This window comes from Sphingomonas sp. GW821-FHT04B01 (assembly GCF_059420425.1).
The window spans coordinates 225870-341212 of the sequence record NZ_JBWKTR010000003.1; the positions used below are offsets into that span (position 1 = coordinate 225870).

Genomic DNA, 115343 nt, shown 5'->3' on the forward strand with positions numbered 1-115343 from the left:
CGACGCCGGGCAGGTCCTTGCCTTCCATCCATTCGAGGAAGGCGCCGCCAGCGGTGGAGACGAAGGTGAACCGGTCGGCGACACCCGCCTGATTGAGCGCGGCGACGGTGTCGCCGCCACCCGCGACCGAGACTAGGCTGCCGTCCTGGGTCAGCGCCGCGGCGGTGCGGGCGAGGCTAACGGTCGCCACGTCGAAGGGCGGCGTCTCGAACGCGCCCATCGGGCCGTTCCACACCAGGGTACGGCAGTTCTTGAGCACGTCGCCCAGCGCCTCGACCGCACTGGGGCCGACGTCGAGGATCATCTCGTCGGCGGCGACCTCATGGACGTTGACGGTGCGCACCGGCGGATTGGCGCGGAATTCCTTCGCCACCACCACGTCGTACGGCAAATGGACGGTGCAATTGGCGCGGTCCGCCGCTTCGAGGATCTCCTCGGCGGTGCCGGTCAGGTCATGTTCGCACAGCGACTTGCCGACGTTGACGCCGCGCGCGGCGAGGAAGGTGTTGGCCATGCCGCCGCCGATGATGAGGTGATCGACGCGGGTGACGAGATGCTTGAGCACGTCGAGCTTGGTCGACACCTTGGCGCCGCCGACCACCGCGGCGACGGGATGCTCGGGATTGCCGAGCGCCTTTTCGAGCGCGACGAGTTCGGCCTCCATCGCGCGGCCGGCAAAGGCGGGCAGGACATGCGCCAGCCCCTCGGTCGAGGCGTGCGCCCGATGCGCGGCGGAGAAGGCGTCGTTGACGTAGAGGTCGCCGAGTTTTGCAAAGCGTTCAACGACTTGCGGGTCGTTCTTCTCTTCGCCGCCGAAGAAGCGCGTGTTTTCGAGGATGGCGATATCGCCGGGCTGGAGCATCGCGACCGCGTCCTCGGCGCCCTCCCAGTCGATGTAGCGGACCTCGCGGCCGAGCACATGGCTGTAGGGCCGCGTCAGCATCGCCAGCGACATCTCAGGGTTCGGCACGCCCTTGGGACGGCCGAAATGGGCGAGGATCAGCACGATCGCGCCGCGGTCAGCGAGTTCGGTGACGGTCGGCAGCGTCGCGCGCAGCCGCGTATCGTCGGTCACCGCACCATCCGCCATCGGCACGTTGAGGTCTTCGCGGACGAGCACGCGCCGGCCGCTGATCTCACCCATGTCATCGAGCGTCTTGAAGGCCTTGGTCACATCGTCTTCCTTCGCGTCGGTTGGAATTCAGGTCACTCCCAGACCCGTTCGTACTGAGCTTGTCGAAGTACGGTGAGTCTCACTTGCCCTTCGACAGGCTCAGGGCGAACGGCTCGGGAAGCAAATATACCTACGTCATCTAGGGCCGGATCACCGTCACCGCATCGCCGAGCGCGATCCGCCCGCCAGCCTTGACGCGCGTACAGGCGCCGCCCCGCCAGTCGGGGGTCAGCGCCGCTTCGAGACCGGGTGCGACCGCCTCCATGCGGAAGCAGGGATCGCATTCGACGGTGATCTCGAGCTCGACCGTGCCGATGCGGATCCGCGTCCCCGGCACCTGCGGAATGTCGATGCCGTCGAGCAGCAGATTGGCCCGCCGCTCCTGCCACGGGACCGCCTGCCCCAGTTCGGCCATCGCCGCCTGCCAGTCGCCGCGCTCCATCAGCGTCACCTGACGCCGGCCGCGGCCGTTGGGCTTGACCCGCCCGCGGCAATCGCCGTCGAGACCGCCGTCGACGGTCACCTCGACCGTCTCCAGCAGCTCCATCGGCCCCTTGGGACGGGCATGCCGGGCGATCCCGACCAGCACGCCGCCCGGCATGGCCATCGGCTTAGAGGAAGCTCGCCATCACGGTCGCGGTGTCGACCATGCGGTTGGAAAAGCCCCATTCATTGTCGTACCAGCTCACCACGCGGACGAGCTTGCCGTCGAGCACCGCGGTTTCGAGACTGTCGACGGTCGAGGACTGCGGCGAATGCATCAGGTCGATCGAGACGAGCGGCTCGTCCGAATAGACCAGCACGCCCTTGAGCGGACCGTCTTCCGACGCCGCCTTGAGGATCGCATTGACCTCGTCCTTGGTCGTGTCGCGCTTCGGCGTGAAGGTGAGGTCAATCAGGCTGACGTCGGGCACCGGTACGCGGATCGCCGACCCGTCCAGCTTGCCCTTGAGCTCGGGCAGCACCTCGCCGACCGCGCGGGCGGCGCCGGTGGTGGTCGGGATCATCGACATCGCGGCGGCGCGGGCGCGGCGCAGGTCCGGGTGGATCTGGTCGAGGATTTTCTGGTCGTTGGTATAAGCGTGAACGGTGGTCATCAGGCCGCGTTCGATGCCGATCGCGTCGTTGAGCACCTTGGCGACCGGCGCGAGGCAGTTGGTCGTGCACGAGGCGTTAGAGACGATCGTGTGCTCGGCGGTCAGCTTGTCGTGGTTGACGCCGTAGACGACGGTCAGGTCGACGCCCTTGCCGGGTGCCGAGATCAGCACCTTCCTGGCGCCGGCATCGATATGCTTCTGACAGGCGACATTGTCGGTGAAGAAGCCGGTGCATTCGAGCACCAGCTCGACGCCCAGTTCCTTGTGCGGCAGATTCGCGGGATCGCGCTCGGCGGTGACGCGGATGCGCTTGCCGTCGATGACGAGGTCGTTGCCTTCCGCGACGACGGTGCCGGGATATTTGCCGTGGACGCTGTCGCGGCTGAACAGCCAGGCGTTCGACTTGGCGTCGGCCAGGTCGTTGATCGCGACCAGCTCGAGGTCGCCGGCGTTGCGCTCGATGATCGCGCGGGCGACGAGACGTCCGATGCGTCCGAAGCCGTTGATCGCAACCTTCACCGTCATCTGGTCTCTCCTCGCGTGTGCATGAACTGCGCGACGCATCGGGCCGCGCTGGGCGCGCCAGCCTTTGCGAGGGTGCGGCCCATTCTGTCAACCGCGCGCGGCGTGCGCCGGTCCGATTGCGGGACGGGCTTTGCCCGCTTGCCGCTCGCCCCGGCCGCGCCTACGTCGCCTGCCATGCCCGACACTCCCAGTGCGGTCGATCGCATCGATGCCGCGATCGCCCGAATCGAATCCGCCATCGACTCCCGCGCCCGGGCCGGGGACGCGCTCGCCCGCCGCCACGCCGCGCTGAAGGCGCGGATGGCCGAGGCGGTGGCGGCGCTGGACGACGTGATCGCGCGCGGCACGGCCTCCTGATGGCCAATGTCACGCTGACCATCGGCACCCGGCCGTTCACCGTCGCCTGCCGCGACGGCGAGGAAGCGCGGCTGCAACAGCTCGGCCGGATGCTCGACGAGCGCTGGCCGACGGCGTTGCGCGCGGCGGCGAACATTCCCGGCGAGCGGGCGATGCTGTTCGTCGCGCTGATGCTGGCCGACAATCTCGACGAGATCCAGCAGCGCCCGCCCGAGGGCGCGGCGGTGAGCGAACCGGCACTGGCACGGATCGCCGACCGGCTGGAAGCGCTCGCCAATGCACTGGAGCGCGATCCGGCGGGGTGATTGGGGCGCGCTACCCCCTCCTCTTCGTCATCCCGACGGAAGTCGGGACCCATGGATGCGATGGCGGCAGAGGTCGCTCCCAACCGTCGGCGACATCGTGACCATGGGTCCCGGCGTGCGCCGGGATGACGAAAGGGGGACGGGATAGGTGGCCGCACCCATTGCCACCACCCCCGCGACGCACTAGATCATGAGGCGGCGGGTTCTGCCCGGTACGAGCCTTACTTTATCCCTGAGGCTATTCATCATCCAAGGGGGCTGTCCCTGCTAGGACCCTGGTCCGAAGTATATGGTCCCCACCTGACGTTACCAGGCGTCGGCGGATACTTTGGCACACGGCCACGGCGGTCCCGCCACCCGCCCCTTCCCTCCCGCGCGCAGCGAACCGGAGCGATGACCGACAAGCTCGCCCTTCGCGCCCGATTGCGCGCCGTCCGCGATGGCTTCGCGCGCGATGGTGCCTTCCTCGTCGCGGACGCATTCCGTGCGCGGCTGCGCGAGGGTCTCGTCGTCGCCGGCTATATGCCCCTCGGCAGCGAGGCGGACCCAGCCCCGCTCATCGCCGCCGCCCGTGCCGCCGGATGCCGCATCACGCTGCCCCATGTCACCGGCCGCAGCGCACCGATGCGCTTCCTCGCATGGGACGCCGCGACACCGCTCGTCGCAGGACTCTACGGCCTGCTCCAGCCCCCGGCCGACGCCCCCGTGCTGCGCCCCGACATCGTCCTGACGCCGCTGGTCGGCTTCGACCGCACCGGCCGGCGGCTCGGACAGGGGGCGGGCTATTACGACCGCGTCTTCGCGCAGCTCCCCGACGCCTGGCGCGTCGGCATCGCCTGGTCGGTGCAGCAGGTCGACGCCTGCCCCGCCGACCCGTGGGACGTGCCGTTGCACGCCATCGCTACCGAATCGGATTGGATCGTCCCATGACCCCCAGTTGGCGCAAACCCGCAGGCGTGCTGCTCATCCTGTTGCTGATCGGCCTGTGGTGCGCGATCGTGGTCAGCGCGTCGGGGATCATCGGCGGCTGGCCGTGGTGGCTGCAACTGCCCTTCTATCTCGTCACCGGAATCGTGTGGATCATGCCGATGAAGCCGCTGCTGCTCTGGATGGAGACCGGGCGCTGGCGATAGGGATCGGGGGGGGGCATCATCCGTGAACCGGATTGGCGCGAGTGACGGGGCTCGAACCCGCGACCTCCGGCGTGACAGGCCGGCGCTCTAACCAACTGAGCTACACCCGCGTAATACGCGGTCGGAGCAGATCGTCCGCCCGATCGGCGACGCGACATACTCCCGCATGTTCCGAAGACTTTCCCGTTCCCGAGGAGGGAATGGCGCGAGTGACGGGGCTCGAACCCGCGACCTCCGGCGTGACAGGCCGGCGCTCTAACCAACTGAGCTACACCCGCTGAAAGCGTTGAGGCGCGCCAACTAGGCGAGGCGCGGGGGGGTGTCAACGGCCTATTCGCGCGCCGGATCGTTCCCGCCCTCATCGCGCTTCCGGCGGGCGCGTTCCTGCTGCACCAAGGTGCCGTGTTCGAACAGGAAGCCGGCGATATCGGGCTTGCCCGCCGCGCCGAGCACGGTCTGGATGATGATGAGCAGCGGCACCGCGAGCAGCGCCCCCGCCGTCCCCCAGACCCAGCCCCAGAAGCTGATCGAAACGAGGATCATCAGCGGGCTTATCGTCAGCCTATGGCCGACGATAAGCGGCGTGATCGCATTGGCCTCGAGGAAGTGGCAGCCGATCATCACCGCCGGCGGCAGCATCGCCACCCAGATGTCGGTGAAGGTCATCATCCCGCCGATCGCCAGCAGGAAGGCGGCGATGATCGGCCCGAAATAGGGGATGTAGTTGAGCAGGGCGACGATGCCGCCCCACATCAGCGGCGACGGCATGCCGATGAAATACAGCGCGCCGGCGACGACGCCGCCGAGCGTCAGGTTGATGAGCGTGATCGTGCCGAGATAGGCCGAGACGTCGTCGACGACGTCCTGGATCACCCGCGCGGTCGCCATCGCGCCATCGAAGCTGGTGCGGCCGGTGATCGTCTTCTTGCGCATGCCGGTCCAGCCGGAGAGGAAGAAAAAGACGATCAGGATGCCGAAGAAGAACTGGACGATCACCGTCGGCGCCGAAGTGGCGGCGAGTTCGAGGATCGAGCTGGGCGGCGCGACCGCGGCGGTCTGCGGCTGGCGCACCGGGGTGGAGGCGATCTGCCGGAACATCTTGTTCACCGACTTTTCCAGCGTCGAATAGAGGTCGAGCAGCGGCGACAGATTATGCTGGATCCGGCTGATCCGGCTGGGGAGCAATTGGAAGAAATCGGTCGCGGGGACGACGATCGCCGCGATCACGACGTTGACGATGATGAGGAAGACGAGGACGCAGAACAGCGCGGCGATCGCCGAGGGGATGCGCCGCCGTTCGAGCCATTCGAGCACCGGCACCAGCGCGATCGCGATGACCAGCGCGATGGTCAGCGGCATGAAGAATTCCGCCCCCGATTTCAGCGCGAACGGAATGCCGAGCGTCAGGCCAATGCCGGCGATCAGCGTCAGCGCGGCGAGCAGCCGGTCGCGGCGTTGTGCGATGCGGCCGATCTCGCTGCGCGTGCCGGGCAGCAGCGGCGCGCCGAGCGCGACCTGTTCCTCGGGCGTGATGACGGAAGCGGGGGATATCGAAGCGGGATCGTCGGCCATAGCCCTTCACCCTAGCGCATTTTCGCCCGCCGCCACCGTGGTTCTTGCGATTGGTCAGCCGGCATCGGCGAACAGCGCTTTCAGCTCCTTCTTCAGGATCTTGCCATTGGCGTTGCGCGGCAGCGGCGTGGCCATGAAACGGATCGCGACCGGGACCTTGAACCCGGCCAGCCGGGCGCGGACGAAGGCCTGCAACTCGGCCTCGTCCGCGGTGCAGCCGGGGCAGAGATGGACCACCGCCGCCGGCTCCTCGCCGAGCGTCCGGTGCGGAATGCCGACCAAGGCCGCGTCGGTGACCGCGGGGTGGGCGTAGAGGACGTTCTCGACCTCGATCGAATAGATGTTCTCGCCGCCGCGGATGACGATGTCCTTGGCGCGGTCGGCGATGAACAGGAACCCTTCGGCATCGATTCGCGCCAGATCGCCGGTACGCACCCAGCCGTCGACGAAGGTCGCCGCGGTCGCCTCCGGCTTGTTCCAATAGCCTTTGGCGATCATCGGCCCGCGCGCCCACAATTCGCCGATCGTATCGGGCGGCAGCACGGTGACGCCATCCTCGCCGCGCACCTCGATGTCCGCCGCCGCGACCGCCGCGCCGGCGCTGTCGGGGCGGTTAAGATAATCCTCGCCGCCATGTTGCGTCACCGTCGCGGTCGTTTCGGTCATCCCCCAGCCGTTGCCGGGCAGCGCGCCGAACTCCTCGTAGATGCGCCGGACCAGCTCGGGCGCGGAGGGCGCGCCGCCATAAGCGATCGAATCGAGCGACGAGAGGTCGTAGCGGTCGCGATCGGGGTGTTCGAGCAGCTGCCAGGCGATGGTCGGCACGCCGCCCGTCAGGTTGACCCGCTCGCGCGCGATGATCTCCAGCGCACGCGTCGCATCCCATTTGCGCATGAAGACCAAGGTCGATCCGGTCGCCACCGATCCCATCATCCCCGCCGAACAGGCAGTGACGTGGAACAGCGGGATGACGGTGAGCGCGACGCGCGGCGTCGGATCGGGCGGCGCCTCGCCGCGGCGCAGATAGGCGCGCGCGGCGGTGAAGCCGCTCGAGAGGATGTTGCTGGTCAGGTTGCGGTGCGTGCCCAACGCCCCCTTGGGCGCACCGGTGGTGCCGCTGGTGTAGAAGATCGTCGCGTCATCCTCGGGGGCCAGCGCCGCAGCAGGGAGCGGTGCATCGGGCAAGGACGGCCAGTCTCCCGGCGTCCCGATGACCGATTCGAGCCGCGTCGCGCCGGTGACATCCGCGGCGGCGCGGGCGACGAGGACGTGTTGGAGATCGGGCAAGCCGGCATAGAAAGGCGCCAGCCGGTCGTGGCGCTCGGCATCGGCGATCAGCGCCGTCGCGCCCGAGTCGCGGAGGCCGTAATCCAGCTCCGCTCCGGTCCACCAGGCGTTGAGCGGGACGACGATCGCGCCGATCGAAACCGCGGCGAAGAAGGCGACCGGCCATTCGGGCAGGTTGCGCATCGCCAGCGCGACGCGGTCGCCCTTCCCCACCCCGCGCGCGACCAGATCGGCGGCGAGCGCGGCGACGGCGCGATGATGCGCGGCGTACGTCACCCGCTCGTCCTCGAAGACGACGAACAGCCGGTCGCCATGCGCGCGACTCGCCGAAACCAGATCGCGCAGCGTCGGCGGCGCGTTCTTCCAGACACGGGTCGCGACACCCTGGAGGACGATCGTCTCCATCTCGAACTTCGCGCCCGGCGCGGTCAGCAGCGCATGCGCCTGCGCGATGGACATCGCCGGCCATGACGCCGGCAGCGGGACAACCGAAGCGCTTGGCAAAACTGCATCCTTTCGTCGGCGAGGCCTGCAGCGACCTGCGTTTCGACGAAAGGTTACTGTTGATTCCAGCCCCGCTCAAGGCAATAGAGGACAAAGTTTAGAAATCGGGGTATGGCAACAGGATGACCAATGCGACCGCCTCCGCGACGGGTTTCGATGCCGGCCGCCTCGCCGCGATCGATGCCTTTCTAAAGGCGCGGTATCTCGACACCGGGCTGCTCCCGCACGCGCAACTGCTGATCGCGCGCGACGGCGAGATCGTCCATTTCTCGCATCAGGGTGCGGCGCGCGAGGGCGGCGCACCGATCGACGAGCGGTCGCTGTTCCGCATCGCGTCGATGACCAAGCCGATCACCTCGATTGCGTTCATGATGCTGGTCGAGGCGGGCAAGGTGGCGGTGGATACGCCCGTCCATCACGTCCTGCCCGAGTTCAAGCAGCTCGGCGTCTACAATGGCGGGGGCGCAGGGGTGCCGTTCGCGACGAAGCCGACCGCGGAACCGATGCGGATGCTTGACCTGCTGCGGCATACCGCCGGGCTGACCTACAGCTTCCAGAACCGCTCGAACGTCGACGCCGCCTATCGCGAGGGGCGGATCGAAAGCTGGCACGGCAATCTCGACCTCGACGGCTTCGTCGCCGCATTGGGCAAATTGCCGCTGGAATTCTCGCCCGGCGAGGGCTGGAACTATTCGGTCGCCACCGACGTGCTCGGTGCGGTGATCGAGCGAGTGTCGGGCCAGACGCTTGACGCCTTCTTCGCGGAGCGGATCTTCGCGCCGCTCGGGATGGACGATACCTTCTTCCAGGTGCCGGCCGACAAGATCGACCGGCTGACCGATTGCTATACGCTCGGCGAGGACCGGCAACGCCAGCTCTACGATCGCGGCGAGGCGAGCGCGTGGAGCCGACGGCCGAAGCTGCTGTCGGGCGGTGGGGGGCTGGTATCGAGCGCGCTCGATTATCACCGCTTCTGCCGGATGTGCGAGAATGGCGGGACGCTGGACGGCGTCCGCATCGTCGGGCGCAAGACGCTCGACCTGATGACGATGAACCATCTGCCCGGCGGCAAGGATCTCGCCAGCCTGTCGCGCTCGCTATTCAGCGAGACGCAGAATGCCGGCACCGGTTTCGGCCTCGGCTTCGCGGTGACGCAGGACGTGGCGAAGACGATGATCCCGGGGTCACAGGGCGAATATTATTGGGGCGGCATGTTCTCGACCGCCTTCTTCATCGATCCCGTCGAGCGGCTGCACATGGTGTTCATGACGCAGTTCAGCCCGTCGAGCCTCTATCCGATCCGCCGCGAGCTGAAGACGATGATCTACGCCGCGCTCAACTGACGATTAGCGAAGGACCGTTCCATGACTTCACCGATCCGCACCGAACGCCATGGCGAGGTGCTCGTCATCATATCCGACAATCCACCGGTTAACGCGCTCGGCGCGGCGGTGCGGCAGGGGCTCGAGGGGGCGATCAAGGAGGGCGTTGCCGATGCGACGGTCGAGGCGATGGTGATCCGCTGCGACGGCCGCACCTTCTTCGCCGGCGCCGACATCACCGAATTCGGCAAGCCGATGGTCGAGCCCGGCCTGCCAACGGTGGTCGACATGATCGAGGCATCGACCAAGCCGGTGGTCGCGGCGATCCACGGCACCGCGCTCGGCGGCGGCTGCGAGGTGGCGCTCGGCTGCCATTATCGCGTCGCGGTGCCCTCGGCGAAGATCGGTACGCCCGAGGTGAAGCTCGGCCTGCTGCCCGGCGCGGGCGGCACGCAGCGGCTGCCGCGGATCGCGGGCGTGCGCGTCGCGCTCGAACTGACCGCCAAGGGCGATCCGATGCCGGCGAAGAAGGCGCAGGAGGCCGGGCTGATCGACCGGATCGTCGGCGAGAACAGCCTGGAGGCGGATGCCATCGCCTTCGCGCGCGAGGTCAAGGCGAAGCGGCCGGTTCCGCGCGCGTCGGAAAAGGAGGCGAAGCCCGATCCCGAGGCGGTCGCCGCGTTCCAGAAGGAGAATGCGCGGCGCTTCCGCGGCTTCGACGCGCCCGCCGCCAACATCGCCTGCGTCGTCAAGGCGACCGAGCTGCCGTTCGCCGAGGGCATCGCCTTCGAACGGCAGGAATTCATGCGGCTGATGATGGGCAACCAGTCGGCCGCGCAGCGCCACATCTTCTTCGCAGAGCGGCAGGCCGCCAAGATCGACGACGTTCCTGCCGATACGGTGCGTCGTCCGATCAACCGCGTCGGCGTGATCGGTGCCGGCACGATGGGTGGCGGCATCTCGATGAACTTCCTGTCGGCCGGCATTCCGGTGACGATCGTCGAAATGCAGCAGGAGGCGCTCGACCGCGGCACCGCGACGATCCGCAAGAATTACGAGGCGACCGCCGCCAAGGGCCGGATGAAGCCCGAACAGGTCGAGGCGGCGATGGCCGCGCTCACCCCGACGCTCGATTTCGACGCGCTGGGCGAGTGCGACCTCATCATCGAGGCGGTCTATGAGAATATGGAGGTGAAGCAGGAGATCTTCACCCGGCTCGACACGATCGCCAGGCCCGCCGCAATCCTCGCCTCCAACACCTCCTATCTCAACATCGACGAGATCGCCGCCTGCACCGCCCGGCCGCAGGACGTGGTCGGCATGCATTTCTTCTCGCCGGCCAACGTCATGAAGCTGCTCGAGGTGGTGCGCGGCGCGAAGACCGCCCCCGACGTGCTCGCGACGGTCATGGACCTCGCCAAGACGATCAGGAAGGTCGCGGTGGTCGCCGGGGTCACCTATGGCTTCATCGGCAACCGCATGCTGATGCCGCGTCAGGTCGAGGCGAACAAATTGCTGCTCGAAGGCGCGACGCCGGAGCAGATCGACCGCGTCCATGTCGCCTTCGGCATGCCGATGGGGCCGTTCCAGATGGCCGACCTCGCCGGCGTCGACATCGGCTGGCATCGCGATCCCAATCGGATCGAGAATATCCGCGACGCGCTCGCCGCCGAAGGGCGCTGGGGGCAGAAGAAACAGGCGGGCTTCTACGATTACGACGAGAAGCGGAACCCCACCCCTTCTCCCCGCGTCGCCGAGATCATCGACGAATGGCGGGCGAAGACCGACACGCCGCAGCATGACGTCACCGACGAGGAGATCATCGAGCGCACGCTCTACACGATGGTCAACGAGGGCGCGCTGATCCTCGAGGAGGGGATGGCGCAGCGGGCGTCCGACGTCGATGTGGTGTGGATCTACGGTTACGGCTGGCCGGTCTATCGCGGCGGGCCGATGTTCTGGGCGAAGACCGAAGGATACGAGAAGGTCGTCGCAGGGCTGGAGAAGCACGGCTTCCCGGTCGCCAAAAGCCTGAAGAGCGGCACCATCAAGTAACAGTCCGTCACCCCGGCCCTGCGCCGGGGTGACGAAAAAGGGGATATCCCGACATGACCGACACCGACCTCGACACCTTCCGCTCGGACACCCGCGCCTGGCTGGCGGAGAATTGCCCGCCCGAGATGCGCGAGCCGGTGCGATCCGACACCGACGTCTGCTGGGGCGGGCGGAATTTCGCGCCGTCGTCGCCGGCGCAGAAGGACTGGCTCGACCGGATGGCGGCGCGCGGCTGGACCGTTCCCGACTGGCCCAAGGCCTATGGCGGCGGCGGGCTGTCGGCGGCGCAGACCAAGATCCTGCGCGAGGAGATGGCGGCGATCCGCGCGCGCAATCCGCTGAATTCGTTCGGCATCTCGATGCTCGGGCCGGCGCTGCTCAAATATGGCACCGAGGAGCAGAAGCTGGAGCATCTGCCCAAGATCGCCCGCGGCGAGATCCGCTGGTGCCAGGGCTATTCCGAACCCAATGCCGGTTCCGACCTCGCCGGCCTCGCCGCCAGCGCCGAGGATGCGGGCGATCATTATATCGTCAACGGCCAGAAGGTGTGGACCAGCTATGCCGACAAGGCCGACTGGATCTTCTGTCTGGTGCGCACCAGCAAGGCATCGAAACAGGGCGGGATCAGCTTCGTGCTGTTCGACATGGCCTCGCCGGGCGTCTCGACCAAGCCGATCCTGCTGATCAGCGGCTATTCGCCCTTCTGCGAGACCTTCATGGACGATGTGAAGGTGCCCAAGGCGAACCGCATCCACGACGAGAACAAGGGCTGGGACGTCGCCAAATATCTGCTCGGCCACGAGCGCGAGATGATCTCGGGCATGGGGCTGGCGACCGGCGGGCGCAATCCGTTGGTCGAGGGGGCGATCGCGACGATCGGGCTGGATCATGACGGGCGGCTCGCCGATCCGGTGCTGCGCACGCAGATCGCGCTGTTCGAGGTGCGCGCCAAGGCGTTCGCGGCGATGTCCGAACGGTTCATCGACGAGCTGAAGGCGGGACGCGCGCATCCCGCGCAGCCGAGCATGATGAAATATGTCGGCACCGAGCTGAACAAGGATCGCTACGAGCTGATGATGGCCTCGGGCGGGTCGGATGCGCTCGAATGGGAGAGCGAGCGTTCGCGCACCGGCGCGATGCCGCGCGCGTGGCTGCGCACCAAGGCCAATTCGATCGAGGGCGGCACGAGCGAGATCCAGCTCAACATCATCGCCAAGCGGATCCTCGAGCTGCCCGGCGCCTAGACCGACACACTCCGTCACCCCGGACTTGTTCCGGGGTCCACTTCTCCACCGGCGCTTCGGCATGAGGCACGGTGGACCCCGGAACAAGTCCGGGGTGACGCAGGGATTGATCGATGCCCCTTTACCTCAACGACGAACAGACGATGCTCCGCGATACGGCGAAGGACTTCATCGCCGAACACGCTCCCGTCGGCCATTTGCGGTCCTTGCGCGATGGCAACGACCCGACCGGTTTCAGCCGCGACCTGTGGAAGCAGTTCGCCGAAATGGGCCTCAACGGCGTATTGATCCCGGAGGCGCAGGGCGGCCTCGGCCTCGGCCATGTCGAGGCGGGCGTGGTGCTGGAGGAGATCGGCCGCAACCTGTCCCCCTCCCCCTTCCTCGCCACCGCCGTCGCGGCGGTCGAGGCGCTCAAGGGCTCGGCGCAGGCCGACCGCTGGTTCCCCGGCATCGTCGCCGGCGAGACGGTGGCGGCGCTGGCGATCGACGAGGGCGCAAAGCATCGCGACCGGATCGCGATGACCGCGGAACGCGCCGGCAACGGCTTCCGCCTGACCGGCGCGAAGCAGTTCGTCACCCATGGCCATGTCGCCGATCTGCTGATCGTCGCGGCGCGCACCGCGGGGTCGCCCGACGATGCCGAGGGCGTCACGCTGTTCGCGGTGCCGAAGGACGCCGCCAACCTCACCGCGACGCCGGAGCGGCTGGCGGATTCGAGCCTCGCCGCGCGGATCGCCTTCGAGGGCGTCGAGGTCGATGCCGATGCGGTGATCGGTGAGGTCGACGGCGGTCGCGGGCCGCTCGACCGGCTGTTGCGCGCGGGCCGGACCGGTGCGGCGGCGGAGCTGCTCGGCGTCGGCGGCGGCGCGATGGACATGACCGTCGGCTACCTCAAGGAGCGCAAGCAGTTCGGCGTCGCGATCGGCAGCTTCCAGGCGCTGCAGCATCGCGCCGCGCATCTCTATGCCGAGATGGAGGTGGCGCGCGCCGCGGTGCTCAAGGCGCAGCAATTGCTCGACACGGGTGCCGAGGCGGACGCCGCGGTATCGATCGCCAAGGCGATGACCGGCATGGCGACGACGCTCAGCGTGCAGGAGGGCATCCAGATGCACGGCGGCATCGGCATGACCGACGAATATGACATCGGCTTCTACATGAAGCGCGCCCGCGTGCTCGCCGAGATGTTCGGCGACATCGGCTTCCATGCCGACCGGCTGGCGAAGGCGGCAGGCTATTGATGGGCGAGCGCACGCCCGAAGAGCTGGCGGCGATGCTCGTCGCGCTGCTCGACGTCGAGGAGATCGATACCGACCTGTACCGCGGTTCGCGCCAGCCGGGCGGCCGCGGCCGGGTGTTCGGCGGACAGGTGATCGCGCAGGCGTTGCAGGCGGCGCAGCGGTCGGTCGAGGGCAAGGACGCGCATTCGCTCCACGCCTATTTCATGCGGCCCGGGAATGAGAATTTCCCGATCATCTATCGCGTGACGCGCGACTTCGACGGTCGCAGCTTCGCGACGCGGCGCGTGGTGGCGGTGCAGAAGGGTCAGCCGATCCTCAACCTCGCCGCCTCGTTCCAGATGCCCGAGGAAGGGCTGCACCATCAGGATGCGATGCCCGACGTACCGGGTCCGGAAATGCTCAAGTCGGAACGCGAATTGCGCCTCGCCATCGCGGATCAGGTGCCGGAAACGTTTCGCGACTTCTTCACGCGGCGGCAGAATGCGATCGAGATGCGGCCGCTATACCCGCGCAGCTGGTTCGCGCCCGAGAAGCGCGCGCCGAACAATGCCGCCTGGTTCCGCACCGCGGCGGGGATCGGCGACGATCCGGCGGTGCATCGCGCCGCGCTGGCCTATGCGTCCGACATGGCGCTGCTGGCGACGTCGATGATGCCGCACGGCGTCAACTGGCTGATGCCCGAGATGCAGACCGCCAGCCTCGACCATGCGCTGTGGATACACGAGCCGTTCCGCGCCGATGCATGGCTGCTCTATACCACCGACAGCCCCTGGGCGGGCCACGCGCGCGGCATGAACCGCGGCAGCATCTTCACGCAGGACGGGCGACTGGTCGCGACGACGGCGCAGGAAGGGCTGATCCGCCGGCGGACGGTCTAGCTCGTGACGGCCTTTTTGACTGCCGGCATGCGATAGAAAACCCGTTCGATACAATCGGTATAGCCGTGCGGCGACGGTTTGAACGTGACGTTGCCGATCATCGCTTTGGCAGCCTCCCCGAATTCGCTCGTCGGCTCGGACGCCAGCATGCGGATGTTGCCGGTCGCGCCCCAGGAGGCGACGTCGAAGGCGATGATCGCCCAGCCTTCGATGCTGCGCCGGCTATAGCGCTCGGGGTAGAACAGCGCCGGCTTGCGCTCGAAATCATGCTCCTTGGGACAGGTGGCGTCGGCGGGGCGGACGCTGTCCTCTTCGGGCGCCGGCGGCGCAGGCAAGGTCGCCGCCTCCTTCCAATAAGGGAAGAAGCAGCCCGTGCGGGCGCCGCGCTCGAAACGCGAGGTCGCGACGGCACGCACCGATGCCCGATCCAATGCGGGCGTGCCGCTGCTGGCGGTGACGTGCGGCCTGACCGGCTTGCCGGAGCGATCGAGATCGTAGCCGACCATCGACCAGCTACGGTAACCGGGTTGATCGGGCAGCGCCTTGAAATGGGGGAAGGCGCGGAGCAGCACCTCGGGGACCGGATCGGTGCAGGTCGATCCCGGCGGACGCACGCGATCCCACACGGCCCGCGGCGGCGGTTCATTGGGAAACACGCTATAGGCGACGAGGTCAGCAACCGGCGCAACGGCGATCCCGTCGGTCCGGGCGGTGAAGGTAACGGTGCAGCGGCTGCGTTCGCCTCCAGGCGCGAAGCGACTCGCGGCGAACGCCGGCACGACGTCGGCCATCGCGAACTGATAGTCCGGGTTCACGCGGACGATCGACAAGGGACGGCCGGTCGCATCGATACGGAAATCCAGCGTCACCGGTCGCAACACGGCCGGATATATCCAGGCGAGCGCATGCTGCGGGTCGGGTGGGCGGACCATGCGCTCGGCGCGCGGCGTGTCGCCACTCCCACGACACAGCGCCGGGCTCATCACCCAACTGACGAGCTGTTGTTCGCCCGGTGGCCCGGGCGGCGGCGGGATGTCGGCGGCCGCCAGGGCGACGACGGTGAGGAGCGCGAGCATGCCGTCATCCTGATCCGCTATGATGACGGCGGCAAGTCGCTCATACCGCGGTCTTGCCATACTCCTGCCGGGTGACCGGGTGGCTCGACGACAGGCCGCCGTCGACCGCGATCGCCTGGCCGTTGACATAGCTGGCGTCGTCGGAGGCGAGGAACAGCGCGACCTTCGCCAGTTCCTCCGGCTGCGCGCCGCGGCGCAACGGGTTGAGACGGCCGATGCGGTCCGCCTTGCCGACGTCGCGGGCATAATCGAACACCGGCTGCGTCATGCCCGTCTCGGTCAGACCGGGGCACAGCGCGTTGACGCGGACGTTGCTGCCCGAAAGCTGCTGTGCGGCGACCGCGGCGAGGTTGATGACACCCGCCTTGGATGCGGAATAGGCGGGCGAGCCCGCGCCCGAGCGGATACCGGCGACGCTGGCGGTGAGCACGATCGCGCCGCCGCCACGCTTGGCGATATGCCGCGCGGCATGTTTGATCGCGAGGAACGGCCCGACCAGATTGACGCGCAGCACCTCGGTGATGAGCGCGACGTCGGTATCGAAGATATTGGCCATGCCGCCCGAAATACCGGCATTGGCGAACATCACGTCGAGCCCGCCGAACGCGTCGCAAGCGAGCGCGATCGCCCGGATCACGTCGGCCTCGTCGCCCGCGTCGATGCGGATCGCGCGGGCGGTGCCACCGGCGGCGGCGATCAGCGCGGCGGTCTCGGCGGCGCCTTCGGTGCGATCGGCTGCGACGATGCGGCCGCCCTCCGCGGCGAACAACAGGGCCGCGGCGCGGCCGATGCCGCTCCCCGCGCCGGTGACGATGATCGATCGGTCGGTGAAACGGGCCATGGCGTCAGGCTCCTGCGGCTTGCGCGAAATGCCAGCTCGCCGCGGCGAGGCGATGAACCTGCGCCGCCGACCGTTCCGCCTGCGCGCTCGACGCGGTGCCATCGACGATCCGCTTCTTGATGCCCTGGACGATGCCGGTCAGGCGGAAGAGATTGTAGGCGAAATACCAGTTGAGATCGGGAACGCCGTCGCGGCCGGTGCGCGCGCAATAGCGGTCCACCATATCCTCGATCGTCGGGATGCCCGTCTCCGGCCCGGTCTGCCCCTTCACGCCCGATCGCCCCTCGGGCTCGGTGACCCAGCTCATCAGGAAATAGGAAAAATCGGCGAGCGGATCGCCGAGCGTCGACAGCTCCCAGTCGAGCACCGCGACGACCCGCGGCTCGGTGGCGTGGAAGATCATATTGTCGATGCGATAGTCGCCGTGGACGATCGACGTGCGCGTCTGTTCGGGGACGGTGCGCGGCAGGAAGGCGATGAGGCGTTCGACCTCGGGCATAAGTTCGGTTTCGCTGGCGCGATATTGTTTCGTCCAACGTTCGACCTGCCGCGCGAAATAATTGCCGGGCTTGCCGTAATCGCCGAGGCCGGCGGCGACGTGGTCGGTATTGTGCAGGTCGGCGAGCGTGTCGACCATCGCATTGTAGAGGCCGGTGCGCTCGGCCGGGGCGTAATCGGGGAGCGTGCCGTCCCACAGGTTGCGGCCCTCGACCAGCGCCATCACGTAGAACATCGCGCCGACGACGCGCTCGTCGGTACATAGGCCATAGGGTCTGGCGACGGGGAAGCCGGTGGGATGGAGACCGGCGATCAGGCGATATTCGCGGTCGACCGCATGCGCCGACGGGAGCAGCGTGCCGAACGGCTTGCGGCGCAGCACATAGGCGCCCGACGGGCTGTCGATCCGATAGGTCGGGTTGGACTGGCCGCCGGCGAATTTGGCGTAGGTCAGCGGACCGGAGAAGCCGGCGACGTTCGCCTCCATCCACGCGGTGAGTTTCGCCTCATCGAGGCGGTCCTTGTCGGCGACGGGGATGGTGTCGGTCATGTTATCGTCCGGTTCCCGTGGTTTGCTGGCGGCCGGGCAAAGGCCGCGAAATGTCCTCGCCCAACCCGTCACCCCGGACTCGTTCCGGGGTCCACTCTGCGGCGAGGCGCGCCGTGCATGCCGCGCGCCATTCTCCCGTTGCCCGGTGGACCCCGGAACAAGTCCGGGGTGACGGGCGGAATTCGGCGAGCGTGTCGCTCACCCGAAGGTGATCACGGTGCGCGTCGCGTCGCCCTTGCGGAGTTCGGCGAAGGCATGGTTGATCCGCTCCAGCGGCAGGCGCTCGGCGATGATCGTGTCGAGATCGAGTGCGCCGCGCATGTAGAAGTCGACGAGGCGCGGGATGTCGACCGGGAAACGGTTGCTGCCCATCAGTCCGCCCTGCAGCTTCTTGCCCGAGAGCAGGTCGATCGCCGACAGGCCGACCGACTCGCTCGGCGGCAGCATGCCGAGGATCGTCGCGGTGCCGCCGCGGCGCAGCACCTTGACCGCGGTGGCGGCGCTCTGCGGCCGGCCGACCGCCTCGATCGCGTGATGGACGCCGCCGCGGGTGAGTTCGATCACCTCGTCTGCCGCGGTCGGCGAGGCGGCGTCGATACTGTGCGTCGCGCCGAGCTTTTCGGCGAGCGCGCGCTTCTCCGCCACCGGATCGAGCGCGATGATCTTGCCCGCGCCCGCGATCTTCGCGGCGTTGACCGCGGCGAGGCCGATGCCGCCGCAGCCGACGACGCACACCGTCTCACCGGGCGTCACGTCGGTTGTGTTGAATACCGCGCCCGCGCCGGTGGTCACCGCGCAGCCGAGCAACGCCGCGCGGTCGAGCGGCATGTCGCGGTCGATCGCGACGCAGGCGTGTTCGTGGATCAGCATCTGTTCGGCATAGGCCGACAGGTTGAGCATCTGCGCGACCGGCCGGTCGCCGAGCATCAGCCGCGGCGGCGCCCCCTTGGGACGGCGGACGGCGGCGTCGACGCACAGCGCCATGCGGCCGGTGACGCAAAATTCGCACTGGCCGCAATAGGCCGACAGGCAGGTGACGACGTGGTCGCCGACCTTGACCGTGCGCACCTCGCTGCCGATCGCCTCAACGACGCCGGCGGCCTCGTGGCCGGGTATCGTCGGCAATGCATGCGGGTAGATGCCGTCGACGAAATGCAGGTCGGACCGGCAGACGCCGACCGCGGCGGTGCGGATGAGAACTTCGTGTGCGGCAGGCGCCGAGACGGTGACCTCCTCGATGCCGAGCGGTTGTTTGGGTTCGAAGAGGATGGCGGCTTTCATGGGATGTTCCTTTCGCAATCAGCGGATCGCGCGCACCCTCACCCTTCGCCGGCTCCGCCGGCTCTTCCCTCTCCCGCCGGGAGAGGGAGGGAGACGCGAAGCGTCGGAAGGGTGAGGTCGGTTACCGCACCGGCCGCTCGGCTGCATAGTCGCCGTATTTGCCGAACTCCGCCCGCGCGATCGCGCGATTGTGGACCTCGTCCGGTCCGTCGGCGAAGCGCAGCGTGCGCATCGCCGCCCAGGCGTGGGCGAGATGGAAATCCTGCGACACGCCGCCGCCGCCATGCGCCTGGATCGCGTCGTCGAGGATCTGCAGCGCCATATTGGGCGCGGCGACCTTGATCATCGCGATCTCGAGCTGCGCCGATTTGTTGCCCGCCTTGTCCATCATGTCCGCCGCCTTGAGGCATAGCAGCCGCGTCATCTCGATATCGATGCGCGCCTTGGCGATCCGCTGTTCCCACACCGAATGGTCGGCGATCCGCTTGCCGAAGGCGACGCGCGACAGCAGCCGCTTGGCCATCGCCTCGATTGCCGTCTCGGCAACGCCGATCGTGCGCATGCAGTGATGGATGCGCCCCGGCCCGAGCCGCCCCTGCGCGATCTCGAACCCCCTGCCCTCGCCGAGCAGCACGTTCTCCACCGGCACGCGCACGTCCTTCATCACCACCTCGCCATGGCCGTGCGGCGCGTGGTCGTAGCCATAGACGCTGAGCATCCGCTCGATCGTCACGCCGGGCGCTTCCATCGGCATCAGGATCATGCTCTGCTGCGCATGGCGCTTGGCCGACGTGTCGGTCTTGCCCATCACGATCGCGACCTTGCAGCGCGGATCGCCGACCCCGGACGACCACCATTTGCGGCCGGTGATGACGTAATGATCGCCGTCACGCACCATCGACGTCTCGATATTGGTGGCGTCGGACGAGGCGACCGCCGGCTCGGTCATCAGGAAGGCCGAGCGGATCTCGCCGCGCATCAGCGGGCCGAGCCAGCGCTCCTTCTGCGCGCGCGTGCCGTAGCGGTGGAACACCTCCATGTTGCCGGTGTCGGGGGCGGAGCAGTTGAACACCTCCGACGCCCAGTCGACCTTGCCCATCTCCTCGGCGCACAGGGCATATTCGAGGTTGGTGAGCTGCGTCCCCTCGAATTCGAAACTGTCGTCGACGTGCGTCTGGCCGGAATTGGGCGGCATGAAGAAATTCCACAGGCCCGCCGCCTTCGCCTTTTCCTTGCACGCTTCGATGACCGGGATCACCTTCCACCGCTCGCCGGCATGCGCCTGCGCGTCATGCTCGGCCTGGCGCGGGCGGATCTCCTGATCGATGAAGGCGCGCACCCGGTCGCGGAAATAGGTTTCGCGTTCGCTCAGCGTGAAGTCCATGCGCCCCTCTCCGACGTGTCTGCACATGGTCTAGGCCGTACCGCACATTCGGTAAAGTGGCGGGAGGGGACGAACCGGGCGTTTTTCACGCCTGATCCCGGGCGATGGAGAAAACACTGTTTCTTCTAAACCGGCCTTGGTAGACGGGCGGGATGGATGAGACGGAGGCGGACGCCGGCAGCGCCACGGGAGACGAGGAACAGGGGACGAAGCGTTTCCGCGCGAAACGCGACGCGATCCTGTCCGCCGCCGCCGAGGCGATCAACGAGCAGAGCGCGAAGGGAATGACCTTCGCCGACGTGGCGCGGCGCGTCGGGCTCAACACCACCAGCGTCACCTATTACTTCAAGCGCAAGGAAGATCTGGCGGCGGCGGCGTTCGAGCATACGCTCGACCAGCTGCTGGCGATGATCGACGAGGCGGGACATGCGGCGACCCCGCGCGAGCGCGTGCGGCGCTATCTCGCGCTCAACATGGAGCGGCTCGCACGGGTGCAGCGCGGCGAGGAACGCGCGATGGCGGTCCTGTCGGACCTGCGCGCCACCGAGGAGCCGAACCGTACCCGATTGATGAATCGCTGGCGCGAAGTGTTCCGGCGGACGCGCGGCCTGTGGGGTCCGCCGGCCAATCGTGCCGAGACCGACCTGTTCGGTGCGCGGGCGCACGTGCTGCTCGAGAACACCTTCTGGCTGCCGGTGTGGCTGGTCCGCTACGAGCCCGATCAATATGCGCGGGTCGAGGCGCGGCTGATGGACGTGTTCGACCACGGCATCGCCGTGCCGGACGGTCGCTGGGCGCCGCAACCCATCGACCTGACCCACGAGGAGAGCGAGCCCGGGCGCGCGGCGTTCCTGCTGGCGGCGACGCGGCTGATCAACGAGCTCGGCTATCGTGGCGCCTCGGTGCAGCGGATCGCGGCGGAGCTCAACGTCACCAAGGGCAGCTTCTACCATCATCTCGACGCCAAGGACGATCTGGTCATCGCCTGCTACCGGCGCAGCTTCGACACGATCTCCGACGCGCAGCGGCTCGCCGACGCGGCGGGCGGGACGCATTGGCAGCGGCTGGCGAGCACGATCGCGACTTTGCTCGACGTGCAGTTCGCCGAGCGGACGCCGCTGCTGCGCACGACCGCGTTGTCGGGGCTGCCCGGTGTGGTGCGCACCGCGATGGTCGACCGGTCGAACCGGATCGCGCGCCGCTTTGCCGGCACGATGATGGACGGCATCGCCGAAGGGTCGATCCGCGCGGTCGACGCGCTGGTCGCGGCGCAGGCGCTGATGGCGTTGCAGAATGCCGCGTTCGACATGCGGAAATGGGCGGCGGCGATGCCGCGCGAACGCGCCGTGGCGATGTATGCCTCGACCTTGCTGTTCGGGCTGTTCGACGACAGGGCGCTGCGGTGACGACGCTCGGCGCGGTGATCGCCGGACTGGAGCCGGCGGCGCAGGGCTGGCGCGGCACGGTGCCGGATACGTGGTTGCAGGGGCGGACGGCCTATGGCGGGCTGTCCGCGGCGCTGGCGCTGCATGCGGCGATGGGCGCGGACGTTGACCTGCCGCCGCTGCGTTCGGCGCTGGTGGCGTTCGTCGGGCCGCTGAGCGGCGCGATCACGGTGCGCGCCGAGGTGCTGCGCCGCGGGCGCAACGCGGCGTTCGTGCAGGCGGACGTGTCGGGCGAGGCAGGCCTGGGGTTGCGCGCGACCTTCGTCTTCATGCGCGCGGTCGAGTCGGGGGTGGAGCATCGGGTCGGCCGCGCGCCGCACGTCGCCCCGCCGGGACCGGCGGACACGATCTTGCGCGGCCATCCGGCGGTCGCCTTTTCGCAGCATTTCGACATGGTCGACCGGCATGACGCCGATGGGGCCGAATGGCTGCGCTGGGTGCGGCTGCGCGACCGCGACGGCGTGCATCCGCTGGTCGCGCTGCTCGCGGTGGCGGATTGCCTGCCGCCGGTGGCGCTGAAGCTGCTCGGCCGGCCGGCGCCGGTGAGTTCGATGACGTGGCAGCTCAACCTGCTGGGCGAAGCGCCGACGACCGACGACGGCTGGTGGCTGCTGCGCTCGACGAGCGATTATGCGTCGGCGGGCAGTTCGAGCCAGGCGATGGCGATCTGGGCGACGGACGGAACGCCGGTCGCCGAGCAGATGCAGAGCGTCGCGGTGTTCGCCTGACGCGATCAGCGACCGCCGCATGCGACAGATTGCGACAAATTCCGGCCCCCGGGACACACGGCCGCGACATGCAGCGGCCATAAGGAGATGATGCGGCAGGGATCGGCCCGCCGGGGGTGGAGGACGTCATGATATCGATGCGGTTCGGGCCTGCGATCGCGAGCGGGTTGTTGGCGACGGGTGCGGTCGCGCAGACCATGCCCCCTGCCCCACCGCCCGGCGGCGGGATGATGCGGCTGGACGCGAACCACGACGGCGTCATCACGCGGGCGGAGATGATCGCCGAGGCGGAAGCGCGCTTCGCCGCGATGGATACCAACAAGGACGGCAAAGTGACGCCCGAGGAGCGCGACGCGGCGCGCGAGGCGATGCGCGCGCAACGCGGCGGCGGTGAGGGAGCGCGGGGCGGCGGCGGCATGCGCGCCGGTGGCGACCGGGAGATGACGCGTGCCGACGCGCTCGATCGGGCGGCCAAACGCTTTGACCGGCTCGACGCCAATCATGACGGCAAGCTCGACGCAGCCGAACTCGCCGCGGCGCGACCGACGCGCGGTCCGCGCGGCGGCGGCGACATGCCCCCGCCCGCCCCGCCGGCACAGTAACATCTTGACCGGGCGGGCGATTGTCCGCCCGGACTTTGCAGGAAGGGCGCGCCGTGGCTAATGCCGAACCGATGGGAGACATGCCGCACCTGCTGCTCGTCGACGACGAGCGTTCGATCCGCGAACCGCTCGCGCAATATCTGACCAAACAGGGGTTTCGCGTCACCCAGGCGGCGGATGCGGAGAGCGCGCGGACGCGGCTCGCCGCTTATGCGATCGATCTCGTCATCCTCGACGTGATGATGCCCGGCGAGGACGGCCTGTCGCTGTGCCGGCATATCGCGGCGACCAGCGATACGCCCGTCATCCTGCTCACCGCCAAGGCGGAGGAAACCGACCGGATCGTCGGGCTGGAGATGGGCGCCGACGATTATGTCGTGAAACCCTTCTCGCCGCGCGAGCTGGCGACGCGGGTCAAGGTGGTGCTGCGGCGGCTGACCGCTGGCGGCGCGCGCCAGCATGCGCCGGAAAGCGGCTCCTATGCCTTCGCCGGCTGGGTGCTCAAGACCGGCGAGCGTGCGCTGGTCGATCGCGAGGGCGTGTCGGTGCCGCTGTCGACCGGCGAATACAATCTGCTGCTCGCGCTGGTGACGCGGCCGCGGCAGGTGTTGACCCGCGACCAGTTGCTCGACCTGACGCAGGGGCGCGAGGCGGCGGCGTTCGATCGCGCGATCGACAACCAGATCAGCCGCCTGCGCCGCAAGATCGAGGCGGATGCCAAGCTGCCCGAGATCATCAAGACGGTATGGGGCGGCGGCTATACGCTGGCCGCGGAAGTCACCCGCCTGTGAGGCCGACGCCGTGAGACTCTGGCCGCGCAGCCTTGCCGGGCAAATGGCGGTCCTGATCGCGCTGGCGTTGTTCGTCGCGCAGGCGGTGAATTTCGGACTGGCGCTGCGCGAGCGCGCGGCGTTTCGACTGGCGCAGGCGACGCGGCCCGTCGCGATCCGCATCGCCGATGCGATGGAGCGCGAGGCGCAGGGCGGCCGGCCGATCCCGCGCGACCATGGCCGTATCCGGCGTGCCGACCGCAACGATATCCCCGCCGGGCTGCCGCGTCTGCCCGAACTGGCGAGCGAATTGCGCGACCAATTACGCGAGCAGGGCGTCGAGGTCGGGCGGATCGATACGGGCGTGCGCAACTGGACCGCCATGGACGATGCGGTGCTCGGCCGCAGCATCGCGCGTGCCAGCCGGACGCGGCGCGACGGCGACCGGCCTGAGCAGGCGCTGCTGATCGCGATCGAGCGACCCCGGTCGGGCTGGCTGGCGGTGATCGTGCCATGGGGCGACTCTGGCGGCATGCACCTGTTCTGGCGATTGTTCGCGCAGACGTTGATCCTCTACGGCGTCGTGCTGCTGCCGGTCTTGTGGATCGCACGACGGATCTCCCGACCGCTGCGCGAGCTGACCGCGGCGGCGCAGCGCTTCGGCCGCGGCGGCAGCGAGACGCCGGTGGCGGTGGAGGAGCACGGGCCGGCGGATATCGTCGGGCTGGTGCGCTCGTTCAACGCGCTGCAATTGCGCGTCACCGCCATGCTCGACGAGAAGGACCGGATGCTCGGCGCGATCGGGCACGATCTGCGCACGCCGCTCGCCGCGCTGCGCGTGCGGATCGAATCGGTCGAGGACGACACCGACCGCACGCGGATGGCGGACACGATCGCCGAGATGAACCGGACGCTCGACGACATCCTGTCGCTGGCGCGGATGGGACGGCCGAGCGAGCCGCTGACCGAGGTCGATCTTGCCGCGCTGGTCGATGCGGTGGTCGAGGATTTCCGCGATCTCGGCCAGGACGTCGCCTTCGAGGAGGCGGAGCGGCTGCGCATGCGGCTGCGACCGTCGCTGATCCGCCGCGCGATCCGGAACCTGATCGAGAATGCGGTGAAATACGGCGACGGTGCCGAGGTGCGGCTGGTCGCGGAGACGACGATGGTGCGGATCGAGGTGGCAGACCGCGGGCCCGGCATTCCGGAGGAACGGCTGGGCGACGTGTTCGAGGCGTTCACCCGGCTGGAGACGTCGCGCAATCGCGACACCGGCGGGATCGGTCTGGGGCTCGCGCTGGCGCGGACGATCGTGCGCGAGGCGGGCGGCGACGTGCGGCTGGCGAACCGCGACGGCGGCGGCCTGTGCGCGACGATCGAACTGCCGCGGTGAGCGATGTTTCGCGCTCTCCGGTCTCACGCCGTTCGCCCCGAGCCTTTCGAAGGGCTTGAGTCTCAAGGTCCTTCGACAGGCTCAGCACGAACGATTGGGGTCAATCCTCCGCGATCTGGCTGTGCGCCTGCGTATCGCGCATCCGCCAATAGGTGATGAGCGATACCGCGATCATCGCGGTGACGTACCAGTAGAAGGCGCGCTCCATCTGCGCGTTCTTGAGCCACAGCGCGACATATTCGGCGGTGCCGCCGAACGCGGTGTTGGCCAGCGCATAGGGCAAGGCGACGCCGAGTGCGCGGATATGCGCGGGGAACAGCTCCGCCTTCACCACCGCGTTGATCGCGGTATAGCCCGTCACGATCACCAGCGCGGTCATCACCAGCGCGAAGGCGGCAATGGGGTTCTTCACCGTCTCCAGCGCGGTGAAGATCGGCACCGTCGCCAGCACGCCGGCGATGCCGAAGCCGATCATCAGCGGCCGGCGGCCGATCCGGTCGGACAAGGCCCCCGCCAGCGGCTGCAACGCCGCGTAGAGCGCGAGCGCGCCGGTCATCACCCAGGTCGCGGTCTCGCGGCTGAAGCCGCTGGTGTTGACCAGGAACTTCTGCATGTACGTGGTATAGGCATAGAAAGCGAGCGTACCGCCGGCGGTCAGGAGCACCACCGTCGCCGCCTGCCGCGGATGTTTGGAGAAGAGCAGCCAGCCGCTCGACTTGGGCTTGTCCTTGGCATTGGTGAACGCCTCGGTCTCCATCAGCCCGCGACGGATGCGGAAGACGACGATCGCGAGCAGGCCACCCAGCGCGAACGGCAGGCGCCAACCCCATTCCTCGAGCTGCCCCTCGCTCAGCACCGCCTGCAACAGCAGCAGCGTGAAGAGCGCGAGCAACTGGCCGGCGATCAGCGTGACATATTGAAAGGACGAGAAGAAGCCGCGCCGGTTCTTCCCCGCCATCTCCGAAAGATAGACCGCGCTCGCGCCATATTCGCCGCCGACTGACAAGCCCTGCATCAGCCGCGCGAAGACGAGCAGCGCGGGCGCGCCCCAGCCGATCGTCGCATAGCTCGGACAGATCGCGATCAGGAAGGCGCCGGCGCACATCAGCGTCACCGACAGCGTCAGCCCCGCCTTGCGACCCTTACGGTCGGCGTAGATGCCCATGATCCACGCGCCGATCGGCCGCATGACGAAGCCGACCGCGAACACCGCGGCGGTGTTGAGCAATTGCGCGGTGGGATCGCCCTTCGGAAAGAAATGCGGCGCAAAATACAGGCCGAACGCGGAATAGACGTACCAGTCGAACCATTCGACCAGATTGCCCGCCGAGCCGCCGAGGATCGACTTGAGCCGGCCCGCCGGCGCCGCCGCCGCGCCGCTCATTTCGCGGCTCCGGTGGGGAAACCGCGCTTGCGCAGCAATGCGTTGACGTCGGGGTCACGACCGCGGAACGCGCGATAGGCTTTGGCGCGGTCGGTCTCGTTGCCGGTCGACAGCAGGATCTTGGCGAAGCGGTCCGCGGTCGCCTTGTCCCACGGGCTGCCCGCCTCCTCGAACGCCGCGAACGTGTCGGCGTCCATCGTCTCCGACCACAGATAGCTGTAATAGCCCGCCGAATAGCTGTCCGACGAGAACAGATGATTGAACTGCGGCAGGCGGTGCCGCATCACGATCTCACGCGGCATGCCGATCTCGGCGAGCGTCTTGCGTTCGAATGCGTCGGGATCGACGATCCCGTCGGCGACGGTGTGCAGCTTCATGTCGACGATCGCCGAGGACAGATATTCGGTGGTGGCGAAGCCCTGGTTGAAGGTTTTCGACGCCTCGATCTTGTCGAGCAGCGCCTGCGGCATCGCCGCCCCGGTCTGGTAATGGCGCGCATATTTGTCGAGCACGTCGCGGGTGAGCAGCCAATGCTCGTTCACCTGGCTGGGATATTCGACGAAGTCGCGCGGCGTGCCGGCGAGGCCGGGATAGGTGACGTTCTGCAGCATCGCGTGGATCGCGTGGCCGAATTCGTGGAACAACGTCTGCGCATCGTCGAGGCTGATGAGGATCGGCTCGCCCTTGGCACCCTTGGCGAAATTGTTGTTGTTCGACGACAGCACATTTTGCGCGGGCGCGAGGTTGCGCTGGCCCCGATAGGTGTTGGCCCAAGCGCCCGAGCGCTTGCCGGTCCGCGCGAAATCGTCGCGGTAGAACAGGCCGACTTCCTTGCCATTGCGGTCGGTGACGTGCCAGACGCGCATGTTCAGCTCGAACACCGGCACGGTGCCGGTGATCTCCTTGAAGTTCAGCCCGTACAGCCGGTTGGCGGCGTAGAGCGAACCCTGGATGATGTTGTTGAGCTCGAAATAGGGTTTGAGCTGCGCCTGATCGAGGTTGTAGCGGGCCTTGCGCACCTGCTCCTGATAGAAGCGATAGTCCCACGGCTCGATCGTGATCTTCGTGCCGCTCTTGTCGGCGATCGCCTGCATGTCGCGGACCTCTTCGCCGACGCGCGCCTTGGCGGCGGGCCAGACGCGCAGCATCAGGTCCATCGCCGCCGCGGGCGTCTTCGCCATCGTATCCTGCATTCGCCAGTCGGCATGCGTCCTGAAGCCGAGCAGATGCGCACGGTCGGCGCGCAGTTTGACGATCTGCGCGATCACCGCATTGGTGTCGTTGGCGTCGCCATTGTCGCCGCGGTTGGTGAAGGCGCGCCACACCTTCTCGCGCAGGTTTCGGTCGCTCGCGAAGGTGAGCACGGGATCGACCGCGGAGCGCGTGTTGACGATCGCCCAGCCGGTCTGGCCGCGTTCGGCGGCGGCGGCCTTGGCGACTGCCTTGACGCTGTCGGGGACGCCGGCGAGCTGCGCTTCGTCGGTGACGAGGATCGCGGTCCCCTCGTCGGCGAGCAGGCGCTTGGAGAAGTCGCTGAACGCGCTGGCGAGCTGCTGGTTGTAGGCCGAAAGCTGCGCCTTCTGCGCCGCATTCAGCTTCGCGCCCTGACGGACGTAGCTGTCATAGGTGCGCGTCACCAGCCGCTGCTGCTGCGCATCGAGCTTGGCGCGCGCCTTATAGACCGCCTCGATCCGCGCGAAGAGCTTGGGATCGAAAGTGATCGCGTCCGACGCCGCGGCGAATTTGGGCGACCATTCGCGGTCGAGCGCCTGATAGGCCGGGCTGTTCATATTGCCGGTCATCACGCCGAACAGCGTCATCACCCGGCCGTAGCGCTGGCCGGCGAGCTGCATCGGCACGAAGGTATTGGCGAAGGTCGGCGCGGCGGGATCGTCGGCGATGCGGCGATAGTCGGCGGCGCGCTCGGCAAGTGCTACCTCGAACGCGGCGGGGAACAGCTCGGGCCTCACCTTCTCCCACGGGGGAACGCCGCCATAGGGGCCGGTCCACTCGGTGAGCAGCGGGTTGGCCGTGGGCGACTGCGCCAGCGCGTCGGTGGCGATCAGCGTACCGGCACCGATGAGGGGCAGGCCGAATGCGGCGGCGACGAGATATTGCAGCAAGACGTTCTCCGGATCGTTCAGCGACCTAGCATAGCCGCTGATCCCGGCACGTCACCCCGGCTGATTGGCCTGCGCCTGCGCCGCGTGCACCGCGGCGAGCAGGCGGCGACCGGTCTCCGCGGCGGCCGCGGGGGTCATCGCCACCGCCACGCCGCCGGGACCATCCAGCAGCACCTGCCCGTTTTCCACCGACACGATCCCCGCCTCGGTCTGGACGGCATAGGGACGGCCGGCTTGCTCGTCTACGAAGGTCATCCCGTCTTCCAAACGCCGACATCCGAATAGAGATAGTCGCTGGCGAATTCGGCCACGGCGCAGAGCCCGCGGTGATCGAGGATCTCGACGCGGCCGTTCTTGAACGTGAGCAGCGCCCGCTCGCGCAACGTGCGCAAGGTGCGGTTGACGTGGACGCCGGTCAGCCCACACGCCTCGGCGAGATCGGGCTGGGTGAGCGGCAGGTCGAACTTGCCGTCCCGCGCCAGTCCAACCATCTCCAGCCGCGCGTAAAGCTCGCAGAAGAAGTGCGCGAGCCGGCCCTCGGCGCCGAGACGGCCGAGACGGAAGATCCATTCGCGATGCATCGCCGCGTCGATCAGGGTTGCGAACCACAGGAAGCGGGTCAGGGCGGGATGCTGTTCGGTGATGCCGACCAGCGTCTGATGATCGAACAGCGCCATCTTGACCGGGCCGAGCGTGCCGATGTCATGATCGAGGCGGCCGGTCGGGAAGCCATGGAGATCGACGAAATCGCCCGGGATATGGACCGAGACGAGCTGCCGATAGCCCTCGCGATCGTCCATGTAGCGGGTGACGTAGCCCTCGATCAACATCATGCTGGTCTCGACCGGCTCGCCGCGCCGGACGAGGTGGTGGCGCGCCGGATAATCCTTCACCGTCGTCGCCGCGTCCTCGAGCACCCGACGCTCCTCCAGCGTCATCCGCATGCGGCTACGCCCCATGAGGAAGCGGCCGGTCCGCGGAAATTGACCGAGATCGTCCTGGGTCTGCACGGTGTCCGTCGGATCGTCTCTCATCAACACACTCTAACAGGAATCGGTGGCGTAACGTTCCATCGCAAGCTTCACGTCGCCGCGCAAGCCGGCGTCGGAAGCATGCCTATCGCGATGGCGAGCCGTGCGCGGATCGGTGTCGAGATACGCTTCGAGCTGGGCGGCGCGCGTATCGGCGCCATGTTCGGCGAGCACGCGCGTCCGCGCCGCGCGGCCGATCGCAGCGGCGTCGCGGTCGAGCGCGGCGGCGACGTCGGCACCGGTGTCGGCGAGGATGATCTCGCGGCCGTCGGCGAGGATCGCGTCGAGCCCCGGCCAGCGGTCCGAGATGATCGGCGTGCCGCAGGCCGCCGCCTCGAACAGGCGCACCGAGGGCGACCAGCCGGCGGCAATCATGTCGGCGCGGGTGACGTTGAGCGTGAAGCGCGAGGCGGAATAGAAAGCGGCGTGGTCGGCGGGCGGGAGATGCTCGATCCGCTCGACGTTCGCCGGCCAGTCGACGTCGGCGGGATATTGCGGGCCGGCGACGGCGAAGCGCCGCTGCGGCTGGGCGCGGGCGACGTCGATCAGCAGACGGGTGAGCGTCGGCTGGCGATCGTCGCTGTAGGTGCCAAGATAGCTGAGGTCCCAGCGCTCGGGCACGTCGAGCGGGCGATAGGCGGCGGTGTCGACCGAGCAGAACAGGGCGCGGGCGGCGGGCGAGCCGAAGTCGCGTTCCAGCCGGTCGAGCGTCGGGCCTCCGGTGAAGCTGAGATAGACGTCGTAATCGGGGATGATCGCCGGATCGAGATATTCGAAGTCGCCGCGGGCGAGCTTGGCGAGCGTGACCGGGGTGTCGATGTCGTAGAAGGCGGTGATGCCCCTTGCCTGCCGCTGCACGTAGCGGCCGACCGCGACGCCTTCGGGGACGTAGGAGCCGACGATCACCGCGTCGGCGGCGGCGATCTGCGGCTGCCAGCGGGTGAGGTCGGCGAGGTCGCGGTAATAGGCCAGCGCGCAGAAGCCGGGATCGATCAGGTCGCGGTGGTCGCCGGCGTACCAGGGGACTTCGCGCTCCAGGAACAGGATGTCGTGGCCGCGTGCCGCATAGGCCTTGAGCAAGGCGCGGAAGGTGGTGGCGTGGCCATTGCCCCACGACGACCCGAGGCTGAGACCAAGGACGACGAGCCTCATGCCGGCTGCTTCGCGCGATGCGCCTTGAACAAGGCGTCGACCTGTTCGGCGCGCAGGTCGTAGGTGTGTTCGGCGAGGACGCGGGCACGGGCGGCGGCGCCGATCGCCTCGGCGCGTGCGGGGGTGAGCGCGGCGAGATGGTCGGCGACGTCCTGCCCGTCGCGGGCGACGAGCACCTCGCGATCGGGGATGAGGAATTGCTCGATCCCCTCCCAGGCGTCGGTGATCAGGCAGGCGGCGGCGCCCGCCGCCTCGAACACGCGGGTGGCGGGCGAGAAGCCGATATGCGCCATGCTGTCGCGGGCGACGTTGAGCACGGCGCGGGGGGTGCAGTTGAAGGCATTGTGCTCGGCGGTGTAGACGTGGCCGCGGTGACGGACGTTGGCCGGCATCGCCTTGCTCTCCCAGCCGTTGCCGCCGATCAGGAAGCTCTCGCCGGGCAGGTGCGCGGCGGGGCGGAGGAAGAACTCCTCGACCCGCGCCTCGCGGTCGGGCAGCCGGTTGCCGAGGAAGGCGAGGTCGTAGGCGAAGCGTGCGTCGCGCGGCACCGGGTGGTGCGTGTCGGGGTCGAGCGCATTGTAGACCGGGATGCAGCGTGCCGCGCCGAAGCCGGTATAGGCGTCGATCACCGGCGGGCCGCCGCCATAGGTCAGCACCATGTCGAGCGCGGGCAGCGCCTTCAGCACGGGATGCGAGGCGTCGGCGCGCATCTCGTCGAGCGTCGCGGCGGCATCGACGTCCCAGAAGATCCTGAGCGCGTCGGGGCGAGCGTGGCGAAGGATGCCGGCGAGCAGTTCGGCGTCGAAGACGCCGACGCCATTGGCCTTGACGACGATGTCGGCATCGGCGGCTTCGGCGAGGACGGCGTTCATCGCCTCGGTCGTCGCGGGGTAGACGACAGACCTGGCATAGGGCGGCGGGTCGATGTCGCGGTGCTGCTGGCGGTCGAAGGCGTCGGGCTCGTAGAAGGTGATGGCATAGCCGCGGGCGTGGAGCGCCTTGAGGATGCCGCGATAGTAGGTCGCGGCGCCGTTCCAGTAGCTGGAGACGAGGCTGGAGCCGTAGAAGGCGATCTTCATGCTGCGTCCTTGCGGGCGGGGGTGCGAAGCCGGGCGACGATGGCGAGCAGCTCGTCGACGCGGTGCGCGCAGGTGTGGCGGGCGAGGATCGTCTCGCGGCCGGCGGCGACGAGCGCGGCCCTAAGTTCACTATCTTCGCGTATATCGCGTAGCGCCCGGGTCATCGCCTCGCCCGAGTCGACCATGAGTAAGTCTTTGTTTATGCGAAATAATCCTTCGGTGTCCTGCCACGGGGCGGAGACCAAGGGGATGCCGCAGGCGAGCGCCTCGAACACCCGGATCGTCGGGATGCCGGGCAGGATCGTCGCATAATAGCGGCGGGGCACGTGGACGGTCGCCAATGCGCTGGCGAACAGCGCCGGCGCGGCGGCATTGGGCGCCCAGCCGTGATAGGCGATGCCGTAGCGGGCGAGCGTGTCCTGCGCCGCCTGCGGATAGCGGACGCCGTAGATGTCGAGGGCGAGCCCCGCCGCGCGGCTCGGCTCGAACAGATAGGTTTCGAGTTCCTCGGTCCGTTCGCCGTCGCCCCAATTGCCGATCCAGACGAGGCCGTCGCGCGGCCCCTCGTGCGCCGGCGGATGGAAACGGCGGATGTCGGCGGCCTCGTGCCAGGTCCAGACGCGCCCGCCCCAGCCCCAGCCGCGATAGACCTCACTCAGCGTCTCGCCGAAGGCGAGCACGCCATCATAGCCGGACAGGTCATAGGCGCGCATCTGGTCGGGCTCGCTGACCGCACGATGGTGGGTGTCGTGGAACAGCAGAGTCCAGGGTGCGCCGCCCTTTCGCAGGCGACCGATCTCCGCGACCAGCGCATGATCGTTCCATTCGTGGACGAGGACGAGATCGGCGCCGTCGACCATTTCGGCGACATCGACGCCGGTGGGATAGCTGACCGAACCGAGTTCGGGATAGGCAGTGCGATAGGCGTCGAGTCCCTCGGGACCGTGATCGGCGACGAGATTGGCGAGACTCCACGCATTCTCCGGCGCGTAGACGCGCACGTCATGCTCGCGCGCGATCAGCTCGCTGAGCACGCCGCGCAGGAAATGGGCGTTGCCGTGGTTCCAGCAGGAGGCGAGGCTGTGGGTGAAATAGACGATCTTCATGCGGCGGCTTTCCGGGCATTCGGGTGCGAGGCGATCGTCGCGCGGTAGAGCGCGAGCATGCGATCGGCGATCGCGTCGGGGGTGTAGCGCGCGGCGCGGGCGCGCGCCGCCTCGCCGAGGGCGGCGCGGCCGCTGCGGTCGTGGACCAGCGCTTCGATCGCGCGGCACCAGCCGTCGCCATCGTCTTGCGGCGCGACGAACTGCGCGGCGCCGTCCCACAATTCGCGGAAGGTCGGGATATCGGCGAGGACGAGCGCGCAACCCGCCTGCGCGGCTTCGAGCACGGCGAGGCCGAAGGGTTCGAAGCGGGCGGCGGAGACGAAGATCGGCCGGCGGGCGAGATGCGCGGCGAGCTGATCGCCCGAGAGATGGCCGAGCTCACGCAGATGCTGAAGGCGGATCGTCTCGCCATGCGGCCCGCGCACGGCGCCGGCGGCGAGGAACGGGATCGGCAGGCGCGCGGCGGCACGGTCGAGCAAAGCGGCGTTCTTGACCCCGTCCCACAGCCGGCCGACGGTCAGCGCGAGATCGGCGACGGGTGCGGCGGGATCGAATGCGCGGGCGGGCGTGCGGCCGTTGTGGATGGCGAGCACAGGCTGGGTCAGGTGATAATGGCGCGCGACGATGTCGGCATAAGCGGCGGTGGGTGCGACGACGCGATCGACCGCGCGCAGGCCGTCGCCGGTGAGCGTGCGGTGCCAGTGATAGGTGTCGGCCAGCGGCGTGTCGCGCGCCGCCTCCCACCAGGTCGAGACGCAGCCGTGCGCGACCGCGATCGCGGGGATCGGCAGCGGTGCGGCGGCGGCGAGCGTCGGCATGTTGTAGTGGACGAGGTCGACGCGATGCGCGGCGGCAAGCGCGGCGATGGCGTGGCCGGCGGCGCGGACGGGGGCGGCCTCGGTGCAGGTCCAGTCGAGCGGGAGGTCGGTGACGAGGAGGGTGATCGGAGCGGGTTGCTGCGGGCCGATGTGTTCCCGCGCAGGCGGGAATCCAGGATTGTCGAGCGTACCGCTTGTGGCCCTGGGCTCCCGCCTGCGCGGGAGCACATCGGAGGTGGAAGCGGTCGGCTCGGGCAGTTGCGCCGGTGCCGAGGGCAGATCGAGCATCGCGCGCTGGTCGGCGGTCGGCGGGGGGCCAAGGACGGCGACGATGCATTCGACGCCGCGCGCCGCCAGCGCGGTCGCCAGTTCGGCGGTATAGTGCCAGACGCCGCCGACCGCGTCGGTGGTGAGCAGCAGCTTCATTCCGCCGCCACGGGTATCGCCTCGGGGAGGGAAACGTCGAGGCCACGTTCGGTGGCGAGCCAGCGGGCGAGCGCGGCGACGCCGTCGCGCCACGGCACCTTGGCGGACAAGCCGAGCGCGGCGTCGGCGGCGCGGGTGTCGGCGACGAAATAACGCTGGTCGCCCGCCCGCCAGTCTGAGGCGTGGACGACGACCTCGCGGCCGATCAGCGTGCCGATATGCGCGAGCAGGACGCGCAACGAGATCGCATTGGCGGGGCCGCCGCCGAGGTTGAACGCCTTGCCCCCGACCTGATCGATCCGCTGCCACGCGCGGACATAGGCGTCGACCGCATTGGAGACGTCGAGGATGTCGCGAACCTGATAGCCGTCGCCGTACAACGTGATAGGCCGGCCTTCGAGCGCGCGGATCAGGAAATGCGCGACCCAGCCCTGATCCTCGGTGCCCATCTGGCGCTGGCCGTAAATGCAGCTCATCCGCAGCACCGCGGCGGGAACGGCGTAGCTGCGTGCGTAATCGAGGACATATTGGTCGGCGGCGCCCTTCGACACGCCATAGGGCGTGTGGAAATCGAGCGGGCGGCTCTCGCCGATACCGTGGCTGCGCACCTGATCGTCGATCGGCGCATAAGCGTCGCCGGTGCGCGAGAAGGCGAGATCGCCGAGGTCGCCATAGACCTTGTTGGTCGAAGCGAAGACCAGCGGCGTGCCGGGCTTGCGGCGCAGCGCCTCGAGCAGGTTGAAGGTACCGAGGATGTTGATCTCGAGATCGGCGCGCGGGTCGTCCATGCTGGTGGTGACGGCGACCTGCGCCGCCATGTGGAAGACCGCCTGCGCCTCGGCGACCGCGCGGCCGAGCGCGTCGGCGTCGCGCACGTCGGCGCGGATCGCGGTGATGCGCGTGCCGTGCCGCTCCTGCAGCCAGCGCAGGTTGCGCTCGACGCCGGGGCGGCTGAGCGCATCGTAGACGATCACGTCGTGGCCGTCGCCCGCGAGCCGGTCGGCGATGTTCGAGCCGATGAAGCCGGCGCCGCCGGTGACGAGGATGGGGGCGTCAGCGGCCATGGTCGAGCGCCCCGGAAACAAGATCGTCGACGTCGCCAAGCCGCGATCCGTCGCTGCGGCATCTTACCCATGCCGTCACCCCGGACTTGTTCCGGGGTCCACTTCGCGGCGAGGGGATGGGCCTGATTGGAGACGACGAGCCTGCGGCACGGTGGACCCCGGAACAAGTCCGGGGTGACGGGTGGATGGGGGCAGCCTCTTGCCCTGCATTATCATCTCTGCCTTCGCGGAGATGACGGAGTGAGTGCGAAGGAGACGCGGCGATCATGCGACCAGTCCCCGCTTTTCCAGTTCGGCGCGGGCCTTGGCGACATTGTCCTCGGCGCTTTGCTCGCCGACCCATTCGGCGAGTTCGGCGAGCCCTTCGATGAAATCCTGGCGCGCGGTGAAGCCGAGCCGTTCCTCGGCGAGGCCGGTGTCGCAGAAGCAGTGGCGGATGTCGCCGATCCGCGCCTTGCCGACGATCTCCGGGCGGATGTCGTTCTTGTTCATCGCCTTGGCCAAAGCCTCGGCGACCTGCGTCACCGACCGGTCGTGGCCCGAGCCGATGTTGAAGGTCTGGTCGACCGCCTCGGGCAGGACCAACGCGTCGGCGAAGGCGCGCGCGACGTCGCTGACGTGGACGAAGTCGCGGCGCTGCTCGCCATCCTCGAAGATCATCGGCTGCTGGCCGTTGAGCAGGCGCGAGGCGAAGATCGCGAGCACGCCGGTATAGGGATTGGAGAGCGCCTGCCCCGGGCCATAGACGTTGAACAGGCGCAGGCAGACGCCCTCGATCCCATAAGGCTTGGCCATGATATGGGTGGTGCGCTCCTGCACGTATTTGTTGAGCGCGTAGATCGAGGCGAGGCTGGGCCGCTTCCATTCGGGCGTCGCCACCGGGGTGAGCGGGCGGCCCTGCGCGTCGAGCGGGTCCCAATTGGCCATGCCGTCGCGGACCGCGCCACGCTCGGCATTCTCGACCGTGTTGCCGTCGGCGTCGCGATAGAGGCCCTCGCCGTAGATCGACATCGACGAGGCGGTGACGACGCGGCGGACCGGCCGGTCGATCAATTTCTCGAACAGCACCGCGGTGCCGACGTCGTTGGTCGAGGTGTAGCGTTCGACCTCGTACATCGACTGGCCGACGCCGACCTCGGCGGCAAGGTGGATGACGCTGTCGACACCGACGAGCGCGCGGGCGACCGCGTCGCCGTCACGGAGGTCGGCGCGGATCAGTTCGACCTCGTCGTTGAGCAGCGGCGGCCGCTCGACGTCGCCGTGGACCTGCGGGATCAGACTGTCGAGGACGCGGACGCGATGGCCGCGGCGGAGCAGTTCGTCGCCGACGAAGCGACCGATGAAACCGGCGCCACCGGTGATCAGGACGGTCTCGCTCACGCCGTCTTGATCCGCATCAACGACAGGACGGGGGTGGTGGTGTCTGTTCGTGGCATCCGTCGCCCGCCCCTTTTCCATGAACGTATGCTGGAGCGATGGAACGAAGGTTCTTCTTCTTTGTTCCTAATGGGTTAGCTCACAATCTTGTTGATCGATATCAACACGAGCCGGGCGCCGAGGCAGTGAGGCGAGGCAGACGGACGACAGCATGGCAGCGACGGCGACGTTCCTTCTGATCCGGCATGCCGCGCATATCCATCTCGACCGTCGCCTGTCCGGGCGGATGGACGGCGTGCCGTTGAGCGAGGCGGGCCGGGCGCAGGCGGCGGCGCTGGCGCGGGGATTGGCGGCGCGCCTGACGGACGAGCCGATCGACAAGATCGTCTGCAGTCCGCTGGAGCGGACGCGCGAGACCGCCGAGGCGATCGCCGCCGCCTGCCACCTGCCCGCCCCCGAGCCCGTCGAGGCGCTGGTCGAGATCGACATGGGCGAGTGGACCGGCGCGGCGTTCGGGGAGCTGCACGGACCGGCGTGGGACGCGTGGAACGCCGAACGCGGCACCGCGCGCATCCCCGGCGGCGAGACGATGGCGGAGGCGCAGGCGCGGATCATCGGCTGGCTGACGCAGACCGCCGCAGCGCAGACCGAGGACGGCAACGGGGCGTGCATCGCGCTGGTCAGCCATTCCGACATGATCCGTGGCGCGGTTGCCTTCGCGCTCGACCTGCCGCTCGACCATCTGCTGCGTTTCGACATCGGCCCCGCCTCGGTCAGCCGGATCGTGGTCGGCGACTGGGGCGCGCGGCTGCTCAGCCTCAACGAAAGACTGGCAGCATGACGCCCGAAACCCTGCGTGCCGAAGTGGCGCGGCTCGCGCCGTGGTTCCACAACATCGATCTCGGCCACGGCATCCACACCGCGCCCGATCATTTCCTCGGCGACTATCCGCGCTTCAAGTTCGCGCGCTTCGCCGATGCGCTGCCCGCCGACCTCACCGGCAAGTCGGTGCTCGACATCGGCTGCAACGCCGGTTTCTATTCGGTCGAGATGAAGCGGCGCGGCGCCGACCGGGTGCTGGGGATCGACAGCGACGACCGCTATCTGGCGCAGGCGCGGCTCGCCGCGGCGGCCCTGGGGCAAGGCGGGATCGAATTCCGCAACCTCTCCGTCTACGACGTGGGCGCGCTCGGCGAGCGGTTCGACCTCGTGATCTTCATGGGGGTGCTGTATCACCTGCGCCATCCGCTGCTGGCCCTCGACCTGATCCGCGAGCATGTCGCGGGCGACCTGATGCTGTTCCAGACGATGCAGCAAGGCAGCCCGGCGGTCTATCCGGTGCCCGAGGATCATCCCTTCCACATGCCCGGCACGCACGTGCCACCGCCGTTCTTCGACGAGCCGGGCTATCCCAAATTGCATTTCATCGAACGCGAATTCGCGCACGACTGGACGAACTGGTGGGCGCCCAATGCCGCGGCGAGCGCGGCGATGCTGCGCGCGGCGGGCTTCGCGATCCTGGAGCAGCCGGAAAGCGAGGTCTATCTCTGTCGGGTCGCGCCGGTGCCTTATGGCGAATACGGGCCGGCAGCGGTCTATCCGAACAGGGGGAATGACGCATGATCGACGCGGCGATGATCTGGAACGAGCCCAACAACAAATCGCATTGGGACCCGGAGGTCGATCCCGACTGGTCGATCTTCGCCGATACGGTGATCCGCGCCGGCACCGCGATCCACGCGGTCAATCCGGCGGTGACGCGGGTGCTCGGCGGGATGAGCCCGATCGATCCCGAATGGGTCAAACGGATGCGCGGCCATGGCGCGCTCGACGCGGTCGACGTGGTCGCGGTGCACGGCTTCCCGCTCGACTGGAACCTGTGGCCGATCCACGCCTGGCCCGACAAGATCGCCGAGATCGAGGCGGTGGTGCCCGACAAGCCGATCTGGGCGACCGAGGTCGGCGTCGGCAGCTTCGGCGCCGAGGAGGTGCAGCAATTCGGCGTGCGCCGCACCGCCGAACTGCTGCTCGACCGGGTGCCGCGGGTGTTCTGGTATTCGCTCTTCGACCTGCCGCAGAGCTGGGGCGCGACGACGCGGCACCGCGAGGCGGAGGGGTCGAGCTATTACCGGCATTTCTACATGGGACTGATCCGCGAGGACGGCACGGCCAAGCCGAGCCTCGACGATTATGCCGCGGTGGCGGACCGGATGGGGCTGATGCAATGGTTCCACTATCAGGACCCGCGGCTCGACGAGGCGGTGGCGTGGATGAAGCGGCTCGGCACCAAGCGACTGCGCACCGGGCTGAGCTGGGCGGACAGTTTCCGGCCCGACGCGATCGACTGGTTCGACCGGCAGATGGCGGCGCTCGCCGATTTCGAGGTGACGGTGACCTTCTGCTTCACCCCCGAGCATCTCGGCGTGCAGCCGCATCACAGCAGCGCGGCGCGCGATCCGCAGCAATTCGCCGATTTCTGCGCGTGGATGATCGACCGCTATGCGCCCGCCACGGTGGCGACGCCGCAGACCGCGGTGGCATGAGCCCGGTCGGTGCGCGCCTAGTCGGCGGGCCGGTCGTCGAGCGCGTCGAGCACGCGGCCGGGTTCGACGTCGCGCTCGATCTCCCGATCCTCGTCGTGGACCGGAACGTCGAGCCGCGCGGCGATCCGGCCGAGCAGGACGGCGACGCGGGTCAGTTCGTGCTCGGTGAGCAGGTTGATATGCAAATCGAGATCGGCGCGGCGATCCGCCGCGGCGGCCATCCGGTTCTGGCTGATGAGCACGAAGGTGGACAGGAAGATCGCTTCCACCGAGGCCTCGGACGCGAGAATGACGAAGGTCGGGTCGAAGCGCGGCACGCCGGGGATCCAGCCGATGTTGGCGAGGATCCACAGGCCGTAGACCACGAGATGCAGCACGACGAAGGTCATCGATCCGGTGAAGCGCGTGATCCGCTCGGCGATACGCGCCGACACGGGCGCGGCGCGGCGCTCGGCACGCTCGCGGGTGGCAAGAGCGGCGATGTTGTCGCGCAGCGTGGATTGCATGCCGGCGTCGATCATGGAGGTCACAAATGATGGCAGATCAATTGGTTGCAGGGACGATGCAGGCCGCGATCCTCGCTGCGCCGGGGCGGATCGAGGTCACCGGCGCGCCGCTGCCCAAGCCCGGCGCGGGCGAGGTGCGGTTGAAGCTGGAGGGGTGCGGCGTGTGCGCGTCGAACCTCGAACCCTGGGCGGGCCTGCCGTGGATGACCTATCCGGGCGAGGCGGGCGGGCTGGGCCATGAAGGCTGGGGGCGGATCGACGCGGTCGGCGACGGCGTGACGACGCTGGCGGTGGGGGATCGCGTCGCCGCCCTCTCCTATCGCTCGTTCGCCGATTACGACGTGGCGGCGGCCGACAGGGTCGCCAAACTGCCCGCGGCGCTCGACGGCCAGCCGTTTCCGGGTGAGCCGCTGGGCTGCGCGTTCAACATCTTCCGGCGCAGCGACATCCGCGCCGGGCAGACGGTGGCGATCATCGGCATCGGCTTTCTCGGCGCGGTGCTGACCAAGCTCGCGAGCGATGCCGGTGCGCGGGTGATCGCGATCTCGCGGCGGCAGGAGAGCCTCGACCTCGCGACGCATTACGGCGCCGCCGAGACGATCGCGATGCACGATCACTGGCAGATCATCGAGCGGGTCAAGGCGCTGACCGGCGAGGCGATGTACGAGCGGGTGATCGAGGCGGTCGGCAAGCAATGGCCGCTCGACCTCGCCACCGCGCTGATCGGGTTCGGCGGGCGGCTGGTGGTGGCGGGCTATCACCAGGACGGGCCGCGGCAGGTCAACATGCAGGAGTGGAACTGGAAGGGCATCGACGTCATCAACGCGCACGAGCGCGATCCCGCGGTGCAGATGCGCGGCCTGCACGAGGCGATCGACGCGGTGGCGAGCGGGCGGCTCGATCCGGCGCCGCTGTACACGCACCGGTTTCCGCTGGCGCGGCTGGACGAGGCGCTGGACGCGACGCGCGACAAGCCGGCGGGGTTCGTGAAGGCGTTGGTGGAGCTGGGGTGAGGTTTTGCGCCCTTATTCCTGCCCTGTGCGGGCGGGGCTATTGCATATGAAGATTTGTGTGAGCCCGCCGTGATCGACACCCACCTCGTCACCCCGGACTTGTTCCGGGGTCCACTCCGCGGCGAGGAGATAGGCATGGTTCGACACCGTTCTCCTGCGGCCCGGTGGACCCCGGAACAAGTCCGGGGTGACGAAGAGAATTTGGAAGCGGCTCGATCCTCATCGCCGCAGCCATATGTCATAGCCCCGGCCCGCCAGGGGGAGGTGGCAGCACTTGGTGGTGACGGAGGGGGCGGAAAGGCGGGAGCTTCGCAACGAAGCGCTGCTTTCCGAAGGCATGGCGCCTCCACCCGGGGGCAGGACAGGGAAAACGATGAGCAGACCGCGCGTGGGATTTCTGGGGACCGGATGGATCGGGCGGCATCGTATGGAGGCGATGGTCGCGACCGGGGCGATCGACGTCGCCGCGATCTGCGACCCCGCCGACGCGTGCCTGCGTGACGCTGCGACCCTGGCGCCTGCGGCGACCGTCGTTCCGTCGCTCGAGGCGATGCTGGCACTGGGGCTCGACGGAGTGGTGATCGCGACGCCGTCGGCACTCCACGCCGATCAGGCGATCGCCGCGCTGCGCGCCGGCGCGGCGGTGTTCTGCCAGAAACCGCTCGGCCGCTCGGCGCCGGAGACGCAAGGCGTGATCGCGGCGGCGCGCGACGCCGACCGGCTGCTCGGCGTCGACCTGTCCTATCGCCATACCGAGGCGATGCGGGCGATCGCCGCGCTGGTCCGCGACGGCACGCTCGGCGAGATCTTCGCGGTCGATCTGACCTTCCACAACGCCTATGGCCCGGGCAAGCCGTGGTTCTTCGATCCGGCGCAGTCGGGCGGCGGCTGCGTGATCGACCTCGGCGTGCACCTCGTCGATCTCGCCTTATGGACGCTGGACTTTCCCGTGGTCGGCGACGTCGAGGCGGTGCTGCGCGCCGGCGGGCGGCCGCTGCGCCCCGGCGAGGTCGAGGATCATGCCACCGCGCGCTTCGACGCCGGCGGCGCCTCGGTGCGGCTCGCCTGTTCGTGGACCCTGCATGCCGGGCGCGATGCGGTGATCGAGGTCGCTTTCTACGGCACGAGGGGCGGCGCGGCGCTGCGCAACGTCGCCGGCTCCTTCTATGACTTCACGGCGCAGCATTTCACCGGTACGCACGCGACCACGCTGACCGCGCCACCCGATGCCTGGGGTGCACGGTCGGCTGCCGTCTGGGCGGAGCAGCTCGCTGCCTCGCCCGCATTCGATCCAGCCGCGACGCTGTTCGCGCGCAGCGCCGAGGTGCTCGACCGCATCTATGGCCGTTAACGGGACTTAGCGCACGACCATGGGCGAACCAGCCACTTCATCGTCAGGGGTGTTCGAGCCCGGCCGCAACGTATGGCGGGTGGCCCGCGCCGAGCGGCTGTCGGTGATCGTCGATGCCGATCGCTATTTCGGTGTCGCGCGCGAGGCGTTCGCGCAGGCGAAGCGGCGGATCATGCTGGTCGGCTGGGATTTCGACGCGCGCATCCGGCTGGTCGGCAGCACCGGAACCACCGAAGGACCGGAGACGGTCGGCGACTTCCTCTACTGGCTGGTCGAGCGCAATCCCGAGCTGGAGCTGTACCTGCTGCGCTGGGACGTCGGCGCGATGAAGTCGGTGTTCCGCGGCAAGACGATGTTCACCGTGCTGAAATGGGCGCGCCATCCGCGCATCCACGTCAAGCTCGACCACCACCATCCGACCGCCTCGTCGCATCACCAGAAACTGGTCTCGATCGACGATTGCCTCGCCTTCTGCGGCGGCATCGACATGACCGCCGAGCGCTGGGACACGCGCGCGCACCGCGACGACGATCCCGGCCGCAAGCTGCCGGGGGGCAAGCCGTACAAGCCGTGGCACGACGCGACCACCGCGATCACCGGTCCGGCGGCGGCGGCGCTCGGCGAATTGTGCCGGCAGCGCTGGAAACTGGCGACGGGGGTGATGCTGCCGCCGGTCGCGAGCGAGGGCAGCTGCTGGCCGGCGTCGCTCGAAGCGACCTTCGAGGGCGTCGACCTCGGCATCGCGCGCAGCCAGCCGGAGATGCCGGACGAGGCGCCGGTGACCGAGATCGAGGCGCTGTTCCTCGACCAGATCCGCAGCGCGCGCCGCCACATCTATTGCGAGAGCCAGTATTTCGCCTCACGCCGGATCGCCGAGGCGATCGCGGCGCGGCTGGACGAGGCGGACGGGCCGGAGATCGTCATCGTCAATCCGCTGACCGCGCAAGGCTGGCTCGAGCCGCTGGCGATGGACACCGCGCGCGCACGGCTGGTCGAGACGCTGCGGCGGCGTGACACGCACGGGCGGCTGCGGCTGTACCATCCGTTCACCCGCGGCGGGACGGCGATCTATTGCCACGCCAAGATCACCATCGTCGACGACCGGCAGCTGCGCGTCGGCTCGGCGAACATCAACAACCGCTCGCTGCGGCTCGACACCGAATGCGACGTGGTGCTCGACGCCGCGCGGCATCCGGACGACGGGCTGGAGGCGAAGATCGTCGCGGTGCGCAACGACCTGATCGCCGAGCATCTCGACGTGCCGGCGGAGCGCGTCGGCCAGTTGATCGAGCAGACGGGGTCGCTGATCGAGACGATCGAGCGGCTGCGCGGGCCGGGCCGCTCGCTCAGGCCCTATACGGTGCCGGATCTGGACGGCGTCGAGAAATGGCTGGCGGACAATGAGGTGCTCGACCCCGAGGGGCCGGGCGAGATGTTCGAGTCGGTGACGCATCGCGGGCTGTTCCGCGGCCGGCTGCGGCGGGTGCGCTAGGGGGATTCCACGCCCCCCAATGTGTGACAAACGATGAAATGCTGCGGGTGCCCGGGGCGTCCGGGCACCCGCTGCGTCAGAAGCCCCCCGACAAAGTGAAGAACGCCATCCGTGGTGGCTGGGCGTAGGTGTTGTAGGTCTTGACGACGCCGACGCCGGCGATCTCGTAGATGCCGCGGCGGGCGGTCAGGTTGGTGATATTGACCGCGAACCGCAGGTTGTGGAGCCCCGCGACGACGTCCTGCGGCAGCGTGTAGGCGGCTTGCAGGTTGAGCAGGAACCGCCCCGGCACCGACTGGTCGTTGGTGTAGGTCGCGAAGCGCGGGCCGACGTAATCGCCGATCACCTGCGTCTCGAACGGGCCCGAGTTGAGCGTCAGCACGGTCTTGTTCAGCCAGCGCGCGACGTTGGGCACGTCCTTGCCGGCGGTCGCGATGACGCTGCTGCCGCTCTTGTAATCGTCAGCGTAGCGCGAGCGATTGTACGACAGCGCATTGTAGAGCGATACCGACGGGCCGAAGCGCAACGTCGCCGCCGCGTCGATGCCGTTGGTGCGCACGGCGCCGACGTTCTGAAGGATGCTCGCCCCGCCCAGCACCGAGCCGATCACCTGCGTCGAGCTGATCTGCAACAGCCGGTTGCTGAAATCGACGTGATAGGCGCTGATCTGTCCCTCGATCGCCGTCAGCGGGCCGGCATCGACGTGATGCCGGGCGCGCACGCCGGCTTCGTAGGTCCACGAGCTTTCCGGCTGGGTGTTCTTCCTGATCGCGTCGAACAGGTCCTGGCTGCCGACGTTATAGGGCGACAGGCCGCCGGCGATCGACGCCTGGAACTGGCGGACGTTCTGCTGGATATGGCCGAAGAGCTGATCGTCGGGCGTCACGTCCCACACCGCGCCGATCGCCGGCAGGAACCATTTGCGCGTGTTGAGCTGCCCTTCGGGATAGCGCGTCGACGTGCCGCCGGGCAGCGGCATGGCGTTCGGCAGCGGCTGGACGAGGACGCGGCCATTGGCGAATTGCAGGCTCGACTTGAAGCCGCCCTCGATCGTCAGCGTCGGCGTGACGTGCCAGCGATCCTGCAAATGCAGCTGGACGACGTCGTAGCTCGTGACGCTGGCATATTGCGTCAGCTTCAGCAGCGCCGGGTCGGCCCATTCATAGGGCGACGGCGGCGGCGCATCGACCGGCACCGCATACCAATTGCGAAAGATCGTATTCCGATTGTGCTCGTACCAGCCGCCGAGGCCGATCTCGTGATCGCCGGCGGTGATCGCCAGCGACGAGAGCACGCCCTTGCGATCGATGCCATATTCGGTCGTGCGCAGCGCATAGCCCGAATTGCCGAAGACCGATTTCAGGTTCTGGCCGGGGAAATAGACGGAGAACAGCGCCGGCAGCCCCGCCGCCGACACCGGTCCGACGATCTGCCCCTGCCCCTCGTCGTGATGGCCGTAGACCTGATTGCTGAAGGTGACGGCATCGCTGAAGCGATAGTCGTACTTGACGTAGAACAGGTAATCGGTGCGCTGCGCGTCGCCGTAATAATTGGCGTAATTGTTGGGGTTGTTCGCCGGCGGCTTGCCGTTCGCGTCGACGTAGCGCAGCGCCGCTTGCCAATCGGGATACAGCAACGAGCGGTAATAGGGCTCCAGCCCGCCAACATTGTGCGCGACCGAATCCTGATTGGGCTCGGCCTTGTCGGACAGCGCGGCATAGCCGGTCAGCGTGCCGTGTTCGCCCTTGTGGACGAATTTGGCGTTGGCCTGCCAGCCGCCCTGTCTGGCGGGGAATTCCCAGGCGCGCGCCTTCTGGCGGACGATCGAGAGATAGCCGCTGTTGGTGCCGCCGAACGCCTCGGCATTGCCGCTGTCGACGCGCAGATAGGTGCGTTGCGCGTCATAGCTGCCGAGCGTCTGCGCGAAGCGCAGGCCGGCGCGCGTGGTCGGCTGGCTGGTATAGGTCTCGAGCCCGCCGCCGAGGTTGCTCGCCGAGGCGGTGGCGAGATCGGCGGCGCCCGAGGTCAGGCGGACCGAGCCGACATCCTCGCTGATCACCGCGCGCTGCGGCGACAGGCCGTTGTAATTGCCGTAGGACTGGTCGCCGAGCGGCACGCCGTCGAGGGTGAAGCCGAGCTGGTTCTGGTTGAAGCCGTGGACGATCAGCGAGATGTTCTGTTCGTTGTTGCCCCACGGATCGGCGGTCTCGAACTGGACGCCGGGCAGCGTCTGGATCGCCTTGACCGGGTTCACGCCGGGCAGCACCTTCTGCATCTCGGCACCGTCGATCGTCACCGCCGAGCGCGTGGTGCGTGCGGCAGTGACGACGACCACGCCGTCCTGATCGTCCCCCTGCGCCGCGGCGGCGGGCGCGGCGGCATCCGACGCCGTCTGCGCCGTCTGCGCCGCGGCGGCGGAGGCCTGACCGAGCGCGGCGATGGAGACGGCGAGCAACAACGCGCCGCGGCGATGGCGCGCGGCGATGAACGGCAATGACATGACTTTCCCCAATGCGACCGCACGACCGCGGTCGACCGTGCGGTTAGGGGCAGGGTGTGACGCTTCGGCGTCGTTTTGATTGCGGTATCAAGTTTCTCGCAAACGTTTGTGTTGAAGCGATACGGATCACGCCATCGTGTGGCGATCGCGCAACACGGTCGCGCGGTGGCCGACCGTGCCGCGGGCGTTCCGCGCCTTGATGCCGTCGACCATGATCCATTCGTTGGTGACGCGATCGGCGGCGACGGTCATCGCCATATAGCCGCGGCGCGACGTGTCGCACCATTTCAGCTCGGGATTGGCGCGGACGAGCGCGGCGGCGACCTGCGCGGGATCGGTGCCGACGCTGCTCTCGAATCCGGGCGAGGTGACGCTGTGGCCGGCGAATTCGACCGCGGCGGGGCGGCCGTCCTGGACGAGGTCGTAGGCCCAGGCGTTGTGGCTGTCGCCCGAGATCAGCACGGTGTTGCCGCCGATCTGCTGCTCCGACTTGAGGAAGCGCGCGCGGGCGGCGGGATAGCCGCCCCAATTGTCGTAATTGAACGGCAGGCCCAGCGCGCCGGCGGCGACGCCGGCCTGAATGTAGCCGCGTGCCTCCGGTTTCATCGCGGTGAGCCAGCCCTGCGTTTCCGGCGGCATCACCGTGGCGCCCATGATCGTGCCGAAGCCGACGATCTGCCACGGCCGGCCGCTGCGCACCGAGGCGCGCATCGCGTGGCTCAGCCATACCTCCTGCTGGCTGCCCATCATCGTCACCGCCGGGTCCTGCCACGGACCGTCGCGGAACGCCTTGAGCGCGGCGACGGGGTCGGCGGCGCGGAACAGCGGCGCCACGTCGGGCTGGCGGGTACGCGCGAGCAGCCGCGTCTCGGTGCGGAACAGCGTCGCGAGGCCGCCGATGTCATAGGCCTTCCACGGCTCATCCGAGACCGGCATCCATTCGCGATAGGCCTGGATCGAGGCGGCGCGGCGGGCATTCCAGTCGCCCTCGGTCTCGGGCGTGTGGTTCTCGGCGCCGCCCTCCCAACTGTCGTTGGCGCTCTCGTGATCGTCCCATTGCACGATCATCGGCATGGCGCGGTGCAGCGCCTGGAGATCGGGGTCGGCGCGGTAGCTGCCGTAGCGCAGGCGATAATCGGCGAGGTGGATGATCTCGCTCTGCGGTGCGGGCGTGCGGCCGGGGACGGCGTCGGCGGGCAGCGGATAATGCGCCGGCGCATATTCGTAGAGATAATCGCCGAGATGGATGGCGCAGTCGAAGCCACCCTGCGCGACGGCGTGCGCATACGCGTTGAACCAGCCGAAGCCGATGTTCGAGCAGGAGAAGATCGCGGCGCGCCAGGTCTTCATGCCGTCTTCGGGCAGCGTCGCGGTGCGGCCGACCGGCGAGTGGCTGCCGTCCGGCGCGACGAAACGGTAATGATAGCTGCGGCCGGGCTGGAGGCCATCGACGGTGATCTTGGCGGTATGGTCGCGCCACGGGCCGGTGATCTGCGCGCCGCCGGTGACGACGCGGGCGAAGTCGGGGGTCTCCGCGACCTCGACGCGCAGTTCGACGGGGCCGCCGTCGGCGGGAACGTAGCGGGTCCACAGCAGCACCGAATCGGCGGCGGGCTCGCCGCTCGCCACCGCATGGGTGAAGCCGCGGGCGTTGCCCAGTGCCTGGAGCGCGAGCGCGCCGCCGGGCAGCGCGGTGGCGCCCAGCCCGATCATGGCGGTCTTCATCAGCATGCGGCGATCGAGAATCATGATGGTGCTCCGGTGACGTTGCGCCGCCCATGCAATGCGATTGTGAAACGTGCGCGACGCCTGCCGCGCCATAACATGAGCCTTGCGATTAGTTAGCTACCTATCTATCTGCGCCGGGTGACCCGTCCTACCCCTGCCCAGATGCGCGCCTTTTCGGCGCACCTCGTGCCGCTCGGCCGTCGCTATCGGCGCGCGCTCGACGACGGTCTCGCCGGCCTGTCGCTGTCGCATACGCCGGCGCTGGCGGTGATGCTGATCGGCCGCGCCGCCGAAGGGCTGCGCCAAGGGGCACTCGCCGACCAGCTCGGCGTCGAAGCGCCGTCGGTGGTGCCGCTGATCGACCAGCTCGAACGCAGCGGCCTCGTCGAACGGCGCGTCGATAGCACCGACAAGCGCGCGCGCCTGCTCCACCTCACCGCCGCGGGCACGACGCTCGCCGCGCAGGTCGAAGCGCGTACCGCGGAGATCCGCCAGACGTTGCTCGCCTGTATCGAGGCGGAGGAGCTGGTGGTCGCGACGCGGGTGCTCGACCGGCTCCATGCGACGATGACGCGCCTCGACGAACAGGGCTGAGCGGCGGCGATGCGGATCGGGCTGCGCGAGACGGTGTTCTCGGTCAATTGCTTCGCGGCGGCGATGCTGGCGCTGTTCGTGTCCTTCTCGCTCGGGCTGGAACGGCCGTTCTGGGCGATGGCGACGGTCTATATCACCAGCCAGCCGCTGAGCGGCGCGGTGCGGTCGAAGGCGGTGTTCCGGCTCGCCGGCACCGCGGTCGGCGGGATCGTCACCGTGCTGCTGGTGCCGGCGCTGGTCAACGCGCCGGTGCTGCTGTCGCTGGCGCTCGCTTCGTGGGTGGCGCTGTGCCAGTTCGTCTCGCTGCTCGACCGGACGCCGCGATCCTATCTGTTCATGCTGGCGGGCTATACCGCGGCACTGATCGGCTTTCCGTCGGTGACGCATCCCGAGGCGATCTTCGACACCGCGGTGCTGCGCGTGCAGGAGATCGGCATCGGCGTGCTCTGCGCCGCGTTCATCCATGCGGTGATATGGCCGCGCAGCGTCAGCCAGGTGTTCGGCGGCCGCGTCGCCGGGGTGCTGGCGGAGGCGGAGGCGTGGATCGCCGATGTGTTAGCCGCCGCGCCGGTGGCGAGCAACGGGCGCGAGCGGCGCAAGCTTGCCGGCGACATCACCGACCTGCACGTCACCGCGACGCATATCCCATTCGACACCGCGCGCATCCGCCCGACGCGCGCGCTGCTGACCGGGATGCAGGACCGGCTGGTGCTGCTGATCCCGCTGGTTTCCGCGGTCGAGGACCGCTGGCGCAGCCTGATCGCCGCCGGGCCGCTGCCCGCGCCGCTGGCCGATGCGGTGGCGACGGTGCGCGACTGGGTGACGACCCCCGCCCTGCCCGCCGCGCCGGTGATCGCCACGCTCCGGACCGCGCGCGAGGCGGTGGCGGCGGACGGCTGGCGCGACCTGCTTGCGCTCAACCTGCTCGCCCGGCTGGAGGAGCTGGTCCTCGCTTTGGCCGAGGCGCGGACGCTGGTCGCGGCGGTCGCCGATCCCGCGGGCCGTCCGCCGCCCGCGGTCGGCGCCGTTGCCGCACGGCCGCTGCATCGCGATTACGGGCTGGCACTGCTGTCCGCGACCGCGACGCTGCTGACCGTGCTCGGCTGCTGCCTGTTCTGGATCGCCACCGGCTGGCCGGAGGGGGCGGTCGCGGCGATGATCGCGGCGGTGGTCTGCTGCTTCTTCGCGACGCTGGACGATCCGGTGCCGGCGCAGCGCGGCTTCCTGCTGTGGACGATTGCGTCGCTGCCGCTCGCCGCGCTCTATCTGTTCGCGATCCTGCCGGCGATCGACGGCTTCGCGATGCTGACGCTGGCGATGGCACCGCCGCTGCTCGCGATGGGCGCGGTGATGGCGAACCCGAGCTGGTACGGGCGGATGGTGCCGATGATGCTCGGCTTTGCGGGCGGGCTGGCGCTGACCAACAGCTTCACCGTCGACGCCGCGAGCTTCTTCAACGCCAATGTCGCGCAGATCATCGGCATCGCCGCGGCGATGGTAATGACGCGGCTGATCCGCAGCATCGGCGCCGGCACTGCGATCCGCCGGCTGCGCCGCGCCGGCTGGCGCGACCTCGCCGCGCTCGCCGAACACCCGGCGGACCCGGCGGTGGCGCAGATCGCGGCGTGGCGCAGCCGCATGCTCGACCGCGTCGGCCTGCTCGCCAGCCGCATCGGCGAGGTGGAGGACGAGGAGCGCGATGCCGCCGCCGCGACGCTGCGCGAATTGCGCATGGGGCTGAGCATCGCGCAGATCGCGCCCGTCGCCGACCATGCCGCGCTGCGCGCCGCGCTGGCCCGCCACTTCCGCACGCTGGCGAGCGGCGACGATGTCGCGCCCCCGGCCGAGCTGCTCGACCGGATCGACGGCGCGATCGCCGCCGGCCGCACGATCGCCGATCCCGAGGAACGGCGCGGGCAATTGGTCAATCTCGTCGGATTGCGGCGCAACGTCTTCCCCGCCGCGCCCGACTGGCACGAAGCGCAGGCGGCGGCATGACCGCCGACCTGGATATCGGCGGCGTGTTCGTCCACCCGCTGCTGCTCGCCGCGATCCTCGCCTTCGTGCTGGCGGAGGCGATCGGCTGGGCGCTGGCGCGGGCGCGGCTGTACCGTTTCGTCTGGCATCGCGGCCTGTTCGACGTCGCGCTGACCATCGTCCTGTGGGCCGGGATCGCCGGCCTGATCACCGGCGGCGACCCCGCCGCGGCTCTTTTCAGCTAGAAAGACCATGACTCCACATCCTTCCCTGCGCGTCGTCCTGCGGATCGGCGTCACGCTCGCCGTCGTGCTGCTTGCGGTGGTCGCCGGTCGCCGGCTCTGGGCGCATTACGAGACCGAGCCGTGGACGCGCGACGGCCGCGTCCGCGCCGATATCGTCCAGGTCGCGCCCGACGTCTCCGGCCTCGTCACCGAGGTGCTGGTCCGCGACAACCAGCCGGTCGCGGCGGGGACGCCGCTGTTCCGCGTCGACCGGCCGCGCTACCGCCTGGCGGTGGCGCAGGCGGCGGCGGCGGTGGCGGCGCAGCGGGTGCAACTGGCGCAGGCGCGGCGCGAGGCGCAGCGCAACCGCACGCTCGGCGACCTCGTCGCGGGCGAGGTGCGCGAACAGGGCGACGCCAAGGTGGCGCAGCTCGCCACCGCAGTGTCGCAGGCGCAGATCGCGTTGCAGACCGCGCAGCTCAACCTCGCCCGCACCGAGGTGCGCGCGAGCGTCGCCGGCACGGTCAGCAACCTCGATCTGCGGCCCGGCGACTATGCCACCGCCGGCCATCCCGAATTTGCGATCATCGACCGCGGCTCGCTGCACATCATCGGCTATTTCGAGGAGACCAAGCTGCCGCGCGTGCATGTCGGCGATCCCGTCCGCGTCCGGCTGATGGGGGACGATCAGGTCATCGCCGGCCATGTGCAGAGTATTGCCGGCGGCATCGAGGATCGCGATCGCAGCGCCGGCGCCAATTTGCTCGCCAACGTCAACCCGACCTTCAGCTGGGTGCGGCTGGCGCAGCGCATTCCGGTGCGGGTGGCGATCGACCGGCTGCCGCGCGACGAGATGCTGGTGGTCGGCCGTACCGCGACGGTCGAGGTGCTGCCGCGCGCCAGGCCGGTGGCGGCGGGAGCGCGGGCATGACGCGCCGCCTCGCGCTGCTGGCCGCCACGCTGCTCGCCGGCTGCACCACCGCCGGACCCGATTACCACCGGCCCGACGCCGCGGTGATCGCACGGCCGAGCGCCACGGCGCCGTTCGTCGGCGGCGACGAGGCGGCGTTCGCGGCGATGGCGCCGGTGCCCGACCGGTGGTGGCAGCTCTATCGCGATCCGCGGCTCGACCGGCTGGTCGAACAGGCGCTCGCCGCCAATACCGACCTGCGCGTCGCGACGGCGAATATCGCGCGCGCACAGGCGTCGCTAGACGTCGCCGAGGACGGCCGGCGCGTCCAGACGCAGGTGCAGGCGTCGCCCGGCTATGCGCAGCGTTCGGCGGAGGAGGAATTGCGGCCCGGCGCCGCTTTGCCCCGTTCGTTCGTCTATGCGGCGAGCGCGGCCATCTCCTATCAGCTCGATCTCGCCGGGCAGGTGCGCCGCGCGATCGAAGCGGCGGATGCCGATGTCGCCGCGACCCGCGCCGCCTATGACAGCGTCCGCATCACCGTCGCGGCGGACACCACCCGCGCCTATCTCGACGCCTGTTCGTCGGCGCGCGAGATCGGCGTCGCGCAACGGGCGCTCGATCTGCAGAGCCGGACGACGCGATTGACCGAGCGGCTGGTCCGTGCCGGGCGCAGCGGTTCGCTCGATGCGACGCGCTCGACGACGCAGGAGGCGCAGGTGCGCGCGACGATGCCGGCATTGCAGGCGGCGCAGCGGCTGGCGCTGTACCGGCTGGCGACGCTGACCGGCCGACCGCCCGCCGACTTCGACCGCGATGTCGCCGCCTGTACCGGCGAGCCGCATCTCGACCGGCCGATCCCGATCGGCGACGGGGCCGCCTTGCTGCGCCGCCGCCCCGACGTGCGCCGCGCCGAATGGGAGCTGCGCGCCGCGACCGCGCGGATCGGCGTCGCCACCGCCGATCTCTACCCGCGCATCGCGCTCGGCGCCTCGGTCGGTTCGGTCGGCCTTGCCGAGCGGGCATTGGGCAGCGACACGTTCAAATTCTCGCTCGGGCCGCTGATCAGCTGGCAATTCCCCAACCGGACGCGGGTGCGGGCGCGGATCGCCGCGGCGCAGGCGGAGAGCGATGCCGCTTATGCGCGGTTCGACGGCGCGGTGCTGACCGCGTTGCGCGAGACCGAAAGCGGTCTGACCGTCTACGCGCGCGATCTCGACCGGGTGGCGGCGCTGCGCGAGGCGAGCCGTCAGGCCGGCAAGGCGGCGCGCGACGCCGAGACGCTGTTCCGCGCCGGGCGAACCGGCTTCCTGCCGGTGCTCGACGCGCAGCGCACCGCGATCGGTGCCGAACAGACGCTCGCCGCGGCGGAAAGCCGGCTCGCCGCCGATCAGGTCCAGCTGTTCCTCGCGCTCGGCGGGGGCTGGCAGACGTGATCGCACGGGGTACGGACCGAACGCCGGCCTGCCTCGTTCCTGCTGCGACACGCCCCAGACAGGAATCCCGATGACCAACGATCCCCGCACCAGCGCCCCCACCCGCTTCCCCGACGAGCCGCAGCAGCCCGCCCCCGGCGTCGAGGCGAAGATGCGCAACCGTCCCGATCACGGCGAGGACAGCTATCGCGGCAAGGACCTGCTCGACGGCAAAGTGGCGCTGATCACCGGCGGCGATTCGGGCATCGGCAAGGCGGTGGCGATCGCCTATGCCCGCGAAGGCGCCGACGTCGCCATCTCCTATCTCGCCGACGAGCAGGTCGACGCCGAGGACACCAAGGCGTGGGTCGAGAAGGCGGGCAAGCGTTGCCTGCTGCTGCCCGGCGACATCCGCAGCGTCGCGCAGTGCACCGCCCTGGTCGACCAGACGGTGGCGGAGCTCGGCAAGCTCGACATCCTCGTCAACAATGCCGCCGCGCAGACGATCAACGAGGATATCGACAGCATCGACGATGCCGAGATGGAGGGTGCCTTCGCCGCCAACGTCTTCGCGATGATCCGCCTCGCCAAGGCGGCGGCGCCGCACCTCAAGCCGGGCTCCGCGATCGTCAACACGACGAGCATCCAGGCGAAGACCGCGACCGAGAACATGATCGTCTATGCGACCACCAAGGGTGCGATCAGCAGCCTGACGATCGGCCTGTCCAACCTGTTCGCGCCCAAGGGCATCCGCGTCAACGCGGTCGCGCCGGGGCCGGTGTGGACGCCGATCCAGCCGATCGCCAAGCCGAGCGACGAGCTGGAGACGCTGGGCGAATCGACCCCGCTCGGCCGCGCCGGCCAGCCGGGCGAACTCGCGCCGGCCTATGTGCTGCTCGCCTCGGACGAGGGCAGCTACATCACCGGGGCGATCGTGCCGGTGACCGGCGGCATGCCGATGTATTGAGCGTCAGTCCGGCGCGGGCGGCTCGACCGCCCGCGCCAGCGACGTCGCCAGCCAGCCGTGGCGCAGCGCCTCGGCATCGGCGTGCCCGGCGAACACCAGCCCGATGTCGCGGCTGAAATCGAAGCCGTCGAGATGCGCGAGCACCACGCCATCCTCGCGGAACCCCTCGGGCATGACGGTGACGCCGAGCCCGGCGCGGACGTAGCTCAACGCCTTGTCGTCGCTGGTCGTGCGCGCGGCGAACACCGGGCGGACGCCGCGGGTGGTGAAGAAGCGGCTGGTTTCGGGAAGCAATTCGCAATGGCGCCGGACGATCATCGGATCGTTGACGAGCTGTTCGGCGCGGATCACCGGCGTGCCGGCGAGCGGATGCGCCTGACCCAGCGCCAGCGCATAGCCCTCGCCGAGCAACTTCAGCCGCGCCTCGGGCGGGTCGCCGTCGCGCAGCAGCGTCAGCGCGAGGTCGATACGGCCGCGCGCGAGCCGCTCGCGCAGGTCGCGCTCCTTGCCCTCGACGATCTCGAGCCGGTCGCCGCCGGGGGCGCTGCGCTGATCGGCGAGCAGGCGTTCGATCCAGCGCCGCGGCGTCGTCACCAGCACGCCCAGCCGCAGCGTGCGCACCGGTGCGGTCTCCGCCACCGCCCGCTCCGCCTCGGCGAACCCGGCCTCGATCGCCCGGGCCGAGGCGACCAGCCGCGCGCCGGCGTCGGTCAGCGCGACGCGGCGGTTGGTGCGATCGAACAGGCTGCGGCCGAGTGTCTTCTCCAATTTGGCGATGCCGACCGACAGGGTCGGCTGCGAGACGTTGCACGCCGCCGCGGCGCGCGAGAAATTGCCGGTGTCGACCACCGACAGGAAATAGCGAAGATGGTAGCGATCGATCATAGACGGTTTCTATGATGTTCTTGCACGTCTTTCAATTTTCCATGTGACGGACGAGCGGCTACAAGGCCGCAAAAGACGGTGGAGAGACTGATGGCTGAACTGGACTTCGCGCTCGGCGAGATGGCCGACACGATCCGCGAGACGACGCGCCGCTTTGCGCTCGACCGGATCGAACCGATCGCCGCCGCGGTCGATGCCGAGGATCGCTTCGCGCGCGAATTGTGGCCGATGATGGGCGAGCTGGGCCTGCACGGCATCACCGTCGAGGAGGCGGATGGCGGGCTCGGCCTCGGCTATCTCGAACATCTTATCGCCTGCGAGGAGATCAGCCGCTCGTCCGCCGCGATCGGGCTGAGCTACGGCGCGCATTCCAATCTGTGCGTCAACCAGATCCGCCGCTGGGCCAATGCCGAGCAGAAGGCCAGATATCTGCCGAAGTTGATTTCCGGCGAGCATGTCGGCAGCCTCGCCATGTCGGAGGCGGGCGCGGGGTCGGACGTCGTCTCGATGAAGCTGCGCGCCGACAAGGTCGATGGCGGCTGGCAGCTCAACGGCACCAAATTCTGGATCACCAACGCCGCTTATGCGGACACGCTGGTCGTCTATGCCAAGACGATCCCCGATACCGGATCGAAGGGCATCACCGCCTTCCTGATCGAGAAGGATTTCGCCGGTTTTTCGATCGGGCAGAAGATCGACAAGCTCGGCATGCGCGGCTCGCCGACCGCCGAACTGGTGTTCGACGATTGCTTCGTCCCGGACGATCAGGTGATGGGGCCGCTCAACGGCGGCGTGAAGGTGCTGATGTCGGGGCTCGATTACGAGCGCGTCGTGCTGTCGGGCATCCAACTTGGCATCATGCAGGCGTGCCTTGACGTCGTCCTGCCCTATGTCCGCGAGCGCAAGCAGTTCGGCCGGCCGATCGGCGAGTTCCAGCTGATGCAGGCCAAGGTCGCCGACATGTATGTCGCGCTCAACTCGGCGCGGGCCTATGTCTACGCCGTCGCCAAGGCGTGCGACGCGGGCCGGACGACGCGCTTCGATGCGGCGGGCTGCATCCTGCTCGCCTCGGAAAGCGCGGTGAAGGTCGCCGGCGAGGCGATCCAGGCGCTGGGCGGCGCGGGCTATACGAAGGACTGGCCGGTCGAACGCTATTGGCGCGACGCCAAATTGCTTGATATCGGCGCCGGCACCAACGAGGTGCGCCGCATGCTGATCGGCCGCGAGCTGATCGGCCATGATGCGCCGCGCGCGCAATGACGGTGCTGCGTACCGCGATCGACGCGGCCTCCACCGACTTCGCCGCCAACGACGCGCACAATCGGGCGCTTGCCGAAACGCTGCGCGAGACGGTCGCGACCAGCGCGCTCGGCGGCTCCGACCAGCATCGCGCCCGCCACGTCGCGCGCGGCAAGCTGCTCCCGCGCGACCGCGTCGAGCGGCTGCTCGATCCCGGCTCGCCGTTCCTCGAGGTGGGCGCATTGGCGGCGAACGGCATGTATGGCGGCGATGCCCCCGGCGCGGGCATGATCGCCGGCATCGGCCGCGTCTCGGGCCGCGAATGCCTCATCATCGCCAACGACCCGACGGTGAAGGGCGGCGCCTATTTCCCGATGACGGTGAAGAAGCATCTGCGCGCGCAGGAGATCGCGCGCGAGAACCGGCTGCCGTGCATCTATCTGGTCGATTCGGGCGGCGCCAATCTGCCGCATCAGGCCGAGGTGTTCCCCGACCGCGATCATTTCGGCCGCATCTTCTTCAACCAGGCGCAGATGTCGGCGGAGGGGATCGCCCAGATCGCCTGCGTGATGGGCAGCTGCACCGCGGGCGGCGCCTATGTGCCCGCCATGTCCGACGAGACCGTCATCGTCCGCAACCAGGGGACGATCTTCCTCGCCGGCCCGCCGCTGGTCAAGGCGGCGACCGGCGAGGTCATCTCCGCGGAGGAGCTGGGCGGCGCCGACACGCATGCGCGCAAGTCGGGCGTCGTCGACCACGTCGCCGAGAATGACGAGCATGCGCTGCTGATCGTCCGCGATATCGTCGCGACGCTCAACCGGCCCAAGGCGGTCGATATCGAGATCGCCGCGCCGCGGGCGCCTAAGCTCGACCCGCAGGAGCTATACGGCATCGTGCCGCAGGACGTGCGCGCGCCCTATGACGTGCATGAGGTGATCGGGCGGATCGTCGACGGTTCGGACTTCCACGAGTTCAAGCCGTTGTACGGCACCACGCTCGTCTGCGGCTTCGCGCGCATCTGGGGCATGCCGGTGGCGATCCTCGCCAACAATGGCGTATTGTTCTCGGAAAGCGCCTTGAAGGGTGCGCATTTCATCGAGCTCGCCTGCCAGCGGCGCATCCCGTTGCTGTTCCTCCAGAACATTTCCGGCTTCATGGTTGGTGGGAAGTATGAGGCGGAAGGCATTGCGAAGAACGGCGCCAAGCTGGTGACCGCGGTCGCCACCGCCTCGGTGCCGAAGATCACCGTGCTGATCGGCGGCAGCTTCGGCGCGGGCAATTACGGCATGTGCGGGCGCGCTTATTCCCCGCGCTTCCTGTTTAGCTGGCCAAATGCGCGCATCTCGGTGATGGGCGGCGAACAGGCGGCGAGCGTGCTCGCCACCGTGCATCGCGACGCCGATGGGTGGACGCCCGAACAGGCGGAGGCGTTCAAGGCACCGATCCGCCAGAAATACGAGGACGAGGGCAACCCCTATTACGCCACCGCGCGGCTGTGGGACGACGGCATCATCGATCCCGTCCAGACCCGCGACGTGCTCGGCCTCGCCTTTTCCGTGGCGCTCAACGCGCCCATTCCCCAGTCGCCGTCCTTCGGCGTGTTCCGGATGTGATGGCCATGATCGAGAGCCTGCTCATCGCCAATCGCGGCGAAATCGCCCGCCGCATCATCCGCACCGCGCGGCGGCTCGGCATCCGCACGATCGCGGTCCATTCCGACGTCGATGCCGCCATGCCCTTCGTCCGCGAGGCGGATGCGGCGGTGTGCATAGGCACCGCGCTCGCCGCCGACAGCTATCTGCGGCAGGATCGCATCCTCGCCGCCGCGCGCGACACGGGCGCGGCGGCGATCCATCCCGGCTACGGCTTCCTGTCGGAGAATGCCGAATTCGCCGAGGCGGTGGTCGCCGCGGGCCTCGTCTGGGTCGGCGCGCCGCCCGCCAGCATCCGCGCGATGGGCCTCAAGGATGCCGCCAAGCAACGGATGATCGCCGCCGGCGTGCCCGTGACGCCGGGCTATCTCGGCGCCGACCAGTCGTCCGAACGCCTGCAGGCGGAGGCCGACGCGATCGGCTATCCGGTGCTCATCAAGGCGGTCGCCGGCGGCGGCGGCAAGGGCATGCGCAAGGTCGATGCGCGCGAGGATTTCGCCGAACTGCTCGCCAGTTGCCAGCGCGAGGCGGCCGCCTCGTTCGGTAACACGCAGGTGCTGATCGAAAAGTACATCCTCTCGCCGCGCCATATCGAGGTGCAGGTGTTCGGCGATACGCACGGGCAGGTCGTCCATCTGTTCGAGCGCGATTGCTCGCTCCAGCGCCGCCACCAGAAGGTGATCGAGGAGGCCCCCGCCCCCGGCATGGACGCCGCGACGCGCGCCGCGGTCTGCGATGCGGCGGTGCGGGCGGCGAAGGCGGTCGACTATGTTGGCGCCGGTACGATCGAGTTCATCGCCGATGGTTCGGACGGGCTGCGCGCCGATCGCATCTGGTTCATGGAGATGAACACGCGGTTGCAGGTCGAGCATCCCGTCACCGAGGCGATCACCGGGCAGGATCTGGTCGAATGGCAGCTTCGCGTCGCCTCGGGCCAGCCGCTGCCGCGCCGGCAGGACGAACTGTCGATCAACGGCTGGGCGATGGAGGCGCGGCTCTATGCGGAAAACCCGGCGAGCGGTTTCCTGCCTTCGACCGGACCGCTCGACCGGCTGCGCTTCCCTGCCGAGGTGCGCGTCGACAGCGGTGTCGAGGAAGGCGGCGCGGTGACGCCCTTCTACGACCCGATGATCGCCAAGCTGATCGTCCATGGCGGTTCGCGGCGAGAGGCGGCGGCGAAACTCGCCGCGGCGGCGCGTGGCACGCAGGTCTGGCCGGTGAAGACCAACGCCGCCTTTCTCGCGCGCGCGGCGGCGCATCCCGATTTCGTCGCGGGGCGCGTCGATACCGGCTTCATCGAACGCCATGCCGCCGACCTGATCCCGGCGGCGGAACCCTCCCCCGCGGTGCTCGGCGCCGCGGCGGCGGCGTTGCTGCCGGAGGGTGACGATCCGTGGGTGGCGCTGCGCGGCTTCCGCGCCAATCGTACCGCCGCAACCGCGATCGACGTCGAGCTCGGCGGCAAGCCTTATCGCGTCGAGCATCCCGTCGCCGGCGGGATCGTCGCCGATGGCGTGCTGTTCCTCGACGGCGAGGCGTGGCCGTTCGGCGCCCCTCGCGCCGATGCGATCGCCGGCGGCGGCGAAGGCGATGGCGCGATCCTGTCGCCGATGCCGGGCCGCGTCATCGCGGTGCTGGTCGCCGCAGGACAGGCCGTCGCGCGCGGCGAGCGGCTGCTCGTGCTGGAAGCGATGAAGATGGAACAGGCGCTGGTCGCGCCGTTCGACGGTGTCGTGGCGGAGCTCAAGGTCACGGAGGGCGCGCAGGTGCCCGAGGGGACGTTGCTCGCGCGGATCGCAGTGGAGGAGGTTTGATGGCAGGACGCAGCTTCGATGCGTGGCAGGTCGGCGACCGTATCGTCCACGACATCCGCCGCACGGTGACCGAGACGGACAATCTGCTGTTCTCGACGATGACGCACAATCCGCAGCCGCTCCACCTCGACGCCGAAGCAGCGCGGGCGAGCGAATTCGGTCAGATCCTCGTCAACGGCACCTTCACCTTCGCGCTGATGGTCGGCCTGTCGGTCGGCGACACGACGCTCGGCACGCTCGTCGCCAATCTCGGCTATGATAAGCTGGTGATGCCCAGGCCGGTGTTCCTCGGCGATACGTTGCGCGCCGAGACCGAGGTGGTCGAGCTGAAGGACAGCCGCTCGCGGCCCGACGCGGGCATCGTCACCTTCGCGCACCGCATGCTCAACCAGCGCGACGAGATCGTCTGCCAGTGCCTGCGTACCGCCCTGCTCAAACGGTCGGCGGCATGAGGCTGCGCTCGCTCCTGTTCGTGCCGGGCGACCGGCCGGAGCGGTTCGCCAAGGCGGCGGCGAGCGGCGCCGACGCGCTGATCCTCGATCTCGAGGATTCGGTGGCGGCCAGCGCCAAGACGGCGGCGCGCGAGGCGGTGGCGACGCACTTGCGCGAACCGCGCGGCGCGGTGCGGCTGTTCGTGCGGGTCAATCCGCTCGATACCGCATTATGCGCCGAGGATATCGCCGCGCTCCACGGCCTCGCCCCCGATGCGATCGTGCTGCCCAAGGCGGAGGGCGCACCCAGCGTCCGCGAGCTCGCGCAGCGGCTCGCCGCGGCCGGTATCGACGCGCCGATCCTGCCGATCGCCACCGAGACTCCGGCGGCGATCTTCGCGCTCGGCAGCTATGCGGCGGCGGGCGTGGCGCTCGCCGGGATCACGTGGGGGGCGGAGGATCTGCCCGCCGCGATCGGCGCCGCGACCAGCCGCGAGGACGACGGCCGCTACACGCCGCCCTATGAGATGGCGCGGTCGCTGACGCTGTTCGCGGCGCATGCCGCCGGGGTGGCGGCGATCGACACCGTCTATCCCGCCTTCCGCGACCTCGACGGCCTCGCCGCTTATGCGCGGCGCGCGGCGCGCGACGGCTTCACCGGGATGATGGCGATCCACCCGACACAGGTCGCCGCGATCAACGCCGCCTTCACCCCCAGCGCCGAACAGGTCGAGGCGGCGCAGCGCATCGTCGCCGCCTTCGCCGCGGCGCCCGACGCGGGGGCGTTGCAGGTCGACGGCCGGATGGTCGATGCGCCGCATCTCAAACAGGCGCGCCGCCTGCTCGACCGCGCCGAGCCGCCGCGATAGCCGCTCACCAGGCCGCCGACACGCCGAGACGCACGTTGCGCGGCCGCAAGGGCGTCACCTGATTGCGCGCGGTGAGGCCGAACGGATTGCCGAACGCGAAGCGATTGGCCGCCGCATCGGTGAGATTGTCGAGGCCGAGCGTCAGGTCGAGGTTACGCCAGCGCACGCCGGCCGAGGCACCGAAGGTGGTATAATCGCCCTGGCTGACGTCGAGCAGATCGCCGGTGCCGAGCACCGACCGCCCGACATAGTCGACCGTCGCGCCGACCCGCGGCGCGATGCTTCGCCCCTGCCCCCAGGCGTAGCTCAGCGCGGCATGACCCGCGAACGGCGGCGTCTCGGGCAACCGGCGATTGTCCTCGCGCGACTGGTCGGCGACCGGCCCGCGCACCCGATTGTAGGTGTAGAGCGCCGCCGCATCGAGGCGCAGCCCGGCGAGCGGCACCCAGTCGAGCGATGCCTCCAGCGTCTGGATATTGGCGTTGCCGAGATTGGTGGTGAACGGCTGGCCGCGCCGGTTGAGCAGATCGGCCTGGATGCCGCGCCACCGTGCGGTCGACGCGCTCACCGACAGGCCGAGGCCGGTCGTGCCGCGCCGCAGCCGGCGCATGCCGATTTCGCCGACCGCGATCGAATCGGCCTGATAATTGGCGACGCGGCCGATCCCCTGCGCGACCGCCAGCCCGCCGGTGCGGAACCCCGTCTGGTAGCGCGCGAACAGCGCGAGATCGGGCGCGAGCCGGTAGGACAAGGCGAGCGTCGGATCGGCGCGCTGCGTCGAGCGGCCGCGGATATAGGCGTCCGGTCGCCGCGTCGCCGAGGGTTCGCCGTCGATCCGCGCGCTGGTGAAGCGTCCGCCGAGCGTGACCGACAGGTCCGGGGTCACCGCCAGCGTCGTCTCGCCGAAGGCGGAGGCGGCGCGGGTGACGTTGGTGACGCCGACGATGTCCATCTGGTTGCCGGTCAGGCCGAGCGCGCGCGACAGTGCCGACCGGTCGCTGACCAGGGTGAAGCCGGCGAGCCAGGAATTGCCCGCCGCGGTCGAGCGCGACAGCCGCATCTCGTGCGACAGCAGCAATTTGGCGTTGTCGACATTATAGGCGACCGGCCGTCCGACGCCGCGCGGCGTCGCGTCGAACACCTCGCCGGTGTGATAATCCGCCACTCCGGTCGCCGAGACGAGGCGCAGGCCGCTGTCCCAATCCTTGGCGACGACGACGCGGCCGAACAGGAAGCGGTCCGCGAACGGCTGCGCGATCCGGCTGCTGCGCCGGTAGCTGCCGTCGCTGACCTCGGCATATTGGCCGTCGGTGGCGCGGATGCGCTGGACGACGCCGCTGGTGTCGATCCGCCAGCCGCCGCCCGGCTCGGCGCGCAGCGCGAGGCGCGCACCGACGGTGCCGACGCGGTTGACGTCGCGACCGCGTGCCGGATCGTCGATATAGCCGCCGTCGCGCACCACATAGGCGACGCTGCGCAGCGCCAGCCGCTCGTCGAGCAGCGGCACGTTGACCATCGCCGACAGATCGTAGCCCGCCGCGCCGCCATGCGTGGCGACGACGCCACCGCTCATCGCAGCGGCGACCCGGTCGAGCAGGGGCGCGTTCGAGATCAGCCGCAGCACGCCACCGATCGCGCCGGCCCCGTACAAGGTCCCCTGTGGCCCCTCCATCACCTCGACCGCCTGCATGTCGTAGAGGCGCAGGCCGGGATCGGGACCGGAGGCGTTGAGCTGGACGTCGTCGAGATAGACGCTGGCGGTCGATTGGGTGGTACCGTTGAAGCTGCTGTCGGCGATGCCGCGGATGAACACCTTGTTGCGTCCCGGCCCGAGCTGCGTGCTCTGCAGCACCGGCACCGCATTGGTGAGGTCGCTGATCGCCCCGGTCGCGCCATTGGGCTGCGCCGTCGTGCCGACCAGGGTAAGGCTGCCGGGATAGCGCAGCAAGGGCACGCGCTGCTTGCTCGCGGTGACGACGATGTCGGCGGGCACGTCGGCCGGCGGGACGGGGCGAGGCGGCGTCGGCCGTGGCGGGCGCACGCGACGCGGCGCGGCGACGATGCGATAGACGCCGCCCGGCCCGGGCACCGCGCGATAACCGGTGTCGGCGAGCAGCCGCGCGAGCGCCCGCGCGACGGGCATCGTTCCGCGCAGAGCACGGCAGCGGATGGCGTGGAGCCCCGGTTCGGTACTGACGATCTCGACGCCGCTGCTCCGCGCCAGCGTCAACACCGCCACTTCGAGCGTCGTCGCCGGGATGGCGACGGTGATCGCCGCATCGCGCGCGCGCGCGACCGACGGCAGGCAAGCGGCGGCCGCGAAGGCGGCGGAAACGAGCTTAACGTGTCGCGGTAGCGCGGTCCGCCAATACCCAGCCTTCGCCATTACGCCGCCATGTCGCCCCGATCAGTTCGGCCAGATGCGGTACGTCGCGATCGGCAGCGCCTGTGACGTGGATCATGCCGGTAAACGGGCGGCGCGACAAGTCGCCGACGATACGCAGGTCGACGCCGAGCTGCCGACGCAGGCTCGCCACGACCTCGCCGACCGGTATCCCCTCGAAACTGAGATCGCCGCTGCGCCAGCCGCCGACCGCGGCGGTCGGCAGCGTGCCGCGGACGATGCGGCGGTCGGCGGCCATCGTCACCGTGTCGCCGGCGCCGAGCCGCAGCCCGGCGCCATCGGGCTGGAACAGCACCGACCCCTCCGCTACCGCGACCGACAGGCGCTCGCCGGTGTGCAGCACGTCGAAGGTGGTGCCGAGATCGCGGATCAGCTGATCGCCGGCGCGCAGCTCGAACGGATGCGCGGCATCGTGGACGACGTGGAGCGTCGCCTCGCCGCGATCGAGCGCGACGCTGCGCGGGTCGGCGCCGCTCACCCGCAGCAGGCTGCCGCCGTTGAGCGCGATCTGCGTCCCGTCGGCCAGGCGGACGTCGCGCCGCTCGCCGTCGCTTGTGGCATAGACGGTTTCGGCCACGTGCGAGCCGAACGTCGTCGGCACCAGCCAAAGGGCGAGTGCCGCGGCGATCGCGCCGCCGCCCGCCAACCGCCACCAGCCGCGCGAGGCCGGCTGGTCGTCGTTCGCTGCGATCGGCATCGCATCGGGTTCGGGAAACGCCGCCGCGGCGACCAGCCGGTCGCGCATCGCCACCGCGTCATAGGCGCGCGCATGGGCCGGGGTCTCGAGCCAGGCGACGAAGCCTTCCCAATCCTCCGCCGCCATATGCTCCTGGCGCAGATGCCAGGCGATCGCCTGGTCGATGATGTTCGGTGCGTCACGGCTCACAGGCGCTGCCCCCTTCCATCATCATGACGATGCGCCACGGGCATATCCGCAGCATTCTGTTCGGCGCGGGCATGAATAATCCGGTACGCCCGCTGCAACAGCTTCTCGACACCGCTGACGCTGATCCCCAATTGCTCGGCGATGGCGCGTTGCGGCCTGTTTTCAACGCGATAGAGTCGCAATGCGGTGGCCATCCGTTCGGGCATGTCGGCGATCGCCGCCTCGATCGCACGCAGCTCGTCGCGCATCACCAGCGTCCGTTCCGCATCGGGCAGGTCGTCGGCGGTCGGCTGCTCCTCCAGCCACGCCGCCTCGCGGGCGCCGCGGCGCGCGGCGGCGATCCGCCGGTCGGTCGCCAGGTTGCTGGCGACGCGATACAGGAAGGCGGCCGGCTGCGCGATCGGCTGATCGGCGAGCTGGTCGATCCGCAACCACATGTCCTGCAGCGCATCCTCCGCATCGTCGCGGTTCCCGAGCCGCGCCGTCAACAGTCGCGACAACATCGCGCGTTGTTCGAGGAAGATGGCGCGAAGTCCGCTGTCGGCCAATCTGCGTCCGCGCTCCCGTCAGGCTGGAAACGCCAGCCCTTCCGCCGCCGCCATGTCCGCTATCGGCCATTTCCGCAAGACGTCCGCTTCGCGCGGCCGCGCCTCGGCGATCGCGTCGCCGGCGCGCCTGCCCGCCCCCGGATGACACATGACGAGATGCATACCCGCCGCCCGCCGCAGGAAGCGCGGGAACAACCGCTTGTAATCCGTCGAGAAATCATAGTGGCCAGCGAAACTGTCATTGCAGCGCAGGCGATAGCGCGCCGCCGCCCGGCGCAGCCCGCGCGAATGGAAGGCGCTGCCGATCGCCTTGCCGACGAACGGCCGCGCCAGCATCGCATCGACCCGATCGGTGCAGTCGCGCACCCAGGCATCGGGCGCGCGGCTCGCCGTCTCGAACAGCACGATGTCGCGGATGCCCGGCAAGGCGTGCGAATGCTGGTGGCCGTCGACGAAATCGGGCGCGCGGCCCATCGCCGCGGTGAAGGCGTCGAACTGCGCGGCGATCTCGGCCGCGATCTCCTCCAGCGGCAATTGCCGGCGTGCGGCGCGGCCGGCGAGCGGATCGATCTCGGGCAGCCGGCCGTCGGGTGCGAACAGCGGCATGTCGGTCAGCGGCCGTTCCTGCGTCAGCGTCAGGTGCAGCCCGATCGAGACGTGCGCCGGCAGGTCGCGAAGCAATGCGGCATCGTCCATCCACCCCGGCATCAGCGTCATGCAGCTCGTCGCGTTGAGCTTGCCGTTCGCCGCCAGCTCGGCGATCGTCTCGCTCACCCCGCGGGAATACGCGAAATCGTCGGCGCACAGGACCAGGTTACGCAACGGCCGCACCCTCCACACATTGATGCGCGCGCTCGCGGATCTGGACGCTGAGCAGCTTGCGGCGCTGCAGCCGGCGCGCGAGGAAGCGATAGAAGAACCAGCTGCCCGCCCACGGCGCGGTCGCCGAATAGACCAGCCGTTCGAACAGCGTCCAGCGGATCGAATCGCGGTCGCGCTCGCGTGGCGAGGGCATGCACCACAGATCCTGCGAATAGAGCATCCGGCCCCGCGCCATCGTGCGGTGGATGACCTCGTGATCCTCGAGGATATAGCCCCAGATCGCGGCATCGAAGCCGCCGACCGCGCGCAGCGTCTCGACGTCGAAGCACTGGCCGGCGCCGCCGGCATGACATTGCCGCGGCAGCAGCTTCGCCGCCGACAGGATCTTGCGCGCCTCGGCATCGAGCGCCGCCTGATCGGCGCCGGGGTCGACGAAATAGGCGCCGGCGACGACGCAGCGGTCGCGCTGCAACAGCCGCTCCGCCTCGGCGAGATAGTGCGGCGGGTAGAGCGTGTCGGCGTCGCAGGTCGCGACATAGCGCGTCCGGACCCAGCCGAGCCCCGTGCGCAGCGCCGCGACCTTGCCCGGCGTCGTCTCGGTGATGACGAGGGCATCGAGCCCGTGCGCGCGGACCGCGGCGCGTGCCACCTCGGCGCTGCCGTCGGTCGACCCGTTATCGACCAGGATCAGGATCGCGCGCACGCTCTGCGCGGCGAGGCTGGCGATCGTCGCGGCGAGATAGTCGCGTTCGTTGAAGAACGGGATCAGCACCGTCCACAGCGGTGTCGGCCGGCGATCCAGCCGCCGCGCGGCGATCGACGACCCCGCCGCGCTGCGGGACATCGGATCGTGGTCGTTGATCAGAAACATGATGCCCCCGGCAGACGGTCCTGGCGGCATCGCGGACTGCGACGCATGCCGACATGGTCTACCCCCCGGAAGGCCATGTCGGCGCCGCGCGTCAGTCGCTGCGATGCCCCGAATGACAGACGATGCCGATCTGGACATTCCACACCTGCCCCCGAAAAAAATGCTGCATGACGGTAGGGATCGCCGGATTTATGGGGGCGCCATGATCTCCATGGCGCGTTCCCCGGCCGCAACGACGACCGCCCCCGCCAGCCGTCCCGGCGCTTTGGCGACCTTCCTGCTGCTGCTCGGCTGGGCGCTGCTGGTGCGCGGTCGCGACTTCGGCAATCCGATCATCCATGTCGACGAGCAATATTATCTGCTCGTCGGCGACCGCCTGCTCCACGGCGCCCTGCCCTATGTCGATTTGTGGGACCGCAAGCCGCTGGGACTGTTCCTGATCTTCGCGGCGATGCGGCTGCTGCCCGGCGACGGCATCCTGGCCTATCAGCTCGTCGCGACGCTGTTCGCCGCGGCGACCGCCTGGCTGGTCACGCGCGGCAGCCGGCGGCTCGGCGCGACGCCGCGCGGGGCGCTGGTCGCCGGCCTCGCCTATGTGCTGTGGCTGTCGTTGCTCAGCGGGCGCGGCGGGCAGTCGCCGGTCTTCTACAATCTGTTCGTCGCCGCCGCTGCGGTGCTGACGCTGCGCCTGCCGCAGCTCGCCGCGCGTGGTGCCGGCGGCGCGATCGTCGCCAATGGCTGCGCCGCCTGCCTGCTTGCGGGTCTCGCGATCCAGACCAAATATACGCCGGTGGTCGAAGGCGCGTTCTTCGGGCTCGTCCACCTCTGGTATCTCCGCCGCGCCGGCACTTCGCTCGCGCCGCTCTCGGCAGCGGCGTTGGTGTGGGCGGTGCTCGGCATCGTGCCGACCGCAGCGGTTGTGCTGTTCTACCGGTCACAGGGGCCGGCGGCGTTCGACGCCTTCTGGTTCGCCAATTTCGCCTCGGTGTCGCTGCGCAAGGGCTATCCCGCCGCCAAGATCGCCGCACGGCTCGCGGGCACCACCGCGCAATTGCTGCCGTTCATCGCTTGCGCAGCGCTCGCGTGGCGCGTGCGGCCGCGCCGGCCCGAGATGGGGATCGCCTTCGGCTGGCTCGCTGCGGCGCTCGTCGCCTTCGCGATGATTGGCGCCTTCTTCGATCATTATGCGCTGCCGCTGATGGTGCCGCTGGCGATGATCGCCGGCGTGGCGCTCGGCCGTTACCGGGCGGCAGCCGTGGCACTGCTCGGCTACGGCCTGCTGCTGTTCGTCGTACGGGTGGCGCTGGTGCCGACCGAGGCCGCATCGGCGCGCGCAGTGGCGCGGGTGATGGCCGCGAACGACCGCGGCGGCTGTCCCTATGTCTTTGCCGGCGACGCCATCCTCTACCATCTCGCCGACGCCTGCATCCCGACCGCCTACGCCTTCCCCTCGACGCTGGCCTATGAAGCCGAACGGGGCGCCACCGGCATCGACGAGGCCGCCGAGGTCCGCCGCATTCTCGCCGGGCGGCCGCCGGTGATCGTGACGATGGACGCGCCGATGGCGCCGTGGAACCGCGACAGCCAGGCGGCGATGACGCAGGCGGTCGCCGCCAGCTATCGCCGCGTGTTGACCGTCCCGCGCGAGGACGCGCATCTGCTCGTCTATCTGCGCGACGATCTGCCGCTGCGGCGCTGATCGCAGGCCCCTTGGCGCGGACGCCTCCGCCGGGCTAGAGCGCCCGCATGACGCCGCTGACGCTCCACAACAGCCTGACCCGCATGGCGGAGCTGTTCCAGCCCGCCGACCCCGCCGACGTCCGCATCTATTCGTGCGGGCCGACGGTCTATCATTATGCGCATATCGGCAATCTGCGCGCCTATCTGTTCACCGACACGCTTGGGCGGGTGCTGACGTGGAAGGGCTATGGCCTCACCCATGTCATCAACATCACCGACGTCGGCCATCTGACCAGCGACGCCGACGCCGGCGACGACAAGATGGAGGCGGCGGCGCGCGCCAGCGGCCGCGACATCTGGGCGGTCGCCGAGCATTATACGCAGGCGTTCAAGGCTAACCTCAAGGACCTCAACGTCCGCGATCCCGCCCGCTTCCCGCTTGCCACCGATCACGTCGCCGGCATGATCGCCTTCGGCGAGGCGATCGCCGAGAAACATTGCTACCGGCTTCCCGACGGCCTCTATTTCGACACCTCAACCGTCCCCGATTACGGCCGGCTCGCCGGGACGCGCGACGACGGCCCCGCCGAGGGCCGGATCGAGACGGTGGCGGGCAAGCGGCACGCCGCCGACTTCGCGATCTGGCGGACGAGCGCACCGGGCGAGCACCGCCAGATGGAATGGGACAGCCCGTGGGGCCGCGGCGCGCCCGGCTGGCATCTCGAATGTTCGGTGATGAGCCGCCAGTATCTCGGCGCGCATTTCGACATCCATACCGGTGGCATCGACCATCGCGAGATCCACCACCCCAACGAGATCGCGCAGAATCAGGCGTTCAGCGGCACCGCCGACACCGGCGCGACGCTATGGATGCACAACAACTTCCTCGTCGATCGCACCGGCAAGATGTCAAAGTCGTCGGGCGAGTTCCTCACCCTGCCGACGCTGGTCGAGCGTGGCTTCCACCCCCTCGCCTATCGCCTGATGTGCCTGCAGGCGCATTATCGCAGCGAGCTGGAATTCTCGTGGGAGAATCTCGCCGCGGCGCAGACGCGGCTGAAACGCTACGTGCAGACCGTCGCGGCGCTCCGCGCGCGCGGCGAGGGCAAGGGCGCCGCGTCCGCCGCGCCCTATATCGAGCGGCTCGATGCGGCGGTGTCCGATGATCTCAATACGCCCAAGGCGTTGCCGGTGCTCGACGAATTGCTCGCCGACAAGACGATCAGCCCCGCCGGCAGGCTGGCTGCACTTGGCGATTTCGATGCGGTGCTCGGCCTTGGCCTGACGACGCTGTCGCGCGAGGACCTGCGCGTCCGCCCGGCGAGCGCCGGCATCGACGAAGCGGGCATCGCGGCACGGCTCGCCGATCGTCGCGAGGCGCGCGCGGCCAAGGACTTCCCGCGCTCCGACGCGATCCGCGACGAACTCGCCGCAATGGGAGTCGAGGTGATGGATGGCGATCCGCTCGGCTGGGACTGGAAGGTGGCGCCGTAACCGGAGACGGTTCGCGTCGGCTTATTGCAGCGGCTGATCCACCGTCGCGATGATCGGCGGTACGTACGGCTTCGGGGCATTCGCCGGGATGCGCGCGATCTCCGCCTCCAGCGCCTTGGCGCGTGCCGCAGAGGACGGATGCGTGCGGCTGCGGAACAGCCCGCCATCGACGTCGCCGCCATGGTCGCGCCAGAAGCGCACCGCGATCCGTGGGTCGTAACCGGCGTTGCGCAGCAGATACATGCCGAGCAGATCGGCCTGATCCTCGGTCAGGCGGAACAGCCGGCCGTTACGGCCGACCTCCGACAGCAAGCCGCGCTTCACCCCGGCGGCATCGAGCCGCGTGGCGTGATGGAGGATGTTGTGCGCCAGTTCGTGCGCGACGACCACCGCGACCTCGTCGTCGGTATAGCGTTCGAAGAAGCGCACCGCGATCTGCACGATCCGCCCGTCGGCCGATGCGTCCATCCCCGGCCCGAGCAGCACCTCGAACGCGCTGCGGCACCCCGGCGACGCGGCGATGGTGACGCTGCGCGGCTTGCCGTCACGCAAAAGGTCGATGCGCAGCGGCCGGTCGGCGGGCAGGGCGGCGATCGTCGCGGTCACCGCGTCGCGCGCGGCGCTGGTCGCGGTCTTGCCCGGTGCCGCGCCATCGACCCGCTTGCCGTCGATCGCGACGATCGAATCGCCCTCGCGCACCCCCGCGGCGGCCGCGGGCGAGCCCGGCACCACCGCCTCGACCGCAATCGGCGTCTCGAACCCGAAGCTGCGGCGCGCCTGGTCGCGCAGCGGCGCGTCATATTGGTCGATCGCATGGATCGCCCAGCCCGGCGTCGGCGCCGTCTCGCGGCACAGCGCGACATTGGCGGTGGTCAGCCGATAGGCGATCCCCGCCATCCGCCCGTCCACCGCGCGCAACGCCGCGAAGGTCGCGGCGCTATCCTGCGCCCGGGCCGGCGACGGGCTGCCGATTCCGAGCAATATGGGCGCGATGCACAGCAGAGCCTTGTTCATCCCGCCGCCCTAGAACAGCGCGTTCGCCTGCGAAACCTTCGATACGCTTCGTCTACCGAAGAGCCTTGGCATCGATGGTCACCTGATTGCCCTTCGACACGCCGGTGCGCTTGCCGCTGGCGACCAGCTCCCACACCTGTCTGGGGGTCGGCAATCCGTCGAAGGACGGGAAGCTCGACACCGTGCCGTCGACGTCGGTCAGCGCCACCGTATAGGTTCCGCTCTTGTCGATCTGGCCCATCAGCGACGGATAGACACTGACCGTCCGGCCCGCATCGTACAACGCCATCTCATAGCCCGCCCCATTGGCGCGATAGACGCCATATTCGAGGCGCGCCTCGCCCTCGCGGCACCACACGATTTGCGGTTCGGGCGGCGTGGCGGGATCGGCCTTCGCCTTCGCCGCGATCCCCCCGGCGAGCAACGCCATCAGCATGTCGCCGCCCGCGGGTTTAATCGGCTTGGCGTGCGCGAAGACCAGCGGCGTGGCGCACGCCCTGATCGGCGTCGCCGCCCGCGCCACCGGACCGGCCGGCCGTGGCCAGTGGATCGTCGCGATCGCCTGCTGCAATTGCGCATCGAGCTGCTCGGCGGTCAGCGCCTTGGCGCTCATCCGGATACTGACGATCCACTCACCTACCGGGACAACCGCGAGCGCGGTGCTGCGATAGCCCTTGCCGGCATTGGCATACACCTGCCGCAGGGACGACGCGGCGGTCGCACCCGGCGCGGCGAAGGCGATCGGGTCCGCGGACGCCGGCGCCGCATTGCGGAACAGGTCGCGGCTCTCGATCGCGGTACGCGACCGGTCGAACCACAACGCGACATCGGCAACCGCCGGATGGAAGAGGTAGACCGTCGCGCTGACGCTGCCATCCGGCGCTTCGAATTGCGCGGCGACATCGTGTTCGCTCTGCGTGGCGTCGGTCAGCGCGCCGCGCGGCAGGCCGGCGAGCTGAGGCCGCAGGATCAATCCGGTCTCCGCATGTTGCCAGCTCTTGTCCGGCGGCACCGGCAAATCGCGCGCGGCAATCGGCGCAGCGGTCGCCAGCGCCAGGATCATCATCGCCCGTCTCATCGCCCGTCCCCCATGGCCCCACACCGGATCAGCGTGCTAGCAGACCGGCGGTCGACTCCGCCAGCATCCGTCGCCGCCGACGGCACTGGCAAAGCCCCCGCCATGCGATGCCAAAGCCTTCCTTCATTGCGTCAAGGCCGTTTTGGGCGCATGTCGCGACGCGTTTAGACCCGAAGGACGACAGATCATGGCCGCGAACTGGGCCCCCGACAGCTGGACCAAGGCAGAGGCCTGCCAGCTTCCCGACTATCCCGACGCCGCGGCGCTGGCCCGCGCGACCGACACGCTGGCGACCTTTCCGCCGCTCGTCTTCGCCGGCGAGGCGCGCAATCTCACCGCCGAACTCGCCGATGTCGCCGCCGGCAAGGCGTTCCTGCTGCAGGGCGGCGATTGCGCCGAATCCTTTGCCGAGCACAGTGCCAACAACATCCGCGACACCTTCCGCGTCATCCTGCAGATGGCGGTGGTGCTGACCTATGCGTCGAAGCTGCCGGTGGTGAAGCTCGGCCGCATGGCCGGCCAGTTCGCCAAGCCGCGCTCCGCCCCGAACGAGACGATCGATGGCGTCGAGCTGCCGAGCTATCGCGGCGACAACGTCAACGACATCGCCTTCACCCCCGAAAGCCGCATCCCCGATCCGCAGCGGATGATCCGCGCCTATTCGCAGTCCGCGGCGACGCTCAACCTGCTCCGCGCCTTCGCGCAGGGCGGCTATGCCAACCTGCATCAGGTGCATCGCTGGACGCATGACTTCATGGGCCGCAGCCCGTGGTCGAAGAAATATGCCGAGACCGCCGACCGCATCGGCGAGGCGCTCGAGTTCATGGCCGCCTGCGGCATCGATCCCGAGACGGTGCCGCAGCTCGCGCAGACGCATTTCTACACCAGCCACGAAGCGCTCTTGCTGCCGTTCGAGGAGGCGCTGACCCGGCAGGACTCGCTGACCGGCGACTGGTACGACACCAGCGCGCACTTCCTGTGGATCGGCGACCGCACCCGCTTCGAGGGTTCGGCGCACGTCGAGTTCCTGCGCGGCATCGGCAATCCGATCGGCGTGAAGTGCGGGCCGAGCCTCGACCCCGACGCGCTGCTCCGCATGCTCGACACGCTCAATCCCGGCCGCGTGCCGGGGCGGATGACGCTGATCACCCGCTACGGCTACGACAAGATCGAGGCATCGTTGCCGAAGCTGGTCCGCGCGGTGACGCGTGAAGGCCATCCGGTGGTGTGGAGCTGCGATCCGATGCACGGCAACACCGTCAAGGCGGTGACCGGCTACAAGACGCGGCCGTTCGACCGAATCCTCGCCGAGGTGCGCGGCTTCTTCGCGGTGCATCGCGCCGAGGGCACGCACGCCGGCGGCATCCACGCCGAGATGACCGGCCAGAACGTCACCGAATGCACCGGCGGCGCGATCGACGTCACCGAGCAGAGCCTCGCCGATCGCTACCACACGCATTGCGACCCGCGCCTCAACGCCGGCCAGAGCCTGGAACTCGCCTTCCTGCTCGCCGAGATGCTCAACGAGGAAATGGCCGAACGCCGCAAGGCCGCGGCCTAAGCCGGTTGAATATGGGGGCGTCGGCGATTGCCGCTTGACGCCCCCGCCCCCGCGGCCTAGAGGCGCTCGCTCACCGCATACGGCCCCTTCGTCTAGCGGTTAGGACGTCGCCCTCTCACGGCGAAAGCACGAGTTCGATTCTCGTAGGGGTCACCAGCGATCGTTATCGCTCTGCGTCACTTGCTCCAGCATCTTTCAACAGGCCGCGTCAACGCTGCCAGCTTTGCTGCCGTAAAGGCAATCTAGCTTTATCTCCTACCTGTGTGGAGGACATTCTCGTCGATGACGCCATGGGGGGCGTTGTGAGGGGGAATGGCCATGCGGGCAACGGGGTGGCTGATCGGCGTGGCGGCGGTGGCCGCGACACCGGTCGTCGGACAGACGCGTGATCGGACAGCCGATCTGCCCGGCGAAACCGCAACGTCCGATATCGTGGTGACCGGCAGCCGCGTCGGCGAGCGCACCGTCACCACCGCACCGGTGCCGATCGACGTGCTGCACGGCGAGACATTGCGCGCGTCGACCTATCAGGAGACGACGGAAATCCTGCGCCAGCTGGTGCCGAGCTTCGCCTTCGCGACTCCGACGACGCCCGACGGCAACACCCACATCCATTCCGCCTCCTTGCGGGGATTGTCACCGGACGAGACGCTGGTGCTGGTCAACGGCAAGCGGCTGCACACCGCCGCCTGGGTCAATACCGGGGGCACGATCGGCAAGGGCGCGGTGCCGACCGATCTCAACCAGATCGCGCCGGCGGGGATCGGCCGGATCGAAATCCTGCGCGACGGCGCCTCTGCGCAATATGGATCGGATGCGATCGCCGGCGTGGTCAATATACGCCTGCGGACCGACACCAGCCTGCATGCCGATGCGAGCGCCGGCAGCACCTATGACGGCGGTGGCGACACCTACACCGTCTCGCTGGGCAGCGGCGTGCAACTCGGCGCAACCGGGTTCGTCAATCTGACCGGCTATTACCGCGATCACACCGCGGCGAACCGCGCGTTGCCCGATACACGCCAATTCTACTTCGGCCTTTCGCCTGCAGGCACGCCGCAGCCGGTGTCGGCGCGCTATGGCGCCGGCCTCGGCCTCAATCCGCCGGGCGGCCAGAGCGGCACCCGCCTCGACCCGCGCGAAGCGACCGTCGACCGCAACGTCTGGCGCTTCGCCGACGAAGGCGATCTGCACGACGCCTCGGCGATCGCGAACCTGGAGGTGCCGGTCGGCAGCGCCGCCACGCTTTACGGCTTTGGCGGCTATCGCATGAGCAAGGCGCGCTCCAACGCCTCGTTCCGCCGCCCCGGCCAGGACGAGACCGTGCGTGCGCTATATCCCGATGGCTTCCTGCCGTTCGTCGATACCGACAGCCGCGACTATTCGGCGGCACTGGGCGTACGCGGCGACCTCGGCGGATGGCGGTGGGACCTGTCGAGCATCTATGGCGGCAACGCCATCGCCTATCGCACCCGCAACACCGTCAATGCGACGCTCGGCACCGCCAGCCCGCGGCGCTTCTACGACGGCCGTTACCGCAGCGATCAATGGACCAGCGACCTGACGCTGTCACGCGGCGTCGATGTGGGACTGGCGGCACCGCTCAAGCTGGCGATCGGCGCGGAATATCGGCGGGACGGCTATGCGATCGGCGCCGGCGAACCGGCGAGCTACGCCTTCGGCAGCGCACGGGTGCTCGACGGTCCGAATGCCGGAGCCATTCCGACGATCGGATCGCAAGGCTTCGCCGGCATTCAGCCCGGCGACGTGATCGACACCCACCGGCGTGCGATCGGCGGCTTCGTCGAGGCAGCCAGCGAGGTCGTCCGGGGCTGGCAGGTCGATCTCGCCGGCCGCTACGAAAGATACAGCGATTTCGGCAGCACCTGGAACGGCCAGGCCTCGACCCGGATCGCGCTGCCCGCGGGGTTCGGCCTGCGCGGTTCGGCGGGAACCGGCTTCCATGCGCCGGCGCTGGCACAGCAATATTTCAGTTCGACGAGCAGCCGGACGATCGTCAACGCCACCACCGGTTTTCCCGAATTCGTGCTCGTCCGCACCGCGCCGGTCGGGTCCGCGCTGGCGCGGGCGCTGGGGGCGCAGCCGCTCAGGCCGGAACGTTCGACCAGCTTCGGTGGCGGGCTGACCTATGCGGGCGGCGGACTGACCGGGTCGGTCGACTATTACGACATCGCGGTCGACGATCGCATCTTCCTCTCGTCCAATTACGTCGACGCCGCCGGTAGCCCGCGCTTGCGCGATTATCTGAGCGGCATCGGCATTCCCGGCGTGACCAGCGTCCGCTATTTCACCAATGCCGCAGCGACCCGCACCCGGGGCGTCGACGTCATCGTCACCTGGGCAACGCCGCTGGCGGGTTGGGGCGACCTCAAGCTGACCGCCGGTTACAACCACAACCAGACGCGACTCAGGCGGATCGCTGCGACGCCGCCGCAGATCGGCACGCTCGGCATCACCACACCTTTGTTCGACGTGATCGAGCGTACCCGCGTGGAACGCGGCCAGCCGCGCGACAAGATCGCGCTCGGCGCGACCTGGCGCAGCGGCCCGATCACGCTCGACGCGCGCACCACACGCTACGGGACGGTCGAACAGGTCGCGCTGACCAACCAATCGCCCGCCGCCGTCGCGCTGATCGCGGCGCAGGCACTTCCCTTCCGGACACGGCCCACCGAGGCGGGATCGGCCGGCAACCTCGACGTGATCCAGCGGCTCGAAGCGAAATGGGTCACCGACGTCAGCTTCACCGGACAGGTCAACCGCGGCCTCAGCGTGACGGTCGGAGCGAGCAACCTGTTCGACGTCTATCCGACCCGCACGATCGCCTCGACCCCGACGCTGACCGGGGCCGATACATTCGGTGTCTTTCCGTACAGTGAATTCTCGCCGTTCGGGTTCAGCGGCGCGGCCTATTACGTCCGTGCAGGCGTGCGACTGTGACGGGCGGGCCGATCGTCACCCGGCGTGGCTGGCTGGGCGGCGCGATGATCGCCGGGGTTGCCGCACCGGTCCTTGCCGAGGCGGCGTCGACACCCGTACGCGCCTCACTCAACGAAAATGCCTTCGGCCCCTCGCCTGCGGTCGGTCCGGCGATCGCGCGCGCGATCCCCGGGATCGAGCGCTACGTCGATCAACGCGAGGTTGCGGCGTTGACCCGGCAGATCGCCGCCTTGGAGCAGGTCTCGCCCGATCAGGTCGTGCTCGGCGAGGTGCTGGAGCCGCTCGGGCTGTATCTCGCGCGCCAGCGGCCAGGCGGCGGAAGCATCGTCTATTCGGCGCCGGGCTATACCGCGCTGGTCGACGCGGCTGCGCCCCTTGGCGGACGTGGCGTGGCGGTGCCGCTCGACGCCGCGCTCGCCAACGACTTGCCGGCGCTAGCCCGGGCGGTCGACGCGCGGACGCTGGCGGTGTCGCTGGTCAATCCGCACAATCCCTCCGGTACGGTCAACGATGCCGTCGCCTTTCACGCCTTCATACGCGAAACCGCCCGGCGTACGCTGGTCGTGGTCGACGAGGCGTATCTGGAATATGACGACATGCCGGCGAGCAGCGCGATCCGCCACGTCCGCGACGGCGCCAATGTCCTCGTCTTCCGCACGCTCGCCAAGATCTACGGTCTCGCGGGGCTGTCGATCGGCTATGCGGTGACCGGCAAGCCGCTCGCCGCCGGATTGCGCGCGGCCGGGATCGGCGCGCCGCACAGCCTCAGCCGGCTCGCGCTGGCGGGCGCCGCCGCGGCGCTAGCCGATCAGCGTCATGTCGCCACGGTCCGCGCCGCGGTCGCGACCGAACGGCAGCGGCTGTCGGCGACACTCGCCCGGCTTGGCTTGCGGCATACCGACGCGCGCGGCAATTTCGTGTTCTTCCAGTCCGCGCAGGCCGATGGTCTGCGCGCGGCGCTGGCGCGCGCCGGTATCGAAGTCGCCCGCCCCTTCCCGCCGCTAGACGATTGGATCCGGATCACCATCGGCCGGCCAGTGGATAACGACCGCGTCATTGCCGCACTCGTCGCCGCCCACCCCGGCCGCTGATCAGAGGTCCGTCGCGTACAGCGTGTGGTGCGTCAGGATGAACAGCGTCTTGCGGCCGGTGCCGCCGATCACCAGTTGCAGCGGGCGTTCGGGCACGTCGATCCGCCGCTGCAACGCGCCGTCGGCGCCGTAGACGAACACCTGTCCATTGGCGACGTAGAGGTTGCCCGCATCATCCCGTGCGACGCTCTCGCCGCCGCGGTCGGCGACGACCTTGAGGTCGGTGACCTGCCCGCCCTCGCCGACCAGACCGCTGTAGGTGCGGTTCTCCGACCCGTTGGTCAGCGTCACCCGGCTGCCCGGCGCCGCCGCGACGAAGCCGTAGGAATCGAGCGTGTCGGACCAGCGCCAGCCCTGGTGATCGTCCGGCCCCTGGTTCCAGACGCGGAACGCGGGCAGCGCGAGCGATCCGTCGGGCGAGACATATTCCTGCGCCTTGGCCTCGCCCATCTTGCCGGTGAAGAAGTCGGCGATCGTCGGATAGGTATAGGTCCTGGGATCGATGCGATCGGCGAATTCGCCGTTCGCCCAGACGTTGACCGGCAGCAGCGTCGTCGCCTTGCGGCCGGCGCGCACCGGCGTCGGCGCGATGACGCGGACCTCGGCGGGCCTGGCGGGATCGATGCTGTAGACGCTGCCGTCGCGCCCCGCAGACGACTGGACGAGCAGCGACCCCGATCTGTCGACCGCGAGATTGACCGCGTCGAGCGGCGCGTCGGCCAGCGTCGTCAGTCCTTCCGCCTGCGACCAGCCGTGGATGCGCTGGAAGAAGCGATCGATGAAATAGAGCTTGCCAGCCTTGTCGGTCGCCGCGCCCGCGATCGAATAGAAGCCGTCGGCCAGCTTGCGCACGCCGGGCGAGACCGGGATGGCCGAGGCACCGGCCGCGGTCGCCGGCGCAGCCGGCACGTCGAGCTTGGCGAACTCGCGCTCGCGCACCTCCTGCTGGCGCGTCATGTCCTTGATCGCATTCTCGAACGGATATTTGCTCGCGCGCAAATAGGTGCCGCAGCCCTTGGCGTCGCAGCTCGCGAAGCCGCTCTCGGCGTTCACATGGACGTTGCGGAAGCGGATGTCGCCCGAATCGTAGAGCCGCACCGCGGTGTCCATCGGCTTGATCGAGCGGGTGACGCGGTAGGCATGGTAATTGGCGAAGAGGATGTTGCGCGAGTTTCGGAATTCGGTCGAGATCGCGTTGACGCCGTCGCGGACTTCCTGCTCGGTTTGCGGAGCGAGGAACTCCCAATTCTCGACATGGTCGAGGACGATCTCGTGGCGGTAGTGATGCTCCGCCGACAGCTGGTAGACGTGGCCCGGCGTCTTGGTGTCGGAGACGTAGAAGCCCGCCGAGGCCAAGGTGTTGGGCGACCAGAGCGCCGAGAAGGTGCCGCCGCCGCCGTCGGTCACCCAGATGCTGGGATATTGGCCGTCGAAGCGCGCGCGCGGATCGCCGAAGCCGATCGCACTGCCCTTGGTCAGCAGCGTACCGCCGCCGCCCTGGATCTTGACGTCGTTGACCATCGACGCCTCGCCCGCCTTCCACAGCAAGGCGGTCGCGCGCGGATTGACCCCGCCGGTCCACAGACCGAGGCCGTGGACGATGGCGTTGCCGCCCTTCGCGCTCTCGATCAGCGCCTTGGCGCCGCCGACGCCCATGAAGGCGGGGGTCTCGTCGGGCAGATAGACGTGGGTGAGGCTCGGGTGGAGCGCGATCAGCACGCTGTCGGGGCGCAGCTTCAGCGTATCGGTGACGCGATAGCGGCCCATCGGCAGATAGAGCACGCGATGCGTGTCGATCGCGCGTTGCAGCGCGGCGGTGTCGTCGGTGGTGTCGTCGCCCTTGACGCCGAGATCGTGGACGTTCGCCCACGCCTTGACCGGCGGCAGCGCGGCGATCGCCGGCCGCGGTCGCGCCGACACGCGGGCGAGCGGCGCCATCGTCACGTCGGTGGCATAATCGCCGATCGTTCCCAGCCCCGCCAGCTTGAGGCCGTAGGAGAAATCGCTGACGCGGTAGCGCGCGCCTTTGCCCGCGACGGTCGTGCCGCTGTCGCGGAAGCGCGCGAAGGTCGGCGTGTCGATGCCGATCGCATTGTCGAAGCCGATCTGCGTGAAGACGCTCTTCTCCTCCGAGATCAGCACCGCCGACTGCGATACGTTCTCGAAGCGGACGTCCTTGCCCCACAGCGAATCGGAATAGCCGCGGTCGATCTCGATGCCGACCGGCGTGTCGCGGATCGCGACGTTGACCAGGGTCAGGTCGACCTCATGCTCGCGGATCGCCGCATCCCGCTGGCCCTGAAAGTCGGAATCGATCAGCGTGAACTGCCACGCCGGCGAGGTCTTTTCCGACATGATGCCGTAGCGGCCGCCGAAGAAGCGCAGGTCCTCGCACTCGTTGCCCGCCTGATAGATGCCGGCGAGGCCCGAGCCGATGTGGAAGTCGGCATGGCGGATATAGCCGTGCTGCGCGACGCGGAAGCGCACCGCCACCGCGCCGGCATTGCCCTCGCCGATGCGGAAATCGACGTTGGCGAGCGCGGAATAGAAGGTGCTCGACGTGGCGTCGAAGATGGCGGGATCGAACGGCACGCTGGTGCGCGGCGGCACCGGCGCCTTGCCGACGCGATATTGATCCTCGCCGGTGAAGGCGAGCATCGCAGCGACGCCCGCGCCGAAGCCCTCGCTATTGTCGCCGAGCACGATTTCCGGCCGGGTCGCGCCGATGCCGAAGATGCGCACCGCGGACCGCACGAAGATCGTCCGGCTGATCCGGTAGCGGCCCGAAGGCAGGAAGACGATCCCGCCCTTCCCGCCCTGCGCCGCGGCATCGATCGCCTGCTGGAGCGCGACGCTGTCGTCGGCGCGGCCGTCGCCGACGCCGCGGACGGTGATCGCCCGCGCGTCCTTGGGCGCGGTCAGGTAGACGGACGTCGTCGCCGCCAGAGCGGGCGCAGGCGCGACGAGCGCCGCTGCGCCGAGCAGCCAGATATGCTTCAATGAAGGTCTCCCCGGGATCGGTCGTGCCGCACGGTCCGCCGGACCGGCGGAAGAGGCTCAGGAGGCGCGGCGGCCCAAAGTCTGTGCGGCCAGCGCGACCTGCGTGCGGTTGCGCACGTTGAGCTTGCGCATCAGCGCGGTCATGTGCGCCTTCACCGTCGCCTCGGCGATGCCGAGATCGTAGGCGATCTGCTTGTTGAGCAAGCCGGAGTGGACACCGCGCAGCACCTTCATCTGCGTCGGCGTCAACTGGTCGAGCGCACAGGCCGCAACCGGCGCCGCAGCGGCGTTGATCGCGGGCTGGCGGGCGATCGGGGAAGTCCCTTCCATCGTCATCCTCCTCTGGTGGCCATAAGCCGGCGGTCGCCCGTGTCGGACGCTCCATTTTGGTCGATCGATCCGGTGTTTGGGCGGATTCGGTTAGACAGATTTCCTGTATGATCTCGACAACCTGTGGGGATCAAGCCTTTTTTCTTGGCGGACGGCAAAAACCTGTCCTACAGATAGCAGGAGAACGGCAGACGAAGGCGTCGCCGAAACGGAGGGAGGGTGTCGATGCGGCACAGGCAGGCCAGCGCCGAAGTGCGCATGTCGCCGAAGCAGGTTCGTGGTACGCAGACGCTGTCTCCGCGCAAGTCGTCCCTCCGGGCGTGTCGGAGATCCCGGCGAACGTCCACTCGGTCTCTGCCGCTGTGCAGTGTTCCTGCGAACGCAGGAACCCAGGGCCAAGCAGAACAACGCCTTACGGTGCCCGGGACCACTGGGCTCCTGCTTTCGCAGGAGCACTGGTGGAGATCGGCGGAAGTTCCCAACCAGTCCGGGGTGACGAGATGGGTGGGGACACTCCCCCAGTCGAACCTTCCCCCCGCCGCGGCGGTGTCGCGATGACCGGCGCGGACATCCGGCTCGTCGTCGCGGCGCTGGCCGGCATCCTGCTCGCGGTGCTGATGATCGTGCGCGGGCGGCTGCATCCCTTCATCGGCCTATTGTGCGGCGCGTTCGCGGTCGGGCTGTTCGCCGGGCTGCCGCTGCCCGATATCGCCAAGGCGGTGCAGAAAGGCGTCGGCGACATCATCGGCGGCACCGGGCTGGTCGTCGCGCTCGGCCTGTCGCTTGGTGCGATGCTGCACCTGTCGGGCGCCGCCGCGGCGCTGGCGCAGAGTGCGCTGCGGTTGACCGGCGCGCGCGCCGCGCCATGGGCGACGCTCGGCATCGCGATCGTCATCGGCCTGCCGCTGTTCTTCGAAACCGGGCTCGTGCTGCTGTTGCCGATCGTCGTCGCCGCCGCCGAGGCGATGGCCGGCGCGGACGATGCCGATCGCGACGCCGCCAAGCTGCGGCTCATCATGCCCGCGCTCGCCGGACTCGGCGTCGTCCACGCTTTGGTGCCGCCCCATCCCGGCCCACTGCTCGCGGTCGAGGCGCTCGGCGCCAATCTCGGCAAGACGATGCTGTACGGCATCCTGATCGCCATCCCGACCGCGATCCTCGCCGGGCCGGTGCTCGCACGATTCGTCACCCCGGGGGTCCGCCTCGCGCCGCCGCTGCTTCACGACCACCGGCTCGATCTCGCGACGCCGGGGCGGCTGGCGTCGCTGGCGATCGTGCTGCTGCCGGTGCTGCTGATCGCCACCGGCGAGCTCGGCCAGATGGCGCCGGGGCTGAAGGGCACCGGCTGGCTGGTCGCGGCGAGCAATCCGGTGATCGCGCTGCTCGTCACCAACCTGCTGGCGCTCCCCCTGCTGTTCGGCCGGCGGCTGCGCGAAGCGAAGATCCAGGACGCGGTGTGGCACGAGACGATGGCGGCCGCCGGCGCGATCCTGCTGGCGATCGGCGCCGGCGGCGCGTTGAAGCAGGTGCTGGTCAGCGCCGGCCTGTCCGATCTGCTCGCACGGCTGGTGCTGATGTATGCGGTGTCGCCGTTGCTGCTCGGCTGGCTGGTCGCGGTCGGCATCCGCCTCGCCGCCGGGTCGGCGACGGTGGCGACGATCACCGCGGTCGGCATCATGCCGGGCGTCGTCGCCGGATCGGGCGTCTCGCCGGAGCTGGTGGTGCTGGCGATCGGCGCGGGCTCGGTGTTCTTCAGCCACGTCAACGATCCCGGCTTCTGGCTGGTGAAAAGCTATGTCGGCACCAGCACCGCGGACACGTTCAGGACCTGGTCGCTGCTCGAGACGACGATTTCGGTGGTCGGGCTCGCGCTGGTGGTCGCGCTCAGTTATGTCGTCTGACACGTGCGGGGGAAGACAGCCATGAGCGAAGTCCGGCTGGTCGATCGCGCGTACACCGCGATCGTCGCCATCATCAACGACGAGCGGCTCGCGATCGGCGACCGCCTGCCCTCCGAATCGCGGCTCGCCGCCTCGTTCGGCGTGTCGCGGACGATCGTCCGCGAGGCGCTGGCGCGGCTCGCCTCGGACGGGATCACCGCGGCGCGGCGCGGCGCCGGCTCCTACGTGCAGCGGCGGCCGTCCGAACGGCTCAGCACGCACATGCCGATGGACGCGCTCGCCAAGACGCTCGGCACCTACGAGGTCCGCTTCGTGCTCGAATCGGAGGCGGCGCGGCTCGCGGCGCAGCGCCGCTCGCCGCAGCAGCTCGACGAGATCGAACGCACGCTGGCGGCGCTGCGCAGCGCCCTGCTGTCGAACGCGCCGGCACATGACGAGGACTGGCTGCTCCACCGCGCGATCGTCGAGGCGACGGGCAATTCCGCCTTCGTGCCGGTGTTCGACCATCTGCAGGACGAGGTGATGCGCATCCTGCGCGCCGGCGTCGACATCTCGCGCTCGCGACCGCCCGAGGTGATCGGCGCGATGATGGCGGAGCATGACGCGATCGTCGATGCGATCCGCACCCGCGATGCCGACGGCGCCGCGCTGGCGATGCGCTGGCATCTGTCGCAGGGGCGCAAGCGGCTGATGCCGTGAGGCAGGCCGGGTTCCCTCAGTCGCCCAGCGTTTCCCTATCCTCGCCGTTCGCCTTCAGCCGGTATAGGTGCCTGAGTCTCACCTGCCCTTCGACAGGCTCAGGGCAAACGGTGGGATATGTGGTGGTCTGCACCTGCGACCGGAGGTTGCCGATTGCCGATCCATGCCAGCGCTTCCGCGGTAGACACCTCCACCGGTCGGGCGGCGTCGAACGTCACCGCGGGCTCGTTGGGCACAGGCTGCTCACGTATGGCGAACTGGTCGCCGGGCGTTTCCCTACCCGCGCCGTTCGCCCTGAGCTTGTCGAAGGGCCTGAGACTCTCCGCCCCCTTCGACGCCGCCTGCGGCGTCGCTCAGGACAGGCTTCGACAGGCTCAGGGCGAACGGTGGGATATCCGGTGGTCCGAACCTGCGGCCGTAGGCTGCCGGTCGCCGATCCACGCCAGCGCCTCCGCGGTCAGCACCTCCACCGGCCGGGCGGCGTCGAGAGTCACCGCAGGTTCGTCCGCCGCCGGGCGTTCGAGCGTGGCGAGCTGGCTGCCGAGCAGGCTGGGCGGCATATAATGGCCCGAGCGCGTCTCCATCCGGCGGGCGAGCTCGGCCGCGCCGGTGTCGAGCAGCACGAACAGCAGCGGCACCGCCGAGGCGGCGGACAGCCGCTCGCGATAGCTGCGCTTGAGCGCCGAACAGGCGGCGACCGCGACGTGGCCGGGCGCCGCCAGCGCCGCCTCGCCGAGCGCCGTGCCGAGCCGGTCGAGCCACGGCCAGCGATCCTCGTCGGTGAGCGGATGCCCCGCCTGCATCTTGGCGACATTGGCCCGCGAGTGGAATGCGTCGCCCTCCAGCACCGGACAGGCGAGCGCCGCGCCGAGCCGCGTCGACAGCGTCGACTTGCCGCTGCCGCTCACGCCCATGACGACGACGGCATATGCGCGATCGGTCCCTGCTTGTCCCTGCACGCGCTACCCTTGCGTTCGAGGCCGGCCGAGCTGCCGGCGTGACGATAACGCCGCTATCCCGCGTCCGTGCCCGGCTGACCATTACGACCTTTGTCGCAATCGTCGCGTCGTGCGCGCGATCCTACTCCCGTTCGATAGCCGGATGCCCCACGACTTCTTCAAGGATAACGCCGTGATGACAGCCAAATCCCGCGCGGCACGCCGCCTCCGCCCCCTCGCGGCGTTGCTGCTCGCCGGCGCCGCGACGCCGTCGCTCGCCGCGACGCCGTCGGTCTCCACCTTCGCGACCGCACCGGCCGACCCGCGTGCGGTGACGGTCGCGGGCAAGGGCGACGGTACGGCCGACGACAGCGCCGCGATCCAGCGCGCGATCGATTCGGTCGCGGCGCAGGGCGGCGGCGGGCTCGTCTTCCTGCCGACCGGCCGCTACCGCATCACCCGCACATTGTTCATGCGGCCCGGCGTGCGGCTGTTCGGGGTCGGCAAGCGCCGCCCGGTCATCCTCCTCGCGCCGCAGACGCCCGGTTTCCAGCGCGGTGTCGGCAGCATGGTGTTCTTCACCGGCACGCTGCCCGTCCGCCCCGGCGAGCCGCCGCGCCCGCCGGTGCCGGTGCCGCCGCCGACCAGCGTGCCGTTCGATCCGGGCATCGCCGACGCCAATTCGGGCACCTTCTATTCGGCGATGGCCAACGTCGATTTCGAGATCGGCGACGGCAATCCGGCGGCGACCGCGGTGCGCTTCCACGCCGCGCAGCACGCCTATCTCAGCCATATCGACTTCCATCTCGGCTCGGGCCTCGCCGGCATCTATCAGGTCGGCAACATCGGCCAGGATCTGCGCTTCTTCGGCGGCCGCTACGGTATCCTCACCGAAAAGCCCTCGCCTGCGTGGCAATATACGCTGCTCGATGCGACCTTCGAGGGCCAGCGCGACGCCGCGATCCGCGAGCATGAGGCGGGTCTGACCCTGGTCAACACCGTGTTCCGCAACGTGCCCGTCGGCGTCGAGATCGATCGTGGCTATGGCGACTGGCTGTGGGGCAAGCAGGTCCGATTCGAGAACGTCTCGCAGGCCGGCGTCGTCATCAGCAACGAAGGCAATGCCTATACGCAGATCGGCTTCGAGGATGCGACCGCGGTCGGCACGCCGGTGTTCGCGCGCTTCCGCGACAGCGGCAGGACGGTGGCGGGATCGGGTGCCCGCTATCGCGTCCGCGCCTTCAACTACGGGCTCACCGTACCGGCGCTCGGCGCGACGGGCAGCTTCGCGACCCGGATGGACGCCGCCCCCCTCGCGCGCGATCCGAAACGCCCCGCCCCGGCGATCCGCGCGCTGCCGCCGGTCGCGGCCTGGACCAACGTGCGCGACCTCGGCGTCACCGGCGACGGCAGCACCGACGATACCGCGGCGCTGCAACGCGCGATCGCCAGCCGGCGCGTGCTCTATTTCCCCGCCGGCTTCTACCGGGTCAGCGATACGCTGACATTGCGCGCCGACAGCGTGCTGATCGGCCTCCACCCCAGCCTGACCCAGATCGTCCTCGCCGACGACAGCCCCGCCTTCCGCGGCGTCGGCAGCCCGCGCGCGCTGCTCGCCAGCGCCAAGGGTGGCGACGCGATCGTTTCCGGCCTCGGTCTCGCCACCGGCGGCCGCAACCCGCGCGCCACCGCCTTGCTGTGGCGCGCCGGCGAGCGGTCGCTGGTCGACGACGTCAAGTTCCAGGGCGGTCACGGCACCTTCCGCGCCGACGGCAGCCGCTTCGATCCCTATAATGCCGATCACAGCGGCGATGCCGATCCCAAGCAGCGCTGGGACGGCCAATATGCCAGCCTGTGGGTGACCGACGGCGGCGGCGGCACGTTCAACGGCCTGTGGACGCCGAGCACCTATGCCGCCGCCGGGCTGCTCGTCTCCGACACCGATACGCCGGGCCACGTCTACCAGATGTCCGCCGAGCATCACCGCCGCGCCGAGATCGTGCTCGACCGGGTGCGCAACTGGGAGTTCCTCGCGCCGCAAACCGAGGAGGAGGCGGGCGAGAGCCGCGACACGGTGGCGTTCGAGATCCGCAACTCGCGCGACATCCTGTTCGCCAACCTCCACGCCTATCGCGTCACCCGCTCGCTGCAGGGCGCGCCGGCGGCGATCACGCTGACCGGCTCGACCGGCATCCGCTTCCGCAACGTGCACGTGAATGCGGAAAGCGGCTTCTCCACCTGCGACGCCGCCGGCTGCGGCACCTATCTGCGCGCGAGCAAATATCCGTATGAAAACGCGATCCGCGACATCACGCGCGGCGCCGAGGTGCGCGAGCGCGAATTCGCGGTGCTCGACGTCACCGACGCGCCCGTCGTCGCCCCCTCCACCGCGATCCCGGTGACGCGGGTCGCCGGCGGCTTTCACGCGCTCGGCGGCGGCGCGGTCGACCGGGCCGGCAAGCTTTATTTCGTCGACCGGCCGATGCAACGCATCCACGGCTGGAGCGCCGGCGAGGGCCTGTCGGTGGTGTCCGACGCGCCGCTCGATGCGGTCAATCTCGCAGTCGACGGATCGGACCGGCTGATGGTGCTGTCCTCCGCCGGTGCCGCCGCGACCGTCTACAGCCTCGATCCCCGGCGCCCCGCCGCGGTCGACGTGCTGGCCGCCCGTCCGGCCGCAGCCCACCCGCGGATCGTCCTGCCGGGCAGCCTGTGGAACAACGGCGAGTTCCGCGACCAATATGATCCGGCGACCGACCGCTTCACCACGCTCGCCGAGATGTTCGCGCGCGACATGGCGATCGCCAAGCCCCGCGAATACGTCTCGCCCGACGGCAGCCTCGCCCTCCCCGCCTTCCGCGTCTGGCAGCAGGGGCCGGCGGATCACCGCGGCTGGCGCTTCTCGGATACGCTCGACACCTATGGCCTGATCACGGCCAGCCCGGGGACGCGCGTCTATCTCGCCAATGGCTCGGAGGATCGCACCTACAGCGGTCTGGTCGGTGCCGGCGGTGCGGTGACCGATCTCAAGCCGTTCGCGGCGCGCGGCGGCGAGAGCGTCGTCGCCGGTCCCGACGGGCGCGTCTACGTCGCCAACGGGCAGGTGTTCGTCTATGCCGCCGATGGCAGCGAGCAGGGCCGCATCGACGTGCCCGACCGGCCGCTGCAACTGCTGTTCGGCGGTGCTGACGGTCGCACGCTGTTCATCCTGACCCACCACGCGCTCTACACGGCACGCCCCTGACGTCCTGCCGAAGCGGTACGAATCGACTTTGGTCGTAGATGCCGCGGCGCCCGTCTTTGGCTAGAATGATCGCGGTATCAGGGAATCAGACCGGTGGAGCCCGGCGCGGACCCTGCGGAAAAAGGGGATGGATGATGAAGATGGTCACGCGCGATCGGCGACGGCTTGCAGGCATTTCAGGTAACGTTACCAGCGTCGCGGCACTTGCGGTGATGCTGGTGTCGGTGCCGGCCTTCGCGCGGCCGCTGCCGCAGCAGGACCAGTCGGCGGTGCCCGATTCGACCCGTTCGGCCGACCCCGCCGCGCCCGATCAGCTGACCAAGCCGACCACCACCACCGATGGCACCGCCGACGCGCCGCAGGCCGAGGCGCCGGCGAGCGACATCGTCGTGACCGGCACGCGCATCACCGCCAACGGCTTCAACGCGCCGACCCCGACGACGGTGATCGGCGAACAGCAGATCCAGCAGAATGCCCAGGCGAACATCTTCAACACCGTCGTGCAATTGCCCTCGCTGCAGGGATCGACCGGTGCGACGACGGGCACGTTCAGCACGTCGAGCGGCCAGCAGGGGCTGAGCTCGCTGTCGCTGCGCGGCCTCGGCACGATCCGCACCCTGACGCTGCTCGACGGACAGCGCGTCATCGGCGCCAACGTCACCGGCGTCACCGACATCAGCCAGTTCCCGCAATTGCTCATCAAGCGCGTCGACATCGTCACCGGCGGCGCCTCCGCCTCCTACGGATCGGATGCGGTCGGCGGCGTCGTCAACTTCATCACCGATACCCGCTTCACCGGTGTCAAGGGCAACCTTCAGACCGGCGTCACCACGTATGGCGACGACGGTCAGGTGCTGGCGCAGCTCGCGGTCGGCAAGGCGTTCGCGGGCGACAAGCTGCACGTCATCCTCAGCGGCGAATATGCCAAGGATCAGGGCGTCGGCCCGGGCAATTTCGGCGAAGATCTCGCCGGCAGCCGCGACTGGTATCGCGCCTCGACGCTGGTCGACACCGGCAACCGCGCCGGCGGCACGCCGCAATTCCTCTACCGCGACCATGCCCAGGCCTATCAATATACGAAATATGGCCTGATCAGCAGCGGCCCGCTGCAAGGCACGGCATTCGACTTCAACGGCAACCCCTTCCCGTTCCAGTACGGATCGAACGGCGTGCCGTCGAAGACCGCGGGTGGCAACGTCATCGGTTGCTACGTCGGCTTCTGCGTCGGCGGCGATCAGTCGGGCCATGTCGGATCGGGCACGTCGCTGCAATCGGCGCTCGAGCGGATCAACGGCTACACCCGCGTCGGCTACGACATCGCGCCGGATACGGAGCTGTACGTCACCGCCAATATCGCGCAGGTCAAGACCAGCAACCAGCCCAACCCCGGTGCCTCGAAGACCGGCCTGACCATCCAGTGTTCGAACCCCTATCTGCCCGCATCGGTCAGCGCCGCCTGCGCCGCCAACGGCATCACCACCTTCGGCTACGGCCTCAGCAACGCGATCCTGCCGAACATCAAGGTCAATACCGATCGCCGCCAGTATCGCTTCGTCGGCGGCCTGAAGGGCAAGGCCGATGTGCTCGGGTCCAACTGGACCTATGACATCTATTACGAACACGGCATCAACATCACCGACATCAACGTCGACAACATCAGCCTGAACGGCCGGTACAATCAGGCGATCAACGCGACGACGCTCAACGGCCAGATCGTCTGCGCCAATGCGACCGCGCGTGCCAACGGCTGCCAGCCGATCAACATCTTCGGCGGCGCGGCGCCATCCGCCGCGGCGCTCGCTTATGTCGTGCCCGAGAACGGCCCGTTCCAGCATACCCGCCAGACGCAGGATGCCGCCGCGGCCAGCATCTCGGGCACGCCGATCGATTTGTGGGCGGGTCCGCTCGCGATCGCGATGGGCGTCGAATACCGGCGCGAGGCCTATCGCGTGAACGCCGATCCGTACGGCGCCGGGGTATCGGCGATCAGCCCCAATTCGGCCGACTATCCGGCCGATCCGATCCTCAACTCGACGATCGGCAGCAACTGGTACGCCGGGAACTACAAGAACGGTTCGGGCAAATATCACGTCTACGAGAGCTTCCTCGAACTCAACCTGCCGATCCTCGACTCGGCGGCGCTGGGCAAGGCCAGCATCAACGGCGCGGGCCGCGCGACCAAATATTCGACCTCGGGCGTCATCTACGCCTGGAAGGTCGGCGGCACCTGGGAAACGCCGCTCGATGGCCTGCGCCTGCGCGCCGTCACGTCGCGCGACGTACGTGCGCCGAACCTGTCCGAACTGTTCGCCGCACCGACGACGACCACCGTCCCCAACTTCACCGATCCGCGCACGACGGCGGCCAATCCCAACGGGCGCCAGCTGCTCATCATCCAGAACACGATCGGCAATCCCAATCTGCGCCCCGAGACCGCACGCAGCACCGAAGCCGGCATCGTCTATGCGCGCCCGTCTTGGCTGCCGGGGCTCAGCCTGTCGTTCGACTATTACAAGATCAAGGTCAGCGACGTCGTCTCCAGCCTGTCGGCGCAGCAGATCGTCAATCTGTGCTACATCTCGAACCTGCCGGACACCTGCGGCGCGTTCAATCTCGACATCGCGCCCGGCAGCAACCAGACCGCGTTCGTCAACGTCCAGTCGTTCAACCTCGCCTCGATCAAGACCGAGGGCTTCGACATCGAGGCGAGCTACCAGTGGCGCAATCCGCTGGGCCTCGGCGGCAACTTCACGCTGCGCGGCCTCGGCACCCACGTCATCAACTTCATCACCGATCCCGGCCTGCCCGGTACCATCCCGGTCGACAGCGCCGGCGCCAATTCGGGCGCGACGCCGAGCTGGAAGTGGCTGGCGATCCAGAGCTACGACAACGACCAGTTCAGCCTGCTGCTGCAGGAGCGCTGGTTCAGCGACGGCGTGTTCGGCAATCAATATGTCGTCTGCTCGACCGCCTGCCCGGTCTCGACCGCCAACAATCCGACGATCGACTATAACAAGATGAAGGGCGCCTTCTACTTCGACATCGGCGGCTCGCTCAACGTCACCAAGCAAGTCAGCATGTTCTTCAAGGTCGACAATCTGTTCGATCACGATCCCGAGGCCTCGCCGCAGACCAACACCGGCCTCGACGTCAATCCGGCGCTGTATGACACGCTGGGCCGCTTCTACCGTCTGGGTGTCCGCGCGCGGTTCTGACCCGGACTAAGGCTTCAAAGGCGTCCCCCACCTCCCCCGTCATGACGGACATGATCCGGCATGACGGGGCGTTTTTGAACGCCGGCGTCCTGCGGCCGGGGGAACGGCGCGACGCCCGAGCCATTGAGGGGGAATGACACCCCCCATTCCCGCTACCGGCGTCACCGTCTGGCACGACGGCAATTGTCCGTTATGCCGGCGGGAGATCGCGTTGATGCGCCGGCTCGACCGTCGCGGCGCGATCACCTTCGTCGATGCGGCCGACACCGACAGCATCTGCCCGATCGACCGCGGCGCGCTGCTCGACCGGTTCCACGCCAGCGAGAACGGCACCTTGCTCTCCGGCGCAGCCGCTTTCGCCGCGATGTGGCGCGCGATCCCGCTCCTGCGCCCGCTCGGCCTGCTCGCCCGCCAGCCGTTGGCGTTGCGAGTCATGGAACGGGCGTATCGCCGCTTCCTGCGTCTCCGCCCCCGGCTCCAGCGCCTGCTCCGGTGATCCGACGGGTGCCGTCAGGCGCCCATCGCATATTGCCGGCAATGATTGAGATAGCCCGCCTCATGCAGCCCGGAGAGCGCGACGACGCTTTCCCATAGCCAGCCCGGCGCGTCGATCGCGCCGCGCCGGTCGGCATCGAGCACTCGCGTCCAATCGGCGCGCTCGTCGCGGCTGAGCTGCCGCGCATGCGCCTTGCCGACGACGAAGGCGAGATAATGCGCCGCCTTCACCGCCTGGCCGGCGCTGAACTGCTCGACCTCGAGCTTCAGATCCTGCGGCGAGAGTTCGCGCACGAACAGCGACCGGTCGAGCATCCGCGCCGCGACCATCCGGCTGCCGAGATGCGGCGACAGCGCACGTGCCGCGGTCACGACGCGCACCGCCTGATCGGCCGGCATCGTCGCGCCCCGCGCCGCCGGTGCGATCGGCGCGGTCGCCTCCTTGAGGTCGATCAGCGCATAATCCGACCGGCCCTTGGCGTTCTTCAATCCGGCAATCGCCGCGAAGCGCAACAGGCCGAGCGAGCTGCACCCCTTCATCCAATAGGCCGCATCGACGAGCCGCACCGTGCGATCGCGATCCTTGTCGTCGAGCGCGAGGACCAGCGCGGTGACGTCGGGCTCGGCGAGCACCGCCGCGAGCGCGCCGCGCTCCTCGCCGTCGAGCGGCCAGAATTTGTCGCCGAGCGGGATCGTCGGCTCGGCGGTGCGCAGCCGCTCCTTGGCGAGATGGCGCCAGCGCCGACCGAGCGCGCGGCGCCTGACGCTGCGCACCACGTCTGGTTCGGGGCCGCTGTCGTCGCCGCCGGGATCGCGCATCGCGCGGGCATAGCCGGTCACCATCTCCTCGATCATATGCGCGGTCGTGACGCCGGGCAGGTCGGAGCCGCGCGCCGCGGTCGCCAGCGACAGGCCGAGGCGGATGAGGTCATGCGCGGGATTGCCGATCACCGCCTGGTCGAGGTCGCGGATCTGGATCGCGATCCGTCCGTCGCCGTCGTTGATCGGCCCGAGGTTGCCGAGGTGGCAATCGCCGCAGATCCAGATCGCCGGTCCTTCGGGCACGTGCCGCGACGCTCGCGACTCCGCCAGCCATTCGTAGAATTTGACCGTGTTACCCCGGACATAGGCATGGGTCGAACGCGCCATCTTCAACTTGCGCTTGGCTTCGAGGATGGCGCCGCGTTCGGCGGGACGGGGTGTCGGCATCGATGTCCTTCGGATCAGCAATACTATGTAACGCGCGCTGACCCGCATGGGTTACATCGGACCGGCGAATTTCAGGCGGTCGGGTTACCGGCGCCGAGCGGTGACGCCGCATAATCGGCCAGCAACGCGGCGGCATCGTCGTAGATCGCCACCGCACCGGCGCGCGTCAGCACCGCATCGGGGAAGCCGCCGGAGCGCACCGCGACCGCGGCCATGCCGCATTTCGCCGCCGCCTCGATGTCATAGGGGGTGTCGCCGACGACGATCACCTCGTCGGGAGCCAGCCCGTCGAGCTTGGCGAGCGCGGTGGCGAAGATGTCCGGCGCCGGCTTGGTCTGTTCGACGTCGTCGCCGCTGGTCGCCTCGCCGACCAACGCGCGGGCATCGAGCAGCCCGAGATAATGGTCGAGCTCTTCGCCCGATGCGGATGAGGCGAGCACGACCTGCTGGCCGTTGCCATGAGCGTGCGCGAGCAGCGCCCGCGCATCGGCGAAGGGTTTGGCGCGATCGAGATACTTGGTCTTGAACGCCGCGCCGTGGGCGTCGCCGAGCTTCTCGACCGCGTCGTCGTCGAGATCGGGAAGCAGCGTCGGCACCAAATTGTCCGTGCCCTTGCCGATCTGGTCGTGGATCGTCTGCCGGTCGAAGCGGGCGCCGATCCCGGCGAAGGCCTCTTCCCAGGCGAGCACGTGGAAATCGTTGCTGTCGACCAGCGTGCCGTCGATGTCGAAGAGAATGGCCTTGATCTGCTTGGGCATGATGCGTCCGATGATTGGGGAAAAAATCGGCGGCGCGATCGGCCACCTCGTCCCATCGCCAACCAGCGATCGAGCGCTAACGTTCCTTTTCAAGGGCTTGTCCCCTTTTCTCGGTGCCGCGCGTTGGCCGGCATCTGAAGAGGAGACGTCCATGTTTCGTTATGTGATCGCGGCAACCGCCATGACCCTGTTCGCCGGCGGTGCCGTCGCGCAGACCGCCCAGACCGGCTCGCACAACCCCGCCGTGAAGAATGGCGCGCCGCACACGATCGCCGCCCCCGCGAAGGGCGCGAACTCCTTCACCGAGGATCAGGCACGCGGCCGTCTCGCCAAAGCCGGCTATACCGGCATTACCAAGCTGACCAAGCGCGACGGCCTGTGGCAGGGCACCGCGATGAAGGCAGGCAAGCGCGCGACCGTCATGCTCGACTACAAGGGCAACGTCACCAGCCGCTGATCGAGCCCATTGTTTCCAGGAGAGATTTAATGACCCAGACCATCACGCGCCTGTTCGACGATTATGCCGACGCGACCAATGCGATCCGCGAGCTCGAGACGATCGGCGTCCCCCACGACCATCTCAGCATCGTCGCCAGCAATGCCGACAAGCGCCACGGCGAGCACGTCGACCAGGACGATGACAGCATCAACGACCATGGCGACGTCAGCCGCGGTGTATCGACCGGCGCCGTGCTCGGCGGTGCCGGCGGTCTGCTCGCCGGTCTCGGCCTGCTCGCCATTCCCGGCCTCGGCCCGATCGTCGCGGCCGGCTGGCTCGCTGCAACCGCAGCCGGTGCCGGCATCGGCGCGGCAGGCGGCGCGGCGACCGGCAGCATCGTCGGCGCGCTCAAGAACGCCGGCCATGACGAGAATGACGCGCACGTCTATGCCGAGGGCGTCCGTCGCGGCGGTTCGTTGGTCAGCGCCAAGGTACCCGACGAGCTGGTGAGCGAAGCGGAAGCCGTGCTCGAGCGCAATCGCTCGGTCGACGCGCAGAGCCGCGGCGCGAGCTATCGCGAGTCCGGCTGGACCAGCTTCGACGACAGCGCCCCGGCCTATACCGCCGACCAGGTGCATGAGGAGCGCGCGCGCTACACGACCGGCTCGCGCCTCTAATAACCCCGCCGCTCCCGCCGACAACGGGCGGGAGCGGTACTTTTTGCGCAGATCGTCACGCGCCCTGCCGCTTCTTGGTGGCTTGTTAAGTCCGGCTGTGGTTGATCATCCTTCGTCCGCCTACAATTGTCGAAAGCGGCTGATGGGGTGGTATGCTGAGCCTAGTGTTGTGGACGACGGTATCGGCACTGGCCCCTGCGCCCGCGATACAGGACGTCGCCCTCCCCGCTGATCCCGTCGCGGCGCCGCTGATCGCGCCCCTGCCCGTCCAGACCGCGGTGCCGGCACCCGAGCCCGCGCAGGACACCCGCCGCGTCGAGCCGACGATCACCGAGTCCGCCGACATCGTCGTCACCGCACGGGAGAATTCCGCCAAGATCGATCCGCTGCGCGCGCTCAACGAGCGCTCGTTCGAGGCGACCGAGGCCGTCGACAAGGCGCTCGTCGCGCCGATCGCGCGCGCCTATAAGAAGACCGCGCCCAAGCCGTTCCGCGACGGCGTCCACAACGTGCTGTACAATCTGCGCGAGCCGGTCGTGTTCATCAATTTCCTGCTCCAGCACAAGATCGGCAAGGCGGTCGAGACGGTAGGCCGTTTCGGCATCAACACGACGATCGGCCTGCTCGGCGCGTTCGACATCGCCAAGCGCAAGCCCTTCAAACTTCCCCGCCGCGGCAACGGCTTCGCCGATACGCTCGGCTTCTACGGCGTGCCGCCGGGTCCGTTCATGTTCCTGCCGCTGGTCGGTCCGACGACGGTACGCGACCTGATCGGTGGCGGCGTCGACCGGCTCGTCCTGCCGATCGCCGCGGGGCGCCGCGTGACCAGGCCCGCCTTCGTCATCCCCGCCGCAGTGCTCGGCGTGCTGGATCATCGCTCCGAGTTCGACGACACGCTGCGCACGCTGCACGAAGACGCCGCCGATCCCTATGCCAACACCCGCACCTTCTACCTGCAGCGCCGCCAGGCCGAGATCGACCATCTCCGTGGCCGCGGTACCGGCAGTTCGAGCCCGATGTCCGAAGCGCCCAAGGCCCCGATCGACGAGCGCGGTCGCGAGGTGAAGACGGCGCCGTGAGGCGGTCACCCTTGCTTTAGCGCGACGATGACGACGCCGCGCAGCCGCCCTTCGCAGGCATCGTGCAGGGCTTGCGGCGCAGCGTCCAGGCCCGCCACCATCGTCCGGGCGAAGTGGAGCCCGGCGTCGCGCTGCCACGCGATCCATTCGGCAAAGGCGGCGATGTCGCGATCGGCACTATAGCCGCGCAGCGTGATGTCCTTGAGGATGAGCTGGAACGAGTCGAGCGCCGCGGGGGCGACGATGCTGGCCCCCTGCCGGTCCAGTTCCGCGGTCAACGCGCCGAGCAGCACGAACCGCGCGCCCTCGCGCGCGGCGCCGATCGCGGCGACGAGGTGGGCGCCGCCCACCATGTCGACGAAGACATCGATGCCGTCGGGCGCCGCGGCCGCCAGCTGGTCGGCGAGCGGGCCGCCGTTGCGCAGCACCGCCGCATCGTAGCCGAGGTCGGTGCGCATCCAGTCCGCCTTGTCGCGGCTCCCGGTACTGCCGATAACCCGCGCCGCGCCGAGCCGCCGCGCGACCTGGCCGGCCATCGATCCGATCGCGCCGGCGGCGCTCGACACGAAGACGGTGTCGCCGGGGCGGATCCGGATACCGCGGGTCAGCGCCGCATAAGCCGTCCAGCCATGGCCGAGATAGGCCGCGGGTTCGATCGGCCCGCGTCCCAGCGCCACGCACTGCTCGACCGGCACGACGGCATGGTCCCGCCAGCCGAACGGATGCGAGACGAAATCGCCGACCATAAAACCGCTCTCGGGCGGACAGGCGAGCACCTCACCGATCGCACGGTCCGCCAGCGTATCGCCGGGGCTGAGCGCCGGGAAAGGTATCCCCTCGACCGCCTGCGCGTCGCGATCGGCCATCAGCCGCGTCGAGATCGAAATCCGGAACCAGCGATTGCGCACGACGACGTCCGTCGGCCCCGGTGCCGGCAATTGCGTCTCCGCGATCACGAGATCGGACGGCTGGATCATCGCCTCCGGGTGGCGCGCAAGGCGTACCTGACGGCATTTCGGCATGCTGGTCATTCGCGGCTCCTCGATAAGCGGCGCGATCAAACACGCGCCCGAGGAATCGAATTACCGGTGTGACTGTCGGTCAGTCAATATGCCGAGCTCTTCTCTTGCTGTCGGTTTCGCGGCAGGGATCATCGCCTGCACCATCATGGGAGCCGACGTGGCGAGCAAACCCCGCACCAAGCCTGCCGATCAACGGCGTGACGATCTGATGAACGCTGCCGAGCGCCTGTTCCTCGACCGGGGCGTCGCCGCGACGACGATTGAGCAGATCACGTCCGGGGCGGGGGTGGCGAAAGGCAGCTTCTATCTGCATTTCACTGCCAAGGAGGATGTCGTCGCGGCGCTACGCCTGCGCTTCGCCGAGCGCGTCGGCGGCATCATCACCAGTGCGGTCGATCGCGTCGCCACGGGTGACTTCAGCGAACGGCTGGCCGCTTGGCTGACCGCTTGCGCGGAGGGCTATGCGACGTTCGCCTCGCTGCATGACATGGTGTTCCGCGATGTCCCGCCGCCGACAAACGCCGGTCTGGCCGACAATCCGTTGATCGACGGTCTCACGCAACTGCTCGCCGCCGGCGACGCTGCGGGAGCATGGCGGCTCGAAGACCCGCGGTTCACCGCCATCTTCCTGTTCAACGCGCTGCATGGCGTGATCCTCGACGCCGGCCGATATGGCGGCAGCGACGCGCTCGCCCGTCGTATCGTCGATCACGGTTTCCGGCTCGTCGGTCTGTCGGCGGAATAGCCCGTCGCTGGTCAGCCGCGCTTGATGCGCGGGAGCTGCCACCACGGGGTCTGCGGGCTGAGGTGATGCTCGTGGTGATAGGCGCCGAAGTGGAAGCAGGTCGCCAGCGAGGCGAGCGGCGACAGCGAATTGCTGCGCGCGTTGTGCGTGTCGGCGAACGGCGTCTCGCCGTGACGGTGGGGCAGATAGGTGCCGAACAGGAACAATTGCGCCAGCGCTAGCAGCGCCGGCACCGCCCAGAACAGCACGATGTTGAGCAGCGACGCGCCGAGCAGCATGTAGACGACCGCCGCCAGCGTGATCCGCAGGATCTGGCCGTGGGTGTAATAGCCGCGGAAGAAATGGACGAACCACGGCAGCGCGCGGCGCGGCGCGGCGGCGTGGAAATCGGGATCGTGCTCGGTGCCGGGCGCGGCGTGATGCGCGTGGTGCATCGGGTAGAGCGCGCGATAGGACAGGCCGGCATAGGCGCCGAGGCACAGGGTGCCGACGACGACGTTCCACGCCCGGCGTCCGGGTGCGAACGATCCGTGCATGCAATCGTGCGCGACGATGAAGAGGCCGGTGCTCAGCCACGCCTGCACCACGATCAGCAGCAATGCGACCGGCACCGTGGCGGCGCGCCACTGCCAAAAGAAGATGCCGCCGATATGGATGGCGAGCCACGCCGCGCCGATCGCGGCGGCGAGCAGCAGGCTGTGGCGCGTATTGCCCCGATCGGGGCTCATCGCCCGACGCGATCGGCGAGCTTGCGCTTCAGCTTCGCCGGATCGGGTGCGAACAGGAAGCCGAAGCTGACGCCGCCCTCCTTGCCCTTCACCGCATGGTGCAGCCGGTGCGCCTGCAACAGCCGCTTGGAATAGCCGCGCCGCGGCACCCAGCGCATGCCGAACCGCTGGTGGACCATCATGTCGTGGACGAAGGCGTAGATACCGCCATAGACGGTGATGCCCAGCGCCGCCCACCACAAGGGTTCCCAGCGCAGGCCGACGACGAACAAGGTCACCACAATGACCGCAAAGGTGATCGCATACAGATCGTTCTTCTCGAACGCGCCCTCGTGCGGCTCGTGATGCGACCGGTGCCAGCCCCAGCCCCAGCCGTGCATGACATATTTGTGCGTCGCCCAGGCGAAACACTCCATGAACAGCACCATGCCGACAACCACAGCCAGCTTCTCGTACCAGGCCACCGCCTACTCCTATCGCGTCCGAGCCATCACTCGGGGAGGACGACGTCTTCAGTATCTATGCCATAACCGCGGTCAAACAAGGCCGTAGTGGCCGGTCGCCGCCGCCCCGCCGTCACCGCGCGGACATAGAGAAGGGCCGTGCCGCCCGCCCGGTCGCCCAGCCTTTGTTCGGGGTCGCCGCCATCGTGAAGCGCAATTCGCCGCCCGCCCGCAACTCCGCGTCGCGCAGATAGCTGCGCGCCAGCGGCACGCCGTTCAGCGTCACCGCAGCGATATAGCGGTTGGTCGCCGACAGGCCGTCGGCGACGACGACGAAGCTTTTGCCGTCAGGCAGGTTGAGCGTCGCGCGATCGACGAACGGCCGGCCGATGACATATTCGTTCGATCCCGGCGCCACCGGATAGAAGCCGAGCGCGGTGAAGACGAGCCACGCCGACATCTGACCGAGATCGTCGTTGCCCGCCAGACCGTCCGGCGTCGGCCTGTATTGCGACGCGACGATCTGCGCGAGCCGCTCCTGCGTCCGCCACGGCGCCCCGGCGTAATCGTAGAGATAGGCGACGTGATGGCTGGGTTCGTTGCCGTGGATATATTGGCCGATCAGTCCGGCGATATCCTCGGCGTGGCTATAGTCGAGCTTCGAATTGTCATAGTCGAACATCGCATCGAGCTTGGCGATCGCCCTGGCGTCGCCGCCGAGCAGGCGGAACAGGCCGGCCTGATCCTGCGGCATGAACCAGCTATATTGCCACGCATTGCCCTCGGTATAATCCGAGCCGTAATTGATCGCGGTCGGATCGAAGGGCGTGCGGAACGCGCCGCTCGACAGGCGCGCGCGCAGCCAGCCGGTCTTGGTGTCGAAGCTGTTGCGCCAGTTGGCGGCGCGTTTCTCGAAGCGCGCGGCGATCGCGTCGCGCCCCATCGCCCGCGCCATTCGTGCAATCGTCCAGTCGTCATAGGCATATTCGACCGTCTTCGACGCGGCCTCGGGCTCCTTGTCGATCGGCACATAGCCGCGCGCCATATAGTCGCCGAGCCCGCCATAGGGGGCATAGTCTGCGCTCGCGACCATCGCGTCGAGCGCCGCATCGGCGTCGAAGCCGCGGATGCCCTTGAGATAGGCGTCGGCGATCACCGGCGCGGCATGATAGCCGATCATCGTCCAGGTCTCGCGCCCGGCGAATTGCCATACCGGCAGGATGCCGTCGGGACTGAACCGGCGGCTGGCGACGAGCGAGCGCACGACGTCGACCGTGGTCTGCGTCGGCTGGACCAGCGTCAGCAGCGGATGCTCGGCACGGAACGTATCCCATAGCGAGAAGGTCGAGCGGAAGGTGAAGCCGTCGGCGCGATGCACCTGATCGTCCGGCCCGCGATAGCGGCCGTCGGCATCGCTCCATACGCTCGGCGCGAGCAGGGCATGGTAGAGCGCGGTATAGACGGTGCGGCGCATCGGCGCGGGGGCGGCGATCTCGACCGCGCCGAGCGCCTGCGTCCACGCGGCGGCGGTGCGCGCGCGGATCGCGTCGAAGCCGCCCGCCTCGGCCTCGAGATTGGCGACCGCGCCGGCTTCGTCGACGCCGGACAGCGCCACCTTCACCTCCAGCGGGGCGGCAAGCGTACCGAAATCGAGCCGCGCCTCCAGTGCCTTGCCGAGTTTCTCGGCGACCGCCTCGCTGCCCCGGCCCGGCCCCTGAAAGCCTTTGTAGGTCACCGCGGCGTCGCGATCGACGAAGCCATGGCCGGTCAGCGGTGCGGAGAAGCGCATCGCGAAATAGAGCTTGCGGCCCGGCGCCCAGCCGCGCGTCTCGCGAAAGCCGGTCAGCGTGCCGTCGGGGCGCAGGTGCAGCCCCGACCACAGGATCTTGCCGGGATAATTGTAGAGCGACGAGCGCAGGTCGATGACCAGATGCGCGGGCGTGCCGGCGGGGAAAGTGTAGCGGTGGACGCCGGTGCGGGTGCCGGCGGTCAGTTCGGCACGGATGCCGCCGTCGGCGAGCGTCACCGCATAATAGCCGGGCCGCGCCGTCTCGCTGGCGTGATCGAAGCGCGAGCGATAGCCCGAGCCGGGCTTCGCCGGATCGCCCGGATCGAGCCGTGCCGTCCCCGCCTGTGGCGCGACCAGCACGTCGCCGAGGTCGGAATGGCCGGCACCGGAGAAATGGGTGTGGCTGAAGCCCTGGATCGTCGGATCCTCGTAGCGATAGCCGGCGGCATGGCCGTAACAGGCGCGGATTTCGCAGCCGGTATCGGTGTCGGGGGACAGCTGGACCATGCCGAACGGCGCGGTGGCGCCGGGGAAGGTATGGCCCTCCCCCGCCGTGCCGATCATCGGATCGACCGCGTCGATCGGCGCCCCCGCGCTCTGTGCGAAGGCGGGGTCGGACAGGAGCAGGGCGAGAAGGAAAGCGTAGCGCATGCAGCGAGTTAAGCAGGTGTCGCGCGACGGGGAAAGGCCGCGGATGCAGTTGCGTCGCCGACACGGCGGGGCTGAGCGCGATCGGTTTCGCGCTGACCGATTCCAAAACACCCCATTACCCCGGACTCGTTCCGGGGTCCACGGTCCCGCAGGAGCAACGCCTTCCGCTCCTACGGGCCGGTGGATGCCGGAACGAGTCCGGCATGACGGGTGGATGGACGGGCGCCGCCCGCCCCGCTTACGCCGACTGCGGGATGATGCTGATCATCTCGTCCTCGCCCGGCTCCTTGGCGGGCTTGAGCTTGATCGCCTGGTCGGGCTCGACGTGGCGGCTGCGCGTCATCGGCTCCAGCCTCACCGTCTCGCCGGTTTCGAGCGAGCGCTCGACAGCGGCCAGCACACGCATGTCGAGCAGGCCTTCCTCGCCATCCGCCTCGGGATGCGCGTCGTTGAGGATGCAGTCCGAGAAATACTGCGTCTCGTTGCCGAATTGCTCGACGGGATCGAACTTATGCTCCTTGCTGCCCTCGCTGGTCTTCTCGACGTAGCGGATGCCGATCTTCGGGCCGAACATGAAGCTCGGCGAGGCATGGATGCTCGCCTTGGTGCCGACCAGTTCGAAGAATTCCGACGAGGCGGTGGCGTAGCTTACCGTGAATTGCGCGACACGTTCGCCGGGGAAGCGCAGCGTGACCGCGACCGTGTCGTGGAAGTTGAAGCCGCGGTCGGGCGTCTTGGTGCCGACGGCGTGGACCGCGATCGGCTCCAGCCCGAACAGGTTGCGCACCGCGTTGAGCGGATAGGTGCCCATGTCCGGCACCGGCCCGCCCCAATAGCCGTTGTGACCGCGCGAATTGGCCTCGGCGACGTTCTGCGCGAAGGCCGAGACGAAGCTGCGCAGTTCGCCGAATTCGTTGTTGCGCGCGCGGGTGATCATCTCGACCGTGCCGGGCTCGTGATGCAGGCGATAGGCGATCATCAGCTTCGCACCGCGGGTCTTCTGCGCGGCGAGGATCTGCTCGGCCTCCGCGACGCTCGACGCCATCGGCTTTTCGAGCAGGACGTGGATGCCCGCCTCGAGCGCCGGCACCGCATATTGCATGTGGAGGAAATTGGGCGTCGCGATGTACACCGCATCGATCTCGCCCGAGGCGAGCAGTTCGGCATATTGCTCGTAGGTCCACGCCTTGATGCCGTAGAGTTTGGCGAGCTTGTCGGCCTTTATCGGATCGCCGGTGACCAGCGCCACCAGTTCCGCATTGTTCGTGCGCGCGACGCCCGGCATGAACGCCTGCTGCGAGATCTGGCCGCCGCCGACGACGGCGTAGCGCACCTTCTTGGTGTGTCCGAACATGTTTCGGCCTTTCTGATCGATGACTGGGGATGCCGGGACGAACGAAGCGCCCTCGCGATCGTTGCACCGCACCATCCCTTCGCCGGCCGCGCGATCAGGGGCGTTGCGGCTCGGGTTGCACCCCGCTGTCGGCGATCACCTTGCGCGCCGCCTCCGGCCAGGCATCGCCGACGATGGCGACGTTCTGCTCGGCGACGTTGTTCAGATAGTCGGTCCAATTCCCCTGCAGCCGGCCGGAATTGTACCAATTGCCGATCGCGCGATTGTCCATCGCGGTGCGCTTGGGCGCGATATGATCCTGCGTGTTGAGGTTGAGCCAGACGCCCCCCACCCGGTCGACGACGTTGCCGCGAACCGTGACATAGCGCGACCCCTCGTCCAGGTAGATGGCGATGCCGCCCGAGCCGGCGATGTCGGATACGTAATTCCCCGCGATCAGCGCGCCGGGATCGGCGGAGAGATGATAGATCGCGCCGCCGTCGGGGAACCATTGCTTCACCCGCGACACGCGGTTGCCGACGATCACCGTGTCGCGCAGCGTCGTCGGCGTATCGTAGATGCGGTTGCCGGGCGCGTCGTAATAGCCGCGCTGCGCGCGCCAATATTCGGCGCTGCCGCCCGGATCGTTGGTCCCCCAGCCCCAGCCGACGTCGATCCCGTCATAGGGCGCATCGGACACGTCGTTGTTCATGATGACGGTGCCCGAGGCGTAGGTGACGAGGATCGCCGATTGCTCCTTATAGTCGCGCGAGACGCCGCTGATCCGGTTGTTGCGGATCAGGATGTCGCGCAGCCCCATCTCGGGCCGGGCGGGATGATGCGCGTCGGGCTGGACGCCGCCGACCATGATCGCTCCGCCGGCGAGATCGGTGAAGCGGCTGCGCGTCACCTCGATCGCGCTGGTACCGAGACCGACTCCGGCGGCATTGGCGTCGGCGTTGTTGCCGATGCCGAGCGCGACCTGTCCGAGCTGAGTGAACCGGTTGTCGTCGAAGACGATCCGGCTCGCCGCGGCGACCTGGATCGCGGCGGGCTGCTGGTGGAAGCGGTTGCGCATCGCCTCGAACGGGCGGCAGCCCCAACTGCAATCGCGGATGGGATCGCCGGGATAATCGGGCAGTTCGCCGGCGAGATAGGAGCCGCTCTGCTGGCTCGCATAGCCCTCCGGCCCGGCGGGCTGCCGCCAGCTCGTGTCGCGGAAGTCCAGCCCGCGAAACTGAAGGTCGCGCACCGGCCGGTCGTAGCTGCCGGCGATCGACAGCAGATGGTCGAGCCGCGGCAGCACCACCGCGATCCGGTCCATCGCCTCACCCGCGCGCGGCTTGTAATAGAGGCGGCCGGCAGCGGGATCGGCGTAATATTGGCCGGGCTCCCGCAGGAAGGCGAGCGCGTTGACGAGGAACATGCGCGCCACCTCCGCGGAGACCGGCCGCGCGAACGTGTCGTAGCCGACCAGATTGTTGCGCCAGCCGGGCTGCTGCATCACGATCCGGTCGCCCTCGATCCGCTCGACCATCGCGTGGCGGTGGGTGAACCAGCTCATCCCTTCCACCGCGATGCGGCGCTGGTCGGGCAGTTGCGCGAGCGTCCGCCACGCCGGGTCGGTGATCGTCAGTCCCCACGGCGCGAACGTCACCGCCGCCCGCGGGATCTCGATCGCCGCGCGTTGCGCGAGCCGGCCGCCGACGCTGAGTTGCAAGGGATCGCTGCCCGACGGGATCGGCGCCGCCCAGATGCCACGCTTGCGATCCGCCAGGCGCCAGCCCTCGACCGGCACGCCGCCCGACAGCGTCGGATAGGCGCCCGCCGCCCCCTCCCAGCGGACGGTGAAGCCGTTCTGCCCGCCGTCGTCGGCGGTAAAGCGCAGCGGCGCCGCCAGCCGATAGGTGCCGGCGGCGATCCGCACGGTGACGTCATGGTCTTTGTTGCGCTGCTGCACCGCCGCCTGCGCCCGCGTCAGGCTGGCGAACGGCCGCGCGGCCGACCCGTCGCCGTCGTCCGACCCCTCGGGCGCGACGTGGAGGACGATCGGCACCGGATCGGGCCGGTTGGGGATGACGATCCGGTGCGGCCCGGTTTGGGCGGCCGGCGGCGCGACCCGCGGCAGCACCGGGCCGGCGGGCAGCTGCGCGCCCGCCGGCATGACCGTGAGGACGACGGCCGCGACCGTCAGCGCCCGATACTTCCGCATCTCGTCTCCTCACCGCGCCCCGTTGCTGGCCCCTGCCCTCACTGCGTCTCGGCGGCGACCGCCATCGCCGCGCGCGCGGCGAGGATGTAGGCGGACGTGGTGCTGACGGTATATTCGTTCTCGAACCACAGGAACGGCCAGTCGACCTTCGCCTCGGGATAGTCGGGTTTGACGATCAGCACGCCCGGCACCATCCCGCCGGGGATGAAGCTATAGTCGGCGCGATTGTGTCCATAGCCGATCAGCTTCGACGCAGTGCCGACGGTCGAGACCAGCGACAGGTTGTTCGCCGGATGCCGCCCGAGCACGTAATCAATCGCATTCAGCGTGTAGGCGGTGCCGACGATCTCGGGGAACGCCTTGTGCAACAGGTACATGGTCGTGCCGAAACTGACCACCTGGTTGGAGCCCGCCCAGGTGCCGTCGGCGATCGGCACGCCGAACGGATTGTTGGTCATGCCGCCGTCCGCCTTGGCCTTCATGTCCTGCACCAGCGGCACGAGGGCGGCGCGATAGTCCGCGCCCATCAGCGGAATGGCGCGCACCGCGGCACCGGCGAGCCACGGGAAGTTCTGCCGGATCACCGGCTGCAACTGGCGCAGCCGGTCGGCATAGACACGATCGCCGCGGCTGGTCAGCAGCAATTCGACGGTGGCGACGACGTTCGCGGCCTCGGCCGAACGCGGCGACGACGAATCGTCGCGCCCGTCGCCGGCCTTGACCACCCCGCCCTGCTGCTTGCTCCACAACGCCTTGGCCGCGGCGAGCGCCTCCGCCGCCATCTTCGGGTCGCTCGCGGCGAGCACCCGGCTGGCAGCGGCGAGCGCGCCGGCCACCGCGAGGTTGTTGGCAGGCAGATCGGTGGTGAACGCCCAGCGATCGTCGGGCGTCCCCGACGCACCGCCCTTGATCTCCTCCGCGCCGAGCCTGGCGTCGTAGAGGTGATTGTCGGTCTGCGATCCGGCATCGCCGAGATGGGCATATTGGCGCAGCGCCGGATCGACGATACCGACGATGGCGTGGCCGAACACATTGTACTGCGCGAGCAATTGCAGCGTGCCGTGCCGGATCTGCTGCACCGCGTCCTCGACGCCGTCGGGCTTGCGGATCTCGACCTTGCGGGCCGCCTCGTCGATGCTCGTCTCGTCCCAGTCGAGGCCGAACAATTCACGCGCCCAGACGAGGTCGCGCGTCACCGCCGCATTCTCCGGCGTCTGGATGTCGTAATCGCCGGCATCCTGCCAGCCGCCGACCGCGAGGCCAGGAATGTGCTGACCGGCCTTGAACGGCGAATCGAGGTTCGGCCCCATCTTGTAGCCGTCGAAATGGGTGATGTTCGGCGGCGCCTGCCGCGCGTCGTCGAGATGCGAGGGCGCCGACCAGACGCGATATTGCTCGCGGATGCCGACGTGATCCATCTGTTCGGCGATGAACGTGTCAAGCGAGGTCTGCCAAATCCGCTGATAGGCGTCGACGGCGATGCGGAACGGGTTGGTCGTCTGCCCGGCATAGCTGATCGCATACAGGCCGGGCTCGCGCACCGACGAGAAGTCGAAGGCGGCATAATCGTAGCGCGTCCAGTGGCCGCGCGACTGGACCTTGGCGCGGAACACCGATTGCTTGCCGCCGTCCGCGGTCAGCCGGACCAGTTCCGCCTCGCCCGGCGCCTTGAAATTGGGATCGAGCTCGATCAGCGCGACCTTGGGCCGCCCCGGCGTGTAGCCGGCCTGGTTGAACGAGACGACCGGCTGGCGCGTCCAGTTCTTCACCACGTTGGGCCGGACGTGCCAGACGATCGCATTCTCCTTCGCGCCGGCGGCGATCAGCGAACGGATGACGAACCAGCCGTTCTGCGCCCGCGCGCGGGCGTCGTACAGATCGATCGGTCCGGTGTCGGAGGTGATGCTGACCCGCGTCAGCGGATCCTCGGGCGCCAGCGTGATCGTCTTGGTAGCGCTCCCGAGCGGCAGCGGATCGCCCGATCCGTCCTTGGCCATCGGCCCCGTCGGATGGCGCGGGAACAGCCCCGGCGCGGCATCGACCAGATAGGTCTTGCCGAAATAGGCGGTCGGCAGGAAGTCGAGATTGAACCCCGCCTTGCCGGCGAGGCTGGCCGGCAGTGGCTGGTCGAGATCGACCGCGATGCGGAAGCCGCCGGGTTCGGCGGTGACCTTGACGCTATAGGACAGCTTCTGCTGCGTGTAGGCGGAGCGTACGATCAACTGATTGGGTTCGCTGCCGCGCGTCCGGCCGACGAAGGCGGGGACCGGCGCCCATTGCTCGGGTGTACGGTCAAGCCGCACGGCACCGTCGGTGGCGATGCGCTCGCCATGCAACACCATCTGGATGCCGGCGTTCTTCTCGTCGAAGAAAATCGGGCTGAAGTGGTTCTGGTCGACGATGACCGTCAGCCCCTGCGTCTCCAGCGTTTCCGACGGCGTGACGGTGAGCGATTGCGCGTGGACCGCGCCGGCGATGACGCCGATGCTCACCGAACCGAGCAAGGCGTTCCAGATCATTCGTGCCACAAGCATCCCTCCAGGTGTCGAACCGGTCTTGCGCCGGCGGATCGTTATGTCCTTGTTTTCACACACGTATCGATAGCGCTACCATCCGGCAATGCGGCGATTGAGAAAAATACCGGTGCGTTCCGGGCGGCGTGGACGCGCCGGCGGTGGACTTTCGCGACGCTGCGCGTGATGACCCTCGCCACGATGACGAACCCGATGATTACGCTAGCCGAATGGCGGACCCGGGCAGCCTTGGCGCTGCGTGACGGGCGGATCGAAGACGGCATCACCGCTTTTCGCGCCGTGGTCGAAGCGGAACAGGCCGACGCGGAAACGTGGTACAATCTCGGCTATCTGCTCCGCTGCGACCGCCGGTTCGAGGAAGCGCTGGCGGCCTATGCCGCGGCGCTTGCCGCCGGAATCGACCGGCCCGAGGAGGTGCACCTCAACCGCGCGGTGATCCTGTCCGAATATTGCGGACGGATCGGCGATGCGGTGATCGAATTGCACGCCGCCCTCGCCTTGGCGCCCACGTTCGTCGCGGCGTGGCTGAATCTCGGCAATCTTCATGAGGACGCCGGCGATCCGGCCGCCGCGCGCGAGGCTTATGCGCAGGTGCTTGCGCTCGATCCCGGCAATGGTCGCGCGCATGCCCGGATCGCGACGATCGACATCTTCGAAGGACGCGCCGACGTCGCGATTTCCGTACTTCGGGCGGCGCTCGCCCGTCCCGGCCTCTCGCCAGCCGACGCGGCCGAAGCCGGGTTCGCGCTCGGCGCGGCGCTCGATGCGCAAGGCCGGTACGACGAAGCCTTTGCGGCGTTTGCCGCGGCGAACCGGGCGGCGCTGCAAGCCGCGCATCCCGGCTATCGTTACAATCCGCGGCGACAGGAAGCGTTGATCGAGGCGACGATCACGGCGACGCCCCGCCCCATTCCGGCCGGCACCGACGATGCAGAACCGCCGATCTTCATCTGCGGCATGTTCCGATCGGGCTCGACGCTGATCGAACAGATGCTCTCGCGTCATCCGCGCATTACCAAGGGCGGTGAACTGGAGATCGTGCCCGCCTTTGCCGCCGCGCTGGGGTCACCCGAGGCGCTGCGGGATCTGCCCGCCGCGGCGCTCGCGACGATGCGCGCGCAATATCGGGACGAAGTGTGCCAACAATTCGGCGACGTCGATCGTCTCACCGACAAGCGACCCGACAATTTCCTGCACATCGGCCTGATCAAGCGTCTGTTTCCGAACGCAAAGATCATCAACACGACGCGCAATCCACTGGATATGGCGCTGTCCATCTACTTCCTCTATTTCGACGACAGCATCAGCTACGGCCACGACCTGCGCCATATCGCGCATTGGGTGGGACAATATCGCCGGCTGATGGCGCATTGGCGCCGCCTGTATCCGGAGGACATATTGGACGTGTCCTACGACCGGCTGGTCGCCGATCCCGCGCCGGTGACGGCCGAGGTCCTCGCCTTCTGCGGCCTGCCATGGGACGACGCCGTGCTGCATCCCGAGCAGGCCGCCGGCCCGGTAAGGACGGCCAGCGTCTGGCAAGTCCGCCAGCGCCTGCATCAGCGTTCGTCGGGGCGCTGGCGGCATTACGAACGCCACCTCAAACCGCTGATCGCGACGCTGGGCAGCGAGGCTTAGGGCGCGACGCCACCCTGGCCGGTGATATGGAAGACCTGACGGAGCATCGCCTGCTCCGCCGTGGTCAGATGCGGGTTCCAGACGTCGAAGATCAGCACGATGCGCGGCGCGTCGCTGTCGTTCCACGCTTCATGCTCGATCGTATCGTCGAAGGCGAACGCCTCGCCCTCGCGCCACGCGCGCGTCTCGCCGCCGACACGAAAGCGGCACCGCTCCGGCACGACCAGCGGCAGATGCACGATCGCCCGCGTATTGGTGACGCCGGTATGCGCCGGGATATGCGCGTGCGGGCGCAGGATCGAGAAGAAGGCGGTCGGTGCCTTGCCGGGAATGTCGCTCTGCGGCACCGCGGCTAGCGCCGCGGCGGTCTCGGGGCAGCGCGCGCAGACCGCATCGTTGCGCACGCCATATTCCCACAGGAAGCAGGCGCTCCAGTCGGCGTTGCCGTCGAGGCCCGACCAGCGATTGGCCGGCGTGCCCGCCGCCTGACGCACATAGGGGCGGATCGCATCGCTGCCGTCGCGCAGCAGCGCCAGAGCCTCGCCGCGGATCGCCTCCGTCCGCGCTTCCAGTTCTGCGAACCAGGGGAAGAGCGAGCGCTCGAAATATTCGTCGGCGGGCAGGAAGGGGAAGTGTACGCCCGCGCATTGGTTGGCGTAGATCGCCCGGCGGCCCAGCATGTGATCGACACATGCCGCCATCCGCCGCGACACCCCGTCACCGAGCGCACCGTCGAGCTCGCGCCCAAGCCGGGCGGTATGATCGGCGAGAAAGGCACGGCCGCGGGCGAGTGCGTCGTCGATCGCCGGCGGACGATCGGGCATCGCCGCCGCCATCTGCACGATGCCCGACCAGCCCTGCGCCGCCTCGACCTCGCGGCCACAGCGTTGATGCAATTCGGTCATGCGCAGTTGCGCGGTGAAGTTGCGCCGGTCGATCGCCAAGGCGGCCTCCAGCGCGCGTTGCTCGTCCTCGTCCTGCCCCATCATGCGATAGACCGTCGCTTGATTGACGTGCAGCACCGGTTCGCCGGGATCGGCGGCAGCGGCCGCGGCGAAGCCGGCCAGCGCGTCGCGAAGATCACCATCCGCCATCGCCCGCATGGCCCGCGCGTTGAGCAATTGCGGGTGCTCCGGTGCGAGGCCGAGCGCCTGATCGAGCAGCAGGCGCTCCGCGGCGGCATCGCCGCGCTGGCGGGCGGTCATCGCCTGGGTGGCGAGCGCATGGGCGCGTTGCGGTAGGTCGGTCATCGCGTCAGGCTCGATCCAACAAGAAGGTAAGTCCAGATAAAAAAAGGGGCCGCCCGAAGGCCGCCCCTTGAGTTCGTTCGACGGACGGCGGCGCTTAGAAGCGCAGCTTGCCCGACACGGTGAACAGGCGTCCCAGCACGTCATAGGTCGACGGATAGGTGTTGCCGCTGTTGTAGGCGGTCGACCCGGCGGCCGAGCCGACGAGTGGCGGCTTCTTGTCAAGCAGGTTGCGTACGCCCGCAGTGAAGGTCAGGTGATCGTTCACCTCGATCTGCGCGGTCAGATCCAGGTAGTTGTACGCCTTGATCTGGTTGAAGTTATAGGTGCCGCCGGCAAGCGGCGTCGGCCCGGTGACCACACCGCTGAACAGCGGCGTCGTGACCTGACGCTGCACCGCGTCGGGGGCCAGCGCCTCGTAGCGGACCTTGCCGATGTGGCGCCACAGCAGCGACAGCGTCGCCGGACCGAAGGTCAGGCTGGTACGCTGGTTCCACTGGAACTCCGGCTGGATCGACGAACAGCTCGTGCTGTAATAGCCGACGCAGTCGCGATCGTAGGCGGTCGGCGAGGCGCGGAAATAGCGATGCGCCGTCCATGTGCCCTGGAAGCCGAGGTTGAGCCCGACATCGCCGAAATCACGCGCATAATTGGCGTTGAGGTCAATACCGTCGGTGCGCAGGCGACCCCGGTTGGTGAGCGGCTGCGGCAGACCCGCCACCGTCGCGCTGGAGCCGCTGAGACCGCCATTGGTCGCGTTGCGGCGGATCCCGGTGCACGATGCCGAAGTGGCCTGTGCCGCGGTGATCGCCGAGGGGTTGGTCCCGAAGCATTCCGACAGGATGTCCGCCGGCGTGGCCGAGGTGATCGCGTTCTTCACCTTGATGTTGAAATAGTCGACCGCGATGCTCAGCCCCGGCACGACCCCGCGCGGCTGCACCACGACGCCGAGCGTGTAGGTGTCGGCCTTTTCGGGCAGGATGGCGGGATTGCCGCCACCGGTGACGTTCGGCTGTCCCGCCGAAGGCTCGGGAATGGTGCCGATCCCCGACACCGGCGCGCCCTGCGCGACGCAGGCGGCGGCGAGATTGGCGCTGGCGAGCGGACGGGCACCGACACAGGGGTCAAGGCCCGGCGACAGATTGTCGAGCCCCGTCGACACCGGCGCGAACAACTCGTTGATGTTCGGCGCACGGACCGCACGCTGGTAGACGCCGCGGAACTTGATTTCCTTGATCGGCTCGAAGCTGCCGCCCGCCTTGTAGGTGGTCGCGTTGAAGCTCGGGTTGTTCGCCGCCTGCACTTTATAGTCGGAATAGCGGACACCCGCTTCCAGCGTCAGCGAGTGGAAGAACGGCTTGTCGGCGACGAGCGGCGCGATCACCTCACCGAATACTTCGCGCACGTCGTAGCTGCCTGCGAACGGCAGCACCGCACCGCCGGCGCCACCGAGCTCACCCGGCGACAGCGCATAGGCGTCGGGTTCGCGGCGATAGCTGTACTTGCGATATTCGGCGCCGGCCGCGAAGGCGATCGGCTCGCTGGCGAACGGCGAGGTCGTGCCGAAGTCGCCGTTGAACACCGCCTTGGCCTGCGACAGCGCGGTGTGGATCTGGATCGTGCTCTGGCCGTTCAGGAAGCCGGCCTGATCGGAGGTGATCGAACCCTGGGCGCCGAACAGGTTGAGCGGCACGCAGTTGTTGGTGGTGACGAGGCAGCTCGTCGTATTGTTCGCGTTCAGCGCCTGCTGGACGCGGCTGCGCAGGACATAGCCCGACTGGGTCTGGTTGAGATCGCTCTCACCATAAGCGCCGAACACGTCGAGCTTGAGGTGATCGGAGAAGCGCAGGCGCAGCCCCGCCTTATAGTCGAACATCGTCGTCGTGTAGGTCGAGGTGCGCGGGCCGAGCTCGGTCGACCGGCGATACACCGCCGGCAGCGTCAACGCGGCGTTGGTGTTGCAGGCGGCGCCGAGCGCGATGTTGTTGATCTGGCAGAGCTGATCGCGCAGGCCCGACGGCAGATACGGGTTGTACCCCGGCACGGTGAGTGCCTCGCCGAAAATACCCGACGGCGCGATGATCTGCTGGATCGTATTCTTCGAAAACATGCCGCGCGTGTAGACTTCGAGATTGTCGTTAATCTCGTAGTTCGCCTGGGCGAAGATATTGTAGCGTTTGAAAGGCGTCGCGAAGATGTTGTACGGGTTGAAGTTGAAGCCGCTGTAGAACGGCACCAGCGCGGTGCCGGCGGGATTGACCTGGACGACGCCGGTCGACAGGCCGGCGCGCGCCGCCTGCGCATTGGTGAAGCTCAGCGTGGTCGGCACGCCGGTGCGCGAGGAACCCGAGGCGACGCCGTTGCCGGACCCGATGCCGTAGACGGAGACGTCGCGTGCACCCTGATACAGGGGATCGGCTTCCTGATAGCCCAGGCTTAGCACCGCATTGCCGCGGCCGTCGTCGAAATTGGCGCCGACGGTCAGATCGGCACGGAAATAGTTGGAGTCACCGCGCTCGGTGATCTGCTGGCTGGCCGAAGCCTCCATCCCCGCGAAATTCTTCTTGGTGATGAAGTTGACCACGCCGGCGACCGCATCGGCGCCGTAGGTGGTCGACGCACCGCCGGTCAGCACGTCGACACGCTGGACCAGCGCGGTCGGGATATTGTTGAGATCGACCGCACCCGTTTCGGCTGCCGGGACGATCCGGTCGCCATCGATCAGGACCAGGTTACGCTGCTGACCGAGATTGCGAAGGTTGGCGGTAAAATAACCGGCGCTGCCGTTGTTGACCGCGGAGCCGAGCGACGGCGTCAGGCCGGGAAGCTCGCGGAGGATCTGCTCGACATTGTTGACGTTGCGCAACGTCAGTTCGTTCTCGGACACGGTGTTGACCGGGGTCGACGACACGAGGTTCGGGTTGCTGATCAGCGTGCCCGTGACGACGATGTCCTGGCCTTCCGCGGCAGGCGGTGCCGCATTGGGATCGTCCGACTTCTGCTGGGTTTCCTGTGTCAACGGCGAAGTCTGCGCCAGGGCGGGCGACCCGATCAATGCCACCCCGACGATGAGGGTCGTGTTCAGAAGATGAGAACGAAGGCTTAGCGTCATGAGATCCCCTTTGTGTCCGAACCACCCCCCCGGGTGGCCCGATCGCACCGGCCTTTGGCTCGGTCGTGCTATTTTTGTTGCAGCGCGGCGACATGCAGACAATGACAAATCGGCGTCAGTATCTGATTACAAAACCGTAGTGATATTTCCGTCACATTTCATCGGCAGCTTTGTTGACGTGTTCTTCGGCAATAGACTGCAACAATGTTGCCTAAAGCATTAAAGAGAGAGGTACGTCATGCTGTCCTATCTGTTGCTGGCGAGTGCGCTTGCCACTGCACCTGCCGGTCCGGACCTGCTTCAGACCTTCACGCAATGTCGGACGGTCGCCGACAATGATGCGCGCCTCGCCTGTTATGATCACGCTGCACAGGCGATGGATGACGCCCAGCGCAAGAAGGACATCGTCGTCCTTGATCGGCAGGACGTACAGAAAGCGAAGCGATCGATGTTCGGCTTTTCCTTGCCGTCGATCAAATTGTTCGGCGATGGCGAGGACGATGAGCAGTTGAAACAATTGGTCGGCACGTTGCGATCGTCGACGGGACTGCCGGGCGGACTGATGCGGTTCACGCTGGATGACGGCGGCCTGTGGGAGACCACCGAGCAGGCGATGGTGCGGCTGCGGGAAGGCGATGTCGTCACGATCAAGGCGGGGCCGCTCGGCAGCTATATCGCCAATGCGCCGGGCCGCCGCGCGGTGCGCGTGCATCGCCTGCGCTGATCGGCAGGCTGGCACGGCCCGACGCCGGCTGCCATACCCTTACGCACCCAAATTCAGGATCGGCCCGTCATGACCCCTCCCATTGCTGTGCTTGCCGCATTGCCGCTGCTCGCCGCGACCACCGCCCCCGTGCAGATCCCGGCGGACCGGCTCTCCGCCGACGTCAAGGTCCTCGCATCGGATGGCTTCGAGGGACGCGCGCCAGGAACGCCCGGCGAATCCAAGACCGTCGCCTGGCTGATCGACCAATTCAAGGCGGCCGGGCTCGAACCGGGTGGCCCCGCCGGCAGCTGGACACAGCCGGTGCCGCTGATCCGCACGCAATTGGGCGCCGGTGCGGTGTCGGCGAACGGCACCGCCTGGATCATGGGCCGCGACGTCTATCTGTCCACCGTCCGCCCCGCGACGCGCGCGACGATCGCCAGGGCGCCGCTGGTCTTCGTCGGCTACGGCGTCTCCGCGCCCGAACGGCAGTGGGACGATTTCAAGGGCGTCGACCTTAAGGGCAAGGTCGCGGTCTTCCTGATCAACGATCCCGATTTCGAGGCGACCGCCGGCGACGGGGCCGCCGGCCGTTTCGGCGATCGCCGCATGACCTATTATGGCCGCTGGACCTACAAGTTTGAGGAGGCGGCGCGGCGTGGCGCGGTCGGCGCGCTGATCATCCACGACACGCCCGGCGCGGGCTATGGCTGGGCGACGGTCACCGCCCCCGGGGGCGAGAATTACGACGTCGCCGATCCGGCCGCGCCGCGGATCGGGCTACAGGGCTGGATCGAGGGCGGCGCGGCGACGCGGTTGTTCGCCGCCGCCGGCCTCGACCTCGCGCAATTGCGCAAGGCGGCGCGGCGCGCGGACTTCCGGCCGGTCGCATTGCAGGGCGCGGGCTTTTCCGCCGATCTGCCCGTCACCGTGACGCGCGCGGAGAGCCGCAACGTAATCGCCAAGCTGACCGGCCGGACGCGTCCCGACGAGACGATCATCTATGGCGCGCATTGGGATGCCTATGGCATCGGCGCACCCGATGACGCCGGCCGGCGGGTGCGACCGGGTGCGAACGACGATGCGCTCGGCACCGCCGGCGTGCTGGCGATCGCCCGCGCCGCGGCGAAGGCCCCCCGCCCCGCGCGGACGCAGGTCTTCGCATTGTGGACCGGCGAGGAACGCGGACTGCTCGGCTCGGAGACCTATGCCACGCATCCGGTCTATCCCGCCGCCAAAACGGTCGCCAATCTGACGCTCGACATCCTCCAGACCGCCGGCCCGGCGCGCGACGTGCTGCTGGTCGGCGCCGGCCAGAACGCACTCGAGGACCAACTCGCCGCGGCGGCCGGGGCGCAGGGGCGGACGGTCACGCCGGAGGCGCTGCCCGAGCGCGGCCTGTTCTACCGCGCCGACCATTTTTCGCTGGCGCGGCGCGGCGTGCCGACGTTGCTGCTGATGGCAATCAGCGGCGCGCCCGACCTCGTCACCGGCGGGCGGGCGGCGGGCCAGCGCTGGCTCGGCGGCTATATGCGCTGTTACCACCAGACCTGCGATGCCTGGTCGCCGGACTGGCGGCTCGACGGCGCGGCGGCGGATGTCGATCTGCTCCGCCGCATCGGGTTCGATCTCGCCAGCGGCAATGCCTGGCCGGCATGGCGGCCCGGTTCGGAGTTCAAGGCGATCCGCGATGCGAGTGCAACGGAGCGCCGGGGCGATGGGGCGGAGCGATAGGTCGGTCGGTCCGGGTCAATATGCGCCGCCCAGCGCGCGGATCGTGTCGGTCGCGGTCTGCAACTGGCGGCTGCGCAGGTCGAGCAGCGCGCGCTGCGCGTCGAGCGCGGCGGTCTGCGCGGTGAC

General features: G+C 68.7%; 94 protein-coding genes and 3 tRNA genes (2 of these 97 cut by a window edge). 49 read left to right on the forward strand and 48 right to left on the reverse strand.

The window, feature by feature from the left end; translation table 11 throughout:
- The 3 genes from AC07UH_RS09945 to gap all read right to left on the reverse strand — a co-directional run.
- On the reverse strand, positions 1–1174 hold the 5' portion of the coding sequence (locus tag AC07UH_RS09945) for a phosphoglycerate kinase (protein ID WP_171009308.1). The gene continues 20 nt to the left of window position 1, outside the view; 1174 of the gene's 1194 nt are visible here — the first part of the coding sequence; it begins with the start codon at positions 1172–1174; its stop codon lies beyond the left edge, outside the window.
- A gap of 139 nt (positions 1175–1313) precedes the next feature.
- Positions 1314–1775, reverse strand: coding sequence for an MOSC domain-containing protein (locus AC07UH_RS09950; protein ID WP_495189820.1), 462 nt, complete (start codon positions 1773–1775; stop codon positions 1314–1316).
- 10 nt (positions 1776–1785) lie between these two features.
- A complete protein-coding gene (gene gap / locus AC07UH_RS09955) occupies positions 1786–2796 on the reverse strand; it encodes a type I glyceraldehyde-3-phosphate dehydrogenase (protein ID WP_495179955.1) in 1011 nt (336 codons plus the stop codon).
- 174 nt (positions 2797–2970) lie between these two features.
- Here gap and AC07UH_RS09960 point away from each other — a divergent pair, with 174 nt between their 5' ends.
- The 4 genes from AC07UH_RS09960 (at position 2971) to AC07UH_RS09975 (ending at position 4591) form a co-directional block, all read left to right on the forward strand.
- The gene (locus tag AC07UH_RS09960) at positions 2971–3153 is read left to right on the forward strand and encodes a hypothetical protein (protein ID WP_038660364.1); all 183 of its coding nucleotides are present in this window, start codon (positions 2971–2973) and stop codon (positions 3151–3153) included.
- Positions 3153–3458, forward strand: coding sequence for a cell division protein ZapA (locus AC07UH_RS09965; RefSeq protein WP_495179954.1), 306 nt, complete (start codon positions 3153–3155; stop codon positions 3456–3458). Before AC07UH_RS09960 ends, AC07UH_RS09965 begins: the two co-directional genes overlap by 1 nt.
- Before the next feature lie 393 nt (positions 3459–3851).
- Complete coding sequence (locus tag AC07UH_RS09970; RefSeq protein ID WP_495179953.1) at positions 3852–4388, forward strand: 5-formyltetrahydrofolate cyclo-ligase; 537 nt, start codon at positions 3852–3854, stop codon at positions 4386–4388.
- Positions 4385–4591 (forward strand): DUF2842 domain-containing protein, encoded by a 207-nt coding sequence (locus tag AC07UH_RS09975; protein WP_495179952.1) that lies wholly within the window; start codon positions 4385–4387, stop codon positions 4589–4591. Before AC07UH_RS09970 ends, AC07UH_RS09975 begins: the two co-directional genes overlap by 4 nt.
- A gap of 33 nt (positions 4592–4624) precedes the next feature.
- Here the strand turns inward: AC07UH_RS09975 and AC07UH_RS09980 are convergent.
- From AC07UH_RS09980 to AC07UH_RS09995, 4 genes are all read right to left on the reverse strand, one after another.
- A tRNA-Asp gene (locus AC07UH_RS09980) sits at positions 4625–4701 on the reverse strand.
- A gap of 91 nt (positions 4702–4792) precedes the next feature.
- Positions 4793–4869, reverse strand: a tRNA-Asp gene (locus AC07UH_RS09985).
- A gap of 52 nt (positions 4870–4921) precedes the next feature.
- On the reverse strand, positions 4922–6163 hold the full coding sequence (locus AC07UH_RS09990) for an AI-2E family transporter (RefSeq protein ID WP_038660377.1): 1242 nt from the start codon (positions 6161–6163) through the stop codon (positions 4922–4924).
- 54 nt (positions 6164–6217) lie between these two features.
- Complete coding sequence (locus tag AC07UH_RS09995; RefSeq protein ID WP_495179951.1) at positions 6218–7909, reverse strand: class I adenylate-forming enzyme family protein; 1692 nt, start codon at positions 7907–7909, stop codon at positions 6218–6220.
- Between the two features lie 167 nt (positions 7910–8076).
- Here AC07UH_RS09995 and AC07UH_RS10000 point away from each other — a divergent pair, with 167 nt between their 5' ends.
- The 5 genes from AC07UH_RS10000 to AC07UH_RS10020 all read left to right on the forward strand — a co-directional run bounded on the left by AC07UH_RS10000 (position 8077) and on the right by AC07UH_RS10020 (position 14691).
- Positions 8077–9297, forward strand: a complete 1221-nt coding sequence (locus AC07UH_RS10000) for a serine hydrolase domain-containing protein (RefSeq protein WP_495179950.1) — start codon at positions 8077–8079, stop codon at positions 9295–9297.
- Between the two features lie 21 nt (positions 9298–9318).
- The gene (locus AC07UH_RS10005; RefSeq protein ID WP_495179949.1) at positions 9319–11331 is read left to right on the forward strand and encodes a 3-hydroxyacyl-CoA dehydrogenase NAD-binding domain-containing protein; all 2013 of its coding nucleotides are present in this window, start codon (positions 9319–9321) and stop codon (positions 11329–11331) included.
- 53 nt (positions 11332–11384) lie between these two features.
- Positions 11385–12575, forward strand: coding sequence for an acyl-CoA dehydrogenase family protein (locus AC07UH_RS10010; protein WP_137896966.1), 1191 nt, complete (start codon positions 11385–11387; stop codon positions 12573–12575).
- 113 nt (positions 12576–12688) lie between these two features.
- The gene (locus AC07UH_RS10015; RefSeq protein ID WP_495179948.1) at positions 12689–13813 is read left to right on the forward strand and encodes an acyl-CoA dehydrogenase family protein; all 1125 of its coding nucleotides are present in this window, start codon (positions 12689–12691) and stop codon (positions 13811–13813) included.
- On the forward strand, positions 13813–14691 hold the full coding sequence (locus AC07UH_RS10020; RefSeq protein ID WP_495179947.1) for an acyl-CoA thioesterase: 879 nt from the start codon (positions 13813–13815) through the stop codon (positions 14689–14691). Before AC07UH_RS10015 ends, AC07UH_RS10020 begins: the two co-directional genes overlap by 1 nt.
- Here AC07UH_RS10020 and AC07UH_RS10025 read toward each other — a convergent pair.
- From AC07UH_RS10025 to AC07UH_RS10045, 5 genes are all read right to left on the reverse strand, one after another.
- On the reverse strand, positions 14688–15767 hold the full coding sequence (locus tag AC07UH_RS10025; RefSeq protein ID WP_495179946.1) for an energy transducer TonB: 1080 nt from the start codon (positions 15765–15767) through the stop codon (positions 14688–14690). The two genes, AC07UH_RS10020 and AC07UH_RS10025, sit on opposite strands and share 4 nt — an antisense overlap.
- A gap of 40 nt (positions 15768–15807) precedes the next feature.
- The gene (locus tag AC07UH_RS10030) at positions 15808–16608 is read right to left on the reverse strand and encodes an SDR family NAD(P)-dependent oxidoreductase (RefSeq protein ID WP_495179945.1); all 801 of its coding nucleotides are present in this window, start codon (positions 16606–16608) and stop codon (positions 15808–15810) included.
- A 4-nt stretch (positions 16609–16612) separates the two neighbouring features.
- Positions 16613–17656: a phosphotransferase family protein gene (locus AC07UH_RS10035; RefSeq protein WP_495179944.1), complete on the reverse strand. Its 1044-nt coding sequence runs from the start codon at positions 17654–17656 to the stop codon at positions 16613–16615.
- 198 nt (positions 17657–17854) lie between these two features.
- On the reverse strand, positions 17855–18937 hold the full coding sequence (locus AC07UH_RS10040) for a Zn-dependent alcohol dehydrogenase (protein ID WP_495179943.1): 1083 nt from the start codon (positions 18935–18937) through the stop codon (positions 17855–17857).
- Between the two features lie 121 nt (positions 18938–19058).
- The gene (locus AC07UH_RS10045; RefSeq protein ID WP_495179942.1) at positions 19059–20321 is read right to left on the reverse strand and encodes an acyl-CoA dehydrogenase family protein; all 1263 of its coding nucleotides are present in this window, start codon (positions 20319–20321) and stop codon (positions 19059–19061) included.
- Between the two features lie 152 nt (positions 20322–20473).
- Here AC07UH_RS10045 and AC07UH_RS10050 point away from each other — a divergent pair, with 152 nt between their 5' ends.
- From AC07UH_RS10050 to AC07UH_RS10070, 5 genes are all read left to right on the forward strand, one after another.
- Complete coding sequence (locus tag AC07UH_RS10050; RefSeq protein WP_495179941.1) at positions 20474–21727, forward strand: TetR/AcrR family transcriptional regulator; 1254 nt, start codon at positions 20474–20476, stop codon at positions 21725–21727.
- Entirely contained in the window at positions 21724–22494 is a 771-nt protein-coding gene (locus tag AC07UH_RS10055) for a thioesterase family protein (RefSeq protein WP_495179940.1), read from the forward strand. The genes AC07UH_RS10050 and AC07UH_RS10055 overlap by 4 nt, the downstream gene beginning before the upstream one ends.
- A 128-nt stretch (positions 22495–22622) precedes the next feature.
- Positions 22623–23096, forward strand: coding sequence for an EF-hand domain-containing protein (locus AC07UH_RS10060; protein ID WP_495179939.1), 474 nt, complete (start codon positions 22623–22625; stop codon positions 23094–23096).
- Positions 23097–23167: 71 nt separating this feature from the next.
- Positions 23168–23887 (forward strand): response regulator, encoded by a 720-nt coding sequence (locus tag AC07UH_RS10065; RefSeq protein ID WP_038660416.1) that lies wholly within the window; start codon positions 23168–23170, stop codon positions 23885–23887.
- 43 nt (positions 23888–23930) lie between these two features.
- Positions 23931–25259: a sensor histidine kinase gene (locus AC07UH_RS10070; protein ID WP_495180473.1), complete on the forward strand. Its 1329-nt coding sequence runs from the start codon at positions 23931–23933 to the stop codon at positions 25257–25259.
- A 100-nt stretch (positions 25260–25359) separates the two neighbouring features.
- Here AC07UH_RS10070 and AC07UH_RS10075 read toward each other — a convergent pair whose 3' ends face one another.
- The 10 genes from AC07UH_RS10075 to AC07UH_RS10120 form a co-directional block, all read right to left on the reverse strand.
- On the reverse strand, positions 25360–26643 hold the full coding sequence (locus tag AC07UH_RS10075) for an MFS transporter (protein ID WP_495179938.1): 1284 nt from the start codon (positions 26641–26643) through the stop codon (positions 25360–25362).
- Positions 26640–28766 (reverse strand): M3 family metallopeptidase, encoded by a 2127-nt coding sequence (locus AC07UH_RS10080; protein ID WP_495179937.1) that lies wholly within the window; start codon positions 28764–28766, stop codon positions 26640–26642. The genes AC07UH_RS10075 and AC07UH_RS10080 overlap by 4 nt, the downstream gene beginning before the upstream one ends.
- 51 nt (positions 28767–28817) lie before the next feature.
- Entirely contained in the window at positions 28818–29021 is a 204-nt protein-coding gene (locus AC07UH_RS10085) for a hypothetical protein (RefSeq protein ID WP_495179936.1), read from the reverse strand.
- A complete protein-coding gene (locus AC07UH_RS10090) occupies positions 29018–29800 on the reverse strand; it encodes a Crp/Fnr family transcriptional regulator (RefSeq protein ID WP_495179935.1) in 783 nt (260 codons plus the stop codon). Before AC07UH_RS10090 ends, AC07UH_RS10085 begins: the two co-directional genes overlap by 4 nt.
- Before the next feature lie 9 nt (positions 29801–29809).
- The gene (locus tag AC07UH_RS10095; RefSeq protein WP_495179934.1) at positions 29810–30949 is read right to left on the reverse strand and encodes a CgeB family protein; all 1140 of its coding nucleotides are present in this window, start codon (positions 30947–30949) and stop codon (positions 29810–29812) included.
- Complete coding sequence (locus AC07UH_RS10100; RefSeq protein WP_495179933.1) at positions 30946–32028, reverse strand: CgeB family protein; 1083 nt, start codon at positions 32026–32028, stop codon at positions 30946–30948. The genes AC07UH_RS10095 and AC07UH_RS10100 overlap by 4 nt, the downstream gene beginning before the upstream one ends.
- Positions 32025–33134, reverse strand: a complete 1110-nt coding sequence (locus tag AC07UH_RS10105; protein ID WP_495179932.1) for a CgeB family protein — start codon at positions 33132–33134, stop codon at positions 32025–32027. Before AC07UH_RS10105 ends, AC07UH_RS10100 begins: the two co-directional genes overlap by 4 nt.
- A complete protein-coding gene (locus tag AC07UH_RS10110; RefSeq protein WP_495179931.1) occupies positions 33131–34378 on the reverse strand; it encodes a glycosyltransferase family 4 protein in 1248 nt (415 codons plus the stop codon). The genes AC07UH_RS10105 and AC07UH_RS10110 overlap by 4 nt, the downstream gene beginning before the upstream one ends.
- A complete protein-coding gene (locus AC07UH_RS10115; protein ID WP_495179930.1) occupies positions 34375–35442 on the reverse strand; it encodes an SDR family NAD(P)-dependent oxidoreductase in 1068 nt (355 codons plus the stop codon). The genes AC07UH_RS10110 and AC07UH_RS10115 overlap by 4 nt, the downstream gene beginning before the upstream one ends.
- A gap of 264 nt (positions 35443–35706) precedes the next feature.
- Entirely contained in the window at positions 35707–36822 is a 1116-nt protein-coding gene (locus tag AC07UH_RS10120; RefSeq protein ID WP_495179929.1) for an NAD-dependent epimerase/dehydratase family protein, read from the reverse strand.
- Positions 36823–37030: 208 nt separating this feature from the next.
- Between AC07UH_RS10120 and AC07UH_RS10125 the strand changes: the two genes are divergently transcribed.
- From AC07UH_RS10125 to AC07UH_RS10135, 3 genes are read left to right on the forward strand one after another with little or no spacing between them, the layout of a single operon-like run.
- The gene (locus tag AC07UH_RS10125) at positions 37031–37660 is read left to right on the forward strand and encodes a histidine phosphatase family protein (RefSeq protein ID WP_495179928.1); all 630 of its coding nucleotides are present in this window, start codon (positions 37031–37033) and stop codon (positions 37658–37660) included.
- On the forward strand, positions 37657–38442 hold the full coding sequence (locus AC07UH_RS10130; RefSeq protein WP_495179927.1) for a TIGR04290 family methyltransferase: 786 nt from the start codon (positions 37657–37659) through the stop codon (positions 38440–38442). Before AC07UH_RS10125 ends, AC07UH_RS10130 begins: the two co-directional genes overlap by 4 nt.
- Positions 38439–39362: a glycosyl hydrolase gene (locus AC07UH_RS10135; protein WP_495179926.1), complete on the forward strand. Its 924-nt coding sequence runs from the start codon at positions 38439–38441 to the stop codon at positions 39360–39362. Before AC07UH_RS10130 ends, AC07UH_RS10135 begins: the two co-directional genes overlap by 4 nt.
- 17 nt (positions 39363–39379) lie before the next feature.
- Here the strand turns inward: AC07UH_RS10135 and AC07UH_RS10140 are convergent, their stop codons facing one another.
- A complete protein-coding gene (locus tag AC07UH_RS10140; protein WP_495179925.1) occupies positions 39380–39883 on the reverse strand; it encodes a DUF1003 domain-containing protein in 504 nt (167 codons plus the stop codon).
- 14 nt (positions 39884–39897) lie between these two features.
- Here AC07UH_RS10140 and AC07UH_RS10145 point away from each other — a divergent pair, with 14 nt between their 5' ends.
- The 3 genes from AC07UH_RS10145 to AC07UH_RS10155 all read left to right on the forward strand — a co-directional run bounded on the left by AC07UH_RS10145 (position 39898) and on the right by AC07UH_RS10155 (position 43724).
- Positions 39898–40881 carry an MDR/zinc-dependent alcohol dehydrogenase-like family protein gene (locus tag AC07UH_RS10145; protein WP_495193944.1) on the forward strand — a complete coding sequence of 328 codons (984 nt, stop codon included), beginning with the start codon at positions 39898–39900 and terminating at the stop codon, positions 40879–40881.
- A gap of 373 nt (positions 40882–41254) precedes the next feature.
- Positions 41255–42232, forward strand: coding sequence for a Gfo/Idh/MocA family protein (locus AC07UH_RS10150; protein ID WP_495179923.1), 978 nt, complete (start codon positions 41255–41257; stop codon positions 42230–42232).
- A 19-nt stretch (positions 42233–42251) separates the two neighbouring features.
- The gene (locus AC07UH_RS10155; RefSeq protein WP_171009297.1) at positions 42252–43724 is read left to right on the forward strand and encodes a phospholipase D-like domain-containing protein; all 1473 of its coding nucleotides are present in this window, start codon (positions 42252–42254) and stop codon (positions 43722–43724) included.
- A 76-nt stretch (positions 43725–43800) separates the two neighbouring features.
- On the opposite strand, the gene AC07UH_RS10160 is transcribed toward AC07UH_RS10155, so the two are convergent.
- Positions 43801–46224 carry a TonB-dependent receptor gene (locus tag AC07UH_RS10160; RefSeq protein WP_495179922.1) on the reverse strand — a complete coding sequence of 808 codons (2424 nt, stop codon included), beginning with the start codon at positions 46222–46224 and terminating at the stop codon, positions 43801–43803.
- Between the two features lie 126 nt (positions 46225–46350).
- Positions 46351–47973 (reverse strand): alkaline phosphatase D family protein, encoded by a 1623-nt coding sequence (locus AC07UH_RS10165; protein WP_495179921.1) that lies wholly within the window; start codon positions 47971–47973, stop codon positions 46351–46353.
- A gap of 117 nt (positions 47974–48090) precedes the next feature.
- Between AC07UH_RS10165 and AC07UH_RS10170 the strand changes: the two genes are divergently transcribed.
- The 6 genes from AC07UH_RS10170 (at position 48091) to AC07UH_RS10195 (ending at position 54039) form a co-directional block, all read left to right on the forward strand.
- The gene (locus AC07UH_RS10170; protein WP_495179920.1) at positions 48091–48546 is read left to right on the forward strand and encodes a MarR family winged helix-turn-helix transcriptional regulator; all 456 of its coding nucleotides are present in this window, start codon (positions 48091–48093) and stop codon (positions 48544–48546) included.
- 9 nt (positions 48547–48555) lie between these two features.
- Positions 48556–50544, forward strand: coding sequence for an FUSC family protein (locus AC07UH_RS10175; RefSeq protein WP_495179919.1), 1989 nt, complete (start codon positions 48556–48558; stop codon positions 50542–50544).
- Positions 50541–50768: a DUF1656 domain-containing protein gene (locus AC07UH_RS10180; RefSeq protein WP_038660445.1), complete on the forward strand. Its 228-nt coding sequence runs from the start codon at positions 50541–50543 to the stop codon at positions 50766–50768. The genes AC07UH_RS10175 and AC07UH_RS10180 overlap by 4 nt, the downstream gene beginning before the upstream one ends.
- Before the next feature lie 7 nt (positions 50769–50775).
- Positions 50776–51678, forward strand: a complete 903-nt coding sequence (locus AC07UH_RS10185; RefSeq protein ID WP_495179918.1) for an efflux RND transporter periplasmic adaptor subunit — start codon at positions 50776–50778, stop codon at positions 51676–51678.
- The gene (locus AC07UH_RS10190; protein WP_495179917.1) at positions 51675–53093 is read left to right on the forward strand and encodes an efflux transporter outer membrane subunit; all 1419 of its coding nucleotides are present in this window, start codon (positions 51675–51677) and stop codon (positions 53091–53093) included. The genes AC07UH_RS10185 and AC07UH_RS10190 overlap by 4 nt, the downstream gene beginning before the upstream one ends.
- 70 nt (positions 53094–53163) lie before the next feature.
- Positions 53164–54039 carry an SDR family oxidoreductase gene (locus AC07UH_RS10195; protein WP_495179916.1) on the forward strand — a complete coding sequence of 292 codons (876 nt, stop codon included), beginning with the start codon at positions 53164–53166 and terminating at the stop codon, positions 54037–54039.
- Positions 54040–54042: 3 nt separating this feature from the next.
- Here AC07UH_RS10195 and AC07UH_RS10200 read toward each other — a convergent pair whose 3' ends face one another.
- Positions 54043–54924, reverse strand: a complete 882-nt coding sequence (locus AC07UH_RS10200; RefSeq protein ID WP_495179915.1) for a LysR family transcriptional regulator — start codon at positions 54922–54924, stop codon at positions 54043–54045.
- A gap of 90 nt (positions 54925–55014) precedes the next feature.
- Here AC07UH_RS10200 and AC07UH_RS10205 point away from each other — a divergent pair, with 90 nt between their 5' ends.
- From AC07UH_RS10205 to AC07UH_RS10225, 5 genes are read left to right on the forward strand one after another with little or no spacing between them, the layout of a single operon-like run.
- A complete protein-coding gene (locus AC07UH_RS10205) occupies positions 55015–56184 on the forward strand; it encodes an isovaleryl-CoA dehydrogenase (protein ID WP_495179914.1) in 1170 nt (389 codons plus the stop codon).
- On the forward strand, positions 56181–57776 hold the full coding sequence (locus AC07UH_RS10210; protein ID WP_495179913.1) for a carboxyl transferase domain-containing protein: 1596 nt from the start codon (positions 56181–56183) through the stop codon (positions 57774–57776). The genes AC07UH_RS10205 and AC07UH_RS10210 overlap by 4 nt, the downstream gene beginning before the upstream one ends.
- 5 nt (positions 57777–57781) lie before the next feature.
- Positions 57782–59629, forward strand: coding sequence for an acetyl/propionyl/methylcrotonyl-CoA carboxylase subunit alpha (locus AC07UH_RS10215; RefSeq protein WP_495179912.1), 1848 nt, complete (start codon positions 57782–57784; stop codon positions 59627–59629).
- On the forward strand, positions 59629–60081 hold the full coding sequence (locus AC07UH_RS10220) for a MaoC family dehydratase (RefSeq protein ID WP_495179911.1): 453 nt from the start codon (positions 59629–59631) through the stop codon (positions 60079–60081). The genes AC07UH_RS10215 and AC07UH_RS10220 overlap by 1 nt, the downstream gene beginning before the upstream one ends.
- Complete coding sequence (locus tag AC07UH_RS10225) at positions 60078–60929, forward strand: HpcH/HpaI aldolase/citrate lyase family protein (RefSeq protein WP_495179910.1); 852 nt, start codon at positions 60078–60080, stop codon at positions 60927–60929. Before AC07UH_RS10220 ends, AC07UH_RS10225 begins: the two co-directional genes overlap by 4 nt.
- Positions 60930–60933: 4 nt before the next feature.
- Here AC07UH_RS10225 and AC07UH_RS10230 read toward each other — a convergent pair whose 3' ends face one another.
- The 5 genes from AC07UH_RS10230 to AC07UH_RS10250 form a co-directional block, all read right to left on the reverse strand.
- Positions 60934–63315, reverse strand: a complete 2382-nt coding sequence (locus AC07UH_RS10230; protein WP_495179909.1) for a TonB-dependent receptor — start codon at positions 63313–63315, stop codon at positions 60934–60936.
- On the reverse strand, positions 63269–64219 hold the full coding sequence (locus AC07UH_RS10235; RefSeq protein ID WP_495179908.1) for a FecR family protein: 951 nt from the start codon (positions 64217–64219) through the stop codon (positions 63269–63271). The genes AC07UH_RS10230 and AC07UH_RS10235 overlap by 47 nt, the downstream gene beginning before the upstream one ends.
- The gene (locus AC07UH_RS10240) at positions 64216–64722 is read right to left on the reverse strand and encodes an RNA polymerase sigma factor (protein WP_137896935.1); all 507 of its coding nucleotides are present in this window, start codon (positions 64720–64722) and stop codon (positions 64216–64218) included. Before AC07UH_RS10240 ends, AC07UH_RS10235 begins: the two co-directional genes overlap by 4 nt.
- 63 nt (positions 64723–64785) lie before the next feature.
- Entirely contained in the window at positions 64786–65589 is an 804-nt protein-coding gene (locus tag AC07UH_RS10245) for a ChbG/HpnK family deacetylase (RefSeq protein ID WP_156143777.1), read from the reverse strand.
- Positions 65582–66460 carry a glycosyltransferase family 2 protein gene (locus tag AC07UH_RS10250; protein WP_495189819.1) on the reverse strand — a complete coding sequence of 293 codons (879 nt, stop codon included), beginning with the start codon at positions 66458–66460 and terminating at the stop codon, positions 65582–65584. Before AC07UH_RS10250 ends, AC07UH_RS10245 begins: the two co-directional genes overlap by 8 nt.
- Before the next feature lie 211 nt (positions 66461–66671).
- Here AC07UH_RS10250 and AC07UH_RS10255 point away from each other — a divergent pair, with 211 nt between their 5' ends.
- A complete protein-coding gene (locus AC07UH_RS10255) occupies positions 66672–68159 on the forward strand; it encodes an ArnT family glycosyltransferase (protein ID WP_495179906.1) in 1488 nt (495 codons plus the stop codon).
- A 47-nt stretch (positions 68160–68206) separates the two neighbouring features.
- Positions 68207–69634 (forward strand): cysteine--tRNA ligase, encoded by a 1428-nt coding sequence (cysS, locus tag AC07UH_RS10260; RefSeq protein WP_495179905.1) that lies wholly within the window; start codon positions 68207–68209, stop codon positions 69632–69634.
- A gap of 21 nt (positions 69635–69655) precedes the next feature.
- On the opposite strand, the gene AC07UH_RS10265 is transcribed toward cysS, so the two are convergent.
- Together AC07UH_RS10265 and AC07UH_RS10270 are read right to left on the reverse strand one after the other, a co-directional pair.
- Complete coding sequence (locus AC07UH_RS10265) at positions 69656–70648, reverse strand: M48 family metallopeptidase (RefSeq protein WP_495179904.1); 993 nt, start codon at positions 70646–70648, stop codon at positions 69656–69658.
- 52 nt (positions 70649–70700) lie between these two features.
- A complete protein-coding gene (locus tag AC07UH_RS10270; RefSeq protein ID WP_495179903.1) occupies positions 70701–71714 on the reverse strand; it encodes a hypothetical protein in 1014 nt (337 codons plus the stop codon).
- Between the two features lie 199 nt (positions 71715–71913).
- Between AC07UH_RS10270 and AC07UH_RS10275 the strand changes: the two genes are divergently transcribed.
- The 4 genes from AC07UH_RS10275 to AC07UH_RS10290 all read left to right on the forward strand — a co-directional run bounded on the left by AC07UH_RS10275 (position 71914) and on the right by AC07UH_RS10290 (position 77339).
- Entirely contained in the window at positions 71914–73287 is a 1374-nt protein-coding gene (locus AC07UH_RS10275) for a class II 3-deoxy-7-phosphoheptulonate synthase (RefSeq protein WP_495179902.1), read from the forward strand.
- A gap of 81 nt (positions 73288–73368) precedes the next feature.
- Positions 73369–73443: transfer RNA gene (locus AC07UH_RS10280), tRNA-Glu, on the forward strand.
- Positions 73444–73605: 162 nt separating this feature from the next.
- On the forward strand, positions 73606–76248 hold the full coding sequence (locus tag AC07UH_RS10285) for a TonB-dependent receptor plug domain-containing protein (RefSeq protein WP_495179901.1): 2643 nt from the start codon (positions 73606–73608) through the stop codon (positions 76246–76248).
- Positions 76245–77339, forward strand: coding sequence for a pyridoxal phosphate-dependent aminotransferase (locus AC07UH_RS10290; RefSeq protein ID WP_495179900.1), 1095 nt, complete (start codon positions 76245–76247; stop codon positions 77337–77339). The genes AC07UH_RS10285 and AC07UH_RS10290 overlap by 4 nt, the downstream gene beginning before the upstream one ends.
- Here AC07UH_RS10290 and AC07UH_RS10295 read toward each other — a convergent pair whose 3' ends face one another.
- Complete coding sequence (locus tag AC07UH_RS10295; RefSeq protein ID WP_495179899.1) at positions 77340–80339, reverse strand: glycosyl hydrolase family 28-related protein; 3000 nt, start codon at positions 80337–80339, stop codon at positions 77340–77342.
- Between the two features lie 57 nt (positions 80340–80396).
- Positions 80397–80669 carry a response regulator transcription factor gene (locus AC07UH_RS10300; RefSeq protein ID WP_038660485.1) on the reverse strand — a complete coding sequence of 91 codons (273 nt, stop codon included), beginning with the start codon at positions 80667–80669 and terminating at the stop codon, positions 80397–80399.
- Positions 80670–81223: 554 nt separating this feature from the next.
- Here AC07UH_RS10300 and AC07UH_RS10305 point away from each other — a divergent pair.
- Both AC07UH_RS10305 and AC07UH_RS10310 read left to right on the forward strand, forming a co-directional pair.
- The gene (locus tag AC07UH_RS10305; protein WP_495179898.1) at positions 81224–82570 is read left to right on the forward strand and encodes a GntT/GntP/DsdX family permease; all 1347 of its coding nucleotides are present in this window, start codon (positions 81224–81226) and stop codon (positions 82568–82570) included.
- Positions 82571–82591: 21 nt separating this feature from the next.
- The gene (locus AC07UH_RS10310) at positions 82592–83269 is read left to right on the forward strand and encodes a FadR/GntR family transcriptional regulator (RefSeq protein WP_038660491.1); all 678 of its coding nucleotides are present in this window, start codon (positions 82592–82594) and stop codon (positions 83267–83269) included.
- A gap of 374 nt (positions 83270–83643) precedes the next feature.
- Here AC07UH_RS10310 and AC07UH_RS10315 read toward each other — a convergent pair whose 3' ends face one another.
- A complete protein-coding gene (locus tag AC07UH_RS10315) occupies positions 83644–84183 on the reverse strand; it encodes a gluconokinase (RefSeq protein ID WP_495180472.1) in 540 nt (179 codons plus the stop codon).
- A 220-nt stretch (positions 84184–84403) separates the two neighbouring features.
- Between AC07UH_RS10315 and AC07UH_RS10320 the strand changes: the two genes are divergently transcribed.
- From AC07UH_RS10320 to AC07UH_RS10330, 3 genes are all read left to right on the forward strand, one after another.
- Positions 84404–87451: a glycosyl hydrolase family 28-related protein gene (locus AC07UH_RS10320; RefSeq protein WP_495179897.1), complete on the forward strand. Its 3048-nt coding sequence runs from the start codon at positions 84404–84406 to the stop codon at positions 87449–87451.
- A gap of 134 nt (positions 87452–87585) precedes the next feature.
- A complete protein-coding gene (locus AC07UH_RS10325; RefSeq protein WP_038660493.1) occupies positions 87586–90666 on the forward strand; it encodes a TonB-dependent receptor plug domain-containing protein in 3081 nt (1026 codons plus the stop codon).
- A 133-nt stretch (positions 90667–90799) separates the two neighbouring features.
- Positions 90800–91162, forward strand: a complete 363-nt coding sequence (locus tag AC07UH_RS10330) for a thiol-disulfide oxidoreductase DCC family protein (protein ID WP_495179896.1) — start codon at positions 90800–90802, stop codon at positions 91160–91162.
- A gap of 14 nt (positions 91163–91176) precedes the next feature.
- On the opposite strand, the gene AC07UH_RS10335 is transcribed toward AC07UH_RS10330, so the two are convergent.
- The gene (locus tag AC07UH_RS10335; RefSeq protein ID WP_495179895.1) at positions 91177–92370 is read right to left on the reverse strand and encodes a DUF2252 family protein; all 1194 of its coding nucleotides are present in this window, start codon (positions 92368–92370) and stop codon (positions 91177–91179) included.
- 71 nt (positions 92371–92441) lie between these two features.
- A complete protein-coding gene (locus AC07UH_RS10340; protein WP_038666544.1) occupies positions 92442–93128 on the reverse strand; it encodes an HAD family hydrolase in 687 nt (228 codons plus the stop codon).
- A gap of 151 nt (positions 93129–93279) precedes the next feature.
- Here AC07UH_RS10340 and AC07UH_RS10345 point away from each other — a divergent pair, with 151 nt between their 5' ends.
- The 3 genes from AC07UH_RS10345 (at position 93280) to AC07UH_RS10355 (ending at position 95323) form a co-directional block, all read left to right on the forward strand.
- Complete coding sequence (locus AC07UH_RS10345; protein ID WP_038660502.1) at positions 93280–93585, forward strand: hypothetical protein; 306 nt, start codon at positions 93280–93282, stop codon at positions 93583–93585.
- Positions 93586–93614: 29 nt separating this feature from the next.
- Positions 93615–94244, forward strand: a complete 630-nt coding sequence (locus tag AC07UH_RS10350; protein WP_495179893.1) for a hypothetical protein — start codon at positions 93615–93617, stop codon at positions 94242–94244.
- Positions 94245–94396: 152 nt separating this feature from the next.
- Positions 94397–95323 (forward strand): MlaA family lipoprotein, encoded by a 927-nt coding sequence (locus AC07UH_RS10355; protein WP_495179892.1) that lies wholly within the window; start codon positions 94397–94399, stop codon positions 95321–95323.
- A gap of 5 nt (positions 95324–95328) precedes the next feature.
- Here AC07UH_RS10355 and AC07UH_RS10360 read toward each other — a convergent pair whose 3' ends face one another.
- On the reverse strand, positions 95329–96354 hold the full coding sequence (locus AC07UH_RS10360; protein ID WP_495179891.1) for an MDR family NADP-dependent oxidoreductase: 1026 nt from the start codon (positions 96352–96354) through the stop codon (positions 95329–95331).
- A gap of 148 nt (positions 96355–96502) precedes the next feature.
- On the opposite strand from AC07UH_RS10360, the gene AC07UH_RS10365 reads away from it, so the two are divergent.
- Positions 96503–97090: a TetR/AcrR family transcriptional regulator gene (locus tag AC07UH_RS10365; RefSeq protein ID WP_495179890.1), complete on the forward strand. Its 588-nt coding sequence runs from the start codon at positions 96503–96505 to the stop codon at positions 97088–97090.
- A gap of 11 nt (positions 97091–97101) precedes the next feature.
- Here the strand turns inward: AC07UH_RS10365 and AC07UH_RS10370 are convergent, their stop codons facing one another.
- From AC07UH_RS10370 to AC07UH_RS10395, 6 genes are all read right to left on the reverse strand, one after another.
- Positions 97102–97818 carry a fatty acid desaturase gene (locus AC07UH_RS10370; protein WP_495179889.1) on the reverse strand — a complete coding sequence of 239 codons (717 nt, stop codon included), beginning with the start codon at positions 97816–97818 and terminating at the stop codon, positions 97102–97104.
- Positions 97815–98282, reverse strand: a complete 468-nt coding sequence (locus tag AC07UH_RS10375) for a sterol desaturase family protein (RefSeq protein ID WP_038660516.1) — start codon at positions 98280–98282, stop codon at positions 97815–97817. The genes AC07UH_RS10370 and AC07UH_RS10375 overlap by 4 nt, the downstream gene beginning before the upstream one ends.
- Before the next feature lie 112 nt (positions 98283–98394).
- Positions 98395–100701: a GH92 family glycosyl hydrolase gene (locus AC07UH_RS10380; protein WP_495179888.1), complete on the reverse strand. Its 2307-nt coding sequence runs from the start codon at positions 100699–100701 to the stop codon at positions 98395–98397.
- Between the two features lie 238 nt (positions 100702–100939).
- Positions 100940–102055 (reverse strand): Gfo/Idh/MocA family protein, encoded by a 1116-nt coding sequence (locus AC07UH_RS10385; RefSeq protein ID WP_495179887.1) that lies wholly within the window; start codon positions 102053–102055, stop codon positions 100940–100942.
- Between the two features lie 94 nt (positions 102056–102149).
- Positions 102150–104246 (reverse strand): right-handed parallel beta-helix repeat-containing protein, encoded by a 2097-nt coding sequence (locus tag AC07UH_RS10390; protein ID WP_495179886.1) that lies wholly within the window; start codon positions 104244–104246, stop codon positions 102150–102152.
- A 38-nt stretch (positions 104247–104284) separates the two neighbouring features.
- Positions 104285–106765: a glycoside hydrolase family 9 protein gene (locus tag AC07UH_RS10395; protein WP_495180471.1), complete on the reverse strand. Its 2481-nt coding sequence runs from the start codon at positions 106763–106765 to the stop codon at positions 104285–104287.
- Positions 106766–106972: 207 nt separating this feature from the next.
- Here AC07UH_RS10395 and AC07UH_RS10400 point away from each other — a divergent pair, with 207 nt between their 5' ends.
- Positions 106973–108418 carry a tetratricopeptide repeat-containing sulfotransferase family protein gene (locus tag AC07UH_RS10400; protein ID WP_495179885.1) on the forward strand — a complete coding sequence of 482 codons (1446 nt, stop codon included), beginning with the start codon at positions 106973–106975 and terminating at the stop codon, positions 108416–108418.
- Here the strand turns inward: AC07UH_RS10400 and AC07UH_RS10405 are convergent.
- Together AC07UH_RS10405 and AC07UH_RS10410 are read right to left on the reverse strand one after the other, a co-directional pair.
- Positions 108415–109668, reverse strand: a complete 1254-nt coding sequence (locus AC07UH_RS10405) for an aspartyl/asparaginyl beta-hydroxylase domain-containing protein (RefSeq protein ID WP_495179884.1) — start codon at positions 109666–109668, stop codon at positions 108415–108417. The two genes, AC07UH_RS10400 and AC07UH_RS10405, sit on opposite strands and share 4 nt — an antisense overlap.
- Positions 109669–109762: 94 nt before the next feature.
- Entirely contained in the window at positions 109763–112684 is a 2922-nt protein-coding gene (locus AC07UH_RS10410; protein WP_342667014.1) for a TonB-dependent receptor domain-containing protein, read from the reverse strand.
- Between the two features lie 331 nt (positions 112685–113015).
- Here AC07UH_RS10410 and AC07UH_RS10415 point away from each other — a divergent pair, with 331 nt between their 5' ends.
- Together AC07UH_RS10415 and AC07UH_RS10420 are read left to right on the forward strand one after the other, a co-directional pair.
- Positions 113016–113501, forward strand: a complete 486-nt coding sequence (locus tag AC07UH_RS10415; RefSeq protein WP_052075526.1) for a hypothetical protein — start codon at positions 113016–113018, stop codon at positions 113499–113501.
- Positions 113502–113570: 69 nt separating this feature from the next.
- Positions 113571–115217 (forward strand): M28 family peptidase, encoded by a 1647-nt coding sequence (locus AC07UH_RS10420; protein WP_495179883.1) that lies wholly within the window; start codon positions 113571–113573, stop codon positions 115215–115217.
- A gap of 15 nt (positions 115218–115232) precedes the next feature.
- Here the strand turns inward: AC07UH_RS10420 and AC07UH_RS10425 are convergent, their stop codons facing one another.
- A protein-coding gene (locus tag AC07UH_RS10425) for an efflux transporter outer membrane subunit (protein ID WP_495179882.1) crosses the window boundary here: on the reverse strand, positions 115233–115343 show its final stretch. The gene runs 1287 nt beyond the window's last position; 111 of the gene's 1398 nt are visible here — the last part of the coding sequence; its start codon lies beyond the right edge, outside the window; its stop codon occupies positions 115233–115235.

Bases quoted from the DNA above. Each gene is read 5' to 3' on its own strand.
- AC07UH_RS10070 (WP_495180473.1), top strand. From the start codon at position 23,931: ATGGCGGTCCTGATCGCGCTGGCGTTGTTCGTCGCGCAGGCGGTGAAT.
- AC07UH_RS10020 (WP_495179947.1), top strand. From the start codon at position 13,813: ATGGGCGAGCGCACGCCCGAAGAGCTGGCGGCGATGCTCGTCGCGCTG.
- AC07UH_RS10360 (WP_495179891.1), bottom strand. From the start codon at position 96,354: ATGACCAGCATGCCGAAATGCCGTCAGGTACGCCTTGCGCGCCACCCG.
- AC07UH_RS10420 (WP_495179883.1), top strand. From the start codon at position 113,571: ATGACCCCTCCCATTGCTGTGCTTGCCGCATTGCCGCTGCTCGCCGCG.
- AC07UH_RS10155 (WP_171009297.1), top strand. From the start codon at position 42,252: ATGGGCGAACCAGCCACTTCATCGTCAGGGGTGTTCGAGCCCGGCCGC.
- AC07UH_RS10335 (WP_495179895.1), bottom strand. From the start codon at position 92,370: ATGCCGACACCCCGTCCCGCCGAACGCGGCGCCATCCTCGAAGCCAAG.
- AC07UH_RS10270 (WP_495179903.1), bottom strand. From the start codon at position 71,714: ATGATGATCCTGGCGCTGGCGACCGCTGCGCCGATTGCCGCGCGCGAT.
- AC07UH_RS10030 (WP_495179945.1), bottom strand. From the start codon at position 16,608: ATGGCCCGTTTCACCGACCGATCGATCATCGTCACCGGCGCGGGGAGC.
- AC07UH_RS09975 (WP_495179952.1), top strand. From the start codon at position 4,385: ATGACCCCCAGTTGGCGCAAACCCGCAGGCGTGCTGCTCATCCTGTTG.
- AC07UH_RS10090 (WP_495179935.1), bottom strand. From the start codon at position 29,800: ATGAGAGACGATCCGACGGACACCGTGCAGACCCAGGACGATCTCGGT.
- AC07UH_RS10165 (WP_495179921.1), bottom strand. From the start codon at position 47,973: ATGATTCTCGATCGCCGCATGCTGATGAAGACCGCCATGATCGGGCTG.
- AC07UH_RS10210 (WP_495179913.1), top strand. From the start codon at position 56,181: ATGACGGTGCTGCGTACCGCGATCGACGCGGCCTCCACCGACTTCGCC.
- AC07UH_RS10050 (WP_495179941.1), top strand. From the start codon at position 20,474: ATGGATGAGACGGAGGCGGACGCCGGCAGCGCCACGGGAGACGAGGAA.
- AC07UH_RS10085 (WP_495179936.1), bottom strand. From the start codon at position 29,021: ATGACCTTCGTAGACGAGCAAGCCGGCCGTCCCTATGCCGTCCAGACC.
- gap (WP_495179955.1), bottom strand. From the start codon at position 2,796: ATGACGGTGAAGGTTGCGATCAACGGCTTCGGACGCATCGGACGTCTC.
- AC07UH_RS10145 (WP_495193944.1), top strand. From the start codon at position 39,898: ATGGCAGATCAATTGGTTGCAGGGACGATGCAGGCCGCGATCCTCGCT.
- AC07UH_RS10005 (WP_495179949.1), top strand. From the start codon at position 9,319: ATGACTTCACCGATCCGCACCGAACGCCATGGCGAGGTGCTCGTCATC.
- AC07UH_RS10405 (WP_495179884.1), bottom strand. From the start codon at position 109,668: ATGACCGACCTACCGCAACGCGCCCATGCGCTCGCCACCCAGGCGATG.
- AC07UH_RS10105 (WP_495179932.1), bottom strand. From the start codon at position 33,134: ATGAAGATCGTCTATTTCACCCACAGCCTCGCCTCCTGCTGGAACCAC.
- AC07UH_RS10200 (WP_495179915.1), bottom strand. From the start codon at position 54,924: ATGATCGATCGCTACCATCTTCGCTATTTCCTGTCGGTGGTCGACACC.
- AC07UH_RS10000 (WP_495179950.1), top strand. From the start codon at position 8,077: ATGACCAATGCGACCGCCTCCGCGACGGGTTTCGATGCCGGCCGCCTC.
- AC07UH_RS09950 (WP_495189820.1), bottom strand. From the start codon at position 1,775: ATGCCGGGCGGCGTGCTGGTCGGGATCGCCCGGCATGCCCGTCCCAAG.
- AC07UH_RS10370 (WP_495179889.1), bottom strand. From the start codon at position 97,818: ATGAGCCCCGATCGGGGCAATACGCGCCACAGCCTGCTGCTCGCCGCC.
- AC07UH_RS10130 (WP_495179927.1), top strand. From the start codon at position 37,657: ATGACGCCCGAAACCCTGCGTGCCGAAGTGGCGCGGCTCGCGCCGTGG.
- AC07UH_RS10190 (WP_495179917.1), top strand. From the start codon at position 51,675: ATGACGCGCCGCCTCGCGCTGCTGGCCGCCACGCTGCTCGCCGGCTGC.
- AC07UH_RS09960 (WP_038660364.1), top strand. From the start codon at position 2,971: ATGCCCGACACTCCCAGTGCGGTCGATCGCATCGATGCCGCGATCGCC.
- AC07UH_RS10340 (WP_038666544.1), bottom strand. From the start codon at position 93,128: ATGCCCAAGCAGATCAAGGCCATTCTCTTCGACATCGACGGCACGCTG.
- AC07UH_RS10225 (WP_495179910.1), top strand. From the start codon at position 60,078: ATGAGGCTGCGCTCGCTCCTGTTCGTGCCGGGCGACCGGCCGGAGCGG.
- AC07UH_RS10400 (WP_495179885.1), top strand. From the start codon at position 106,973: ATGATTACGCTAGCCGAATGGCGGACCCGGGCAGCCTTGGCGCTGCGT.
- AC07UH_RS10310 (WP_038660491.1), top strand. From the start codon at position 82,592: ATGAGCGAAGTCCGGCTGGTCGATCGCGCGTACACCGCGATCGTCGCC.
- AC07UH_RS10195 (WP_495179916.1), top strand. From the start codon at position 53,164: ATGACCAACGATCCCCGCACCAGCGCCCCCACCCGCTTCCCCGACGAG.
- AC07UH_RS10265 (WP_495179904.1), bottom strand. From the start codon at position 70,648: ATGAACAAGGCTCTGCTGTGCATCGCGCCCATATTGCTCGGAATCGGC.
- AC07UH_RS10060 (WP_495179939.1), top strand. From the start codon at position 22,623: ATGATATCGATGCGGTTCGGGCCTGCGATCGCGAGCGGGTTGTTGGCG.
- AC07UH_RS10125 (WP_495179928.1), top strand. From the start codon at position 37,031: ATGGCAGCGACGGCGACGTTCCTTCTGATCCGGCATGCCGCGCATATC.
- AC07UH_RS10150 (WP_495179923.1), top strand. From the start codon at position 41,255: ATGAGCAGACCGCGCGTGGGATTTCTGGGGACCGGATGGATCGGGCGG.
- AC07UH_RS10025 (WP_495179946.1), bottom strand. From the start codon at position 15,767: ATGCTCGCGCTCCTCACCGTCGTCGCCCTGGCGGCCGCCGACATCCCG.
- AC07UH_RS10415 (WP_052075526.1), top strand. From the start codon at position 113,016: ATGCTGTCCTATCTGTTGCTGGCGAGTGCGCTTGCCACTGCACCTGCC.
- AC07UH_RS10250 (WP_495189819.1), bottom strand. From the start codon at position 66,460: ATGTTTCTGATCAACGACCACGATCCGATGTCCCGCAGCGCGGCGGGG.
- AC07UH_RS10320 (WP_495179897.1), top strand. From the start codon at position 84,404: ATGACAGCCAAATCCCGCGCGGCACGCCGCCTCCGCCCCCTCGCGGCG.
- AC07UH_RS10010 (WP_137896966.1), top strand. From the start codon at position 11,385: ATGACCGACACCGACCTCGACACCTTCCGCTCGGACACCCGCGCCTGG.
- AC07UH_RS10045 (WP_495179942.1), bottom strand. From the start codon at position 20,321: ATGGACTTCACGCTGAGCGAACGCGAAACCTATTTCCGCGACCGGGTG.
- AC07UH_RS10230 (WP_495179909.1), bottom strand. From the start codon at position 63,315: ATGGCGAAGGCTGGGTATTGGCGGACCGCGCTACCGCGACACGTTAAG.
- cysS (WP_495179905.1), top strand. From the start codon at position 68,207: ATGACGCCGCTGACGCTCCACAACAGCCTGACCCGCATGGCGGAGCTG.
- AC07UH_RS10220 (WP_495179911.1), top strand. From the start codon at position 59,629: ATGGCAGGACGCAGCTTCGATGCGTGGCAGGTCGGCGACCGTATCGTC.
- AC07UH_RS10095 (WP_495179934.1), bottom strand. From the start codon at position 30,949: ATGAGGCTCGTCGTCCTTGGTCTCAGCCTCGGGTCGTCGTGGGGCAAT.
- AC07UH_RS10305 (WP_495179898.1), top strand. From the start codon at position 81,224: ATGACCGGCGCGGACATCCGGCTCGTCGTCGCGGCGCTGGCCGGCATC.
- AC07UH_RS10215 (WP_495179912.1), top strand. From the start codon at position 57,782: ATGATCGAGAGCCTGCTCATCGCCAATCGCGGCGAAATCGCCCGCCGC.
- AC07UH_RS10285 (WP_495179901.1), top strand. From the start codon at position 73,606: ATGCGGGCAACGGGGTGGCTGATCGGCGTGGCGGCGGTGGCCGCGACA.
- AC07UH_RS10325 (WP_038660493.1), top strand. From the start codon at position 87,586: ATGAAGATGGTCACGCGCGATCGGCGACGGCTTGCAGGCATTTCAGGT.
- AC07UH_RS10255 (WP_495179906.1), top strand. From the start codon at position 66,672: ATGGCGCGTTCCCCGGCCGCAACGACGACCGCCCCCGCCAGCCGTCCC.
- AC07UH_RS10330 (WP_495179896.1), top strand. From the start codon at position 90,800: ATGACACCCCCCATTCCCGCTACCGGCGTCACCGTCTGGCACGACGGC.
- AC07UH_RS10205 (WP_495179914.1), top strand. From the start codon at position 55,015: ATGGCTGAACTGGACTTCGCGCTCGGCGAGATGGCCGACACGATCCGC.
- AC07UH_RS10180 (WP_038660445.1), top strand. From the start codon at position 50,541: ATGACCGCCGACCTGGATATCGGCGGCGTGTTCGTCCACCCGCTGCTG.
- AC07UH_RS10175 (WP_495179919.1), top strand. From the start codon at position 48,556: ATGCGGATCGGGCTGCGCGAGACGGTGTTCTCGGTCAATTGCTTCGCG.
- AC07UH_RS09970 (WP_495179953.1), top strand. From the start codon at position 3,852: ATGACCGACAAGCTCGCCCTTCGCGCCCGATTGCGCGCCGTCCGCGAT.
- AC07UH_RS10040 (WP_495179943.1), bottom strand. From the start codon at position 18,937: ATGAAAGCCGCCATCCTCTTCGAACCCAAACAACCGCTCGGCATCGAG.
- AC07UH_RS10035 (WP_495179944.1), bottom strand. From the start codon at position 17,656: ATGACCGACACCATCCCCGTCGCCGACAAGGACCGCCTCGATGAGGCG.
- AC07UH_RS10395 (WP_495180471.1), bottom strand. From the start codon at position 106,765: ATGATCTGGAACGCCTTGCTCGGTTCGGTGAGCATCGGCGTCATCGCC.
- AC07UH_RS10185 (WP_495179918.1), top strand. From the start codon at position 50,776: ATGACTCCACATCCTTCCCTGCGCGTCGTCCTGCGGATCGGCGTCACG.
- AC07UH_RS10300 (WP_038660485.1), bottom strand. From the start codon at position 80,669: ATGGAAGGGACTTCCCCGATCGCCCGCCAGCCCGCGATCAACGCCGCT.
- AC07UH_RS09965 (WP_495179954.1), top strand. From the start codon at position 3,153: ATGGCCAATGTCACGCTGACCATCGGCACCCGGCCGTTCACCGTCGCC.
- AC07UH_RS10390 (WP_495179886.1), bottom strand. From the start codon at position 104,246: ATGCGGAAGTATCGGGCGCTGACGGTCGCGGCCGTCGTCCTCACGGTC.
- AC07UH_RS10015 (WP_495179948.1), top strand. From the start codon at position 12,689: ATGCCCCTTTACCTCAACGACGAACAGACGATGCTCCGCGATACGGCG.
- AC07UH_RS10315 (WP_495180472.1), bottom strand. From the start codon at position 84,183: ATGGGCGTGAGCGGCAGCGGCAAGTCGACGCTGTCGACGCGGCTCGGC.
- AC07UH_RS09990 (WP_038660377.1), bottom strand. From the start codon at position 6,163: ATGGCCGACGATCCCGCTTCGATATCCCCCGCTTCCGTCATCACGCCC.
- AC07UH_RS10275 (WP_495179902.1), top strand. From the start codon at position 71,914: ATGGCCGCGAACTGGGCCCCCGACAGCTGGACCAAGGCAGAGGCCTGC.
- AC07UH_RS10075 (WP_495179938.1), bottom strand. From the start codon at position 26,643: ATGAGCGGCGCGGCGGCGGCGCCGGCGGGCCGGCTCAAGTCGATCCTC.
- AC07UH_RS10385 (WP_495179887.1), bottom strand. From the start codon at position 102,055: ATGTTCGGACACACCAAGAAGGTGCGCTACGCCGTCGTCGGCGGCGGC.
- AC07UH_RS10240 (WP_137896935.1), bottom strand. From the start codon at position 64,722: ATGTTGTCGCGACTGTTGACGGCGCGGCTCGGGAACCGCGACGATGCG.
- AC07UH_RS10065 (WP_038660416.1), top strand. From the start codon at position 23,168: ATGGGAGACATGCCGCACCTGCTGCTCGTCGACGACGAGCGTTCGATC.
- AC07UH_RS10140 (WP_495179925.1), bottom strand. From the start codon at position 39,883: ATGATCGACGCCGGCATGCAATCCACGCTGCGCGACAACATCGCCGCT.
- AC07UH_RS10345 (WP_038660502.1), top strand. From the start codon at position 93,280: ATGTTTCGTTATGTGATCGCGGCAACCGCCATGACCCTGTTCGCCGGC.
- AC07UH_RS09995 (WP_495179951.1), bottom strand. From the start codon at position 7,909: ATGTCCATCGCGCAGGCGCATGCGCTGCTGACCGCGCCGGGCGCGAAG.
- AC07UH_RS10135 (WP_495179926.1), top strand. From the start codon at position 38,439: ATGATCGACGCGGCGATGATCTGGAACGAGCCCAACAACAAATCGCAT.
- AC07UH_RS10350 (WP_495179893.1), top strand. From the start codon at position 93,615: ATGACCCAGACCATCACGCGCCTGTTCGACGATTATGCCGACGCGACC.
- AC07UH_RS10100 (WP_495179933.1), bottom strand. From the start codon at position 32,028: ATGAAGATCGCCTTCTACGGCTCCAGCCTCGTCTCCAGCTACTGGAAC.
- AC07UH_RS10110 (WP_495179931.1), bottom strand. From the start codon at position 34,378: ATGAAGCTGCTGCTCACCACCGACGCGGTCGGCGGCGTCTGGCACTAT.
- AC07UH_RS10160 (WP_495179922.1), bottom strand. From the start codon at position 46,224: ATGTCATTGCCGTTCATCGCCGCGCGCCATCGCCGCGGCGCGTTGTTG.
- AC07UH_RS10115 (WP_495179930.1), bottom strand. From the start codon at position 35,442: ATGGCCGCTGACGCCCCCATCCTCGTCACCGGCGGCGCCGGCTTCATC.
- AC07UH_RS10355 (WP_495179892.1), top strand. From the start codon at position 94,397: ATGCTGAGCCTAGTGTTGTGGACGACGGTATCGGCACTGGCCCCTGCG.
- AC07UH_RS10380 (WP_495179888.1), bottom strand. From the start codon at position 100,701: ATGCGCTACGCTTTCCTTCTCGCCCTGCTCCTGTCCGACCCCGCCTTC.